Genomic DNA, 115343 nt, shown 5'->3' on the forward strand with positions numbered 1-115343 from the left:
GTTCCGGCTCGACCATACGGCCGCCGTGATAGATCTGCAAAATGGCCGTAGAGCCTTCAGATTTAATCGCGTCCGCTATGCGTTTCAGACCTGGAATTTTGTTGTCGCTGTCGATAGCAATGGCACCCGGAAATGCCGGGCCACGGTTGTCAATAAAGCAGCATTCAACGATCACGGTTCCGATGCTGCCTGCACGTGCGCGATAGTACTCGACCAGCTCACTGGTGACCGTACCGTCATAAAAACCGGTGCAGGTGGTCATTGGTGCCATCACCAGTCGGTTTTTTAACACAGCACCGTTAGGCAGGGTAAGTGGATTAAGGATGGGAGTGAGAGATTTCATTGCGATAAACTCCAAGATTTAAAAGTCTGGAAATTTTTTAGCGGACGTAAATTATCGCTTAATTAAGTGGTCCGATGTCATGCGTCTAATATACCCCTTTCCTTGCTTTCATAAGCGATAAATTTACTTTTTTAACTTTTAAACGAATCAGAGTTTTTATTTGCCGAATGCATGAAGTAAAGTTATATTAATTGTTAACCATGGGTAACTAAAAATCAACTATTCATTTACATAAAAAATAAATCGTTTATCATCATAGGCTTAATCCGATAAGTTGTGTTTGCCTGAAGAGGTGATTTGTTGACCAGCTTCACAAAAATGTCCGAATGTCGATGCCGGAAATATAAATTAAAAATAAATGTTAAAAATGGAGAATAATGAATTAATTTCTTTGATCTGGATCAAAATCTATATTTGCAAAAATCGCATCATATTTACATGGATTTAAAAATGCAGCTCAATAGCTAAGCAGCAGATTAAAAAAATCAGTGCATCGCGGTTTATTCACACTATTAAGAATAAGAAAGAAAGTCATCAGTGAAGGTCCGGGGCGCAAATCGCATTCTTCTTAACTTGCAGATAAAATACTATGAAACCACTCTCAGCTGTAACTGAACCCCCAAAAGCCGCACCTGCGGCGCCGGGTAAAAAGAAAGCTATCATGCTTGCTCTGCCGGTACTCGTTGCCGTGTTGCTGTTGCTGGTGCCCACACCAGCCGGACTCGAACCCTACGCCTGGCACTTTTTCGCCATCTTCGTCGGCGTGATTGTCGGGTTAATCTTTGAACCCCTGCCAGGGGCGGTGATCGGCCTGACCGGCGTGGTGGTCATCGCGCTGTTCAGCCAGTTTCTGCTCTTCAGCCCGGCTGAACTGGCTAACCCGAAATTCAAAGTCGCCAGTGAGTCGTTCAAATGGGCGGTCAGCGGGTTCGGCAACTCCACGGTCTGGCTGATCTTCGGTGCCTTTATGTTCGCCGCGGGTTATGACAAAACACAGTTTGGTCGCCGCCTGGCTCTGATTCTGGTGAAGTATCTGGGTCGCCGCAGTCTGACGCTGGGTTATGCCATTACCTTTGCTGACCTGCTTCTTGCGCCCTTTACGCCGTCAAACACCGCGCGCAGTGGCGGAACCATCTACCCGATTATCGCCAACCTGCCGCCGCTTTACGGCTCTAAACCTAACGACCCAAGCGCCCGAAAAATTGGTTCCTATCTGATGTGGGTAGCGATTACCGCGGCCTGTATTACCAGCTCCATGTTCCTCTCTGCGCTGGCACCAAACCTGCTGGCACTGGCACTGGTAAAAAGCATCGTCGGTTTTGATATTTCCTGGGGCATGTGGTTCCTGGCTTTCCTGCCGCTGGGCGTGCTGCTGATTCTGACCATGCCGCTGCTGGCTTACTGGTTCTACCCGCCTGAAGTCAAAATCAATGATGAAGTGCCAAAATGGGCCATCGCGGAGCTGGAAAAACTGGGCAGACTGACCCGCAATGAAATCCTGCTACTGGTGTTCGTGGTCTGCGCCCTGCTGATGTGGATTTTCGCCACCTCGTGGATCGAACCTGCCATGGCTGCGCTGCTGGTAGTAGTACTGATGTTGTGGACCGGCGTACTGACCTGGAATGACATCACCAGTAATAAACCGGCCTGGAACACCTTTGCCTGGTTCGCCACGCTGGTGGCACTGGCCGATGGTCTGGCCCGCGTCGGCTTTATTACCTGGTTAGGTAAAGAGGGTGGCATGCTGCTGCAGGGTTATGACCCGCAGGTTTCGGCCGTGGTGCTGTTAATCGCCTTCTTCCTGCTGCACTACCTGTTTGCCAGTACCACCGCACATACCACCGCGCTGTTACCGGCCATGCTGACCATTGCAGCCTCCATTCCGGGCATCAATATGCCGGTCTTCTGCCTGATGTTGTGTACCTCTCTGGGTGTGATGGGCATCATCACGCCATACGGTACCGGTCCAAGCCCGATTTACTACGGCAGCGGTTATCTGCCTACCAAAGACTACTGGCGTCTGGGAACCATCTTCGGTGCCATCTTCTTAGGCTCCATGATGCTGATTGCCTATCCGTGGATGGTGTGGTTGTTCTGACGGATACAACATGCAGATCAACGCGTTATAAGATACCATTCCTGCACTTCCCCACCGCACCCGCGGTGGGGAAGCATAATAAACGATTAATTCGCCTATGATGTTGCGCCCCGCTGCCTGTCCGCGGAGGTTCAGCTGGTCATTAAGTGAGAAAAAATGTCGAACAAGCCTTTTGTCTATCAGAACCCTTTCCCGCTGTCCCACGAAGATACTGAATACTATCTGCTGAGTCGTGAGCATGTCTCCGTCTCCGAGTTTGAAGGTCAGGAGATCCTTAAAGTCGATCCGCAGGCACTAACGTTACTGAGCCAGCAGGCGTTCCACGACGCCTCTTTTATGCTGCGTCCGGCCCACCAGCAGCAGGTTGCCTCCATCCTTGATGACCCGGAAGCCAGCGACAATGATAAATATGTCGCCCTGCAGTTTTTAAGAAACTCAGAAATTGCGGCCAAAGGCGTGCTGCCAACCTGTCAGGATACCGGCACCGCGATCATCATGGGCAAAAAGGGCCAGCGCGTCTGGACCGGCGGCGGTGATGAGGCCGCGCTGTCACAGGGTATCTACAACACCTATATCGAAGATAACCTGCGCTATTCGCAAAATGCCGCCCTGGATATGTATAAAGAGGTGAATACCGGCACTAACCTGCCAGCGCAAATCGACCTCTACAGCGTGGATGGCGATGAGTACAAGTTCCTCTGTATCGCCAAAGGTGGCGGCTCCGCCAATAAAACCTATCTCTATCAGGAAACCAAAGCGCTGCTGAGTCCGGGCAAGCTGAAAAATTACCTGGTGGATAAGATGCGTACCCTCGGCACCGCGGCCTGTCCGCCCTACCATATTGCGTTTGTCATCGGCGGCACCTCAGCAGAAAGCACCCTGAAAACCGTGAAGCTCGCCTCAACGCACTATTACGACGGGCTGCCCACTGAAGGCAACGAGCACGGTCAGGCGTTCCGCGACGTTCAGATGGAGCAGGAACTGCTGGAAGCGGCGCAGCAGCTCGGCCTCGGTGCGCAGTTTGGCGGCAAATATTTCGCTCACGACATCCGCGTCGTGCGTCTGCCACGTCACGGCGCCTCCTGCCCGATCGGCATGGGCGTCTCCTGCTCGGCTGACCGTAACATCAAAGCGAAGATTAACCGTGAAGGTATCTGGATTGAGAGACTGGAAGCCAACCCAGGCCGTCTGATCCCGGAAGCACTGCGTCAGCAGGGTGAAGGTGAAGCGTTGCAGGTTGATCTTAACCGCCCAATGGAAGAGATTCTGGCGCAACTGTCCGCTTATCCGGTTTCAACCCGCCTGTCCCTGACCGGCACCATTATCGTGGCGCGCGATATTGCGCATGCAAAACTTAAAGAGCGCATCGATAACGGCGAAGGATTACCGCAGTACATCAAAGATCACCCGGTCTATTACGCTGGCCCGGCGAAGACGCCTGAAGGCTATGCTTCTGGTTCACTCGGCCCGACCACTGCAGGTCGTATGGATTCCTACGTCGATCTGCTGCAGGCGCACGGCGGAAGTAAGATCATGCTGGCCAAGGGCAATCGCAGTCAGCAGGTGACAGATGCCTGTCATAAACATGGCGGCTTCTATCTCGGCAGCATTGGTGGTCCGGCAGCGGTGCTGGCGCAGCAGAGCATTAAAAGTCTGGAATGCGTGGAGTATCCTGAACTGGGAATGGAAGCGATCTGGAAAATCGAAGTGGAGAACTTCCCTGCCTTTATCCTGGTCGATGACAAAGGTAACGACTTCTTCCAGCACATTGAGCGCGCGCACTGCGCGAAATGCGTTAAATAGCACATGCGTTAAGAAAGAAAAAAGCCCCGAATTCGGGGCTTTTTTCTTGGAAAAATCGGGATCGTTTCGTTGCCAGACTGTGCCTGAGTCGTAAACACGTTCATAAACCAAAGCGGAGTTAATCCGGCAGCAACTCATAAGCTTAACGCACAGGGAACACGGTCAGAGGAGGAAAGCGTCCCGCGCCAGGGACGGCGCGGGCCGAGCGTGTCATGGATGACGGCTTTTGCGTCTTTCCGATCTGACCGTGTTCCCTGAGCACGGCTCAATCCTGAAGCGATACGAGCCCGACTTTCACTATAGATTAAAAACCCGAACGGGTTTTTTAGCCCCGCTGCAACCGCTGCAACGCCACATCAATCTGCACTTCACCTTTGGTGAGTTCGATGATCTGATACTTAATCGCCGGATTTTCGATCAGGCCGACCAGTGTCGCCGCCACATCTTCGCGCGGGATCTCACCATACGGGATCGCCAGATCGGCATGAACCCGACCGGTACCGGCTTCATCGGTCAGCGTACCCGGCCGCAGGATCACCCACTCCAGCTTACTCGCCACCAGCTCCGTATCCGCCAGACGTTTCACGCGCATGTAATTCTCAAATCCCTCTGAGGGAGTTTTACCGCGACCGGCATCCGGGAAAGCGGAAACCAGCATAAAGCGTGATACCCCCGCCTGCTCTGCTGCGGCAACCGCCAGCTTCAATCCTTCTCCGTCGATGGCATTGGTCAGCTCGATCCCGGCCCCACCCGCACCCGCCGTGAAGACAGCCACATCGTGACCGGTCATCAGATCTGCCAGTGCCATAACGTTAAGCTGCTGAATATCGCCAGCCACCGGTTTAGCACCGGCGGCCTGCAGCGTCTCGGCCTGTTCCGGTTTGCGGTGCAGCGCCGTTACCGTATGGCCTTTACTGCTCAGCTGACGGGCCAGCTTTAGGCCCACTTTGCCCGCTGCGCCGATAATGAAACATCTCGCCATAGGATCCAATCCTCCATTTACTGCTTGAGTGCCAGAGTATAGCTAGCAGCCAGAAACAAAACAGGCGCCGGATGCGGCGCCTGCTGGGCTATTGCGGAATCACTTTTTCCGCTTTCAGCTTATCAAACAGCTGGATAAAGGCGTCGAGCGTGCTGCGATAACCCGTGAAGCCCGCTTTGCGGCTCTTACTCATATCGGTAAAGGCTTCCATCGGACGTCCCAGGTCGGCATCGGTGTGCCACCAGGAAGCCAGTCTGGTCACATCCGATTCACGCAACTGATGCTGCTCTGCAATCGCCTGCCACGCACTGGCGGCTTCCTGCATGCGATCTTCCAGCGGCATCATCTGCGCCGGGTATTCCGCTGCTTCAATGCCGAAATAGTCAGCCAGTTTTGGCCACATCCAGTTCCAGCGGAACACATCGCCGTTTACCGCATTGAAATCCTGATTAGCAGCGTTAGGTGAGGTCGCCGCCCAGTGCAACTGCTCAGCCAGCAGTCCTGCATCGGTCATGTCAGCCACACCGTTCCACTGCTCGGGTGAGCCAGGGAAGATAAACGGCCAGCCCTTCTCTTTACACAGCGTCGCATAGACTGCCAGTGTCTGACCCATGTTCATCGCATTGCCCACGGCATAACCGATAATGGTGTGCGGGCGATGCACGCTCCAGCGGTAGTCATACTTCTCTGCGCCAGCAAACACTTCATCTTCCTGCGCGTAATAGAAGTTATCGACCGGCTGACGGCCCTGCTCTTCACGGAACGGCGTGACCGGTACAGCGCCTTTACCGTATGCTTCAAACGGACCCAGGTAGTGCTTCAGTCCGGTAACCAGCGCCACATGCGAACCCTGTAAACGGTCGCCGAGTGCTTCAATCACATTGCGCACCATGCCGCCGTTAACGCGAATATTCTCTTTTTCATTTTCCTGACGCGCCCAGACGCTAAAGAACAGCGCATCCGGTTTCACTGTTTTCAGCGCCTCACGGACGGCATCTGCATCGGTCAGATCGGCCGTCAGGCTGGTAACACCTTCAGGTACCGCGCCACGTCCGCGTGACAGACCGCTGACCTGCCAGCCTTCCTGCTGTAATTTATCTGCCAGTGCGCGACCAATAACGCCGCTGATGCCCACAATCAAAGCGTGCTTTTTCATTTGATTTCTCCTCGTTTTGCGTAATGCTAAGCCTAATAGAGAATTCAGTTCTTATCTCTGGCATTTATTCACAGCATTCTCAACCTGAGTTCATTAATCGATGCACGATCATCGCCTCAAAGATATTCTGCCGTTTGTTGCCAGCGTAGAGTGTGGCAGTTTTACCGCCGCTGCAGAGCGTCTGCACGTGACCGGGTCGGCGATCAGTAAAAGCGTTAGCCGCCTGGAGACGCGATTAGGTTCGCGTCTGCTGGAGCGCACCACGCGGAGCCTGCACCTCACCGACGCGGGCAGCGCCTATTACCAGACCTGCCTGCGCGTTCTGGAGGACCTGGCTGAAACAGAAGCCGTGCTGGCGGCGCAGCGCACCATTCCCTCCGGTCGCCTGCGCCTGGCGGTACCTACCACCTATGGCCGCCTCAATGTGATGCCGCTGCTGATGCCCTTTTGCCAGCAACACCCGGAACTGGCACTGAGCCTGAGTTTCTCTGACCGTTTTGTTGACCTGTTTGAAGAGGGTGTGGATGTGGCAGTACGGATCGGCGGTGCGCCCGACCTGCCCGCTTCGCTGGGCTGGCGTAATATGGGACGCGAGCAGATGCAGTTCTGTGCCTCACCTGCTTATCTGGCACGCGAGGGACGACCTGAAGATGAGGCAGCGCTGCTGAACCACCGCGCCATCCTTTATGAGCGGGTGGATGGCAGCACCAAACCCTGGCTGTTCACCACGGAAGATGGTCAGCCGCACTGGCGCGAGGTGCCTTTCCGGCTGGCCCTGGGCGACGTTGATGCCCAGTTGCAGGCGGTCATCGCCGGACTGGGTGTGGCACAGATGCCCTCATGGCTGATTCAGCGCGCCGTGAAACAGGGCGACCTGGACATTATCTTGCCACAGTTGCAGCCCGACGGCCTGACGCTGAGTGTGGTGTGGCCACGCCGCAAACAGTTCCTGCCTAAAGTCGATGCGCTGTTATCAGCGCTCAGCGCACTAAAAATCCGCTAACCCGCCCTGTTATCGGTTTATCGCGGTTGGGATGTTTCATCCTGACCACGTTCATTTACTCTTTCCAGACGCTGATTTCCCCCTGCTCTGCCCTGCCTGAACCGCCGGTAACTTATCAATATCCCTTATAACCCGCTTAAATTTAATGGCTTTATTTCCGCTCTGATGGAATCCCATCAAAATAAAAAGGGCGGAAGGGTTGAGCTCACATAATGAAAACTAAGTTTCAAATATAATTTAACCCGAAATAAAAATATCAGTAGGGTGATGTCTTCTTCATGTTCTGACGTTTTGTCTTTGCCGTTATTACCAGGAGTATTCATGGAAAAAGAACTTTATATTTCGTCGAACCCGGCATCCGGTCCAAATAGCACCACCCGCACCGAGCCTTTTGTGAAGATTATTGCGCTGGTCGCCACCCTGGGTGGATTGCTGTTTGGTTATGACACCGGTGTGGTCTCGGGCGCGTTACTGTTTATGCGCGGCGATCTGCATCTCACCCCATTTACCACCGGACTTGTCACCAGTTCCCTGCTGTTTGGTGCAGCCTTCGGCGCGCTGGCAGCCGGTCATCTGGCGGATGGCCTCGGCAGACGACGCATTATCATTGCGCTGGCGCTTATCTTCGCTTTTGGCGCTGTCGGCTCGGCCCTGGCGCCAGATGTCACCTGGATGATCGCTTCTCGCCTGTTTCTGGGCTTTGCCGTAGGGGGTGCTGCCGCGACCGTACCGGTCTACATCGCAGAAATCGCCCCGGCCAATAAACGTGGTCAGCTGGTCACCCTGCAGGAGCTGATGATCGTCAGCGGTCAGCTGCTGGCGTACATCTCCAACGCCACCTTTAACGATATCTGGGGCGGCGAAAATACCTGGCGCTGGATGCTGGCACTGTCAATTGTCCCCGCTGTTCTGCTCTGGATCGGCATGATTTTTATGCCTGAAACCCCGCGCTGGCACGTAATGAAAGGCCGCAGTCAGGCAGCGCGTGAGGTCCTGGAAAAAACCCGTGCCGCCGACGATGTCGAGTGGGAACTGGAAGAGATTGAGGAAACCATCGAAGAGAACCGTCAGCGTGGCAAAGGCCGCCTGCGCGATCTCGCCACACCCTGGCTGATGAAAATCTTCCTGCTGGGCGTGGGTATTGCCGCCATCCAGCAGCTGACCGGGGTGAACACCATTATGTATTACGCCCCCACCATGCTGACCGCCGCCGGACTGAGCAACGATGCCGCGCTGTTCGCCACCATCGCCAATGGTGTGATTTCAGTGGTGATGACGCTGGCAGGCATCTGGTTAATCGGCAAAGTAGGACGCCGCCCGCTGGTGTTAATCGGGCAGATGGGCTGCACCTGCTGCCTGTTCTTTATCGGGCTGGTCTGCTGGCTGATGCCGGAATATCTCAACGGCACGGTCAACCTGCTGCGGGCTTATCTGGTGCTGGCGGGCATGCTGATGTTTCTCTGCTTCCAGCAGGGCGCATTGTCACCCGTTACCTGGCTGCTGCTGTCGGAAATCTTCCCCGCCCGGATGCGTGGCATCTGTATGGGGGGCGCTGTCTTCTCACTGTGGATCGCCAACTTCGCCATCTCTATGGCCTTCCCGCTGTTATTAGCCGCATTTGGTCTGGCCGGCGCCTTCTTTATATTCGCGGCTATCGGCATCGGCGGTTCTGTTTTTGTTGTGAAGTTTATTCCCGAGACCCGGGGAAGAAGTCTTGAGCAGGTCGAGCACTATTTCTATGCGCTTTATAACGGCAGGAAATAGTGCCTGCACGCTGCAAAGAGAAAAAAAACGGCCCGCGTCATCACGCTGACGACCCGATTGCGATTAACACCGTACACCCTACATTCAAGGAAATTGTTATGAGCCTGAATATTCCCAACGCGCGCTTTTGCATCAACCGTAAAATTGCGCCCAGCCTCACCCTTCCGCAGTTTTTTAAACTGGTCAGCCAGCTCGGTATTCATAATGTCGAACTGCGTAATGATATGCCCAGCGGCCGCGTCACCGACGATCTCACCGGCGACGAGGTAAAAGCTCTGGCGCGTGAGTCAGGCATCCGGATTGTGACCATCAATGCGCTCTATCCCTTTAATCAGCTGAATGAAGAGGTGCTGCAACGCACCCGCCAGCTGTTAAGTGATGCACAGGCGGTCGGCGCTGAATCGCTGGTACTCTGCCCGCTGAATGACGGCACGCCGATTAGCGCTGCCGACACCGTAAGCGCGCTGAAAACCCTGGCCCCGCTGTTCGCAGAGGCAGGTATTCAGGGGCTGGTGGAACCGCTGGGCTTCCCGCAAAGCTCGCTGCGTTCGGCGACGCAGGCTCAGACGCTGATTCATGACGCGGGTGTGCCGTTCAGATTGTTGATCGATACCTTCCATCATCATCTGTTTGAAGATGCGGAACAGACTTTCGAACAGGAGATCGATATTCAGCAGATCGGTCTGGTTCACCTTTCCGGCGTCACCGACCCGCGCCCGGTTAACCAGCTTACCGACGAAGAACGCATCATGCTCAGCGCGGACGACCGCTTGCGCAGCAAGCAGCAGGTCGCGCGACTGGAGAAGATGGGTTACACCGGCCTTTACGCCTTTGAGCCGTTCTCCTCAGTGATGAACAGCTGGCAGGAAGCGGACATTGCCCGCGAAATTCGCGACAGCATCCAGCTGTTAAACCACTCAGCTTAAGGAATTATCATGACTATTAATATTGGCGTCATCGGCACCGGCGCAATCGGTCGCGAACATATCCGCCGTTGCAGCACCGTTTTACAGAATGCGCGCGTGGTGGCGCTTAACGATATTAACCGTGACAACTGCCAGCAAATCGTTAACGAGCTGACGCCGGAAGCGCGCATTTATGACAATGCGATTGATCTGATTAACGATCCGCAGGTTAATGCGGTGCTGGTCACCTCCTGGGGCCCGACGCATGAAGCCTTTGTGCTGGCCTGCATTGAGGCGGGTAAAGCGGTGTTCTGCGAAAAACCACTGGCGGTCACCGCGCAGGGCTGCATGAACATTGTGGAAGCAGAAATTAAGGCAGGGCGTCAGCTGGTACAGGTTGGCTTTATGCGCCCTTATGACAGCGGCTACCGTGCACTGAAAGCGGTGATCTACAGCGGCGAGATTGGCGAGCCTTTAATGCTGCACTGCGCGCACCGCAACCCGGAAGTGGGCGACAGCTACACCACCGACATGGCGATCACCGACACGCTAATCCACGAACTTGATGTGCTGCGCTGGCTGCTGGATGATGACTATGCCAGCGTGCAGGTGATCTTCCCGCGTAAAACCCGTAAGGCGTCGTCACATCTGCGCGATCCGCAAATCGTGCTGCTTGAGACCACCAAAGGGGCGCGCATTGATGTCGAAATCTTCGTGAACTGTGAATATGGTTACGACATTCAGTGTGAAGTGGTGGGTGAAAGTGGCATTGCCCGCCTGCCGGAACCGGTCTCTGTGCAGCTACGCAGCGCGGCTAAGCTCTCCACCACCATTCTGACTGACTGGAAAAAGCGTTTTATCGATGCCTATGACGTGGAGTTACAGGCATTTATCAATAACGTCATCAGCGGTGAGATGACCGGTCCCTCAGCATGGGATGGCTACGCCGCTGCGGTGGCCGCTGATGCCTGTGTCGCAGCACAAAATTCCGGTGAAATTGTGCCGGTCAGTATGCCAGCAAGACCGGCGTTTTATCGCTGACAGAAACGCTGCACGGCGGGCTCCGCCGTGCATTTCCTCAAGCCCTGTTCAACCTGATAAGCGGCTTTTCCATCCATCCGCAGCAACAACCTGAAGACCCGCTCTCTGACGCAGGCCATTATTTTTTACACCTCACCAGGAGGGCTGCCGATCAACCGGACGTCTAACCGCGGGCATCGATCGAAGAAAACCGCTTCACCGATAAAGTGCTGCTTCACTGCGGGCCTGGCCGGTCAGTATTCCTGTTTGTTTCCCCTCCCCAGCCTCCTTTACGCCACAGTAAAAACAACCGAAGCGCCCAGCATAGCGACATCATGGTTATGGTCGCGATCAGCGCCACGACGGCGATGATGAGCAATGGGCCGACGATGGGTAGCAGGCAATGGCCGTCGGTTTTGCTGAGGATGCGTCCGCTGATAATCAGCCTGGACAGCGAGTGATGACCTGCTCACTTTGTTTCCGGGAATGAAGCCTTGTTCAGGGCAAAAGGAGAGATAGCAGGAAAATAGCTTGTGCAAGCCAAAAAAGACGCCGTTTTCTGTATCCTTCTGAATCAATCAGGCAAGGAATCGCGCAGGATAAGCAACGCCGGATTTCCTGCCTGCTTAAACTTCCAGATGCCGCGGCAAATGGAATTGTAAAGCGAGCAGCACGGCAGGCATATAAAGGGGTTCAGGGGTTGATATGCGTTCAAACATGATCGAGTTTATTAGTATTTTTATTCAGGTAGTGGAACAAGGTAGTTTCACAAAAGCCGCGGATATTCTGCAGTTGCACCGCCCGGCTGTAAGTAAGGCGATACAGCAACTTGAGGACGATCTTGGCGTAAAACTCATCCACCGCACCACCCGCAAGCTGAGCATCACCCCGGAGGGAGACGAGCTTTATCAGCGTGCCCGAAATGTTCTGGCTGAAGTAGATCAGATGCTGGCCATTTTTTCACCCACCCTTCCGCCGCGTGGACGGCTCAGGCTGGATGTCCCGCTGGCGCTGGCGCATTCCATTCTGATTCCTCACCTGACGGAGTTTCAGTCGCGCTATCCCGCTATTGACGTGGTGCTGGTTTCATCGGATAAAAAAACCGATCTGATCACCGAGGGCGTGGACTGTGTGGTGCGTCTGGGTGAACTACAGGATTCCAGCTTTGTTTCCCGCCGCCTGGGAGATATCAGGATGGCTACCTGTGCTGCCCCTCTCTATCTGCAACGCCACGGCAGGCCGAAAACACTGGCAGAACTTGAGCAGCACCGGGCAGTTAATTTCTTCAGCGATAACAGCCGGAACGTGATGGAATGGAAATTTATAGAAAAGGGTGTCGTTGTTTCGCGCCGCCCGGCCAGCAGTATTCTGGTCGATAACTCCGATATCCTGTTGTCCTGCGGCCTGGCAGGTCTGGGTATTATCCAGGCCTCCAGAAACGCTCTTGCCCCCTATATCGCTTCCGGCGAGCTTGAAGAAATCCTGACTCAGTATCCGTCCGTTTCAAAACCTGTGTCGGTGATGTACCCGGATAAGCGTTATCTCCCGCCTCAGGTACGCGCCTTTATTGACTGGTTTAGCGAGGTTTTTGCCCGGCAGATGAGCTGAGGTCGCGGATTGTTACCCGATCAATAACAGTGAAGTTCCGGCGCGACTATTTTTCCACCGATGACAACCGCGTAGATTAACCGCAGATAAATCGGGTATGCCTTCCGCGCTCTTCATAAGGTATTCCGCTAACTGACGAGGTCTGAAAATGTCTAAAGTTGTAACGTTTAACCGTACCGGTGGTCCTGACGTTCTGGAAGTGGTTGAGCTGGAGGTGCCCGCACCCGCTGCAGGAGAAGTCCAGATACGCGTAAAGGCGTTGGGTCTCAACCGGGCGGAAATTATGTACCGTACTGGCCAGTATGTGATTGAACCCGAATTCCCGGCACGCCTGGGTTATGAAGCAGCTGGCGTAGTGGAGGACGTTGGTGAAAATGTCGAGGGTTTTACGCGCGGAGATGTAGTCAGCGTGATCCCTTCTTTTATGTTCAGTGAATACGGTATGTATGGTGAGCGGGTTAATGCACCTGTGCATGCGGTGGTGAAACATCCGGTTAACCTGAGCTTTGAAGAAGCTGCAGCGAGCTGGATGATGTACGTTACCGCTTACGGCGCGCTGGTTGAGTACGGTAATCTGCAGGCTGACCAGAATGTCATTATACGCGCAGCATCGAGCAGCGTAGGGCTGGCAGCTATTCAGATAACGAATATGCTGGGCGCCAGACCTGTGGCATTAACCCGCACCAGCGAAAAACGTGACATGCTGATTAAAGCCGGGGCTGCCGCCGTGATCGCCACGGCAGAACAGGATATGGTCGCTGAAATTAATCGCGTGACGAATGATGAAGGTGCCCATATTGTTTTTGATCCTGTCGGTGGCCCGGACGTGGCAAAGCTGACGCAGATAATGGCACCCCAGGGCATGTTCTTTCAGTATGGTGCGCTTGATAGCCGTGACATGCAGGTGCCGGTGTTCGACATTCTCGGTAAACATCTCACACTACGTGGCTATGAGCTGTTCGAAATCACTACCGACCCGCAAAAAATGGCGCGGGCAAAATCGTTCGTCACAGAAGGTCTGCGTTCCGGAAAACTTAAACCGATCATAGATAAAACCTTCAGGCTTGAGGATATCGCTGAAGCGCATCGTTATATGGAATCCAATGGTCAGGTAGGCAAAATCGTGGTAACGATTGAGTAATACTGCTCCTGACGGTTTATGACCGGATCGCATAACCGGTGAGTTATCCTTAATGAAAGGTGCATGGCCTGACCAGCTTCCGGCGGTCAGGCCATTGCGGATTTGTCTGTCCGGCGAGAACGTCATTAGCCCATAAAATGATTATCAATCAGGCCTTTATTCGCAGGGCAAAAATATTCTTCCCTTCCTCATAGCGGTAATAAGCACTCCCGCCATGTAACACAGCGATTGCGCGCACCAGCGACAGTCCCAGCCCGCTTCCCGCCGTATGCCGGACGCTATCGCCCCGCCAGAAACGTTCAAATAATTTTTCAGGCTCCTCCAGCGCTTCACCCGCGCTCGACACCTTAATCTCAACGTAGTCAGCGTGATGAAACGTGCTGACCTGAATCGTCCCTTTTTCAGGCGAGTAACGAATGGCGTTGATCAGCAGATTAGTCATCGCACGCTGGAACAGCATCTTATCCGCGTTGAGGCTGCCTTCGGCGCTCAGCTCAATGACCTTCTCCTGCTCTTCCGCAACCGGTTCAAGAAAGTCGATCAGCGCTTCCAGCGCATCCTGCAGCAGGAAGTCCTGTTTATTGAGTCTGATATTGTGGTGCGTGGCGCGAGCCAGAAAGAGAATGTTTTCGGTCAGACGCGACAGGCTCTCCAGCTCTTCAATGTTGCCTTCGAGCAGCGTCTGATATTCAGCGGCTGAGCGTTCATGACCCAGCGCGACCTGGTTCTGGCCCAGTAACACATTTATGGGCGTGCGGATTTCGTGCGCCAGATCGTCGGCAAACTGGGTCAGACGGATAAAGTCCGTGGATAAGCGCTGACGCATAGCGTTAAGCGCATTGCCAATCGGTAGCAGCTCCTGCGGGATAGCCTGAAGCGGCACGGGCTGATTTAACCGGTCACTGGCCGTTTCTGCCACGATCTTACTTAACCGGCCGATCGCCCTAAGCCCTCTGCGAATCAACAGCGGACTGACAGCGGCGCACAGCAATATGGCCGCCAGTGAAACCAGAATGCTTTGCTGGCGATAACGCTCCAGCATCAATGCCCGCTCCCGCGCGACTCTGGCAAGCGTAATGGTTACCGGCCCGAGCGAGGAATTTGCCTGCAGGCTTAACGCCGACGCTTCGCTCTTGTCCGCATTGATCCAGCGGTGCAGCTGTTTCTCACTGGGTGGCGTGCTGACCGGCGTAGGCGGGATGGCGGGCACTGTTATCCCGGTATGATTAATACTGACGTTTTGCTCATGCTGCGAGCGGATGCTGAGAATGTCCTGATGGATATCGACCATCCGATTGAAATAGAGCGGCAGCGAGCTGGGATGGGCACCATCTTCAAGCAGTTGTCTTAACTGCGCCGCCCGGTTAATCAGCGTTTGATCGTCCCGCCAGACCAGTTCGCTGCGTAACGCTTTATACAGAATCAGGCTGATGCCGCCACAGGCCATCGCCATGATTAGCGTAAAAATCGCCGTCAGCCGCAGCGTCAGAGAAGGGCTAGTCACCCTCGCCTTCTTTTTCTGACAGGCAATATCCCATGCCCCTTACCGTAGTGATGAGCTTTTGAGGAAAGGGATCGTCGACTTTACGGCGCAGGCGACGGATAGCCACATCGACGATGTTGGTTTCACTGTCAAAGTTAACGCCCCAGATTTCGCTGGCCAGCAGCGTCCGCGGCAGAATCTCACCGTGACGGCTGGCGAGCAGCCATAACAGCATGAACTCTTTGCGCGTCAGCGTCAGAGTGACACCGTCACGCATAACCTGAAAGCGTGCTGAGTCCAATACCAGATCGCCTACCCGCAGTACACTACTGTGCGGCTGCTGCTGCCGGAGCTGATTCCTGACCCGAGCCAGAAGTTCTGCAAAAGAAAACGGCTTAACCAGGTAATCATTGGCCCCCAGTTCCAGCCCTTTCACCCGATCATCCACCGAGTCTCTGGCGGTCAGGCAAATCACCGGAATCTGACTGGCGGTACGCAGGGTTTTCAGCACCTGCCACCCATCCATTCCCGGCAGCATAATATCCAGTATCACCAGGCTGTAGGGATGCGACAGCGCCAGCTGCAGGCCATCCCGTCCGTCTGCGGCGTAATCCACGATATAGCCCGCTTCTTCCAGCCCCTTACGTACCCAGGCGCTGGCCTTCTGGTTATCTTCAATCAGTAATAGTTTCATCGGCGCAGTGTGCCATGAAATTTCTGACCGCCCCAGCGTTTCAGCGCCAGATGACAATATGGTCATCTTTCTGACAGGCAGAACGAACAACCGAACAGGTATAACAGCGGGGTGATTAACACCGGAGTATTAAAAAATGAAAAAGAGCCTCACTGCCCTTACCCTCGCCACGCTGATTGCCGTTCCCGCGGTCACCTTCGCGGCCAGTAAAAATCCGCTGAGCGTTCACGTGCTGAACCAGCAAACCGGGCTGCCGGCCTCAGAGGTTGAGGTGATGCTTGAGCAGAAACAGGGAGAAAGCTGGAAAGTACTGAATACCGCCAATACTAACCAGCAGGGGCGGATTGATGCCCTTTGGCCAGCAAAGCCCTTTGAGCCGGGAGACTATCGGGTGATTTTTAAAACCGGTCACTATTTTGCGGCACACCAACAGCAGAGTTTCTTCCCCGAAATCCCGGTGGAGTTCCATATCACCAATACCACGACTACCTATCACATTCCGTTGCTGCTGAGCCAGTACGGTTATTCCACCTATCGCGGGAGCTGAAATAAATGAAACGTTTACTGCTGGCATTGATGCTGACAACCGGACCTGCCGTGGCGCTCGCTGCTGAGCCAGCCTCCGTCTATGACATGACGCAGGCGCTGAGTAATCAACTGGCGACGGAGGCTTTGTCCGCCTGCCACAACATGAATCGTCAGGGCGTAGTCGCCGTGGTGGATCGGGGTGGAAATCTGGTCACACTGATGCGGGATGACAACGTGGGGCCGCACAACACCCAGGCGGCATGGCGTAAAGCGTTTACTGCGCTCTCCACCAAAACGCCGACCAGACAACTGACCATAAAGGCGCAATCCTCACCGGAAAGCGTCAACCTGAATACGGTAAATGAGCTATTGCTGCTTGGCGGCGGCGTGCCGGTGCAGTATCGCGGCCAGTGGATCGGCGCTATCGGCATGGCGGGCACCGGCGGCGCGGAATCCGACGATCAATGTGGGACCGAAGCGATTAACAAAGTGCTGGGTAACAGCAAGTAACCGTAATCATGATGAACGCGCGGCGGGTATTATTCCTGCCAGACACGGGGAAGAAACTGTTCCCCGTGTTGTTTAAATAAATCGCCGCCAGAACGGCTGCTTTGTGCCAGAAGCTGACATAGCCTATACCGCGCTAAGAGGAACATGATGAGCTGAACAGCTCTGAGTGCATATATATTGTGATTCTGATCAATTAAAATACTACATGTTGCGTTTTTAGAGCCAGAATCAGTATAAATTACAACCTGACATTTCTGGAGGGCATTATATGGGTAAAAACCAGCACGTGGTTCCTCATAACGGTGAGTGGGCAGTAAAAGGGGCAGGCAATATAAAAGCGACCTCTGTACATGACACACAGCAGCAAGCTATCGATGCAGCTCGTTCGATTGCAAGAAACCAAGGTAGTGAATTGCTCATTCATGGACGGGATGGCCAAATCCGTGAAAAAGATTCTCATGGCAAAGACAAATACCCCCAAAGGATAGCCAAAATTCATAATAAAGAGGGCCGACAGGCCCTTTTTATTATTTAGTTAAATTTAGAACTATTCTCACTGAGCCTTTTACGCGCCTGCGCCCAGACCAATCCTCACATCAGATTTTATTAAATTAGTTTAATCCCGGAATATTTACGCCGAATACCTGCAATAGCAAAATAATATTCAGCGTCACGATTATCACTGTGCCAATTATCGACAGCATTACCGTTAATTTATTATTGACAAACTCACCCATAATATCCCGGCGACAGGTAAACAATACCAGCGCTATCATCGGTGCTGGCAGAGCCAGACTCAGAACAACCTGACTGTAAACCAGCGCATCTGTTGCATTCACTCCAAGTGAAACCACTATGAAGGCGGGTATCATGGTGACCAGACGGCGTACCCATACAGGAATGTAGAACCCCACAAATCCCTGCATAATCATCTGACCCGCCATAGTTCCCACCACAGAGCTGGAAATGCCCGATGCTATCAGAGATAACAGGAATATCCCCGCAGCACCAATACCCAGCAAAGGGGTCAGAGTGTGATAAGCCGTCTCAATTTCTGCAACATTACTGTGTCCGGCATGGAATGCACTCGAAGCCATGATGACCATCGCAATATTGACCATCCCTGCGATAGTCAGTGCTATTACAACCTCAATGTTTGAGAATGCCACCAATTTGCGGCGTTCAGATGAATTTTTTGCCGGACTACGGTTCTGGGTTAATCCTGAATGGAGATAAATAGCATGTGGCATAACGGTTGCCCCGATAATACCTACGGCAATAGTTAACGCCTGGGCATCCGGCAGTTTCGGATTGACCATGCCTAAACCGGCAGCAGCCCAGTTAACCGGTGCAATAAACATCTCAATCAGATAACACAGTGCAATGACAGCAACCAGTCCACCAATCATCAGTTCTAAAGGCCGGTATCCACGTTTTTCAATCATCAGCAACATGTAAGTGATCAGCGCGGTGATAGCCATGCCTGGTAATAACGGGATATGGAAAAGAATTGACAGCGCCAGCGCACCGCCAAGAAACTCTGCCAGATCGGTTGCCATTGCAGCAATTTCACTGACAGCCCACATGCCCCATACCACCGGTTGAGAAAACCGGGCACGGCACATTTCAGCTAAATTTTTATTAGTGGCGATGCCGAGTTTCGCCGACAGTGCCTGGAAAAGCATGGCGATAATGTTGGCCATCACCACCACCCACAGAAGGGTATAACCGTACTTTGCTCCTGCCTGTATATTGGTCGCAAAGTTGCCGGGATCCATATAGGCGATAGAGGCAATGACAGCAGGTCCAGCGAAAAGTAATGGTGACGTCAGACGATGACGACGCCCTGATAACACTTCTGTAATCGAACGATTTGTTCTTTCAGTTAAGGTTGTAGGCTGACTGGATCCAGACATAACGTTACTACCCCTGTTTCGCTTTTAACGTGTCTCTCGAAACAACAATATAGCACTGGCTATACTTCATAGCAGAAGCTAATTATATGGTTAAATTAGTAGCATTTTGTATCCGAATGTAAAGAAGAGATGAATGACCTGTTCCAATGATTAACCGCCGCGATACCTGCGATACACGCGGTTACGGCATGGCAAGGGTCCATTTTGCTTTTATAGTGGACCTTCTGCTCAGTGAGTTTGTCTGCTTCCTGTCTGCGGACAACAGATGTCAGCTGCAACGTCATATGACAGCGTGGTAATAGCCTCAGACCTGCTCAGGAGATTTTGCTCTCAGCTGACATCTGCTTTTCAAATCGAAATGTCTGCTGCATAGTTTGCGCCAGTAGTTCTGTCGATTTATCTTCATAAGATACGGCGCTGGGTATGAAGAGAATGTTATGGTCCGGAATAACTGGCATTAATTCGGGAACCTGCATCAGTCCTGAAACCTTTCCACGATCAATCAGACTGACGGTCTGACCTGCCTCAACGTACTTCCTCCAGACGCTGAATAGGAACACAGACTGCTGCAGGGCTCTTATGGAACTGCCCGGCAAGTGCGCTGAGTTTTCCGGTTCGGACAACTGCATGAAAAGCAGAACACTATTGTTCAGGGCATGAATAAAATAGCCTCTGGCAGGCTTTATTCCTCAGAGGCTGGCAAAAAATCATATCCACCCCATAAGCCTGAACCAAAAGTAATCCAGCGGTACAAGAAAAATGAAGGTAGCGGCCGCCAGAGCAATACACAGTCGAATACCGGATGCCAGAGGGACACGAGCCATTACCATGGCCACAACAATTGGTGACGCCTGATAGGGAAGAACGGGTGTTGAATATCCGATGACCTGGATCATGATGACAGCCGGCAGTGAAAAGCCGGAGGCATGGGATAAGGTTTCCGCAAGCGGCGTATACAGAGCAGGTACCCCATTTGATGTGACAAAAAAACTCAGCAAACTACTGAATCCTGCAAGAGTACCGAAACTGATTAATGGTGATTCCGGAGAGATTGGAGCAATTTTTACCAGTTCTTGTCCAATTATCATGCCAATACCGGATTTCGATACTACCGTAGCCAGACCCAGAATTCCGGCCACATAAATACAGGCTCGCATGTTGAGCCCGTTAGCAAATTCGTCGCCACTCAGGAAGCCGACCCGGGGCAGAAGGCAGAGGCATGCGGCAGCAAGGCCGACCCATGCGGCTGGGATCCCATGGATGCTGTCCGTGCACCAGAGAATAAGAGTTGCGGCAAGCAGGAAGGCGAGCCGCTTTGCCGCCGGTGACAGGGGGTCTTCTCGCTCAGCAGAACTCAGTATTTCAGGCGTTGCCGGGAAAAGGAAATAAAGGCAAAAAGTAAGAATCACTCCCTTCAGTATACCCAGAATAGGTGCATGCAGGGCGAGGTAAGACACGTACTGAAAATGTTGCCCATAGCTGCTGAAAGCCGCGCCCGTCATAACGAGATTAGGAACATTTGCCGGGAGAATACTGGCCGAGAGCTGGAAGGTGCCGAAGCCTACCGCCAGAGCCAGAGCGATGCGTCCACGACTGCCTTCCTCAAAACCCGCGCGGTCTGCAACAGCCATTACGATTGGCATAAGGAGAGTAATGCGCCCCATGTTTGAGGGCATAACGAACGCCAGGAGGTAGGTGAGAATTACGGTGCCGGCCAGCATTTTCAGCCAGGAACCGCTGACGAGAGGGTCAATCCTGCGCGCAATAAAATCAGCGATCCCGACCTTCCGGATCGCTGTTCCGATAATGAAACCGCTGAGGACCAGCCAAAACGCGTCTGACTGAAAACCTGCAAAAATTGTGTCGGATGGGGCTATTCTGAGGATCATCGCTGACGCAAAAAAAATCAGCGCCACCAGATATTCCGGCAGAACCCGTGTTGCCCATAACGTGATCGTCACCAGAATGACGGCCCCGGGTATGATTAAAGCGGATTGTGACAATGTATCGAACATAATATATCCCGGAAAAATGTACCTGAATTTTTTAATTGAAGCATCCAGCTATCGCAGAGCGCGTATCCGCCTTCTTACACCAGCCATCGGCATTCCAGTCGGGGCATGGACAAAAAGCAGCTTTTTTGACGAGCACACAGCGCGAGGAAGCGTCGGTACTAATGGCTGATGTAATGCGGATTATCATTTCTGTGAATTACCGTATTTTTCTCAGCACGGGGGCCGCCTTAATCAGGTTCTGCGGGCATGAGCCGCAGACCGGATTTCCGTTGTACAGTGCCATCTCTGTCCGGTAGCTGATCGGGGAGGCTAATGCTATGAGCTTTAACGGGCCGGATATGCTGGCTACTGACATGAGAACCTAATACAGGTCCTGTTTGCCTCGGTAAAACTATGATGGTTCCCAGCAAGGCTGGCTCAGAGCATTTTTCACGGGTTACCTGCGTCTTCAGCCGGGGCATTAAAGTGCACATCGCACTGTGGGCCGAAACACTTTATCTGCTGGCAGCCTGATTTCCCGCTAAGGCAGTTATGATAAACATGCATATTGTGAAGCCTGACATTGAATACAGTGTCCATGTGTATGCCGTAATCAGCATTGTCATAAACCTCAAGATTACTCATGTACACGTTGGTCATATGAGAGCCGCGAACACCGTGTCCTCGTGGACTACCGTAAAAGCCGCCGCTGTTTTTACTGGTCTGAATCAGTCGTACATCGGCCACCCGGCGAAGATAAATATTATGGAAATAGTCTTTCAGGGTGTTACCGTTGTTATGGAGCTTCAGGTCTGTGGCCGTTACATGCTCCGCGCCTTTAATGTGGATCCCATGGCTGCTGTCTTCAACTTCAACGTTCTGCAAAGTGATATCGCTGCAGCTGGTTTTTTCACCCGCTGTAGGATCACCACTGCAGTCAAAAAACAGCCCTATCTGGTCATTCCTTAAATCCTGACTTTCAGGACGCTGGTCAATCGTACCAACCAGTTTTACGTCCTTTATTGCAACATGGGTGACCGCGGTTGCGTGCAAAAGCGGCGCATTTATCCTGCTGGCGACTGACGGACTCCAGGTAATGACTGACTGTGGTCCGGTGCCTTCAAGCGCGACGTTGCTGGCAAGCTCCAGTGACTTTTCAAGAAAATAGGTCTGAGGAGTCAGATGTACGATCCCACCGCCTGCCCTGGCAGCCGATTCCACACATCCCTGGAGATCATGATTAGCTGTGCATTCAAGGCTTGCTGAGGCCCGTGCTTCATCAACACAGGTAATCAGAAACAGTGAAACGAAAAAGCCAGAAAAGCGCATAGAATTTTTCACAGAATTGTTCCTGTTCAGTCTGATAGTTACCGGATAAAAAGTCTGATACCCAGCAGGCACATTACGCCGCCGCCTATCCTGTCCAGCCAGCGCTTGTAACTGATATAAATACGACGTGGCCTGTCGGCTGAAAGCAGGCAGGCCACAAGTGCATACCAGAGCGTATCTATGCAGAAAGCCATCAGGGGCAGCACAACATACAGCACCGGCGAAATATGCGATCCCAGGGTAGCCGCGAAAATACTGCCAAAAACAATCGCGGTATTAGGATTGCTCAGCTGAGTCAGCATGCCGCTAAGAAAAGCATGAGGCGCATAAACGGCCTGAGTATTATTCTGATGGATGTTGTCTTTCCTGTCAGAGCTGAACAGCAATCGGATACCCAGCCAGAACAGATAGGCTCCCCCGGCAATTTTAAGCGCCGAATAAAGCCACGGCACCAGAACCAGCAGCGAATGAAGGCCGGCCAGAGCCAGAACCGAAAAAATCATGCACCCCGTTCCCATGCCAGCCGCTGCCGCCAGGGCACACCTGCGGGAGGAAACAACAGCCGTACGCGCAATCATAATGAAGCTTGGCCCCGGGCTCATTGCACCCAGCAGGATCGCACTGCCGGTGGTCAGCAAAGCTAAAAATGAGTCAGTCATTATTTATCACCCTGGATAAGACCTATGTGATGCACCACGCCGCGGAGCGTGGTGCGTAAACCTTCTTAAGTACGGGTGTGGGTGTGGGTGTGGGTATAGTGGTCAGCCAGCTTATCCAGAAAAGTAAACAATGCCTGGTTCATCTCCCGGTAATCGTGGGCCCGCAGTTCTGCTGGCGTGTCTACAAAGCGGTATTCTGCGGCGCGGCTGAGGTCTTTCTCAGAATTTGCGATCAACAGTTCAACCACCTCAGTCGTCAGTTCCATATGGCACTGGAAACCATAAACCAGGTCGCTGTAAGCAACAATCTGACGCGGGCATCCTTCACTGTGAGCAATAACGGTGGCCTCTGGCGTCAGGCCCGGCATGTCGTTATGCCAGTGACCTACGTCAAGTGTGTGCCCTAAGTGATTAAATAGCTCATGCTGCATACCCTCTTCAGTCAGGGTAATCGGAAACTTACCGATCTCTTTTTCAGGGCTGTGTGAGAAGCGGGCGCCAAGTGCCTCGCCGATCAGCTGCGAGCCCAGGCAGATGCCGATGACGGCTTTTCCTGCTTTGACGGCTGCGGCGATGGTGCGTTGCTCTGCCAGGGCATCAAAGTGAGGACACTCTGCCGTGGTAGTCGCCGGATCCTGCGGTCCGCCCATTACGATGAGAAAATCAATATCCTCGACACTTGCCGGAAGCGCATCGCCTTCGTAAACCCGGGAAAAGGACACATCGTGCCCCTGGCTGGCTGCCCATTGCTCATAGGCACCTGGCGCTTCAAAGCTTTCGTGAATAATGAAATGTACGCGCATATAAACTCCGTGAGATTAGTCAGTCAGCACACCTGACCGGGTGAATTCATTTACTGTGAAGCTGCAGACATTGCTCCGGTAAGCGCCAGAGCGAACTTTCCGGCTTCTGCTGCGTCAAGATCAGAAACCGTGATACGCAGGCCATGAGCAGGCCGGGATAAACCAAATACTTCCCCTCCGCGTATCAGCCATCCTTTAAGCGCCAGATGCATTACCAGTCGCGAGCTGTCGCTGATAAGGGGTACCCATACATTGAGACCATCGTGGCGGTCAGAGACCTGATAATCGTGATACCTCAACAGATCGGTCAGTCCCTGACGACGCAGACGATAGGTTTCTCTGACGCGGGACAGGTGCGAATCAAAACCCGGTGACGTCATCGCACTGGCTGCAACTTTCTGAATGATGTGACTGACCCAGTTCGTACCGGCGTTCAGCCTCTGCTGCAGGCGTATTGACGTTTCACCATCGCTTGCAACAAAGGCGAGACGCAGATCCGGGCCAAGAAACTTTGATGTGGAACGAATCAATGCCCAGTGTCGCGATGTTTCAGGAATAATGTGATGGTAGGTTTCCGTTGAGAGCAGTGAAAAATGATCATCAACAATGACCAGCACCTGCGGATAGTCAGAGAGAAGTGTCCGGATATGTTCCGCACGCCGCTGGCTGAGACCAAATCCGGTTGGATTGTGTGCGCGCGGCGTTATGATCAGCGCTTTGACACCCGCCTCAAGCTGTTCAGCCAACTGCTCTGGCTGCATGCCCTCTTCATCAACTGGCACGCACGCAGCCTGCAGCCGGTTATGCATCAGGGTGCTGATGCTGCTGAGAAAGCAGGGATCCTCAACCGCAACACGGTCTCCGGAAATCAGATAGCAATTCAGCAGACGCTCAACTGCATCAACCGCTCCGCTGGTCAGGTTCAGTTCAAAAGCTCCGGTAATGTCAGGCTCCATCCAGCTACGGCCAATAGCCTCAAGTTCAGCGCTGACGCTGCGTTCCCCATACAGTCCGGCACGTGTGCCTGCCAGTGACAATTCAGGCAGAAAACTGGTACAGGGGTTTCCGCCCGCCAGATCACGCAGTGCCATGTCCGGTGACGTTCCTTCCATCGCAACGGCAGGCATGACAAATCCCCGTATCACCGTGCCATTACGTCCTTTTGAAACGGCAAAACCCGCGTCGGTAAGGCGCTTATATGCTGTCGCTACCGTATTGCGGTTTACTTCAAGAGAAACCGCAAGGTCACGCACTGTCGGCAGCGCCTGCCCTGGTTTAAGTTCGCCTGACTGAACCAGTGCCCTGACCTGCTCAAAAATCTCACCTGATGTCTTACCTGATAGTTTCATTGATCTATGACAATATTTTATTTAACCTAGGACAATAATAATCACACTCACTGCGGGCTGTCTATAACAATGAAACAGGGTGCACACAATTCCGTCAGCAGTACGCTTTTCTCTGCTGACAATACGCAGCCGCGGCATGACATGCATAACCGCTGGCCTCGGGCAGAAAGCGTCGATGACTTTCGCAATAACCTTCAGGCGGTGCGCCAGCGCATCCAGAATGCGTGTCTGCGCAGCGGCCGCGTCGCCAGTGACGTCCGGCTTTTACCTGTCAGTAAAACGATGGATGAAGCGCATATCCGGCTGGCCTGTCAGGCCGGGTGTGACTTTCTCGGCGAGAATAAAGTGCAGGAGGCCTGGCTTAAATCGCAGGCAATGTCCGATCTTACCGACCTTAAGTGGTCCGTTATTGGCCACCTGCAGACCAATAAGGCAAAACTGGTCGCGAAATTTGCCTCCGAGTTTCAGGCGCTTGACAGCCTGCATACGGCGGAAGCGCTTGACCGGCGCCTGCAGGCAGAGGGACGTGCGCTGGATGTGTTTGTTCAGATAAACACGTCACATGAACCCAGCAAATATGGCCTTCATCCTGATGACGCAGAGGTGTTCCTGCAACAGCTGGCGCCCTTCTGCTCTCTTCGGGTTAAGGGGCTGATGACACTTGCCGAGTTCACGCAGGATGCCGCGCGCGTGCGTGCATGCTTCATCCGTCTGCGCACGCTACGTGACCGGCTTTGTGACCGTGCACCTGCGGGTATTATCCCCTCGCAGCTTTCAATGGGCATGTCCGGCGATTTTGAGATAGCGATTGAGGAAGGGGCTACTGTCGTTCGCGTCGGTCAGTCAATCTTCGGGGCCCGGAATCTGTCCGATGACCATTTCTGGCCGGCACAATGAATACAGAGCGCTATTACGCCCGTCTGCGCCTGTCAGACGTTATCTCTGTCAGATGTCAGCGGACGGGGACTGGATACCGGGCTGCGTGCTGCCATAACCGGCTGTCTGGGTATCCGGCTGTTAAGCAGTGAAAACCTGTATCAGCAGTCAGACATGCCTGACAACAGGTAAACAGGCAACCCCGGCAGGCCTTTTTGCCGCATCATCGCATCACATTAAAGGCAGCAGAGAAGAGGCAAAAGATGACTTTATGATACGGGAAAATCACTGTTGCGGACCCGCCAAAAATCGGACTGTCTTTTCATAAGCGGGCCTCGCTCCTGCCTGATGCAGCTGGCACTTTTGGTGCCCGGGAATAAAAAATATTTGCAGAAAGTGAGACCACAGTGTTTAGCGAAAACAAACCAGCCTTAGTAACCTATCGCGGCAGCGTGCGTGAAAACTCGCATATTGCTCACGTTGCAGTGGCCGATAGCTCGGGGCACCTGCTTTTTACATCCGGGGATCCTGAGCGCATCACTCTTGCCCGGTCGACGGCCAAACCTTTCCAGGCAGCCGCCATACTCAGGACCGGCGCGGTGCAGCATTTCGGGCTGGGCAGGCAGCATCTCGCGCTGATGTGCGCCTCTCACAGCAGTGAGCCGGTTCACATAAGATGCGCACGTCAGATACTTGAAAAAATCAGCATCGGTGAGCGCTGCCTGGCCTGTGGCGGGCATTCGCCCCTTTCACCGGAGGTCAGCCGTCAATGGATAAAAACGGACTTTACGCCTACCGGCATCTGTAATAACTGCTCAGGAAAGCATGCAGGAATGATAGCCGGCGCGCTGATGCTGACGGGCTCTGCAGAGGGCTACTCTCATCCGGACCATCCTATGCAGCAGCTCGTTCAGGAAACGGTTTCTGACATCACGGGCCTGCCTCAGAAATCAGTTCAATGGGCGACAGACGGCTGTAACCTGCCGGCGCCGGCCTTTCCGCTGCGTACTCTTGCCTCGTCTTATGCCAGGCTTGCTGCCGGCACAACCGCCTCATGGCCGCATGCTGCATTACTGAACGTTCTGTATGAAGCGATGGCGGATTATCCAGAGCTTATCGGGGGCCGGGGACGATTCTGCACTGTACTGGGTGATGTATTCAGCGGCGCACTGGTCGGCAAACTCGGCGCGGATGCATGCTACGCAATTGCAGTGAAAGCATCAGCTCAGACACAAAAACTCGGTGCATCAGGGGCACTCGGCATCGCGGTGAAAATTGAAGACGGCAGCGTTGAAGCACTGTATTCGGTCATATGTGAATTACTGACGACGCTTGGCCTCAGCAATGAAAAATCGACCACGGCGCTTGAACCGTTCCACTTTCCTGAAATGCGTAATACCGCCGGCGAGGTTACCGGTCACAGAACCTTTGAATTCTGAGCGTTGACTCAGGAAAAAATACCGGCCAGTGGTGCAACAAAATCACAGCTACCCGGTTATTCCGACAGCAGATCTGACGCCGGAGAGATGATGACGAGCAGCTCAGCATTCCTGCCGCCATGTGAGCGTATCCTGTGCGGCTTCAGCCCGTTAAACGAAAAGGAGTCGCCGGTATTCAGGATAATCTTCTGGTCCATCAGATCGACTTCAACTGCGCCTTTGTGGACAAACATAAACTCTTCACCGGAATGCTCCTTAAAATTACTGTCGGAAAACTCATCGTCCGGACAGAGCATAAACGCCAGCAGATTTCGTTCGGCTGCCTGCCTGGTTAGCATGACATAATTGAGCGCATTCTGTCCGTCTGCAGGCTGTCTGCGATTCTCTGCCCGCTCAAGATGATACTCACTGTCTGACGATAACCCGACGCTGAACAGTTCTTCCACGCTAACCCCCAGGGCCTTAGAAAGCTTCAGCGCAGTCGATATTGAAGGCTTGCTCAGTTCACGTTCAACTTTGGACAGGTAACTCTTGGTCATTCCGGTTTCGGCTGCCAGCACGTCGAATGTTATCCCTTTCTTTTTTCTCAGTAATTTCATCCGGATATTCATTTTCTACCAGCATTTTTTAATTTGTTAAATGTATTAACTTGCAAATGACACTTTGTGTCATATAAAGTCATTTGTGTCATCTGGCGTTTTTAGTCAGAAGAATAGCACAAAGAGAATTTTTGTCTTTAACGCGTTACACGCGGAGGTATCAGATGGCTCAGACACTGGAAACACCAAAAGAACAGCTGGTCGGGGACGCAATTCGTAAGATGCAGGAAAATCTGGCTGATAACGCCTGGTCACTGCGGCAGAAGCTTGCGCTGACGTGCCGGATTTTATTTGAACACGGTCATGATTCCGGTATTGCAGGGCAGATTACTGCCCGCGGGCCGGAGTCAGGGACTTATTACACCCAGCAGCTTGGTCTGGGATTTGATGAAATTACCGCAGGCAACCTGCTGCTGGTTAACGAGGATCTTGAGGTTCTGGAAGGCCGCGGTATGCCTAATCCTGCTAACCGCTTTCACAGCTGGGTATACCGTGCACGTCCTGATGTGAACTGTATCATTCATACGCATCCGACACATGTTTCTGCACTTTCTATGCTGGAGGTGCCCCTGCAGATATCGCACATGGACCTCTGCCCGCTGTATGACGACTGTGCTTTTCTTGAAGGCTGGCCGGGCGTGCCTGTCGGGAATGAAGAGGGAGACCTGATCGCAGGTGCGCTGGGAAGCAAGCGTGCTGTATTACTTTCGCATCACGGTCAGCTTTCAACCGGCGCGACGGTTGAAGAAGCCTGCTTCATTGCAGAGCTCATTGAGCGTGCGGCAAAACTACAACTTCTTGCGATGAGCAGCGGCGAAATCAAGCCCATTATTCCGGAGCTTGGACGGGAAGCCCACGACTGGATTTCAAGACCGAAGCGTTACTCTGCAGCATTTAACTATTTTACCCGTCAGATCCTGCGCCACCACGCTGACTGTTTAAACTGATTTTGAATACAGGGTTCATTTATGACAACACCACTCATTCACGGCATTATTGGTTACACCATTACTCCCTTTACCAGTAATGGGGAAAAACCGGATCTGGAGGCGCTCGGTGCCTCAATCGATCGCATGATTGACAGCGGCGTTCATGCCATCGCTCCGCTGGGAAGCACCGGTGAAGGCGCATATCTCAGCGACGCTGAATGGGAAGAAGTCAGTGAGTTCAGCATCGAAAAAGTTGCCGGACGCGTTCCCACTATCGTCAGCGTTTCCGATCTCACTACGGCTAAGTCTGTACAGCGCGCACGTTATGCAGAAGCGAAAGGCGCAGACGTCGTGATGGTTTTACCTGCCTCTTACTGGAAGCTGAGCGCGGATGAGATCCTCGGTCATTATCAGACTATTGGCAGCAGCATCAGTATCCCTGTCATGCTTTATAACAACCCGGCAACGAGTGGCATTGATATGTCCCCTGAGCTCATTTTGCGTATTGTGGATGCAGTTGAAAACGTCACGATGGTAAAAGAGAGTACGGGCGATATTCAGCGTATGCATAAACTTTATCAGCTCAGTGAAGGACAGATACCTTTCTATAACGGCTGTAATCCTCTGGCGCTTGAAGCACTGGCAGCTGGCGCCGCAGGATGGTGTACTGCCGCTCCCAACCTCATCCCGCAGCTGAATCTGGATTTGTATCATGCTGTGAAAAGTAACGACCTGAATAAAGCACGCGACATTTTTTATAAGCAGTTGCCGCTGCTTGATTTTATTCTTAAAGGTGGCCTGCCGGCCACAATCAAAGCAGGTCTGCGCCTCAAGGGTCTTGACGCTGGAGATCCGCGCCTGCCTGTCAGACCGCTCAGTGACGCGGGCTGCCAGCAGCTTAAAAATATGCTGGATACGCTCTGCTGAAAGGTCAGGCTCCTGTAACAGTCCTGACCTTACCTTTGGTTTGCTATCGATTCCGTAATACTGTGCGTTGAATAAAATATACCTGCCATAAATGGCAGGTATATTCATATCTGAGCTCCCTTTTTTACCAGGTTTCTTTACCGGGAATTATAGGATGTCAGTTTCCTATATCACTCCTGCCAGCCTGTCCGTAGCTGAGCATGCATTTGTATAGCGTCGTGGATGCCGGTAATACCCTAAGCCGCACCAGTCTTGTCACACCCAGCTTATTGAAAATACTCAGCACCACCGGCGCCATTATCTGTCGCTGAACAGTAGATGACACTAGAAGGGCTGCGCTTACCATGATGAGATTAACACCTGCACTCTGAGTGGCCGCAGCCTTTATCAGGGCGTTAAAGCGCAACCCCGCCTAACGATGCTGACCGGGTGCATGTTCAGGAAAAATCATGATCGGTTCTGTCAAAGTGAAGCGGAGTAACAGAAATGTGACCAGACCGGACCGCGGCATTCTCGGTGTCAGGCGGTTCAGTCTGCGCCGACCTTTCCAGCGTCAGCCAGGCATAGGGTACAGATCGGGGATCCTGACGAATCGTTACGCCAGTACCCGTTAAGTTACCGCGGCCCTGAGTTGTAGTCATAATTCCTTTGATTTCATCAGGTGCGGTGTCAGGGAGGTTGATATTTAAGCAGGTCTGAGTTTTCCAGGGCTTTGCCAGTACCTGCCTGAGTACACGTTCTGAAGCTTTTTCAGCAGTATCCCATCTGACATTCTCAGCGCTGGTAAAATGCTGACTCAGAGCAACTGAGCGAAAGCCGAGAAGAATACCTGTCATGGCTGCACCAACTGTCCCGGAAAACACCGTCTCATTGCCGAGATTAGCTCCTCTGTTTATTCCAGACAGAATAAAGTCAGGTGGAGTCGACAACATAAGGTGCCGGATGGCCAGCACAACACAGTCCGCTGGCGTACCCTCAATGCTGTACTGTCTGTCCCCCTTCTGCCAGAACCTGACCGGATGATGCAGTGACAGTGACTGAGAAGTACCGCTTCTGTCTCCTGAGGGTGCTACTACCCAGACTTCTTTGGCCAGAGTTCTGGCAACCCGTGCCAGCGTGCTGAGGCCGGGGGCATCGATACCATCATCGTTAGTCAGTAAAAGTCTTTCACAGATAAAGTCTGACATAAAAATTCTCCGGTCACAGGATAGAAGAACAGAAACAATCGTGTAATCTGTTACCTATGAAACTATAGCAATCACCTTGAGGTATTAACATGCCTAATCCGGATCAAATAAGTGAATTCCGTTTTGAGCTGACAAGGCTGACAAAGCGGTTAAGGCAAATTTCGCAGAATGATCCTCAGACCTGGTCGCGAATGCTCGTAATCAGTGCGATAGACAGAATGGGAAATGATGTCACGCCTTCCGAACTTGCCAGGGCTGAAGACATTTACAGCTCGAATCTGGCTGCCCTTCTTAAACAGCTTGAAAATGAAGGGCTGGTAGAAAGACGGTCTGATCTGTCCGACCGCAGAAAAGTCAGAGTACGGTTAACAGAAAGCGGAGAAAAAGAGCTGGCGCTGAGCAGGAAAAGAAGAGATGACTGGCTGGAACAGGCGATCGGGAAGGCGTTGACAGAAAAAGAATCAGAGGCACTGTTAAACATTACCCCTTTTCTTGGACGTATTGCTGACATTACTGAGTTTTGAGCCTTCAATAAATCACGAACTTCTGTGTATTCTAACCATGGGGGAGCAAGCCTGAGCTAACAGAAATAATGACCCCCATGGCGGTAGTACAGGTTTCTTAAACAGCCCTGGCCGGTTATCGCTCATAGCGGATGTCTCCCGAGGTTAGGTCAGCTATGTGCCAGGAGCGGACATCAATGCCATAGGCATTTATAAAAACATGCTGCAAAACTCATGTTAAGTTGAGCTTTTAGTGGGAGTGAAAAATTTACGACGGGAGAGAGCCTGAAGTGAAAGCATTTACAGTGCGTCGCATCAATGAAAGCGATCTGGAAAATTTCAGAAGAGTAAGACTGGAAGCATTGCTCCTTCATCCGGACGCTTTTGGCGCGTCTTACGAAGACTGGAGCCAGAAGCCAGCAACATTCTTTGCTGAAAAATTGCGAACCAATCATATTTTTGGCGGATTCGACCTTCACAACACCTTACAGGGCCTGATTGGTTTGAGCTTCAGTACCTCACCAAAGCTGAGTCATGTCGCTACTATCTGGGGGATGTATGTACGTGCCTGGATGAGGGGATCGGGACTATCATCAGGGCTAATGGAGGCTGTGCTTGAAGCTGCAAGCTCAGTAAGAACTATAAAGCTTTCCGTAGTCACAACGAATCATGCCGCATATGCACTTTATCAGTCGTACGGTTTCACCAACTGGGCCACTGATACTGCTGCGCTTTACTCTAACGGTCTTTTTCATGACGAATATCTTATGAGACGAGACTCGGAAAACGACTCATACCAAACCTATCATGATAAATAACTGCTTTTCGTGGCGACATTATCATTCGTCATCTAAAGGCTATATCCGCTTATCGCTCATGGCGGAAATCACCCTGACATCAGTCCGCTTGTGCCAAAAGCGGACCTTTTAAAGCAAATTTCCGTCAAAGATTAAAATAATATCAACAACTTATAATAAAGGCGCTGTTTATTACTGCATTTCCTGTTTGCCACAGTTCTGTGTCAGACGCTCCCAGTTAGCATGAGCAAAACCTGACAAATCTTCATCAGTGAGACCACAAGTATCTAAAAATTTTTGGGCTTCGTGGCCTGGCCTGTACTGATAAGGAAAATCGGTAGAAAACAGCAATCGTTCTTTACCCACAATATTGGCAGCTCGTTCTAAATAATGCGGTAAAAACATGCCGCTGGCCGTCACGTACAAATTACTTTTTAGATAATCACTGACTGGCTTATTCAGGTTCCCCACGCGTCCCATTACAGCCAGACGTTCGGCATAGAAAAGTATCAGCTCACCCCAGTGGCCAAGGATTATCTGTAACGCCGGGAGGCGGTCAAAAATGCCCGATACCATCAGCCTTACAAACTGTAATCCTGCATCATAATGCCAGCCAAGCCCAAAGGTCGCTAAAGCAACATCAAGTTCCGGACTCAGGTCGCTATAATAGGCTTCACGCACCGCCAAGGGAGGAGTACGGGGATGCAGGAGAACAGGCGCTCCCAGCATGCTGGCGCACTCAAACACAGGCATAAAGTCAGGATGATCCAGATTACGATTACCTACCCGTCCACTCAGCATAGTACCTTTGAATCCCAGCGTTTTGACACAGCGTTCCAGTTCCAGAGCTGCCGCCTGGGGATCAGACACTGGCAGAGTGGCAAAACCCTGAAAGCGGCCCGGATGGCGAACAATGGCTTCCGCTATGGCATCGTTGCAGCGCCTAGCAATATCTACACTTTCAGCCCCCAGCTCATGTAAAGCCGGAGTGGTTAGCGAGAGAACCTGTACGTCTACTCCCGCTTCATCCATTAATGCAAGTCGTCCTTGGGCGAGATCAAGCAAACGTTCACTTATTAAACCTGTGCTATGTGCCAGGCTGGGATCTGTCACAGATAAACCTTTGTCATACCAGGCCCGTAGTACTTCCTCAGTCAGGAAGTGCTCTTCTATTGCAATCAAAGGAAGAAAAGAGCTGCTGTTTACCATGGTACCACCTTCCCAAAGCGGTCTAAAAATTTCAGACCGGATTTGTCTCGGCTTGACTCTATGATACTGACGATGTCAGGAATGGTTTCTTCAAGACTAAAAGCTGCCTCACTCCCTCCCAGCTCAGTACGGATCCATCCCGGAGCAAGAAGCAATAATGAGCGTGCAGGATGTACCTGAGCTTCCCGTACGGCATAGCTGCGCATGTACTGGTTTAATGCGGCTTTGGACCCGCGGTAAACCTCTTTACCGCCTTTGGTATTGTTGCCAATGCTTCCCTGACCGGAAGACATTATGCCAATCAGACCGTCTGCCTCTACCAAGCCCTGCAAAACCTCAATAGTTCGCATTGGCGACAACGCATTAGTCACCATCAGATGGACAAATTCTTCAGTGCTGACCTCGGCGATAGTTTCATCCTGATTGCGGTTGGAGATTCCTGCATTGATGAACAAAGCATTAAAACGCTGTTCATTAAGCCGCTTATGTAAATCATTAAGCTGAGACGTATCCGTCATGTCCAGCTGCTCAGTTGTCAGCTTGCTCGGATACCTGACAGATAAATCGTGTAGCGCGGCGTGCCCTGCGCCCCGAACGGTGGCAGTAACCTGCCATTTACGTCTGAGAAATTCTTCAGCCATCGCAAGACCGATTCCTCGTGATGCACCTATCAGCAATATACGCGGTGGCGCAGACTGCAACGTTGATTCAGCCATATTTATAACTCCGTCTGGCATATATGAATTTTGAGCTTATAAGGGATTAAAAGATTGAACCAGACGCGTCGCATGCAATACTGGGTTGCATAAAATGCAAACGAGTGTGATCTCTGAATATGCACGATCTCGATCTTAATTTACTTAAGGCGCTGGATGCTTTGCTGGCCGAGCGGAGTGTCACACAAGCAGCACATCGTCTGGGGCTGAGCGTATCGGCTATGAGTCGCAACCTGACACGGCTGCGCAAGGTTACTGGCGATCGGTTGTTGGTACAGGCCGGTCGTCAGTTAGTGCCAACCCCTTATGCACAGGGGCTGACTGAACGCGTACACGACATCACCCGTAGCGCATATGACATACTGCAACCTGCCCAACAAGTTTTGAATCTTGCGACGCTTGAGCGCAGCTTTACTCTCAAGGCCAACGAGGGATTCATTGATCTGACTGCTGAATCGCTGGTTGTTGAATTGCAAAAAAATGCCCCCCTGGTGCGCCTGAGCTTTGTGGGGAAAAATGATAAAGATGCTCAGTCTTTGCGTGATGGTTCTGTTGATCTGGAGATTGGGGTACTCGGCACTGAAGCCCCTGAACTGATGACCCGTACATTGTTTAATGACCACTTCGTCGGTATCTGCCGCAGCGGTCATCCCGTGCTGCAGGCGACCGGCGTAACGGCTGAGCGTTATGCCAATTATCCCCACGTGGTGGTTTCTAGGAAAAATAAAATTTATGGCCCCGTAGATACTGCCCTGGCAAAACAGGGATTAAAGCGCCGGATAATGATAGTGGTTCCCGCTTTCGCCAATGCCATAAATATCGTAAGCCATTCAGATCTTATCGGACTGGTACCTTTATCTGCACTTGGCTGGATACCTGGCGGACCGGAGCGAGCGGGACTGGCGCACTTCGAGTTGCCAATAATGACTCCCGTCATCAAAATCTCGGCTATCTGGCATCCCCGGCTGCACACCAACCCGGAGCACCGCTGGCTTCGGGAAACCATTATTTCCGTGTGCCAGCGTAAACCAGACTGCTTCTCACCCCAGGACCGTCATGTCATCATTCCGAAGATATAGCTTTACGCATACTTCTGACCTGACATCTTTCCTCTTCGCTTTATGTCTGTTGTCCCAGAGAACCTGAACGATATTAATGGAATATCAAAAAGCATCACTTTTGCCCAGTGAGCACCGGAGATACTTAATTTTCACCAGATGAATCAGTGACTGTCCGCTTCTCGCTCACAGCAGACCTTCAGCTCAGTTGGCTTGTCCGCTTCGTGCCAGAACCGGACGTTGTACTTAATCATTTACGAGTCCGACACTGTTCAGCGCGCTACGCCACACAAAAACCAATGTCGCCGCTCCAAAAACATAATAAATCTTTATGCCACTTTAGATGGGACAGGCCTTTCAGTCTCGGATAGGCTTTGTCGACACAATACTATTCCCGCTGTAAATGAAATAACCACTGACACAAGCATGAAAAAATAAACAGGCTTTGTGGAATCGCCTGAGAAATAGATAATCATTCCGATTACAGGCAGCACCGACTGATTAAGTAATACAATTAGTGAAGATGTGCCGGCAAAGTGCGAAGGATTAATCGTTTCGATACGAATCATCCTGCATATATTCCCGGTAAAAACCTTGCCTGTAATGGACAGCGCATAACCTCCGACGAAAACTGAAAACAGTGAAGGATAAGCAAGCATTAGCAGTGAACTTGCCGTAATGGTGATAACAGCGAAAATTAGCATAGTTTTACGGGAAACCCTCGAATTTAGCGAGCCGTACAGATAGGTTCCCATCACGCCACATACGCCAGCGGCCACATCAATCAGGCCAAAATACTTTATGTGTAATCCCATGACTCTGTCAATCAGCGCCGTGCCGCTCGATTCGACCAGTCCATCAAACATATTATTTCCTCCGGCAAGACAGATACATAACAATAGCACCGGCGACAGAATAACAATTCTTATGTACTGTATAAAACCGCCCTCTCTGTTTGTACTGCTTACCAGTGAATCCGATTTTATAACCTGCGTGTCACGTAAGTCTTTTTTTCTCAGGATAAAAAATAACGCATTGGCCGCATATAAAATGCAGGGAACAATCAGCAGCATCCGGTAGCCATACTCAATTAACGCTATTCCAATAAGCGGCCCTGCCACCATCCCAAAGAAATCCATTCGGGATATTAGATTAGCATGATGCTCTTTAGTGCTGCTCAAGGTCGAAACGAGCTTTTCATACGAGATGACGGTCTGAGAGTTGCCGATCGAAATGATACTGCCTACGATGCCAAAGGCTACGGCAACGCTTAAATCGGATGAAAAACTGCCGAAAGCCAGAAAAAGACACCCTGCTGATTTTATTAAGTCTGAAGACACAGAAATCGGACGAACGCCAAGCCGGTCAATGTATTTTCCTATAAAAGGAATAATCAGTATCCTCGGCAGCCACCATAGCGCATAGGAGAGACCTGAATATTCAATACTGCCGGTGAGCTGGTAAACCAGAACCGGCGTAAGAAAAACCATCAGTCCGTCCGCAGTCATAACGCAGAACAGCATAAAAAAAAACAGGGTGCTCATAGATAATTTTTAGACCTTTTCTTTTAGAAGAACTTTAACATGTTTACCCGAACTCTCATCAAATACAACTACGGATTTAGGCGTATTATGTGTAGGAGTCTCTCTGACCAACTCCTGTTGCCTTGCCACCAGAAAAGCATAGTAATCGGTATCTGCTTCCTTCCTGTTTGTCCGGTAGCTCAGATAGTTCCGGTTTTTTATGGGCCAGTCTATAACGTCATGACCGGGTATATATTCTTTCTCATCGCTAAGGTAAATAACAGGTCTGTTAACCGTAATAACCCCTGCCATGTTTATCAAAGCGTGCGCGACGCCGCAGGGTATGATCAATTCGACATTCGGATGAGGGGTAAAGGTGATCTCTTCTTCCACAAACAGCGTGTCAGAGCCTTCCCGCATATCAACCAGCTTTAGCGTGATCCTGTGATCTTTTTTTCCCAGAAAAGTAAGATGATCTTCCTGACCAAGGTGCAAGCCGTAAGAATCAAAGTCGTAATGTTCGTTACCATGCTCGACAATATACATTGGTGATTTTCTGGTCAGCGGAACAATGCAGCTGTGCTTGCCAGTTCTGACTGAGGGAATTTCCTGAAACGCTACGCCCGTTATAGCTGATTCAGGCAGAACCAGCGCCTCTTCGTCTGCAAGCTTCTCCCTAATCCGCAGGTTGACTTTACTCCCATCTTCCAGCGTGAACTCTCTGGTTTCAGAGTGCTGAAATTTGTGCTTTTTGAGATTTTCATGCTGAAAATCTCCAATGCGGTGATAAACAATATCCGCTGCTTCCTCCGTCATGGGGATATAACCCGGTACGTCTTCGGGAGAGATATTTTCCGGAATATTAATCACGTCATTACCCGGAGACCAGTTCAGATCGGCCCGTGATAAGGTATCAATATCAGGAAGAAAGAGCGTATAAGAGTTAAGGGTGAAAATATTTTCCAGATTATGGAACGTGTGCGCCACGCCAGGGGGGATAATTAACGTCTTTGCCGATGACGGCGTGATTTCAAACTCAAGGTGTCTTCGAAACGTCGGTGAACTGGAGCGGCAGTCAATAAACTTGGCGAGAATACCCTGCTTTTCACTGCCAAGAAAGGTAAGAGTATCCTGTTGTCCCAAGTGAATACCGTACTGGCCATATTTAAATTCATGTTCACCGTGGTAGACGATATTTACCGGATGGGTCGTGACAAAGGGTACAACATAAGAATCTGACTTTCCATTATTGACTCTCCAGCGCGAAACCCAGCGCAGACCTTCAATAGTAATTTCTTTATTAAGCTGCTCGATTACATCGCTCATAAATATGGCCTCATAAAAAAGGCAGCCTTCAGGCTGCCTTATATCGTCAGAGATTTACCACTTCGATGTCATATCCTGCGCTTTTTGCGCTTTTCATAAGCTCACTAAGGCTACTGGTATTAAGCTGCGAATATTTATCATCCGCTGGCGCATTTTTAATGCCTGCCAGATAGGCAAGTTTATCAAAAGCAGCCGTAGCGGCTGATTTAGTTTGCAGCACCATATCTGTGAAAGAGTTACCCTCCACATTATTTTCATTCGCAGGCTTAGGAGATTTGTACAGACGTGAAACTTCGTTAATTTTGTTCATAAAAACTCCCTACTTTCAGTTGAAGGCATTATGAAAATTAGAACGAACTTGTTAGCGAAATGTCGTTTATTGACGTTTCAATTTACACTTATCATTAGGATAACTTAACTGTCAAGAATATTTATCAACTTAGTAACGAACAAATTTGATAAATAGTTTTTATGCTTTCACAGGCTCAGGCAGCAATCTCTCGCGATAACGCCTGGCAACAGCGCAGCTGCTGACATCTGTAGAACAGCAGGTAATCCTTCAGACGGAGCGAAAATGGTGTCAGGAAAAGGAGTAGGCGTTACGACAGAATAGATTTCCTGCGCCGTAGAGGTGGTGAGAGTCGCCCACACGCGGATTTTGCTGACAAGGAAACGTTGAATGGTCGCGTCACGGAATTAGCTCGTCTGAGTTCACATAACGCGTTGACTATATCCACTTTTCGCTCAAAGCTGTCAGTCAATTCCTTTGAATTCCTGAAAATTTTTCAGCCGCCGTTCTGCATGTCGGGTCAGAAACGCAGCGTGTCCAGGGCGGCGCGATTTAACTGTAATGGCTCTGATTTGCCTGAAAGTGGTTTGGTTACGTCAGGGCTGTATCCCGGCAGGCGTTCCTGAAAAGCGGTTCACCGGACAGAATATGCGGTCTATCCAGGAGGTAACTGTATCAATGCGCTGGGTCTCTGAGGCATAGATGGTGCGTAACTTTTTCTATGCCTGTTAAAGCAACAAAGCCAGCTCGTTCATAGAAAGTGAATGCCGATGGAGGAGCGTTTGTGTTGATAAAATCAAACCAGTGGCCAGAATCCTCAAGTATCTCACTGAGCAGGGCACTGCCAACCTGCCTTTTTCTCCATCCTGAGTCTACATAGAGATGTCGCAGACGTCCGATGCCAGTTTTTAGCGTAAACGGGTCGATGTTGAGTCCACAAACGCCAACGATTAATCCCTCTACAGAAGCCCCAATGAGTTTTTCTCCGGGTCTATCAAAACGGTTGTGTCCGCTAAGCCAGTTATCTTCCAGTCGGCGCAACATGTTAAATCCTTCAGCAATGCTCTGCGCTCTTAACTCAGCAAATCCTGGGCTGTCCGGGGTGACGTTTTTGAATTGGATGTCCATGATTCTTCCAGTGATTTCAATCTGCATAGTCTGGACAGTCTGGACAGTCTGGACAGTCTGGACAGTCTGGACAGTCTGGACTGAATTATGATTGTGCCCGGTATGACAATGGCCCACTCACACTTCCTACTGCCATCAATGTTTGCTCTGTGCCAGGAGCGGATGAGATGGCTCTGACTGAGGATTTAAAAGATAAGGCTGTGCAGAGAAAAAGCAATGAGCATCATTCCTCCGATAATGTTGACATATTTTTTCAGCATCAATGGGTTAGTTTTTTTGGCTGAGAATATGAGCGTTTGAGTGATTGCAAAAAGCCAGATGCTCATAACCACTATATGAACTGATCCCAGTATAAGGTAGTTGCAAACGCCACCCTTCCCTCCTGCGAACTGTGAAACGACTGTCAGATAAAAAAGGATGGCTTTAGGGTTCAAAACATTAGCCAGCCAGGCCTCTTTTAACGTCACGGAATGCCTTACACCAGTAAACCCGCCTGAATTTACCGTTTTCCCACTCCGTATGAGCATCGCGCCTAACCAAAGCAGATAGACAGTTCCGGTTACTTTAAGCACAGCAAACGCCGCTGGCGACGAGATGAGCACAGCCGTGATACCAAGCCCTATAGAAAATGCATGGGTATACATGCCCAGAGCTGTTCCGGCGAGAGTTCTGAATAAACCTTTGTTACCTCCTGCCAGAGCACTGCTCATAACGAGAGTAAAGCTCGCTCCGGGCGACAGAACAACAGGAAGTAATTCTGGCATAAAGCCAAAAATGTTCACATCCATAGATTCTGGATAGTAATTGGCTCTCTCTGAAATTGCCAGTCCAGGCGTTTCGCATATAGGTAATGTTCAGCTAAGCAAAACAGGGAATCGTCATGAATCAAACGTCCGCTTTTCTCTCATAGCGGGCATGATCCGATGTCAGACCGCTCTATTCCAGGAGCGGCCCCTCACAAAGCTGATTCTTTTCACGGGACGAACTCAGTCAAAAGCACGGTTAAACCCGTTGTGATCAAGAGGCCGTTCTTTGCTCAGCGGATTATGGAGAATAAGGCAGTGTGTCTTATAAAATATTCCCTCAAATGGGTATTATGAGGCGCTGCACTGCGGGGGCTTTAAAAAAGATATTCTCTTTGGTTATTGGTAAAAACGCTTTCTGGAATTCTTTAGTTTAAATTTTGAGACATATTGATGCCGGTAATATGAAAGCCATTCTTCTGATACAGTGCTTTCGCTGAGGCATTATTCGGAGCTACCCTAAGTCCGACTTCATTGATGTCCATTATTTTTAGCAATCTTTTCATTTCGCATAAGGCCAGACCACCGAAGCCACGGCCGCGCCAGTCAGGATAAAGGTAGAAATCACTTATCCAGGCTGATGGCCCGGTGATCGACAACCAGAGGATGCCAATAACGTCCTCTGGTTCATCAGGCTGTTGGATACACCATAGTTGATTAGCCGGAGTCATAACTCCCTTGGTTAACACGGTATCAATAGATTCTATGGCTTTGATTTGTGCTTTTTCGGAGAGATATCCCCGATTGTTTTGCAGATCCTGCGAATATTCATGGATGAAAAGAGAACGATAATTTTTGAATTCTTCTTCATTCATATTCCTGAGAGTAATCACACTGTCGTCCTGATGTGGTAGTTATGTGTTGAAGATATCACCTGGAAACTGTTTTTCAAGGTTCTCTGTTAAGGAATATTTTCTCTGCAAGTATGAATCACCACTGAGAATGGTGATATTCCAGGATAGAGAGTAAAACGGCACTTGCTGATTATTGCTAAGCTCCGTTTTTTGCCGTAGCGCCTGTTAACCAGCTTCAGAAGTTAACCCGCCCCTTTGCCATCAGACTCAGCCAGCAGGCCCGGAACGCTGTGTGATCCGGGGATTTTAGGCTGTTCGATTGAGGTGTCCCGACATCTTAAAATGTCACTGAAATTATATACTTTGCTTTCCTTCAGCTGATGACGAGACGCTGACCCGGAATGCAATAACCAACGCGGCAGTAAGCATGATACAGGCTGCAGTAATGAACACCCCCGTCACCCCGTTGAGGCCATAAATCAGACCCCCTATTGCTGCACCCGCGGCAATGGAGGATTGCACGGCGGCGACCACCATACCCCCTGCACTCTCGGCCTCATCGGGAAGCGTCCGGGCGACCCAACCTGACCACGCCACCGGTATGCCACCAAATGCCAGCCCCCACAGCATGACCAGCGCTGTAAGACCGGCGATTGATAACGGCAGAGTGATCATACCCAGTGCCGCTGCTCCCACCAGAGCAGGCATAATAATCAGCGTAAAACGCAGGCTGCGTTCCATCAGCCATCCTGCCGACAGTGTCCCGATAAAGTTAGCCATGCCAAACACCAGAAGTATTAATGCCAGCCCTTTTGCGTCTATGTGTGCGAGTCCTTCCAGCGCAGGCCGTATATAGGTAAACAGCGCATACTGGCCGGTGTGTGCAAGCACGCACCCCAGCATGCCCACACTTACGCCCGGCCTCTGGAGCAGAGACAATACGGATGCCGTCCTGGTCCTGACCACCGGCGGCATTCCGGGCAGCGTCAGCCACTGAACAATGAAAGAGATTGCGCCAACCGCAGCAGCAGCAATAAATGCGCTACGCCAGCCAGACATCTCGCCCAGATAACTTCCCAGCGGTACGGCAACAACAGTACCTACCGCGATTCCACTAAAAATGATCGACAGCGCCCGCGGTACCAGCCTCTCCGGCACTAGCCTCATCGCTACCGCCGCTGCCATACTCCAGAATCCACCCAACGCGATACCCAGCAGGATGCGCATTGCCAGCAGCATGACAATACCTGAAGAGAGCGCCACGAGCAGATTTGAGACGATCATAAGGGCAGTAAAGCTCAACAACACGATGCGCCGGTCCAGCGCACGCGTTAATCGCGGTATCAGTAATCCGGCAAATAACGCAATCACCGCCGTCACTGTTACGGCTTGTCCTGCAAGAGACTCTGACACCCCCAAATCCCGGGCGACAGGCGTTAATAAGCTGGCAGGCAGATACTCTGCGGTGAGCAGGCCAAAAACCCCCATGGTTAACGAAAAAACCGCAAGCCAGGCGGGCTGGATTTTCTCATCTCTTTGCACTCTTTCTTTATGAACCCTGATAGAAGTTTCATCCGTCATTTCTAAGTCTCCTGGAAAGTCGTTTCAGGAGAAGAAGTCTATTCAGGCGCAGCTGGATGATCTATGCTCTGAACCCCTCACTTTTTTACCCAAAACCCGAAGAGGCTTATGACTTCATCCTTCGCTCTGTCATCAGAACTCATCAGCGAGCTGCTTTCCGGCCTGCGGCTATACGGTGTGCGATATCAGCGTATCCAGACGGGTGATACGTTTGGCCTGAACTTCGCAAGCAGGCCCGGTCATGCTTATCTGCACTACGTCGCTGTGGGGGAGATGGTGCTTCATAGTGCAAACGGTGAAGTGCTTACGCTTTCAGCCGGAGAGGCTGTATTTCTTCCTCACGGCGACCGGCATCAGCTTTTGTCGGCAACAGCCGCCGACGTATTGGATATCGACAATATTGAAACAGCACCACTGGATGAAAACGTGAGTGGGATTGATACCTGCCCGAGTACCCAGGAAACGCCAGGTGCTGTGCTGTTTTTTGGTTGTATGAAAATTGACCTGGGAAGCATGCAGCGGCTGGCTGATGTGCTGCCTGTAATTATGCATGCCGATGCAAAGGGGATTCAGTGGCCAGGACTCATGCATATACTGGATGCGATGAAGCGTGAGATATGCTCCGGACGCGTGGGTTATGCAGGTATTCTCGCCAGGCTTGCCGATGTGGCTGGCGCGATGTTTATCAGAGGATGGGTGGAAGACGGTTGCGGCAATAGCCCTGGCCTGGCTGCAGCACTGCGCGATCCGCGTCTGGCTCAGGCCATCCTGGCAATTCACCGCGAACCGGGCCGGGACTGGACCGTGGCAGAACTTGCCGCCGAATCGCACATATCCCGCTCCGCATTCGCCGAAAGGTTTCAGAACACGATCGGCGTCCCACCACTACGGTATGCAACGGAAGTAAAGATGCATCTCGCTGTCCGCTGGCTGTCGTCAGAAAACATCACCATCGACACCGCATCACAACGGTTAGGATACTCCTCTCAGGCTGCTTTCAGCCGGGCTTTTAAGCGTGTAACGGGCAAGTCTCCAGGCGCGGTTCGTTTGCCTGGCTAATGGAGATTTATCCTTAGCGGGTTAACGCATCGAATTTTCTACGCTCATATACTGAATCCGGCAGGCTGGACCTTCCCAGCACGCTCAGGGCAAAGCAGACGCGCGTTTCTATATTTCGCACACCACTGTGACGGAAAGGTTCAGGTCATCGGCATCCCGCAATGACCATTTCTCAAGCTTACCGGTGTGTAAGTAGCGGATAGGCCGCCGCAAGGCGCTTTTATTATCCCCCTCACTGGGAAGTGGTAGACGCCAGGCCCTGATAGATTAGTGCATACTTCTTCAAAATTAAGGATCAAAAAAATGAAACGCAGAATTATGCTGCTGGATGTCCTTCCTGATGCGTTATCAATAAAAGAAATAGCAGGTTACGTTTCTCCGGAGATCGAGCTTATTGTCAACCTGCCGCAAAACGGTTGTCACGCATACCAGGCGCAGCGGCATGTTGAAAGCGTGAGTATTAACATCCACGATGAAGAACAGATTCTGGCGGTTGCACGGCAATTTGGGGGATTCGATGCGATTAAAATCAGGAAAAACGTACCTCTGAGGAAAGAGTTACTATGCGCACTAACCGCTGATGACCTTGCTACACGGTTAAAAGTGATTGGTCAGGCAGGCGTCGGCCTGAATCATATTGATACCGGCGCGGCTGAAGAACTTGGAATCGATGTTTTTAATACACCCGGCGCAAACGCAACAGCGGTTGCTGAGTTTACCTTGCTACAGATGCTCGCCCTGCTGCGTCAGACTCACTGGCATCAGGATCAGATGCGAAGAGGCCACTGGAGTAAGTCAGCACGGCCTCCTGCGCGCTCGTTAAGTGATATCTCTGTTGGGCTGGCAGGCAGTGGTGCTATATCCAGGGCGCTGATTGCACTGCTGAAACCTTTTCATTGCCCGGTTACCGTTCTGGGTAGTTCCCGCTTCACGGATAAAGATGCGGATGAGCTTGGCGTCATGAGGGCTGATGACCTGCTGGCTTTGCTCAGCGGGAATGACATGATCTCTCTTCACCTGCCTTTGAACTCTGATACGCATTATATGCTCAACGCATCTGTCCTTCCCTGTATCAGAAAAGGGGCGTATTTACTCAACATGTCACGAGGCGGACTGATTGATGAGGCGGCCCTTGCAGCTTTTATGCAGCAGCATCCAGGATGGATTTCAGGTGTTGCCCTGGATACCTTCGAAGCGGAGCGCGAACCCTTTTATTCTCCATTACAGGAATCAGAATATGCACTTCTCACTCCCCATATCGCGGGCACAACGGAAACTGCCCTACTGACTTCTGCTCTCAGCGTTCAGCAGGGCATTCTGTCCAGACTGGCAGCGTGTGCAGAAAAATAGTTAAACAGGCTTAAGAACCGGTTGGTATTACTGAAAGTCACGATTAAGAACTCTCTGCTCTGCAAAGCGTTAACCTTGTGGATTCGGTGAGAAGATTATTCGTTACACAGCCTGTACAGGGCAAAGTGCATCCAGACGGGAACATCTGTAACAGGCTTACCACCATGAAGATATTAACACCCTGAATGATGTCATGCTGTCCCTCAGCTATTTACCTGAACGCATGCGGATATCTTTCACAGGGAATACAGCCAGCGGAGATGATGAGTTGACCTGATTCATTTTCAGGGCGGTTTATTTTCTTTTATCATCGATAAAACCGTATCAGAGGCGTTATGCCACGGTTCAAGAACCTGCATCTGCGCAAGAACTTCCAGTCCCTCAAGTTTATAAAGGCCGGATAGTGCAATTTCTTTACCCAGCTCATCCAGACCCGCAGAATTCTTATAGTCTGCATATTCCACGAAGTCCCTGAACCCGTTGAGTACCAGCCGTCGGGCTATATCCTCTGTCAGCCCTTTCTGCACAAACCAGCTTTGCAAACCTTCTGCGAGGAAGTAGAACCAGCTGTTCATACCCATGCTGGCCGTAGCCAAATCAAATTCTGATTCATCGGTAAAAACGGTTAGCTGGCCTAGCCGGTTAAATAGGACCTGAATATTATTATCGGCAGCCGTCAGGAGCACACTCGATTGGTTAATTTCAGCAGCGAAGGCGAACATCAATCTCACACAGTCAGTATGTCCGAATAAATCGCGCAGCTTCTGAGTGGAAATAGCCGGTACAAGAGAAATCAGGGTTTGCGGGCAGCGTAACTGTATCTGAGGCGCTATTTTCCTTAGATAATGATCTTCCCCGCCGAGAATAATGATATCAACTTCATCGACGACATCCTGGTAACTATCCAGCGTCCAGCAGGGCAGATCTACTGAAAGTTTTCGCGCACGTTCGTTGTTTCCACAAAAAAGAAATATCTGTGAATCCGGAACGGCACGAAACAACCCCCGTACCAGTTTTTCAGTTAACGCATCCACATCCAGAATACCGATCCTTTTCATCCGTCCCCCGCCATCAGTTCCATTTCGTCATGTTTTCAATGGTGCAAGCAAGATCAGCGATGCCTTTGACCCCGTGTGTAGTGAGGCACATCGAAGTGTGCTGTTCTTAAAGCGCCTTCTTATCGGTTTCTGACGGCTGCCAGCCGCCTCTCAGCGCCCTGAATGTCGCGACAGCGGCGCGGGCAGACTCTGTCTGCGCCTGTGCCCTGGCATCAGAAATCTGTAAAAGTGTTTCATCATTGTGAAGGACGTCTATCAGGCTTGCCGTTCCCTGCCGGAAGGCGACAAAAGATGACTGGCGGGCGCTGGCAAGGGCTGCTTCACCTTTAAACAGGGTTGCGATCTGATTTTCATGGTCAGCAGGAGCACGTCAGGGCGGTGATAATCTGGCCCGACAGCGCAACCGGCCAGCAGCCCGGAGCTGACCAACAATGAGAGGTACGTAAGGTGAACATTAAGAGTCCCTGAGATAATCCAGAATGGTGACTACATTATCAAATAGTCACTAGTTGTCAATCTGGCTACCTCGTGGTGCGGTTGCAGGAATGACCAGATGCATGAGCCTCTGCTTTACGTCTTATTCAGCGGTGCTGTGATCAAACTGAGTCAGAAACGTGTCTTACCCTGAAATTGTGACTATTGACATTAATAGTCACTGGTCTGAAAATGCGGGTACTGTCATGTTTAACGAATAAGGTTACCTATGCTCAGGCTCAAACCTGCCACCCTTGCTCTCTGCCTGTTGCCGCTGGCCCTGGTGGCCTGCGGCGACCCGTCCGGTGCCGACGATCCGCGTACTCAGCCTCCCCTGGTCAGGGCTGCTACCGTGGTGAGTGCTGGCGATGCCTCCCGCGCATTCACTGGCGTTGTTGTTGCACGCACACAAAGCGACCTCGGCTTTCGGGTACAGGGCAAAATTCTTGAGCGTCTGGTCGATACCGGCCAGACCGTTAAGCGTGGTCAGCCCTTAATGCGTCTGGATCCGGTTGACCTGAGTCTCCAGGCGCAGGCGCAGGCACAGGCCGTTGCGGCTGCGCGGGCTCGCGCCAGACAGGCAACGGATGATGAGGCGCGTTATCGCAGGCTGGTCGCTGGAGGCGCTGTTTCAGCATCGGCCTACGATCAGATAAAAGCCGCCGCAGATTCGGCCAGGGCCGAACTCAGCGCTGCTCAGGCACAGGCCAATGTCGCCCGGAATGCGACAGGTTACGCCGTACTGCTGGCGGATGCGGACGGCGTGGTCATGGAAACGCTGGCTGAACCCGGGCAGGTTGTTGCGGCAGGCCAGCCCGTCGTCAGACTGGCGAGAGCAGGCCAGCGTGAAGCCATCGTGCAGCTGCCTGAAACGCTGCGACCGGCTATCGGCAGCGAGGCGCAGGCCACACTGTACGGCTCAGCAAAGCAGTCTGTTTCCGCCAGGCTGCGTCTTCTTTCCGATGCGGCTGATCCTGTAACGCGGACTTTTGAAGCAAGGTATGTGCTTGAAGGCGCGCTGGCCAGTGCGCCGCTCGGCTCTACCGTTACGCTGCATATAGCAGAAGATAAAGCGTCCGGTCAGGTACTACAGGTACCGCTGGCGGCGATTTATGACCCGGGCAAAGGTGCTGGCGTCTGGGCTATTTCAGGCAAGCCGGCCAAAGTGTCATGGCAATCCGTCCAGGTGCTTAGCCTGGGGGACGATGCAGCCAGCGTAACCGGTGGCCTCAGGCCTGGCGATCAGGTGATCGCACTGGGGGCACATCTGCTGCATGACGGTGAAGTAGTGCGAATAGCGCCACCCAACAGCGCTACTGCTGCCGGGAGTCAGCCATGAGCAGCGGGCGTTTCAACCTTTCCGCGCTTGCGGTTCGCGAGCGTTCAATCACCCTGTTCCTCATTATTCTGATTACTGTCGCCGGTACTCTGTCGTTCTTCGAACTCGGACGGGCTGAAGACCCGCCGTTTACCGTCAAGCAGATGACCATTATCTCTGCCTGGCCGGGTGCGACCGCCCGGGAAATGCAGGATCAGGTTGCCGAGCCACTGGAGAAGCGTCTGCAGGAGCTCAAGTGGTATGACCGCAGTGAGACCTACACGCGTCCCGGTCTGGCTTTTACCATGTTGTCACTGCAGGACAGCACGCCGCCGTCAGAAGTGCAGGAAGAATTCTACCAGGCGCGTAAGAAGCTGGGTGATGAAGCCCAAAGCCTGCCGGCGGGTGTGATCGGACCGATGATTAACGATGAGTTCTCTGACGTGACCTTTGCGCTCTTTGCGCTTAAGGCGAAGGGGGAGCCACAGCGCTTACTGGCCCGGGATGCGGAATCGTTGCGCCAGCAGCTTCTGCATGTGCCCGGCGTAAAAAAGGTCAACATTATTGGTGAACAGAGTGAGCGAATTTTTGTCTCGTTCTCTCATGACCGGCTGGCCACGCTGGGTATCTCTCCGCAGGATATTTTTTCCGCACTGAACAGTCAGAACGTTCTGACCCCTGCCGGTTCGATTGATACCAGCGGCCCTCAGGTCTTTATTCGTCTTGATGGTGCCTTCGACAAACTGGAGAAAATTCGCGAAACGCCTGTTGTTGCCCAGGGCAGAACGCTGCGTCTCTCGGACGTGGCGACGGTTGAACGAGGCTACGAAGATCCAGCGACCTTTATGGTGCGTAACCAGGGAGAACCGGCTCTTTTGCTGGGCATCATCATGCGTGATGGCTGGAATGGTCTGGATCTCGGTAAAGCGCTGGATGAGAAAATGGTCAGAATCAATCAGGGCATGCCACTTGGCATGACGCTGACCAGGGTGACCGATCAGTCCGTCAACATCCGTTCAGCCGTTGATGAGTTCATGGTCAAGTTCTTTGTCGCCCTGCTGGTGGTGATGGTGGTCTGCTTCGTCAGTATGGGCTGGCGGGTGGGCGTTGTGGTCGCCGCCGCCGTGCCACTGACGCTGGCTGTCGTTTTTGTCGTGATGGAGGCTTCCGGTAAAAACTTTGACCGCATCACGCTGGGTTCCCTGATCCTGGCGCTGGGTTTGCTGGTGGATGACGCCATTATCGCCATAGAAATGATGGTGGTGAAAATGGAGGAAGGCTACGACCGTATCAAAGCGTCCGCCTATGCCTGGAGCCATACGGCGGCGCCGATGCTGGCGGGTACGCTGGTGACGGCCGTGGGCTTTATGCCCAACGGGTTTGCACAGTCCACCGTCGGCGAATATACCAGCAACATGTTCTGGATTGTGGGCATCGCCCTGATCGCCTCATGGGTGGTAGCGGTGGTCTTTACGCCTTATCTGGGCGTGAAAATGCTGCCGGAAATCAAAACGGTGGAGGGTGGGCATGCAGCCATCTACAACACCCGTTATTACAACCGCTTCCGGCGCGTACTGACTCGCGTTATTGCGAACAAATGGCGGGTAGCAGGATCGGTTATTGCCATCTTTACCGTTGCTGTTCTCGGGATGGGGCTGGTCAAAAAACAGTTTTTCCCTACCTCAGACCGTCCGGAAGTGCTGGTAGAAGTTCAGATGCCTTATGGCACCTCCATTGAGGAGACCAGCGCCACAACTGCAAAAATCGAAGCGTGGCTTCAGAAGCAGAAAGAGGCAAAAATCGTCACGTCCTATATCGGCCAGGGGTCACCGCGTTTTTATCTGGCCATGGCACCCGAACTCCCTGATCCCTCGTTTGCAAAAATTGTGGTGCTGACGGACAGCCAGGAGGCGCGTGAGGCGCTGAAGTTCCGGCTGCGCGAAGCGGCGGCTCACGGACTGGCACCAGAAGCGCGCATCCGCGTGACACAGCTGGTGTTTGGTCCCTACTCGCCCTACCCGGTGGCTTATCGCGTTATGGGTCCGGATCTGAACACGCTGCGCGCTATTGCAGACAAAGTAGAGGCGGTGATGCAGGCCAGTCCGATGATGAGAACCGTCAATACGGACTGGGGCCCGCGGGTGCCGACGCTGCATTTCACGCTCAATCAGGATCGTCTGCAGGCCGTGGGCCTCACCTCAAATGCTGTTGCACAGCAGCTTCAGTTCCTGCTTTCAGGCGTTCCGATCACATCGGTGCGTGAAGACATCCGCTCAGTGCAGGTTATGGGACGCGCGGCGGGCGACATACGGCTTGATCCCGCCAAAATAGCGGGCTTTACCCTAGTCGGCTCCGCCGGTCAGCGTGTTCCGCTTTCACAGATAGGGGAAGTCGGCGTCCGCATGGAAGATCCGATTCTGCGTCGTCGCGATCGCACCCCGACAATTACGGTACGTGGCGATATCGCTGAGCACCTGCAGCCACCGGATGTCTCCACCGCCATGCTCAAAGAACTGCAGCCGGTAATCGACAACCTTCCGGCTGGATACCGTATTGAGCAGGCGGGCTCTATCGAGGAATCCGGTAAAGCGACGAAAGCGATGGCACCGCTGTTTCCGATAATGATCGCGATAACGCTGCTGATTATCATTCTGCAGGTGCGGTCGATGTCAGCGATGGTGATGGTCTTTCTTACCGCGCCACTGGGACTGATTGGTGTGGTGCCTACGTTACTGCTGTTCAACCAGCCGTTTGGCATTAATGCTCTGGTTGGCCTGATTGCGCTGTCGGGCATCCTGATGCGTAACACCCTGATCCTGATCGGTCAGATTCACCATAACGAACAGGAAGGACTTGCACCGTTTGATGCGGTAGTGGAAGCAACGGTACAACGTGCCCGTCCGGTCTTACTGACGGCAATGGCCGCCATTCTGGCATTTATTCCGCTGACGCACTCAGTCTTCTGGGGAACTCTGGCTTATAGCCTGATTGGCGGTACGTTAGGCGGCACCGTTATTACGCTGGTTTTCCTGCCCGCGATGTACGCGATCTGGTTCAGAATTCGCCCTGAGACACCGACGTCTGCTGACAAAAAAGCCCTGACCTGATGCTGACGCAGCAAAGGGTGTGAATTCCTGAATAAGGGATTCACACCCTTTAACCCAGAGAAGTGAATGAAGAGGTTTCAACGCAGGGTTCTTGAAGGTCAAAAGCGAAAAGTCATGACCGGTTGCGGCATTGTCAGTGCTTTCGGGTAGGGTCCCGGGAAGGTCGGGTACCGGTATAAGAAGGAACGCTCGGGTTTAACAGCTTTTCTTTTGAAATCAGTATAAGGAGCGGTATTACCGTAGCAGGACAGGTTACTTCTCTTACATAAGACCCCGATGCAGGGCATGAGACGGAGCGATTCCTCCCGACTGATCTTGTGGACTTAAAGTCACGCGCTAGCGCCATAACGCTAACATTATCCTTCCCGCATTTCCTGATATCGGGGAGCAGTTAGGCGTGTCATCACGCGAGCCTGGCCTGACGCTATCGAGCTTTTTTATCACGTTTGCTCTGGCGCAGCTGGTTGTTGGTCCGCTTGCAGATCGTTTCGGGCGCAAGAAACGGGTACTGGGCGGCCTTTCAGTATTTATGGTGGGAACCGTTGTTTACTTAACTGTATGCGTAATATTTCAGTCAGCCATAGAGAAAGACTAAAACTCATCATAATAATGAATATGCCCTGAATGCATCTGGTTTAGTTTCAGAGTTATTTCTGGGCGCACGGATGTCTGTACTGACGGGTTGCGGAAGATTTAAGAAAGCGGAACGGAATATGTTGATCGCCTGAAATCTTGCCACGTTAGCACTGCAGGTAATATCTCTTCCTGCAAGAAAAAGTGGTCAGCCTGCTCCCTGCTGAATAACGGCGCCCTGCCAGTCCATGATTAATTTACTGCAGCGCTGGATCTTTCGCTTAATTGCTTGCACATCATCGCATGGATCCTATGCTTTCCAGTTTCAGGTATACAGGTAACGTTTAATGCTTAATTTCGATCCTCAGATGTTGCTGCTACTTTATTTTGTTCTTCCCGTTTGGCTTATTGCCGGTTTCACCGACTGGCTTTGTCACCGGGCGACGGATATTGAAAAGACAACCGGACTCAAGGAAACCTATATCCATATCCTGATGTTTCTGGAGATGGGGCTTCCTTTGCTTTCAGCACTCTTCCTGGATGTGAATGCGCTGGTTATTGGATTTATGATTGTGCTGTTTTTCTGTCATGAAGCGACCGCGCTGTGGGATGTCAGCTATGCCGTGACTGCAAGGCGGGTTTCCCCGATTGAACAGCATGTACACAGTTTCCTGGAAATGGTTCCTCTTATGGCGCTGCTGCTGGTCATTTCACGACACTGGCCACAGTTTCTGGCACTGTTTGGTTTCGGAGACGAGCCAGCACGTTTTGAACTGAAACTAAGGACAGATCCTTTGCCAACAGGCTACATCGTGGCTGTGCTTACAGGTATTTTTGTGCTGGAAGTATTGCCTTACCTTGAAGAGTACCGGCGTTCAAAAAAAGCAGCAAAACATGCACGTTAACCGTTTAAACACTCAGTAAAATGCCGCATGCTGAGTTGCATACGTTGCCCGCAATAAGATCACCGGCACGACTCCAGTCTGACGTAATACGTGATCGGCTATTTCAGCAACAGAGAACCTCCGTGCCCGAATGACTCCGGGAAACACGGGGATGCGCCGGTCCTGAGTGTATCTGGTGCAGCTGACCCTGGTGTCTTATGCATCACCGGCACCGCAGGCATTCCATCCTGTCTATAAGCGACGTCAACCCGCCATGACTGCAGGCAGATTCCCCTTTCGCAGGAGACGCAGATAACCTATCACGGTGCGCTGGCGGTTAAGCGGACATGCCAGGACGTCTCCTTCAATGTATCGGTAAAGGCGGGCGTAACAAGATGCCCTGAATACAGCAGAACGGCAGAGTCAAAGCGGAACAGTGAATTTCATCGTGACCCGAAGAGCCGGCGCATCAGCGTAAAAAGTCACGTCACCCGATGCCGGTACCCGCGTCAGAAGACTAACTCTCACGCAAAAAGCGAAAGCTGAGGTATGCCACGATAGCCTGCCGTTTTCAGAAAATTGAAGACAATGAAAGAGGCAAATATCACCCTGGGGTAAGTTCACGCAGAACGACAGATAGAGTTTATGACGAAAAAGAGTATCAGTTGAATGAAAAGATAAGCGGGGAAAGGCGGAATACGAAGAACGGATAAGTTTTGTTCAGATGCCGGAATAATAATAAATGCCGACCAGCTATCATAAATAAAAAAATAAGTAACAGGCCGGGCAGTGTTTAATACTGCCCGGCCTGCGACGCCGGTATTAACGGATGAATAAATGCAGATCCGGAAATCAGGGGGGTAGATTCCACAGGTACAGTTATCCATCAACCGTTATACTGCGTCAATCGCTCTTACGTCCGCCGCCGTGGCTGTTTTCGCCACCTTTCTTACCGGCCTCAGACGCCTTTTGACGATCGTTGGCGAAGTTTCCGCCGCTGTTTTGTCCACCTTTTTTGCCCGCTTCAGAGGCTTTTTCAGGATTTTCTGCAAAGTTACCAGAACCACCGCGATGTTCAGTCATAAATACCTCTCTTTAATCAGTAAGTAATTTTAACTTCCGCGTAAATGGCAAATGACAATACAACATGGCCGTCAGTCACCATTCAGTAAATAAGCATAGATACTCCAACTGATAATGCAAAAAAAAATTTAGAGACGAAGCGATAAATTAAACGAAGCCAGTCTCTGTTGCCGCCACGCTTATTTAAAAAATTTCTTTGCAGACATATAAATATATCATCAGCAACTTTTAACGAGGCGGTAAAAATAAATAGGGAACCCGGCCGCAGCATTTTTCCGTGTCGGCAAAATCAGCCTACGGACATGTCGGTAATCAGGTGCCGCTGATATTCACCCGGTAAGTCTATAGCTGGCGTACTACCCGAAAGCCTGCCTGTACAGCCCCGTTTAACCCTTCTGCGGTTTGATAACACAGGCTGGGCCAGGACTGGCGTTTTTCTCAATACGCTTTTACGTCAGGTTTCACTTCAGCATGTACGGGCTGTAGCCCGCCCGCACAGATGCATCTCCTCAGACATATCCCATCATTTTCAGCAGCGACTGCACCTGATTCATCGCTTCACTGCGATGGGTGACGCCCAGCTTCTGATAGAGATTGCGGATATGGGTTTTGATGGTGGTAGAGGCGACTGCCAGCTCACCGGCGATTTGATCGTTGCTGTAGCCCGAATAGATCAATCCCAGCACCTGCCATTCACGCTGCGTCAGGGGACTGGTTCGGATCAGCTCCGGGACGTCAGGATGGTTAAGCAAACGGCTGACAAAGCCTTCATCAAAATGGGCGAATTTGTGACGGTGATATTTATTAATCTCCAGCAGGATGCGTCGCGCACGGTGGCTGTCCAGCTCATTCAGGGTATTCAGCTGAATCAATTGCCGCAGTTGCTGCGCCATCATCTCGCCTTCTATCACGAAATGGCTGATAAAGCCGGTGCTGCGGGCCAGCTTCAGCGCCTCGATCAGAACACGCTGCGCCTCCGCTTTGCGGTCGGTCTGCCAGTAGATCTGATTCAGCAGCAGCAGATTACGGTTTAAATCGCTCATCAGGCGCAGGGCTCGGGCATTCTCATTCAGCTCCTCCAGCACCACTTCCGCCTGACTGACATCACCCAGCAGGATCTGCGCGCGGGCGATGTTCCGCCACTGTCCCTGCAGAAAATGGTTATTGACAAAGGCGGGTTTAGGCGTCTGCCGCATCCAGTCGCGGGCATTCTGGCTGTCACCGGTCATCTGCCAGTAAATCACCCGGACTTTATCGGCATTGGCGATCCAGTCGCTGTGCCAGTTGCCATTGTTCAGCAGGTTTTCCAGCCGGTTAAGATAGCTACGAGCGTTATCCAGATTGCCACGCGCCAGTGAGCACTGCACCAGCAATCCCAGACACTGAATCTGCTGTTGCGGCTGAAAACCATTCAGCACTTTGATGCCTTCCCGGGCCGCCTGCTCCGCCTCTTCCAGTCGTCCCCAGGCCCACAGCAACTGAGCGCGAATGCGCAGCAGAAACTCATGAAGCGGGAACTGCGCAAGATGCTGCTCCTCAACCAGCACAAAGGCACGGCTCTGAATCTCATAGGCGGCCTGCAAAAAGCCCTGAGCAAACAGGATCTCGCTCTGCTGAATCAGGCTCCAGAGGGCGTAGTGCCAGACTTCATCACGCCGCGCCATCTGTTCGGTCTGCCGCATCAGTTTGAGGGAATCATCCAGCTCGCCTTTGCAGTGCATCACTTCGCCATGCACCGAGGTTGCCACGATGCGGCTGTAGTGACGGCTGGCTGGCAGTGTGTCGAGCGCCACTTTCGCCAGCCGCTCCGCTTCATCGGTATTGCCATCGTTAATCGCCACCTGAGCGCGCAACGCATTAAACTCACCGCGCAGTGCGGCATCGATCTCACAGCGGCTGGCCTGTTCAAAACGCGCCAGCAGACTGTCGACTTCAGAGAAGCGATGCTGACTCTGCATCAGCCACGCCTGCAGCAGCACCAGCACTGGATTTTCCAGCATCATCTCCCAAGGCAGTGCTTTCAGAGAGTTCTCCAACAGCGGCAGCTCGCTCTGATTAAACAACGTCCAGGCATGCTTCAGCAGCACGTCCCGCAACATGGTGGCGTCACCAGAGGCGAGCGCATGATGAATCGCCTCACCGGGAAAGCCCTGCGCCATCCAGCTCTCTGCCGCAGCACGATGCAGTGCGGGCAGTTCCGCCGCCAGTTCCCACTGACAGCGCTGACGCAGGAAGTTACCAAACAGCGGATGGTAGCTGAACCAGCAGCCGGAATCGTCCATGCGCTGCAGAAACAGACCCTGACGCTCAATCTCTTCCAGCCGCATCTGGCCGTTCTCTTCGCGCGTGACACAGGCGATCAGCTCATCGTTCATTGAACGCAGCAGCGCGGTTTTCAGCAGGAAATGGCGGGTAGGCAGATCGACGTTATCCAGGACTTCTTCAACCAGATAATCGGAGAGGTGGCTGGCATTAATGCCGGAGAGACGCCGTGCAGAATGCTGAGCCGAACTGGCACCCTGTCGCGCCGACAGTACAATCAGTTGCAGCGCAGTGGCCCAGCCCGCAACATCATCACAGAGTCGGCCGCTCTCTTCGCTTTCCAGCGGGGCCGCCAGTCGGCAGTCAAAAAATTGTCGCGCCTCCTGGTGGGTAAAAGCCAGCTGCTGGCTGCCCAGCTCAATCAGTTGCTCACGCACCCGCAGGTTGGCGATACCGAGCTGCGGCAGATTACGTGACATCAGAATCAGCGTCAGATTTTCAGGCTGATGCCGCAGGAAAAAGCGCATCGCGTCGTGGATCACCGGATTGGTGATCAGATGGTAGTCATCAACGATCAGCCACAGCGGCTGCTGCCACTCCACCAGCTCAATAAAGAGCTGAGAAAACAGCGCATTAAGATTGACATACTGCCGCTTCTGCGCCAGCAGTTCACTGCGCGGACAGCCACCGTGGGTGGCCTGTTGCAATGCAGTAATCAGGTAATCGGCAAAGCGCTCAGGCTGATTATCGCCCTCATCTAAAGAAACCCACCCCAGATCGCTTTTCCCTGCCGCCCACTGCGACACCAGGGTGGTTTTACCGTAGCCCGCCGGACTGGTGACCAGCACCAGCCGATAGTTACCGGCAGCGGTGAGCTTTTGCAGCAATCTCTCCCGAATCACGGTGCCTTCAAGACGCACCGGGCGGCTGAGTTTAGCGGGTATTAACATGGGCGCGCGTTTCTCCATTATGTCGAGCGCATCATTATTTTACGCTTCGTAATTATTCCTTACACAGGTTCAGCATTTCGTCTGATGAATGCAAGCAAACCCATTAATTAAACTTTACAAAAGCGTGCGCAATCACACTCCTCCAGCGATTTCGGATTAGCCTCATCCTCTCCACCCTCCCTATCCTCCTGCGCTAATTCTTTGCAGGAGGATGAGCGAGAGTTTCCGCGCGGGCAGACTGTCGCCACATTGACCCATTTTCCGTTTTTACAGGACATCAACCATGACACAGCCCGATTTCAACCCGATTCAGTTCAATGCGGCCCTGACCCGTCAGTGGCAGCGTTTTGGCCTGCGCGATGCGCAGGAGATGACCACAACACAGTGGTGGCAGGCACTCAGCGGTGCGCTGGCCGATATGCTGGCCGCGCAGCCTGCTCCCCCGGCTCAGGCAGAACTGCGCCATGTTAACTATCTGTCGATGGAGTTTTTGATCGGTCGCCTGACCGGCAACAACCTGCTGAACCTGGGCTGGTATGACGCGGTCAACGAGGCCCTGGCCGCCTGGGATATTTCACTCACTGATGTGCTGGAAACCGAAACCGATCCGGCGCTGGGTAATGGCGGCCTGGGTCGTCTTGCTGCCTGTTTCCTGGATTCCATGGCGAATGTGGGTCAGCCCGCGACGGGCTACGGTCTGAACTATCAGTACGGTCTGTTCCGGCAGCGCTTCGAACAGGGCGCGCAGATTGAAGGCCCGGATGACTGGCAACGCGATCGCTACCCGTGGTTTAACCATAACGCCGCGCTTAACGTGCGTGTCGGACTGGGCGGTAAAGTGGTGACGGTTGCGGGTCAGCCACAGTGGCAACCAGCGTTTGAACTGCTCGGTGAAGCCTGGGATCTGCCGGTGGTGGGTTATCAGAATGGTATCAGCCAGCCACTGCGTCTTTGGCAGGCGAAACATGCCCAGCCGTTCAACCTCAGTCGCTTTAACGACGGCGACTTTCTGCGCGCAGAACAACAGGGTATTGATGCTGAAAAACTGACTAAAGTGCTCTACCCCAATGACAATCATCAGAACGGTAAAAAACTGCGTCTGATGCAGCAATATTTTCAGTGCGCTTGCGCGCTGGCTGACATTCTGCGTCGCCATCATCAGGCCGGACGCAGCATCGAAACCCTGGCCGATCATGAAGTGATCCAGCTTAATGACACCCATCCGACGCTGGCCATCCCGGAGCTGATGCGTCTGCTGCTGGATGAGCATCATCTGAGCTGGGATCGCGCCTGGCAAATCACGCAGCACACTTTTGCCTATACCAACCACACTCTGATGCCGGAAGCGCTGGAGTGCTGGGATGTGCGGCTGGTGCGCAGCCTGCTGCCGCGCCATATGATGATCATCAATACCCTGAACGCGCAGCTAAAAACGGCCGTCACGGCGCGCTGGCCGGACGATGACGCGAAGTGGGCCAGACTGGCATTGGTGCATAATAACCAGCTGCGGATGGCGAACCTCTGCGTGACCAGCGGGTTCGCGGTCAACGGCGTGGCGGCGCTGCACTCGAAACTGGTGGTGCAGGATCTCTTCCCGGAATATCACCAGATGTGGCCGGAGAAATTCCACAACGTGACCAACGGCATTACACCGCGCCGCTGGATCAATCAGTGCAACCCGGCGCTGAGTGCCCTGATCACCCGGACATTGCAAAAACCCTGGCTGAACGATCTCGATGCCTTGCAGGGGCTGGAAGCCTTTGCGGATGACGCCGCCTTCTGCGCGGAATATCGCGCCATTAAGCAGCAGAACAAAGTCGCGCTGGCGCACTGGGTGAAACAGCGGACCGGCATTGAGATTGACCCCACTGCGCTGTTTGACGTACAGATCAAACGACTGCATGAGTACAAACGCCAGCATCTGAGCCTGCTGCATATCATTGCGCTGTGGCAGACGCTGGTCACCGATCCGCAGGCTAACCGGACGCCGCGCGTGGTGCTGTTTGGTGCCAAAGCCGCGCCCGGCTATGCACTGGCGAAAAACATCATCTATGCCATCAACAAAGTGGCCGGGGTGATCAATCAGGATCCCCGCATCGGTGACCGTCTGAAAGTCGTGTTTATTCCCGATTACAACGTCTCCGTCGCCGAGCGGCTGATTCCCGCCGCCGACCTTTCCGAGCAGATCTCCACTGCCGGTAAAGAAGCGTCCGGCACCGGGAATATGAAGCTGGCGCTGAACGGCGCACTGACCATCGGCACACTGGATGGAGCGAACGTTGAGATCGCTGAGCAGGTTGGCAGTGAGAACATCTTTATCTTCGGGCATACCGTGGAACAGGTGGTGGCGTTAAAAGCCAGTGGCTATGCTCCGGCGCAGTGGCGCAAGAAAGATCCGCAGCTCAATCAGGTCTTACAGGCGCTGGAAGATGGCACCTTCAGCCAGGGCGACTGCCAGGCCTTTGATGCGATGTTGCAGAGTCTCGGCCCGGAAGGCGGTGATCCTTATCTGGTACTGGCTGACTTCCAGCCCTATCTTGACGCTCAGGCGCAGGTAGAAGCGCTGTGGAGCGATCAGGAGGCCTGGACACGTGCCACCATCCTCAATACCGCACGCTGTGGCATGTTCAGCTCCGATCGCGCTATACGCGATTACCAGCAGCGCATCTGGCAAGCGAAACGCTAAGGAACGCCATGAAAACAGATCTGGTTATGGACGATTTCTCCCGGGCGGGCATCGCTGCTGAGTATATCAATGCTCACGGTAAGCCACAGGCGATCCCGACCCTGACCCGCCAGCGTTTGCTGGCGGTGATGCAGCCTTCTCATCCGCTGAGCACGCCGCTGCCACCGGTGGTGATTTTTCGCAGCGGCGATTTGCTGAGCCTGTCGCCACAGCTCGCTGACGATGCCCACTGGCATCTCACCAGTGAAGCGGGCGAAATCAGCTCAGGTCGCTGCCAGCCCGCTCAGCCGCTGCATCTGCCGCCGCTTCCTGAAGGCTATCATCAGCTGACGCTGCAACAGGGCGCGCAGCAGTGGTCGTGCCGGATAATCATTGCCCCGGCCCGCTGTTATGAACCCCCGGCCCTGCTGGCAGGTGAGTCATTATGGGGCGCCTGCGTGCAGCTCTATACCCTGCGGTCGGCGGATAACTGGGGAATCGGCGACTTTGGCGATCTGCGCCGGATGCTGCCGGAGCTCGCTGCACGCGGCGGCGCATTTATCGGTCTTAACCCTATCCATGCGCTGTTTCCCTCCAGCCCGGAGAGTGCCAGCCCTTACAGCCCCTCGTCCCGGCGCTGGCTCAATGTGCTCTACATCGACGTGGGCGCAGTCACTGATTTCCGGCAGAGCGCTGCCGCTCAGGCCTGGTGGCAACGTCCGGAAACAGAGCAGGCGCTGGAGCAGGCTCGCGCAGCAGAATGGGTGGATTATGCGGCGGTGACCCGGCTGAAAATTCAGGCGCTGAGGCTGGCGTGGCCGCAGTTTACTCAGCGTGACGCCAGCGATCCCGAGGTGCAGGCGTTTAATAGATTTATACGTGAAGGAGGCGAGAGTCTTCGGCATCAGGCGCTGTTTGATGCGCTGCACGCCGACCAGATAGCGCAGGATAGCGAGCGCTGGGGCTGGCCGGTGTGGCCGGAGGCGTTGCAGGATCCCGGCAGCCCGGCCGTACAGACCTTTTTAAAACAGCACGCCGATCAGGTGCGCTTCTGGCTCTGGCTACAGTGGCTGGCCGCACAGCAGTTTGCTGACTGCTGGGACATGTGCCAGCAGCAGCAGATGCCGATTGGCCTTTACCGCGATCTGGCGGTGGGTGTTGCGCAGGGTGGCGCAGAGACCTGGAGCGAGCGCAATCTCTACTGCATGGATGCCAGCATCGGTGCGCCGCCCGATATTCTCGGCCCGCGCGGCCAGGACTGGGGATTACCGCCGATGGATCCGCAGGTGATGCGTCAGCGCGCCTGGGAGCCATGGATCGCCCTGCTGCGCGCCAACATGCGCCACTGCGGCGCACTGCGCATTGACCATGTGATGGCGCTAATGCGGCTGTGGTGGATTCCGGCCGGTGAAAGCGCGATGCACGGTGCCTATGTGCACTATCCCATCGACGATCTGCTGGCGATTATGGCGCTGGAAAGTCAGCGTCATCGCTGCATGGTAATTGGCGAAGATCTTGGTACGGTGCCGGAAGCGATTGTCGATAAGCTGCGGGACGGCGGGGTCTACTCCTATAAGGTGCTCTATTTTGAGCAGGAGTCTGCCCAGGCTTTTCGCCCGCCCGCCGAATGGCCACGGCAGGCAATGGCGGTCGCGACCACTCACGATCTTCCGACGCTGCGTGGCTGGTGGCAGAGCGATGATTTGACCACCGGCGCGCAACTCGGCCTCTATCCCGACAAGGTGGTGCTGGCCGGGCTGTATCAGGATCGGCTGCGGGCAAAGCAGGCGCTGCTGCAGAGTCTGCATCGCGCTGGTGCCCTGCCGAAACGTGCCGGACGCGATGCACGTCGCACCGGCATGAGCAAGGCATTAAACCGGGCGATGCAGCGCTATCTGGCTGACAGTGACAGCGCCCTGCTGGGACTGCAACCGGAGGACTGGCTGGATATGGCGGCGCCGGTCAATATTCCGGGCACCAGCGATGAATATCCGAACTGGCGACGCAAGCTCAGCGCCACACTGGAAACGCTGTTCAGCGATCCTGCCACTGACACGCTGCTGCGTGATCTGACGGCACGCCGGAAGCGACTACGGCGCGATTGAAGGTTAACGCGCGACTCAGATTCGTCTCTGACGCAGCCTGTTTTACATGATTTTCAGTTATTACAGCGTGCGGGCCGGCAACGGCTCGCACGCTGCTACTGTAATCAACGTCGCTAAGCAGTAATAAGATATCCCTGAGTACGAGCGTCTGAAACACAAACCGGATTCTGTTCAGGATTTGATGAACTTAAGAATTTATCTTCGCCCAATCCTGAGATTGCTTTAACAGCAATGCCCTGCAATCAGGTTCTCTGCAACAAAAAAAGGTGCGCCGCAGCGCACCAGATGGAACAACATCAGTATTGTCGGGGTAGCTTCACCCCTTGCCTTTAACACTACTGATAAAGGTCTGCCGGGCAGAGGTGGAACCCAGCCGCTCGGCTTCATCCAGCAGTTTCAGCGCCTTATCGATATTACCGCTGTTCACCGCCTGTCTGATCTTCTGGTTAAAGTAACTCTCGGTGTCGCTCATGATCGGTTCCGCACGGGCTTTTGGCGCGGGCGCTGCTGCGGGTGCAGGCGCCGGTGCTGCGCTGTACGCGGACGCCGGTGCGGTGTTGCCGACGGTCACCGCGCTCGGGCCGGATGAACCAAACAGCGGCCCGACCAGAATGGATGAACCGGCGCTGGTCTGCATCTTCAGCTTGATTGTCCCTTCCCGGCTGTGGCGGGCGACGGGATCGGGGATATCCGGTACCGCATGACCCGTGCCCTGGGCGTAGGCCTTGGCCGGGTCAAGCAGCGTGGTGGTTTTTGTCAGATCGCTGTCGGTGGTGAACACCAGCAGGTAGATTTTTTGCTGACCCAGCGCCGGGGTTAATTTCATCACCCCTTCCAGTCGATCTGCCGCCATCACGCCCGGCTTCTGATAGGTAAAGTAGCGGCTGGGGAACCAGGCCGCAGGACGCAGGTTTTCATCCAGCACCAGCACGTTCGGTGCGAAAACCTGACCGTTCGCCACTTCACTGCTCAGCGTCAGCGTCAGTTCGCCGATATTGGCGGGCAGACTGTAGGCCGCGACCGGACCGGCAATGTGGGGCGCATTCAGCGTCTGTCCGCTGTTAGCAAGTTTTGTGGTCTGTGTCTGAGAAGCAGCCAGCGGTTGCCAGCTCAGGCGTTGCAGTGTCTCGGGTGCCACGACCGGTGCGGACGAGAGATCCTGCGGCACCAGATTGACATCCGCCAGGGCGGGAAGCGCGTGTCCTGTCAGTAACGCTGCACTCAGGCAGAGTGCAGCCAGTTTTTTCATTTTCATTTTGCATACCTTATTGCAGGTCGCGGCGTGAACCAGGCAATGGCACACCGCGACCAAAGAGATCCATCAGGCGCAGGCGCGCCTGTCAGAAAAGGTGCTGGCTTACCACCAGATTTCCATCTGCGCGCCGAAGGTCACTTCATCGTCTTTACCACGGCTGTTGGTCAGGATGCCGTTGCCGCTGGTGTCCGCAGAGGCGAAGGTGGTGAGATCACCGGAGTTATCTTTGTTGTAACCCCACTTTTCATCCCATTTGGCGTAGGTCGCGAACAGACGCAGAGCCGGACGTGACCAGATGCTGTCGCCCGCCTGCCACTGCTGCGCCAGCGTCACTTTGTACTGGCCGTTGCGCTCGTTAGCCTGCTGCGATTTGACGTTGTCGTAGCCCAGTTCCAGCAACGTGCTCATAATCGGCGTCCATTTGTACATCGGGCGTACACCTACGGTGTACCACTCGGTGCCGCGGTTGTTGTCCAGATCGATGTTCTGGTACATAGCGACGTACATCAGATCCCAGCGTTCCGCCAGCGAGATGGCTCCGTGGTCGAGGATGCGATACATGTCACCATTATTGTTGAGGCTGGTGCCCTGCGGCACGCCTTTGCCCTGTGAGGTCAGCGCATCGGTGGCATACTGCAACACGAATTTGTTGTAGCCTTTCAGCATGCTCTGGGTATGTTCAGCAGTGAACATCCAGCCATCTTTAGAGGCACCCTCTTCCAGACGATAGTCGTCACGGGCGTTGGCACGACCGTAGTCGACACCCAGCTCCAGCACGCCGTTGGTGTTGGTTTCCAGACCGGCCAGACGCACATCAAACACGTCGTTGGCAGTGCTGGTGGCGAAGTCACGGATACGATCGCTGGAGAAGGTGTAAGAGCCGCCCGCTTCAGATGAACGGGTTGCGGCGAAAGAGAGTTTACCAAAGCCGAGATCGACATCTTCCAGACCGGCACCTGGGCCCGAGATATCCCAGTAGTAGAAGTCGATCATATGGACGTCATGACGCTGATAGAAACGCTTACCGGCCCAGATGGTAGAGCCTGGCAGCGCGTCGATCAGGTTTTTACCTTTTACGTTGGCTTCACGGAAGGCGGGCGATGTGGCTTCCCAGTCATTCTGCTGTGCCACGGAGTAAGCCACGTTGGTGTCGAAATAGAAGCTTTTGTCGCCCTCTTTCCACACTTCCTGGCCTAACTTCAGTTCGGCGTAGGTTTCACATTCGTTGCCCAGACGGTATTTACTTTGAGCGCCGGTGGCCTGAAAACATTGCTGTTCACCACCGCTGCCGGTCCAGCCAATGCCGGAACGGGCGTAACCGGTAAAATCAACCGCCATCGTCGGGGCGGAGAGGGTTCCCACCGCGACGGCAACGGCGATGGGAAGTTTGCGCAGAGTTAACATTTTCTATCTCCTGAGGTCATTGCTTTTATTGTTTTTGGCAGGGCTATACACCCGGCTCCTGATACAGCCTGCGGCACGCGCTCCCGTCCTCGCGGAACAGGTGACAACGCTCGGGCGGCAGGCCAATACCGAGGATGGCGCCCTCTTTTACCAGCACGACGTCCTCCTGGCGGTAGACCAGGTTTTGACGGATAGCGGGAATCTCGATGTGAATCTGTGTTTCATGCCCCAGCTGTTCCACCACCTGCACCTCCCCTTCCAGGGTGACGTCGGCGATATCGCTGGAAAGCAGATGTTCCGGGCGAATACCCAGTGACATGTTGCTGCCGACCTGCACACCGGCGCTGTCAACCGGCAGCCAGACCAGCTGCTGATTCGGCAGCCGTACCTGAACCTGATCGATGGCGGTGGCGGTCACTTTGACCGGCAGGAAATTCATTTTTGGTGAGCCGATAAATCCGGCGACAAAGCGGTTGGCCGGATAGTGATACAGCTCAAGCGGCTTACCGACCTGCGCAATGCGTCCGGCGTCCAGCACCACGATTTTGTCGGCCAGCGTCATCGCTTCGATCTGATCGTGGGTTACGTAAATCATGGTGCGCTTGAGGCGCTTATGCAGACGGGAGATTTCGATCCGCATCTGAACGCGCAGCGCGGCGTCAAGGTTCGACAGTGGTTCATCCAGCAGGAAGACGCGCGGTTCCGCCACCAGCGTGCGGCCAATCGCCACGCGCTGACGCTGCCCGCCAGAGAGGGCTTTAGGCCGGCGATCGAGCAGATGCGCCAGTTGCAGGATCTCCGCCACCTGATTGACCCGCTGATGGATCTCCGCTTTTTTCACCCCGGCCAGTTTCAGGCCAAAAGACATGTTCTCTGCCACCGACAGATGGGGATAGAGCGCATAGGACTGAAACACCATGCCGATGCCGCGTTCGGCAGGCGGCACTTCATTCATGCGCCGGTCGCCGATTAACAGCTCGCCGCTGGTGATAGTCTCCAGTCCGGCAATCATGCGCAGCAGCGTCGATTTGCCACAGCCTGATGGGCCGACGAAAACAACAAATTCCCCTTCACGAATAGTGAGATCGATATCTTTCGACACCACCGTATCGCCCCAGGCTTTCGTGACATTGCGTAACACAACGCTCGCCATGATCCCTTCCCTCTTAGCTGCATAGTCGTGTCTGCACAGCGGCAGACGGGTTCCGGGGCTCACTATGCGAGAGGAAACAAACGGTAACATCCTCCGCCACAACGCAATCTGCTGGGGGAGGAGGCGGGAGGAGGAGAAACGCGGGCTGACGCCGCGGGCCGCACGCTGCCGCGCTTTTTTGTGATCGCTAACGCAGACCCGCAGGAATTTTTACCGCGTAAACGCCCGCTTAAGGGGCTTTTTGCCAGCGCGATCACAGCGGCAGGCCGAGGGGCGTAGAACAGAGGAGGATGAGAAGCCCTGGCGGATAAGCACAATGATGCCGGTACAGCATTCACCTCTTCCGCTAACAGGATGGATTTATGACGATGAAAACCGGAGCAAGAATTCTGGCCCTTTCTGCCCTCTCTGCCGTGCTCTTTTCAGCCAGTGCGATGGCAAAAATTGAGGAAGGTAAACTGGTCATCTGGATTAACGGTGACAAGGGTTACAACGGTCTTGCCGAAGTGGGTAAGAAATTTGAGCAGGAGACCGGTATCAAAGTTACGGTCGAGCATCCTGACAAAATGGAAGAGAAGTATCCGCAGGTCGCGGCGACCGGCGATGGCCCGGATATTATCTTCTGGGCGCATGACCGTTTTGGCGGCTACGCGCAGTCGGGCCTGCTGGCTGAGGTGACGCCGGATGCCAGCTTCCGCGAGAAGATTTTCCCGTTCACCTGGGACGCGGTGCGCTTCGACGGCAAGCTGATTGGCTATCCGATTTCCGTTGAGTCGCTGTCACTGATCTACAACAAAAAGCTGCTGCCGAACCCGCCAAAAACCTGGGAAGAGATTGCCGGTCTCGACAAGCAACTGCGCGCCAAAGGCAAAAGCGCCATCATGTTTAACCTGCAGGAGCCCTATTTCACCTGGCCGCTGCTGGCCGCAGGCGGGGCTTACGCCTTTAAGCTCACCGACGGACATTATGACGTGAAGGATGTCGGCGTCGATAACGCCGGGGCTAAAGCGGGCATGCAGTTCCTGGTCGATCAGGTTAAAGCCAAAACCCTGAATGCGGACACCGATTATTCGATTGCTGAGGCCGCCTTTAACAAGGGCGAAACCGCCATGACCATTAATGGTCCGTGGGCGTGGGGCAACCTCGACAAGAGCGGTATCGACTACGGCGTCACCGAATTGCCAACGCTGAACGGTAAACCGTCGAAAGCCTTTGTCGGCGTGCTGAGTGCCGGGATCAACGCCGCCAGTCCTAACAAAGAGCTGGCGAAAGAGTTCCTGGAGAATTATCTGCTGACTGACACCGGTCTGGATGCGGTCAACAAAGATAAGCCGCTGGGTGCCGTGGCGCTGAAATCTTTCCAGCAGACGCTGGAAAAAGATTCGCGCATCGCCGCCACCATGAACAACGCCCGTCAGGGTGACATCATGCCGAATATCCCGCAGATGGCGGCATTCTGGTATGCGATGCGCACCGCTACCCTGAACGCGCTGGGCGGTCGTCAGAGCGTCGACGCCGCACTGAAAGATGCTCAGGCCCGTCTGAAGAAGTAATTCTCCCCTTGCAGCCGGGGCAACCCGGCTTGAGTGACCGTTAAGGAAAACCGCATCATGTCAGGAAAACCGAAAACGCGCAGTGTGCTGTTGAAAAGCGTTCTCATCGGGATCTGCTGTCTGCTGGTCGGCTATCTGCTGGTGCTGATGTACGCGCAGGGCGAATATCTGTTTGCGTTGCTGACGCTGATCCTCAGTGCGACCGGACTGTGGATTTTTGCTAACCGTCGCGCGTATGCGTGGCGTTATGTCTATCCCGGCGTGGCGGGAATGGCGCTGTTTGTGCTGTTCCCTCTCGCCTGCACGATTGCCATTGCCTTTACCAACTACAGCAGCAGCAACCAGCTCACCTTTGAACGGGCGCAGCAGGTTTTGCTGGGCCGCACCTTCCAGTCGGGTGAAGCAGTCAGTTTTTCTCTGTTCCCGGCCGGCGATCGCTGGCATTTAGTGCTGAATGATGGCAAAGACTATGTTTCACCGCCGTTTCAGTTTGGCGCTGAACAGACCCTGAAAATGGCCCCTGCCGCACCGCCCGCAGGCGAACGGGCGAACCTCAGAGCGATCACGACCAACCGTCAGGCACTGAGCCAGATCCGGGCTGAACTGCCGGATGGCCGTCAGTTGCGAATGAGTTCGTTGCGCCAGTTCTCCGGCACCCAGCCGCTCTATCGGATTGGCGCGCAGGATGAACTGACCAACCAGCAGAGCGGCGTGCATTATCGCGCTAACCCGCAAACTGGTTTCTATCAGGCCATTAACGCCGACGGCAGTTGGGCGAACGAAACGTTAAGCCCCGGCTTTACCGTGAATACCGGCTGGAAAAACTTCGTGCGGGTGTTTACTGACGAAGGGATTCAGAAGCCGTTCCTGGCGATATTTGGCTGGACGCTACTCTTCTCGCTGATCACCGTGGTGCTGACCGTCGCGGTGGGAATGGTGCTGGCGTGTCTGGTGCAGTGGGAGGCGTTACGCGGCAAAGCAGTCTATCGTGTGATGCTGATTCTGCCCTATGCCGTACCGGCGTTTATCTCGATCCTGATTTTCAAAGGACTGTTCAACCAGAGCTTTGGTGAAATCAACGTGATGCTCAGCGCGCTGTTTGGCGTGAAGCCCGCCTGGTTCAGCGACCCGACGCTGGCGCGCACCATGCTGATTATCGTCAATACCTGGCTCGGCTACCCCTACATGATGATCCTCTGCATGGGCCTGCTGAAGGCGATTCCGGATGATCTCTATGAAGCCTCGGCGATGGACGGTGCGGGGCCGCTGCAGAACTTCTTCCTGATTACCCTGCCGCTGCTGCTGAAACCGCTGATGCCGCTGATGATTGCCAGCTTTGCCTTTAACTTTAATAACTTTGTGCTGGTGCAGTTACTCACCAACGGCGGGCCGGATCGCCTCGGCACCACCACGCCAGCCGGTTACACCGATTTGCTGGTGAACTACACCTGGCGCATCGCCTTTGAAGGCGGCGGCGGGCAGGACTTTGGGCTGGCCGCCGCTATTGCCACGCTGATTTTCCTGCTGGTGGGTGCGCTGGCGGTGATTAACCTGAAAGCCTCGCGGATGAAATTCGACTAAGCGCCTGGCCCGACAGGCGTCATGGTTGCAGGCAGTCCGGACGCAAAGAGCGCGGAACAACCGGAACCTGGGAGGTGAGGATTGTGAGCACTGCCCGGGTTCAGACTGACAAATAAAATAGCCTGATGGACCAGGCTCTGAGGAGTTGTTATGGCTATGGTACAACCCAAATCGCAACGGCTGCGTCTGTTCACCACGCATCTGCTGCTGCTGTTATTTATCGCGGCGATTCTCTTTCCCCTGCTGATGGTGATTGCGATTTCGCTGCGTGCCGGGAACTTCGCCACCGGCAGCCTGATCCCGGAGCAGATCTCGTGGGAGCACTGGCGGCTGGCGCTGGGTTTCAGCGTGGAACACGCGGATGGCCGGGTAACACCGCCGCCCTTCCCGGTGCTGCTCTGGTTATGGAACTCCATCAAGATTGCCGCTATCAGTGCGCTGGGCATTGTGGCGCTCTCTACCACCTGCGCCTATGCGTTTGCCCGTATGCGCTTTACCGGCCGTGCCAGTCTGCTGAAAGGGATGCTGATATTCCAGATGTTCCCGGCGGTGCTGTCGCTGGTGGCGCTCTATGCCCTGTTTGATCGTCTCGGCCAGTATCTGCCCTTTATCGGGCTGAATACCCACGGTGGGGTGATCTTCGCCTATCTGGGCGGTATCGCGCTGCATGTCTGGACCATCAAAGGCTATTTCGAAACCATTGACGGGTCACTGGAAGAGGCCGCCGCGCTGGATGGCGCGACGCCGTGGCAGGCGTTCCGGCTGGTGCTGCTGCCGCTGTCGGTGCCGATTCTGGCGGTGGTGTTTATTCTGGCGTTTATCGCCGCGGTGACTGAAGTACCGGTCGCCTCGCTGCTGCTGCGCGATGTAAACAGCTACACCCTGGCGGTCGGGATGCAGCAGTACCTCAATCCGCAGAACTATCTGTGGGGCGATTTCGCCGCCGCGGCGGTGCTCTCTGCTATTCCGATCACCCTGGTTTTCCTGCTGGCGCAGCGCTGGCTGGTGAGCGGTTTAACCGCAGGCGGGGTGAAAGGCTAAAACGATCATCATTGTACGTTGCCACTACTTACACAACGCCTGTTGTGGTTGAAGGATTCGGCGGCCTGCGGGCCGCCTTTTTTATGCTAATCCGATTCCGACGCACGGCTGCCTGCCACCAGCGCCACGACCATGGCAGAGATCGCCTGCTCTCCTTCCGGTTTGCTGACATCGCCGCGTGCCACCGCGCCTGCGATGGCATCCGCGCCCCCCAGCAAGCCCCACATGCCTGCTGCCGGAATACCGCTGCTGCCTGCCAGAGGGGCAAACCAGCGCTGACAGCGGGCGATAAAGTCGAGCTGGTAGTGGCGTTTGACAGCAGCCAGTTCCGGTGAGGTGCTGAGCGCTGACAGCAACTCAGGAATCTCACGCCCTTCCGTCATCACACAATCCACATAACAGGCCGCAAGCACTTCCGCTTTTTGCTGTATCACCATCGGCGCGGCATTCATCGCCGCTTCCATCTTTTCGGTCTGGCGACGATCAAAATCGTCATACAATGCCGCCAGCAACCCATGACGGGTGGTGAAATGGTCATAAACCACCGGTTTACTGACCCCCGCCGCGTCGCCGACTCTGGCCAGCGTCAGTGCCTCGCTGCCTTCGGTTTGCATTATCTGCCACGCGACGTCTGATAACTGCCTGCGTCGTGCCTCGCGTGACAGACGCTTACGGGGTGTTTTTTCAACGGTCATGTTTTTCCTGATGGGCGAACAGACGCTGGCCCAGTTGATGCGCCAGCTGATAGTGTGACTCAGGATAACCTTCATCGCCGCTCAGCAACAGTTCACTGGTCACCACAGGCGCGCCGCAATAGTCAAAGATGCCGTGATCGATCTGATTCCGCATGCTGGCGAAATAGCCGCGCCGCAGAAAGGTTCGGGTATCCGCCGCGCCGATCGCAACAAGATGCACGGGAAGATGGCCGAGGCGTTTTACGATATGGTCATCCTGCTCATCAAAGGCCCAGCCCGCGATGAAGACGCGGTCTATCCAGCCTTTAAGCTGTGCCGGAAATGACCACCAGTAGACCGGATAGACCAGCACCAGCGCATCGGCACGATCCAGCCGCTGCTGTTCTGCCAGCACATCGGGCGGCGTCGGCACCAGACCGTTGAAATGTCTGTGATCGCTGAGCGTGAAACGCGGATCAAACCCTTCTGCTGCCAGATCGCCCTGTTCCACCGTATGGTGGCCCGTCGCGATAATGCCCTGCGCCAGCTGGTCCGCCACGCGGTGGGTGTGGGCGTCCTGATTGGGATGGGAAGTCACTATTAATGCATGCATCGTCGTCACCTTACCTGATTAGCCATTAAGCTACTAAAGGTAAGTTACTATTGGTAGGTTAGCAAGTAGTGACGTCTGATCGATTCGCTGACCGCACTTACTGTTTAAACGAAGCCGTCGCCAGCAAGGGCTGCTCCAGCAGATGCTGATCGAACGTAAAGGGAAGATGCGTCAGGCTGGCGGAGGGGAAAGGGATCTGCTGCGCAATCTCTCTCACCCTGTCCGCTTAATCGCCGCCTGCCAGGCGCGCGGCGAGGTGAGGATGTGAATATGAGAGGCAAGCGGCCGGATAATTTCTCCCACCCCGGCCCGCAGCCCTGGCCGTTGCAGATAGCCTTGTGGCGACATCACGCGAAACAGGGTTGCTCCTTATCGACGATATGCCAGCGAGCGCACCAGCCGGTCGCCGAGTTTCTGAATCAGCATCACCAGCGCCAGCAGCACCACAATGGTTGCCGCCATGATTTGGTTATCGAAGCGCTGATAACCGTAGCGAATTGCCAGATCGCCCAGTCCGCCACCGCCAACCACACCCGCCATTGCTGAGAAACCAATCAGCATCACAATCGTCAGGGTAATGCCCGCCACCAGTGCGGGTAGCGCTTCCGGCAGCAGCACACGGCTGACGATATGCCACAGGGTACCGCCCATTGATACCACCGCTTCTATGCGGCCACGGTCGACCTCATCCAGCGCGTTCTCCACGATGCGGGCAAAAAAGGGAAATGCACCCAGCGTAATCGGCACAATGGCGGCCGTGCTACCCAGCGTGGTGCCGACCAGCAGACGGGTAAAGGGGATCAGCGCAATCAGCAGCACCACAAACGGCAAGGCGCGTCCGGTATTTACCAGCGTATTCAGCAGCAGTGAAATTACGCGATTGGGCAGAATGCCTTTTGGCCGGGTCAGAAACAGCAGCACGCCCACCGGCAGCCCTATCGCGACCGTGAAAAGGGCCGCCAGCAACACCATGTACAGTGTTTCGCCAGTGGCGTTCAGCAGCAGTTCCTGAAACCGCTCACTACTCATGCTACGCATCGGGTTAACGCCTCGCGCTGATATTTTTCGATAAATGCCCGGTCAGCTTCACCATCCTTCAGCAGCATTTTGCGCAGGCGTCCCTCTTCACGTCCCATGATCTGGCTCAGGCTGCCGCTCTCAACCAGCTGGCCATTCTCAAGCAGCGCCGCCCCGTCACAAATCCGCTTCACCACCGCCATTTCATGGGTGATTAATACCATGGTGATATTGAGCTGATGCTGAATATCGGACAGCAGATCGAGAATCGAGGTGGTGGTTTCGGGATCCAGCGCGCTGGTCGCCTCATCGCACAGCAGATAACGGGGTCGGGCGGCCAGCGCGCGGGCGATGCCGACGCGCTGTTTCTGTCCACCGGAGAGCTGCGACGGCCAGGCCGCCGCAAAGGAGGCCAGCCCCACCAGTTTCAGCAGTGCTGCGACCCGCTCGCGGCGTTCAGCTGCAGGAACACCGGCAATCTCCAGCGCCAGATCGACGTTGTCCTGCACGTTGCGCGAATGCAGCAGATTGAAGTGCTGGAAGATCATCCCCATCTGCTGCCGCTGCTGACGCAGTTGCGCCAGACTCATCGCGGCAAGATCCTGCCCGTCAATTTCAATCAGGCCGCTGGTGGGACTCTCCAGCCGATTGAGGCAGCGCAATAATGTACTTTTTCCCGCTCCGCTCCGGCCCAGGATGCCAAAGATAGTCCCCTCTTCGATGGTAAGTGAGATGTCGTCTAACGCTGGCGCAGATGCGCCAGGATACTGTTTGCTGAGATGACTGAGTTTAATCATGCTGCTGGTCCGCGACCGGAATCACTGAGCCCTGATAATTTTTACGGATAAACTCCGCTACCTGCGGCGAGCGCAAATCTTTCGCCAGCTGTAACACGCGGGGATCTTTCGCCAGTTCTGGCGTCGTTACCAGCAGGTTGGCGTAGGGATTATGTGCTGCAGACTCCAGTCCCAGCGCATCTTTCGCCGGGGTCAGACCTGCTTCCAGCGCGTAGTTGCCGTTGATAATTGCGGCATCCACATCATCCAGCGAGCGTGGCAGCTGCGGCGACTCAATCTCAACGATCTTAATTTTCTTCGGGTTTTCACTGATATCTTTCGGCGTCACCAGCGTCGAACCCGTTTCACCCTGCGCGTTGAGCTTGATCACCCCTTTGTCCTGCAGCAGCCAGAGTGCGCGGCTCAGGTTAGTGGTATTGTTCGGTACCGCAATGCTGGCCCCTTCAGGTAGCGCCGCTAAACTTTTCACCTTACGCGAATAGATACCCAGCGGCTCAATGTGCACACTGGCAACCACGGCAAAGGTTTTCCCCAGCGCTTTCTCCTGATCTTTTAAGTAGGGCAAATGCTGGAAGTAGTTGGCATCCACATCCCCGGCGGTCAGCAGCTCATTGGCATTCACGCCCCCGCTCAGCTCAACAATTTTGAGATCCAGTTTCGGGTCCAGGGTTTTGACATACTCCAGGATTTCCGCATGGGGCAGCGGATCGGCCGCTACGCGCAGCGGCGCGGCCTGTAAACTCTGGGCAATCAGCAGTGAAAGACCGGCCAGGGCCAGAAAGCGCTTTTTAATCATCATCATTTATCTCTTATCGTTATCAGTGGGTGTTGTGTTCAGGGTAGAAACGCTGGGCGACGTCCGGATGCGAACGCAGCCGGCCTTTAAGGTAGTTCCAGCCTACTTCGCGCAGCAGCGGGTTAAGCGGATCGCTGCCCGGTCCCTGTGCCAGTTCAGCCAGCTGAGGAGGCAGTTGATAGATCGGCACCACGGCGTCGAGTTGCGCGCCAAGGAAAAAGGCGATGGATAAGCGCTCGCTGCTCTGCGGTGGCGACACCACACGATGCACCGTCGCGCGCAGATAACCGTTGGTCGCCAGCTCCAGCAGCTCGCCAATGTTCACCACAAACGCGCCCGGCAATGGCGAGGCATCGATCCAGTTGTCCGGCGTCACTTCCACCTGTAAGCCCGCCTGATCGTCCTGCAGTAACATCGTCAGGAAACCTGAATCTTTGTGCGCGCCAACACCCTGGCGTGATTCGCCCTCCGTGCGGCCCGGATAACGGATCAGTTTGATATGTTCGTTGGGATAGTCGCCATAGAGGTTATCGAAGGCGTTGCGCGGCAGATTCAGTGCCCCGGCAAAAGCGCGCAGCAGCTCGAGCGCCACCGCTGTCATCTGCTGCTGCCAGCGGGTAACCACCGTTTGCAGTTCAGGTAAGGCTTCAGGCCACTGATTCGGCCCCTGCATCCGTTGCCAGGTGGGTGAATCGGCGGTAACGGGCAGCGCTTCCCGTTCCGCACCAATATCAAACTGCTCGCGATAGTCGGGCTGGCTGCGGGTTATTTCCACGCCCGCCAGGTTGTAGCCGCGAAAATGCGGCGAGTTAGCCATCGCCACCGCGGATTTATCCGCCTGCGGCAGGGCAAAAAATTTCCGCGCGACGTGCTGAACCTCATCTGATACTTCACGGTCGATGCCGTGATTGATTAAATAGAAGAAGCCGACATCACGCGCGGCCTGGCTTAATTTTTCCAGGACCTGTTGCTGCTGCTGTTGATTACCTGACAATAATGCGAAATCAATTACCGGCAATTCTGCTGTGGTTAACGCGCTCATGATTGACACTCTGTTGGCATGGAATCGCCTTACACTGCCATTTCATTTATGCGTTAACTACCAACTAATCCTGCTATGGATATGCGACGGATGGGAATATCCCACCATGCCGCGGGCTATAAACCCGCAGATTACTCTGCGCTCCAGACGACACGTTATGGCAGCAATAACACCGCAAACCGGGCAAAAAAGATCCCGCTAAACGGAGAGCAATAACCGCACGGTATTACCAAATGTTCATACTCGTAAGCAGGCGTGTATAAGTTAACCGTGCTGGTTTTGTCAGTAAATGCAGTTATTTCGGCTGAAAACTTGCAAAAACTTACAATCGTAGTCTAGAGTTTACCGGCTGCGGTTTCTGCCGCTTCACTTAAAAATTATTCGGCTTCTTATAGCTTTCATTTCCACGGTTTCTTCTGAACATTGTTTGCGGCTGCGAAAGCTATAAGACTCCTTCATTGATGCACCTGAGGAGAATATGGACACCAGAAACTCATCGTCTGAACACCCAAAGAAACATTTCTGGAACAGGAAGCCAAAAGAGCTGACTGTTGACGACATTACCGTAATCGACAACGACATGCTGAAGCGGGCAGTTGGCGCGGCTGCGTTAGGTAATGCGATGGAATGGTTCGACTTTGGCGTATACAGCTATCTCGCCGTGATCATCGGCAAAGTCTTCTTCCCGGATGCCAACAACGCGGTGCAGCTGATCGCCACCTTTGGTACGTTTGCGGCGGCCTTCCTGGTCCGTCCGATTGGCGGGCTGGTATTTGGCCCGCTGGGTGACCGCATCGGACGGCAGAAAGTGCTGGCGATGACGATGATCATGATGTCGATTGGTACGTTCTGTATCGGTCTGATCCCGGCTTACTCTTCAATAGGCATCATGGCACCGATTCTGCTGCTGGTGGCACGTCTGATTCAGGGCTTCTCAACCGGCGGTGAATATGGCGGCGCAGCGACCTTTATCGCGGAGTACTCTACCGATAAACGCCGTGGCTTTATGGGCAGCTTCCTGGAATTCGGCACCATCGGCGGTTATCTGATGGGTGCCAGCCTGGTCACGGTGATGACCACCGTCATGTCGAATGAGGCGATGATGTCGTGGGGCTGGCGCGTACCGTTCTTTATCGCGGCGCCGCTGGGCCTGTTTGGTCTCTATGTGCGACTGAAGCTGGAAGAGACTCCGGCCTTCCAGCAGCACATGGAAAAACAGGAAGCGCTGGAACAAAGCAAGCCGCGTCTGACGCTGATGCAGATGCTGAGCAAATACCGCGCACCGATGATGAAATGTATCGGTCTGGTGCTGCTGTTTAACGTCTCTAACTACATGCTGACCTCGTACATGCCGAGCTATCTGACCGGCGTACTGGGTCTGCCAGAGTTAAGTGGCCTGCTGCTGGTGATGGTGGCGATGTTCGTAATGATGCCGCTGACACTGCTGTGGGGTCGCTGGACTGACCGCATCGGTCGTCGTCCGGTGATTGCGTTTGGTGCGGTGGGTCTGATCCTGCTCGCCATCCCAAGCTTTATGCTGATCGGGTCCGGTAATATGTGGGCGGTATTTGGCGGCCTGATGATTCTGGGTGTACTGCACACCTGCTTCAGCGGCACTATGCCTTCCACACTGCCCGCGCTGTTTACTACCGATATCCGTTACAGTGCGCTGGCCATCGGCTTCAACCTGTCGGTTTCGCTGTTTGGGGGGACGACACCGCTGATTACCGCGTGGCTGGTGGATACCACTAAAAACAACATGATGCCGGCTTACTACATGATGGGCGCGGGCGTGATTGGCCTGCTCACTATCCTGACGGTACGTGAAACGGCCCGTCAACCGCTGACCGGTTCATCTCCTGCGGTGGCGACCAAAGCGGAAGCGCATCGCCTGATCGACAAGCTGCGTAAGCGGCACAAGCCATCAGCGACCGCCGCGAAATAACTGTTCTGACACCCTGCTCTGCAGGGTGTTTTTTTATCTGCCGTCCGATCTGTTTACCCAGCTGATTTAACTGCCCTGAAACGCGCGACTTTCGCCCGATTGCCACACAGCGCCATGCTGCACCAGCGGCGGCGATGCGCTTTGGTGCGATCGTAAAACCACAGTGTACAGGCGGGATGTTCGCAGCCACGGACTCTGCTGAAGTCCTCCTGCGCCAGCAACATCGCGGCCTGTTCCGCAACCTGTCCCAGCCGTTGCATCACGCTCTGGCCCGCATAAACCCGCCTGATTTTTAATCCGCCCGGCTCCCCGGTCATTTGCAGATGGCTGGTCGCTTCATCCAGCCAGGCGTTCAGCGTCTGAATATCAACGCCCTCTCCCGCTTTGTGCTGCTGCACGTTGTCACGAATGATCTGACGTAACTGACGCGCCGCCTGCAACAGCGCACCCGGTTCATACTGCGGAGCCGGGGCATCTGGTGCCAGTCCTGCCTGGTGTAGCCAGGCTTCAACATCCTGATCGGTTTGCCAGAAGTCGTGCGGCTGGCCTTCCACGATGGCCACTGTATTGATGAAATCCAGCGCCGGATGATCGGCCAGAAACCACGGCCCCTGGGCGGTGTGTGATTGCGCTTCCGCCATGATATTGCCTCCCTTGTTAACTCTGCTAATGCCACTGTAACCGACAGAAGACTATTTGAGTAGTTACACCGCACTTATTGTAACCATCAAAAATTGATTTGACAGGTTACATCCTGGCTGCATAATGACCCTGTGTAACCATATAAATACCATTTAACCAGTTACAGGAGTTCAGCATGCGTGATCAATCCATTTCGTACCGTTACCAGCAGGCCGATGGCGTCAATATTTTCTATCGCGAAGCAGGCGATCCTTCCCTGCCGGTACTGCTGCTGTTGCATGGCTTTCCCACCTCTTCACATCAGTTCCGCAATCTGATCCCGCTTCTGGCCGATAAATTTCATCTCATCGCACCCGATATGCCGGGATTTGGCTTCACTGAAGTGCCTGCTGAGCGCAACTATTCCTGGACCTTCGACGCGCTTGGCCAGACGCTGACCGCCTTTGTCGATGCGCTGGGGCTGGAACGTTATGCGATGTATGTTTTCGACTATGGCGCACCTGCCGGTCTGCGACTGGCGCTGGCTTACCCCGATCGTGTCAGCGGACTGATATCACAAAACGGTAACGCCTATCTGGAAGGATTAGGAGAGGCCTGGGCGCCGGTCCGCGCCTACTGGGACGATCCCAGCGAGGCAAATGGTCAGGTGATCCGTGACGCCATTCTGACGCCGGAAGGGGTGAAGTGGCAGTATCTGCATGGGGTGCGCGATCCGCAGCAGATCGCCCCGGAAACTTATACCCTGGATACCCTGCTGATGGAGCGCCCCGGCAATAAAGATATACAGCAGGCCCTGTTTCTGGATTACGCCAGTAACCTGAAACGTTATCCGGAATTTCAGGCGTTCTTTCGCCAGCAGCAGGTGCCAACGCTGGTGATCTGGGGCAGGCACGATCCGTTCTTTATTCCACCGGGCGCCGTGGCCTGGCAGCGCGATAATCCACAGGCGGTGGTCGAGATGCTGGATAGCGGTCACTTCGCGCTGGAGACCCACACCGATCACATTGCGTCGCGCATCCGCGAGATGTTTAGTGAAGACTGAGCCATAGCGCGCAGAGGCAGGCTATTCAGCACTGCCTCTGAAAACCTCCCGTTTATTCATTGCTGAAACGGCCGACCGTGCTGGCCGCGCCCAGCGCATGACCTTTCAGTTGGGTAACCAGTTCAGCCTGGGTTAATCCCGCTTTCAGCTGACCCACCGGCAAATCGGTGGCGATCAGCACAAAGTTATAGTGATGCAGACCACTGCCTGCAGGCGGACAAGGCCCGTAATAGTGCAGCGTCCCTGGGGTGTTTTTTCCGCCCGTATAGTCCTTGCCCTTTGTCAACGCCCCCTGCGCAAATGACGAGCGGCTGGCGGGAATGTTATAGGCCACCATGTGGGTAACGCCGAGCCCTTTGGCCCCGACCGGATCGGTCATCAGCAGAGCCAGACTGCGGGTGCCCGCCGGAATCGCAGACCAGTTCAATTCGGGAGAGACATTCTCACCGGTACAGGAAGGATTACTTTTATTGGCACCGGCAAACTTTTTATCCAGTAGCGCATTATCGCTGAAGTCCTGTGATTGCAGCGTAAACACCGACGCCGCCAGCGAGGTCATGGGCAGAACCGCCAGCACCGTTGCGCAGAGTAATTTTTTCACCAGCCACTCCTTATCAGATTAATCAAGAGATTATGTTCCGGATGGATTGCGTCACTGCCTGCTTACTATAACGGCTTTAACGCAATTGACCCGCCCGCATGGTTGTTTAGTGATCGCGGAACGGAAAATCTATGATCTCTGTCTCGCAGGCAAGGGCAGCTGACGCGTTGCCCTGTCGCCCATTACCCGATATAAGTTAACGCCTGCGGCTGAAATATCGCCTGAATCCCCGTCACTGTCATCGATAAGTGGACACTATGCAGATTGAAGATCTCCGGATTTACGTCGCCGTGATGCATGCAGGCAACTTTACAGCAGCCGCTGAGCATCTGATGTTATCGAAACAGTATGTCAGCCGCCGCATGGCTGCGCTGGAAGCATCATTAGGAGTACGACTGCTGATTCGCAATACCCGTAAGCTGTCTGTGACGGATGCAGGTTTACTGTTCGCGCAACATGCTCAGCGCATTCTGGATGAGATCCAGGAAGCGGAACGCGCAGTGTCAGAGCAGCAGCAGGCGCTGCGCGGCACCTTCCGTATCAATCTGCCGATGTCCTTTGGCATGAGCCACCTCTCTCCCCTGATTGCTGAATTTCTGAGCCACCATCCGTCATTGCAGTTTCATATTGAGCTGGCTGACCGCTATGCCGATGTGATTGGCGAAGGCGTTGATATGGCGATTCGCATCGGTACGCTGGCTGATTCCACGCTGATTGCCCGTCCGCTCGGCGAGCTGAAGCGGGTGATCTGCTGCAGCCCCCGCTATCTGGAAAGGGCAGGCACGCCGCAGCAGCCAGAAGCGTTGCTGCAACACGCCTGTCTGCGCTACGGACGTGAAGGTCAGAATGGCTGGGAACTGCAGGTCAATGGTAAACCGAAGTGGCTGGCGGTTCAGGGGCCGATGGTGAGTAACAATGGCGAGGTCCTGCGTGATGCCGCACTGGCAGGCTTAGGACTGGTATTGTTACCCGCCTTTATCGTTGAGACAGCCCTGCAACGCAGTGAGCTGGTGACCGTGCTGGACGACTTTCTGCCGCCCCCGCTTTCCCTGAATGCGGTTTACCCGCAGCACCGTCAGCGCAGCGAAGTAAACCGCCAGTTACTGGCCTTTCTCCAGGCGCGTTTAACGTCGTGACAACACTAAAGTTTTTTTAATGCCGCAAAGACTCTGGCGACAGCGACGGCACCCGGATCAGACACGCCGTTGAGGTTAGCACTGTTGAGATAGGAGGAGCGGCCCGCTTTTGCTTTCCCCATGCTGGCGGTTGCATCACTGCCCTGCTGTGCCGCATCAGCCGCCTCTGCCAGCGATTTACCCGCCACCAGCGCCTCGATCGCCGGTTGCAGCGCATCAATCAGCGTACGATCGCCCGGTTGTGCCCCGCCATACTGCTTCATCTTCTCCAGACCTTGTTGCAGAGCTTCTGGCAGCGCATCGCCTTCGGCCAGCTGCTGCGCAGCAGCGGTGAAAAAGATCGCCATCAGTACGCCGCTGGAGCCGCCCATCACCGTCGCCAGTCGCTCACCCGTCACCGCGAGCAGATCGGGCAAGACATTTAACGGCAGCTGATTATCGGCACATTCACGCTGGATCTGGCGCGCACCAGCAGCAAAGGTCGAACCGGTATCGCCATCACCGACCTGGGCATCCAGTTTGTTCAGCTCGTTTTCGCTGGCGATCAGCGTTTCACAGATGCTGTTAACAAACGCAGCGACTGTCGGGTTATCTGAGGGTTGCGCCGGATGCGCTGTTGCCTCTTTTGTCGCGTTAACCGGCTGCAGCGGCGCGATCTTAACCGCCTGAACCCAGCCGGTGACCTCAACCGGCGCGCAGATCGCCTCCTCGAACAACGGCGTCAGCGTCATGGAGGTGACGGAAAAGCCCTTCATGTCCAGCGCGGTCATTAGCGGAGCCGGGCCAATCAGATAATCACTGCCACGGCTTAGCGGCGACTCAATCAGGTCCCGCGTAACCAGACTCATCTCCAGCGCGGACATACCGCCAAGATTATTGACTAACAGCGCGCGTGGCTGGTCGTTGCCCGGCATCACTTTCTCCAGCAGATGCTGCACAATCTGCTGACTGTTTTGCGTCTGCATGACGTCAACGCCCGGTTCACCGTGAATCCCCAGCCCCATTTCAACGCTGCCGTCTGGCACCCGCTGGCCGGTCTGTTCATCCGGCAGATGGCAGCTTGAAAGCGCAACGCCCATGGTGGCGATAGCACGACTGGCTGCCTCTGCTGCCCCGGTCACCGCCGCCAGGTCATCGCCCCGTTCTGCGACGAAGCCCGCCACTTTATGCACCAGCAACGTGCCCGCTACGCCGCGTGGCTGAGGGTTATCGGGCAAGGCAACATCATCACCGACAATCACCATATTGACGCTGAATCCCGCTTTGCGCGCTTTTTCTGCCGCCAGACCGAAGTTGAGGCGATCCCCGGTGTAGTTTTTCACAATCAGCAGACATCCCGCCTCACCGGTAATATTGATGATGGCGTTGTACACCGCGTCAACGCTGGGAGAAGCAAAAACATCGCCACAGACGGCAGCCGTCAGCATCCCTTTGCCGATAAAGCCGACATGGGCCGGTTCATGGCCTGAACCGCCACCGGAAATCAGCGCAACCTGCTGTTTTTGCCAGTCATTACGCATCACGATGCGAATGCGCGGATCGACCTGCAACCGGACCAGATTGCGCCACGGGCTGGCGTAAATCATGCCATCTAACGCGCTGTCGACGAGATCATCCTTTTTATTCATTACGAATCGGGTCATGTCTTCTTTCCTCATAGGCATGCGGGTTTGCTGATGACCCAGTGTTACATACCACTGACGACAGAGAGAAATCCATCGACAGGTCTGTGGCCTGATTTCAGACATACCGCACGAAAACCAGCGGTCACAGGTACAGTGATTTTTACTAATTGATTGATTTTTATCAAATGTCTTTACCTGAAAGTGAGAGGTTCTGCGCAGAACATGAACCGGAGATCACGGATGGTAAAAATTCATTTGTTAACAGAGGATGTTTTAATGACCCAACGTATGATTCTCAATGAAACCGCCTGGTTTGGTGCTGGTGCTTTGCGCCATTTGCCGGAAGAGGTACAACGTCGCGGGATGCGAAAAGCATTGATCGTCACTGACAAAGCGCTGGTCGCGGCGGGTGCGCTGAAGCGGGTGACGGATCTGCTGGCGCAGCATCAGCTTGACTGGGCGGTGTATGATGAGGTGGTGCCGAATCCTACCATTCGGGTTGTGCAGCAGGGTGTTGCGGTATTCAGAGAGTCAGGTGCTGACTACCTGATCGCCATCGGCGGTGGCTCACCACAGGATACCAGCAAGGCGATCGGCATTATTATTAATAACCCTGAATTTGAAGATGTGCGCAGCCTGGAAGGCGTCAGCCCCACCCGCCATCCATGCGTGCCGATCATCGCCATCCCAACCACGGCAGGCACCGCCGCAGAAGTAACGATTAATTACGTCATTACCGATGAAGAGAATCGCCGTAAGTTTGTCTGTGTCGATCCCCATGACATTCCGAAAGTTGCAATCATTGATGCGGAGATGATGGCGAGCATGCCTGCTTCGCTGAAGGCTGCGACTGGTATTGATGCCTTAACCCATGCCATTGAAGGCTACATCACACGCGGTGCCTGGACCCTGACCGATATGCTGCACCTCAAAGCCATTGAGATTATCAGCCAGTCACTGCGCGAATCGGTGGCAGGAAATATTGAGGCGGTTGAGCAGATGGCGCTGGGACAATATGTGGCCGGTATGGGTTTCTCCAATGTCGGCCTTGGCCTGGTGCATGGCATGGCACACCCGCTGGGCGCCTTTTACAATGTCCCGCACGGCGTAGCGAACGCCATTCTGCTGCCGCAGGTAATGGCATGGAATGCCTCATGCACGGGCGATAAATATCGTGACATCGCCCGCGCCATGGGTGTGAAACAGGTCGATACGCTGTCACTGGACCAGGCGCGGGAAGCGGCGGTCGCGGCGGTACGTCAGCTCTGTCGCGATGTCGGTATTCCCCGCTCGCTGCGTGAAGTGGGCTTAAAAGAGGCGGATATTCCTGCACTGTCACAGGCGGCGCTGGATGATGTCTGTACCGGCGGCAACCCACGTACGCCGGACCTGGAGGACGTGATGGCGTTATACCGCCAGAGTTAAAGTGCATACACTGTAATGATGTACTGCCGATAACAGGCCCGTCCACGCTGGCGGGCTTTTTTCACGTCATGGCTACGGTTAATTCGGGAGCCTTCGCCAGAGGTTATTCAGACACGCTCGCGGTATCAGCAACGGTTTAGCCGCGTTTTTCCGGTCTGGTTTCAGCCTGAAATCGCCTGTTATTTCGTTGAGTGCCAGTGTGAGAATAAGCCGCCTTAATCCATAATTTCTTTAGATGCTAAACCCTGATCTACTTGATCTGGATCACAATAATCCGCATCATGCGCAGCGAAAACCTTAATGTCGCTGCGGAGATATCGATGACACTGTACCAGGGTATGCTCATTTTCTATGCCGTTGTTGCATTGGTCGCTACGCTGATCACGTTCTTCATCGCCAAAGATAAGCTGAGCATTAAACTACTGAGCGCCTTGTTGGTGGGTGCGACCTGGCCGATGAGTTTTCCTGTCGCGCTGATGTTTGCGCTGTTTTAATTGACATTATCCCCTCAGATACCACACTCAGGTAAGACGTCCCTGACCTGCAAACCGCTGATCACCGACGAGGCCTTGTTCATGATGGTTAATAAGGAGCGGATATGCGCGTGATCGGTGTGATGATTCTGGTTTCTCTTCTCAGTGCCTGTAGTGCCCCGTGGCACGCTGAGAAACCCGTTCCGGCGGCCGAAACCCGCCAGCAGATCTGCCAGCCAGGCTCCAATCCCAGCCAGAACGACTGCGGTCATTTCCCTGAACCTGAATTCCATTGATTGGTCACAAGGCGATCGCTGCTGCGAGATCTCAATTGCGCTATTTCATCGCATAACAAGGCTTTACACGCTGCTAACCGGTCAGTAAAGTAGCGCCCAGACATCAATTCTGATGCGTAAGCGTTAACGTCAACCAACGCCCCCGCAGCATTGCTGCATGTGATGATCCCTGCCATGATGCCTGTAAAAGACCCAGCTAAACCTCTCGCTGTGTATGCCAGCGCCACATTTTTTTTGTTCGTCCTGCTGCTGACCGCGGCGAACCTCCGAGCGCCGATTACTGTTGTCGGCCCGGTACTGCAGGATATCCGTCAGACCTTTGGCCTGAGTGTCGGTGAAGCGGGTCTGTTTAACTTTATTCCACTGATGCTCTTTGCGCTGCTCGCCCCGCTGGCCGCCTGGCTGGGAAATCGCGTCGGACTGGAGCGCAGTTTATGGGCCGCGCTGTGCCTGATCACGGCCGGTTCGCTGTTGCGCTGGCAGCCTGCTGAAGCGGCGTTGTGGAGTGGAACGCTGCTGCTTAGTGCAGGCATTGCCGCCGCCAATGTGCTGCTGCCGCCGCTGATAAAACGCGATTTCACCGCTCACACAGCTAAATATATTGGCCTTTATGCCGCCACCATGTCGATTACTGCCAGCCTGGCATCAGGTATTGCCGTTCCGCTGAGCCAGCTTTCATCGGCGGGCTGGCGGCTCTCACTGGTCGTCTGGGCGCTGCCGGGGCTGGTTGCGCTACTCGCCTGGCTGCCACTGTTACGTCAACGGCAGTCAACCATAGCGCCCGCTGACGCGCCCGTTGCCTGGCGCCATCCGTGGCGAACGGCAGGCGGCTGGCAAATCGCACTGTTTATGGCGCTGCAATCGCTGGCGTTTTATACCCTGATCGACTGGTTTACTGTGTTTGCCCAGGATAATGGCTTCAGTCAGGCCCATGCAGGCTGGCTGCTGTTCTGGTATCAGGCAATTGCGATCGTCGCTAACCTGGGCTGCATGGTGGCGCTGAAGCGGGTAAAAGATGCCCGGCTTACCGCGTTCATTGCTTCAACCGGTATTTTCCTCGGCATGCTGGGCTTATTGCTTAATCCTCAGTGGGCGGTCATCTGGCTGACACTGGCCGGGCTGGGCGCAGGCGCATCACTGGTACTCTGTCTCTCGCTGTTTAATCTGCGGGCCACTCATCACCGTCAGGCCTCACAATTGTCAGGCATGGCACAGTGTGTCGGATATGCGCTGGCGGCACTCGGCCCGCTGTTCTTCGGCGTGCTCCATGAGCAGAGCGGTCACTGGACCCTGCCCTTCAGCGTGCTGGCAATGCTGAGCCTGTTACAGATGCTGCTGGCTCCGCTGGCCGCACAGTCAAAAGCAATCAGTTGAAAATGCGGCGGAGCCGTTAACAATAAATGATTCGCCAGTCGCGGATGCATAGCATCGCGGGTCGCGGAAATCGACGGGAGAATGTGCGTGTCTGAACTGAATAATGCTCTGCTGCAGGAGATCCTGGATCAGGTGCGTCCGCTGATCCATCAGGGAAAGGTGGCTGACTATATCCCCGCACTGGCGGATGTGGCTGCCGATAATCTGGCGATTGCTGTTTGCCTGCGTGACGGCACCCTCTTTCAGGCGGGTGATGCTGAGATGCGCTTTTCCATTCAGTCGATCTCTAAGGCACTCTCTCTGACCGTAGCACTGACCCGCTATGAGGACAGCGAAATCTGGCAGCGAGTCGGCAAAGAACCTTCTGGCCAGCCATTTAATTCATTGGTTCAGCTGGAGCTGGAGCAGGGGAAGCCACGTAATCCGTTCATTAATGCCGGTGCGCTGGTGATTTGCGATCTGCTGGAAACCCGACTGACCGCGCCGCGTCAGCGAATGCTGGAAATTGTGCGCCAGTTGAGTCAGCAATCCGATATTAACTATGATCGCCACGTTGCCCGCTCTGAATTCGAACATTCGGCCCGCAATGCAGCGATCGCCTGGCTGATGAAGTCATTTGGTAATTTCGATAACGATGTCACCAGCGTGATGCAGACCTATTTCCACTACTGCTCCCTGTCGATGAACTGCGTTGAGCTGGCCCGCACATTTATCTATCTGGCGAATCAGGGCAAAACTTTGGATGGCAGCCAGATGATTACTCCACGTCAGGCGCGGCAGATTAACGCGCTGATGATCACCAGCGGCATGTACGACGGCGCTGGCGAATTCGCATGGCGAGTCGGAATGCCCGCAAAATCGGGCGTGGGTGGCGGGATTATTGCCATTATCCCAGGTGAGATGAGCATTGCCGTCTGGTCGCCTGGGCTGGACAGCGCAGGCAATTCGCTAGCGGGTACCGCAGTGCTGGAATTGCTGACCGAGAAGCTGGGGCGGTCGATATTCTGAGTCTGAGCGCGCGAGTCACAGGCTCGCCTTGATGAAATGCGATGGGATTCCCATGTTTTCAGAAAGCTGATTTTGCATTTTCCGTTTAGTGCGCTGGCGAGTTGAGTCATCAGCGATAATCAGAACTCAAAAATTTATTAGTGCGAAATCTGCGCAAGGTCCTCTTCATTCAGACCGGTCATTTGCATAACCGTATTGCGATCCATGCCACTCTTCAGCATGGTGCGGGCAATTCTGAGGCTTGCTCCACGACTACCTTCTGTCCGTCCCTGTTCAATGCCCTGCTCAATGCCCTGCTCAATGCCTTTCTCAAGCCCTATCTGCTCAAGCTGTTGTGCGATAGTCATAAGCGCTTTCTCGTGTTGAGGCACTCGCTGTGCCAGCTCCCGTACAAAGATTTTGGCGTCCGATGTTTCGCCCGCCTGTACAATGTAGTGTACCAGCGTTATCACCTGTGATGAAGAGTGATAGCCAGCCCGCAAAATGGTTACCAGCCTGTCCATCAATTCTGCCAGATCCCGCTGACGGATATGCTTCTGCAGCAGGGTCAGAGCTGCCATGCTGCGATGTCGCATGATCTCATCGTCAGGGATCACCGTGACATCGACCAGCGGAAAACTACGGCTGTAAAGCCCGTCCGCCAGCGCCGGGTCGTCGAACTCATCCAGCCACCGGGTCGACCAGGGATAGGGAGTGCGTCTGCCAGTGTAAAACAGGACGGGTATAACCAGCGGCAACCGCATATGCCCTGCGTCAAGATGGCGCTGCATGGCAGCCACTGCATAGCGCATCAGCCGAAATGCCATATGTTTGTCAGGTGATGACTGATGCTCAATGAGTACATGGATATATCCATCGCCAGCGGTAGTTTTAAGGCTATAAATCACGTCACTGAAGTACTGCCGCAAATCATCCTCAACAAACGACCCCGACTCCAGCTTCAGCTTCAGCGTGCTGAGATCACAGCGTACGCGCAGATGTGGCGGCAAATGCAGCGCCATAAAATTCCGGGCAATATCCGGCTGAGTCAGAAATTGCCGGAATGTGGCATCATGAGGCACAGGCGTGCTGTTCTTCTTTTTCACTGGCCAGAATCCTTTCTGTTCCTGAAGCGCTTACAACGGCTGATTGAGCCAGCAAAAGGCGCTAATTCCTGAAGCGCGCGAATGTTTTAAGTACTGATGGAAATAACGAAACTCATACCCTGATGACTAAACCGCGTAAAACGCTTTACCTGAATTTTACGAGGTTGCTCTGAATATCGGCCTGTGTTGGACATTTACACTATTCCACCTGACTTAGCTCACCACATTAATCGGCTCACCCTGAATAAAAGCTGCGATATTGGCCATCACACCAGCCACCAGATTCTCAACGCCGCTGCGGCTTGCCCAGGCAATGTGCGGCGTCAGCAGCAGGTTGGGCAGATCCGCCAGCAGCGGGTTATCCGGCGCGGGCGGTTCGCTGCTCAGCACATCCAGTGCCGCGCCACCAATCTGCCCCTGCTTTAACGCGGCAGCTAAATCGGCCTCGTTAATCAGTCCGCCACGAGCGGTATTTATCAGCAGCGCCTGTGGCTTCATTTTACCCAGCGACTCGCGGTCAATCATCTGGCGGGTGCTGTCACTCAGCGGGCAGTGCAGTGAAATGATATCGCTGGTCGCCAGCATCTGCTCAAAGCTGACATAACCGTCACGCAGCCGATCACTGCCTTTGCGCTCGGCGTACTGTACCTGCATTCCCAGCGCCTGGGCCAGTCTGCCAACCGCCTGACCGATGTCGCCTTTGCCCACGATACCCAGCATGGCACCGCCAATGTCCCCTATCGGCTGACGATGCAGACAAAAATGCCGGGCCTGTGGCCAGTCGATGCGCGTATTGCTGGCATAAGCCATCAGCTGACGACGCAGGGAGAAAATCGCGGCGATTACCGCTTCTGAAACACTCTGAGTTGAATAGCCTGGAACATTACTGACCACGATGCCCTGTGCGCGACAGGCTTCTGGATCGATACAGTCATATCCCGTCGCAGCGACACAGATAAAACGCAGTTCAGGCAATTGTTGCAGTGTGTCAGCCCGTAACGGCACCTTATTGGTGATAGCGACAGTCGCGCCCGCCAGCGAAGACACAATGTCATCAGCCGGGGTCTGCGCGCGAATCTCCCAGTCAGCCTGCTGTTGACCGGTCGGCAGGGGTAACGGCAGCGTGCCACCATCCAGCATTACAATTTTCATGTTTACTCCTTCATCGGGTTTGGTTAAACCGCAGGCGAATCATTAATGTTATTTGTATGTACGCTGCGGGTAACAGGTAAGTTAAATGATGCTGAAATTAAAGTGAAAATGTTCAAAGAGTGCGAATTTTTTCGGAACAGATGCCACTTTATTTAACCCTTTTATCCCCTTCGCGTTACACTGCCACCCAGAATTCTGACCCCTGACGTCCGTTAAAATAATGCCGAGATCTTCACTCAGACAACGACTCACCGCCGGTATTGCGATACTGGCCGTGCTGCTGTTGTTTGTTGCCCCGATGATCTCAAAGAATCTGGCTGAGCATCGCGCCGGCATGCACGATGCCTCTGTTATGAGTGCGGAAATGCCGATGATGGATCATCACAGCGAGATGTCCATGGCGGACCATGGGATGATGGATACGGGCTTTGCCTGTGGCTACTGCGATTTACTGGTCCATGTTCCGCTGATGCTATGGGTATTTATCCCGTTCATCTGGTGGATGTGCCTGATCAGCCGCGCCCCACCCCCCGGTGCTATCAATCCGCCCCAATGGCGACGGCTGTTGCGCCTTCATCGACCGCGCGCGCCACCCTTTATTGCGTTACACCCACTACTTACCGATCCGATTGCGTGACAACGTCACCTGATCGCCTTTGTCTTTTGAAAAGTGTGGAATGCTATGTCCTCTTCTCAGGAAATTTCCCCTGCACCGCGCGGCACGGTGTTTAATCTCTTTCGCCGCCTGCATTTTTATATCGGCCTGTTTATTGCGCCGTTTATTTTCGTCGCCGCACTCACCGGTACGCTCTACGTTCTGACGCCGCAACTGGAACAGGCTATTTACCATGATGCCCTGACCACTAAAGCGCAGGGTGTGGCACAACCGCTGTCTGCCCAGATTGCCGCCGCGCGAGCCCGTGCCGGTGAATCAGCACGCATATACGCTGTGCGTCCCGCACCGGGTCCGCAGGACACCACCCGCGTGCAGTTTGCCGAGCCGCAGCTTGGCCCATCGGAGTCACGATCGCTGTTTATTGATCCCTACACCCTGCAGGTGAAAGGCGATATGACGGTGTATGGCACCAGCGGTGTGTTGCCACTGCGCATGTGGCTGGATCAGCTGCATCGCGGCCTGTTGCTGGGTGATGTTGGCCGTAACTACAGTGAACTGGCAGCCTCCTGGCTGTGGGTCGCCGCGCTGGGTGGGATCGTCTTATGGTCCGGCACCCGGCCACCGCGCACCCGCAGTAAAACACGGGGCGGCTTCGCAGCGACCCGTCACTGGCATGTCACGTTGGGGCTGTTGCTGGCTATCGGTCTGGTGTTCTTTTCAGTAACCGGGCTGACCTGGTCACAGTGGGCAGGCAATAATATTGAAAAGATGCGCAGCGACTTTGGCTGGAAAACGCCGCAGGTTAATACCGCACTAAACGGCAACGCGCCCGCTGAAGCTGCCGATCCCCATGCTGACCATCGCGGCGCGATGGAGGGGATGACCATGTCCGGAATGACCATGCCGGCCAAAACCGCCGCGCCGGTAATTCTCAATCAGCCGAATACCAGCTGGGATCAGGCGCTGGCAGCGGCGCGTCAGGCCGGGCTGCAAGCCACGAAGCTGGAGCTGCGCCAGCCTAAGAACACTGAACAGGCGTGGACGGTTTCGGAGATTGACCGCAGCTGGCCAAGCCAGGTCGATGCGGTTTCCCTCAATCCGGTTGATTTCAGTGTGGTCGATCGCGTTGAGTTCGCCAGCTTCCCGCTGGTGGCGAAACTGACCCGCTGGGGCGTGGATGCGCATATGGGCGTGCTGTTTGGCCTGCCTAATCAGCTGATTCTGGCGCTGTTTGGTTTTGGACTCTGCACAATGATTGTGCTGGGCTACCGCATGTGGTGGATTCGTCGCCCGGCTGTTCCGCAGCTCAACCCCTCGCAGACGCTGTTATCCGCCTGGCTGGCGCTACCGCGCTTTGCGCAGGGCACCAGCCTGATAGTGATGCTGGCGCTGGGATATGCGCTTCCCGTTATGGGTATCAGCCTGCTGGTGCTGGTGCTGCTGGATATTCAGCGCTGGCGCAGCGCACAGCGCGCCGCGGTCGTCCGCGTGGATGTCGCCCCGGACAAACAGTCGCCGCTTGCCATCGTCCAGTCGCGTTTTGCCGGGAAGCGCAAAGAGATGCGCTATTTTCTGCGCAGTGTGACGGTACTGGCGCTGATTGTCATTACGGTGATGGCGAATGCGATGATTGGCGGAGTGATTGATCAGTATCAGATCCCCTTCAGTCACTGGTCGCTGACCATGTATATCACCCAGGCGATGATGATCCTGCTCTACTCCACGGTCTTTACCGGGCTGTTGTCAATTCCACTCTGGTATTTCTTCCTCGGTGAGAGCGACGAACAGGGCAAGTAGGCTGGCAAGACACTAACCCTCTATTATTCAAAATAACTGACGAAGCCGGGCAAAACTCCCGGCTTCTCATTCTCCGCCTGAGGTCTATGATCGTTGTTATGAGTCACTTTATTTGAGAGCAAATCATGAACATTGTGCGAGCTAATCCTGAACAACTGTTTGAGTACGGTCCGTTTACCGTCCGTCGCCAGCGTCCTGGCGAGGCGTTAAGCCCGCTGGTCAGTGTTGATCTGATGTCGCTAAAACTCGATGCCCGGATTCCAATGCAGCAGCATCAGGATGAAGACGTTTTCACCTACCTGTGGCGGGGTTCGATGCAGCATCAGGACAGTAATGGCGAACGTACCCAGCTCTCTGCAAAACGCGTGATGGTGGTGAATGCGGGTGATGGCGTTCAGTACGAAGAGTCGGTGCCGTTATATGAAGCGGAGCTGTTACAGGCAGTTATCCGGCCTGCACAGCGGGGCGGTGAAGCGATGACCCAGGTGCTGGAGCGCGATCAGGGCATTATGACCAATGGCTGGACCGAACTGGCCGGGCCGGAAGAGTCTGATGCGCCGCTGGAACTGCGCCAGGAAGTCTACATCTTCGACACACTGCTGGAACGCAACCAAACGCTGGACGTGCCGTCGATGCCGGGCTTTGTCGCTTATCTCACCGTGCTTGAAGGGATTATTCGCGTCGGCGATCAGCGACTGGGTCGCGGTGATGCCGTCAGCGGGCTGGATCCCAGCATTGAGATCGTGGGCGATCGGGATGCCAATCTGGTCTGCTTCCTGGTAAAGCCCGATAATTTTGCATAAAAAAAGCGCGGGAACGTTTCCGCGCTCAGGTCCTGCTTAATACAGATTAAAGCGTACTATGTTGCTGCATCGCCTGAACCCGTTTATAGGCATGATCGAACTGACGTACATCATCGCGCAGCCAGTGGCGTTGCGTCAGTGGTGCATCATCCAGCGCCTGCGGCAGCGGCACACCCGCCAGCGATCCCCGGCAGCAAAAGGCGCGTGCCAGCGTTGGGGTGGCAATGCCGATGTAACGGGCAAATTCAGGTAATGTCATCAGTGCTGTACTCATTTAACACCTCCTGTAAACATATTCTCCTCTGCATTTTCAGGCCAAATCCTGAATGCTTTTATTGATCTGAAACATAGATGTGGTACTAATCTTCTGCCTGCTAATGAAAGCGTTCACCGCGCCAGACGCAAACCGAGAAAGAAGTGAGGAACCTGTGCGCCATTACGGATTGATGATTGCTCTGCTGTTTTCCGGCTTTGCCACCGCTCACACCCTGACCCCCGGTCAGCCTGTACCGCCTGTCTACGTTGCCGATAAAGGCGAAATGGTGCTGAATCAGGGCGACATAAATTATCAGCGCTGGAGCAGTCAGACCCTGACAGGAAAAGTGCGTCTGGTGATTCATGTGGCGGGGCGTCTTTCAGCAAAAGATCAGAGTGCACGATTAATCGAAGCCATTCAGCAGGCCAGGCTGCCGCGTGACCGATTCCAGACGACCACCATTGTGAATACTGACGATGCGCTGCCCGGCAGTGCCATGTTTGTGGTGCGCAGCATCGCATCCAGTAAAAAAGCGGCACCGTGGCAACAATTTATTATCGACAGCAGTGGCGTAACCGCTCACAGCTGGCATCTTCAGCCAGAAAGCGCGTCAGTGGTGGTGATTGATCCGGCAGGCATTGTGCGTTTTGCTAAAGATGGCGCATTATCTGCGGAGGATGTTGCCAGCGTGATGAAACAGCTGCGCGCATTACTGGGTTGATTCACGCATAATGCTCGTCCGGCTATCGCCGTAAAACGCGGAATGCTACTGAATTCACCGACATTTTTATCATCGTGAACTACGCTTAGTTGTAATGGATTTACCCGCCGTTCTTTGAAAACCTGCCAACTATGCTATGGCAGTCGGGGACGATTATTGAAGATGGCATCGAATCATTCGACCTGCTGTGACTTCCTCTGTAGATAAGGACAGCCATGATGACGGTCTGTGCAGAACAACACGTCAATTTCATACACAGCGATGCAGCCAGCCTGTTGAACGACATTGAGCAACGGCTTGATCAGCTTTTACCGGTTGAAAGCGAACGTGACTTAGTGGGTGCGGCGATGCGCGACGGTGCACTGGCACCAGGAAAGCGAATCCGTCCGCTCCTGCTATTGCTGGCAGCGCGCGATCTGGGCTGCAACGCAACACCTGCCGGTCTGCTGGATCTCGCCTGTGCGGTGGAGATGGTGCATGCCGCATCACTGATTCTGGATGACATGCCCTGCATGGACGATGCGCAACTGCGTCGCGGACGTCCGACCATTCATTGCCAGTATGGTGAACATGTCGCGATTCTGGCCGCGGTGGCTCTGCTGAGTAAGGCATTCGGCGTGGTCGCTGCGGCAGAAGGCTTACCAGCCACCGCCAGAGCGGACGCTGTCGCAGAATTATCCCACGCCGTCGGAATGCAGGGGCTGGTACAGGGGCAGTTTAAAGATCTCTCCGAAGGTGACAAGCCACGCAGCGCTGACGCCATTCTGATGACCAATCACTTTAAAACCAGCACCCTGTTCTGTGCCTCCATGCAGATGGCCTCTATCGTGGCTGAAGCCTCAGGTGAAGCCCGCGAACAGCTGCACCGTTTTTCGCTTAATCTTGGTCAGGCTTTTCAACTGCTTGACGATCTCACTGACGGTATGGCCGACACCGGTAAAGATGCCCATCAGGATGACGGGAAATCGACGCTGGTGAATCTGCTGGGGCCACAGGCGGTTGAAACGCGACTGCGCGACCACCTGCGCTGCGCCAGCGAGCATCTGCTATCGGCCTGCCAGGACGGTTATGCCACACATCATTTTGTTCAGGGCTGGTTTGAGAAAAAACTCGCTGCCGTCAGTTAAGGATGCTGCATGAGCCACTTTGCGGTCATTGCACCGCCCTTCTATAGCCATGTGCAGGCGCTTGCGCATCTTAGCCAGGCCTTAATCGCACGCGGACACCAGATTACTTTCATCCAGCAGACGGACGTTAGCGCGCTACTCACTGACAGTCGGATCGGCTTTTTCCCGCTGGGTTTAGCTTCGCACCCGGCAGGCAGCCTGGCTCATACCCTGCAACTGGCGGCGCACCCTCTCGGCCCCTCGATGCTGAAACTGATCAACGAGATGGCCCGAAGCACCGATATGCTCTGTCGTGAACTGCCCGTCGTGCTGAACACCCTGGCGATTGATGGCGTGATCGTCGATCAGATGGAGCCAGCCGGTGCACTGGCGGCAGAAGCGCTTAACCTGCCTTATGTTTCGGTTGCCTGTGCGCTGCCACTTAACCGTGAAGCAGATTTCCCGCTGGCCGTGATGCCGTTTGACTATGCCAGGACCGATCAGGCACGGGAACGCTATCGCACCAGTGAAAAAATCTATGACTGGCTGATGCGACGTCACGATCGGGTAATCGCCCGCAACGCCCATGCGATGGGATTAGCGCCACGCGAAAAACTGCATCACTGTTTTTCACCGCTGGCGCAGATTAGCCAGCTGATCCCGGAGCTGGATTTTCCTCGCAAGGCGCTGCCCGATCATTTCCATCCGGTTGGCCCGCTTCGTGCTACGGAACCGAAACCCGCCGCGTCACAGCCACGCTATTTCCCGCATGGCGAGAGACCGCGCATTTTTGCTTCACTCGGCACGCTGCAGGGACATCGCTATGGCCTGTTTAAAACTATCGTCCGCGCTTGCCAGGAGATCGACGCTCAGTTATTGCTGGCGCATTGCGGTCGGCTTTCGCCTTTCCAGGCGGAGAAACTGGCGCAGGCCAGCCATGTTCAGGTGGTCGATTTTGCTGACCAGGCTGCTGCGCTGGCGCAGGCCGATCTTGCCATTACGCACGGTGGCATGAACACGGTGCTGGATGGGATTAACCATCTGACGCCGCTGCTGACGATCCCGCTGGCCTTTGATCAGCCGGGTGTGGCTGCCAGAGTGGTCTGGCACGGTATCGGACGTCGCGCCTCACGCTTTACCACCAGCCACTCGATGGCGCGTCAGCTCCAGACCTTACTGGCTGATCAAAGCTACGTTGAGCAGATGAAAACGCTGCGTGACGCACTTCGTCAGGCCGGCGGGACAACCCTGGCGGCAGATATCGTCGAGCAGGCGATGCTGACCCGTCAACCGGTGTACGCCAGGAGAGACTATGCCGCGGTATGATCTGATTCTGGTGGGCGCGGGGCTGGCTAACGGACTGATCGCCCTGCGCCTGCACCAGCAGCGCCCCGGCCTGCGCATTCTGCTGATTGACGCCGACAGTGAACCGGGCGCCAGTCACACATGGTCATTTCATGCGGAAGATCTCACCGAAACGCAGCATCGCTGGATCGCTCCGCTGGTGGTACATCACTGGCCCGGTTATGAGGTCCGCTTTCCGCAACGCAAGCGTAGCCTCAACAGTGGCTATTTTTGCGTGACCGCGGAGCGCTTCGCGCAGGTCATCCGCGACAGGTTTGCGCCGGATCTGCTGCTGAACACCCGGGTTTCGAGCATCGCTTCACGCGCGGTCACGCTGGATGATGGCCGGGTACTGGAAACTGACGCGGTGATCGATGGTCGGGGCTACCAGCCCGATGCCGCACTGCGCATGGGCTTTCAGTCCTTTGTCGGGCAGGAGTGGCAGCTCAGTGCGCCACATGGTCTGACCGCACCGATTATCATGGACGCGACGGTGGATCAGCAGGCAGGCTATCGCTTTGTCTACAGCCTGCCCTTTTCTGCAGACACCCTGCTGATTGAAGATACCCACTATATTGATAACGCCACGCTGGAAGGCGATCGCGCCCGTCAGAACATCCGTGACTATGCCGCACAGCAGGGCTGGCAGTTAAACCGGCTGTTGCGCGAAGAGCAAGGCGCATTGCCGATTACGCTGACCGGCGACGTGGCGGCCTTCTGGCAGGAACGCGATCTGCCCTGCAGCGGTTTGCGCGCCGGGTTATTCCATCCCACCACCGGCTATTCTCTGCCGCTGGCGGTCGCGCTGGCTGACCGGCTGGCGCAGATGCAGACGTTTACCTCTGAGACCCTGCAAGCCACCATTCAGCATTTCGCCAGTCAGGCTTGGCAGCAGCAGCGTTTTTTCCGCATGCTGAACCGTATGCTGTTTCTGGCGGGCCCGGCTGACCAGCGCTGGCAGGTAATGCAACGTTTTTACGGCCTTCCCGAAGGTCTGATCGCCCGTTTTTATGCGGGAAAACTCACTTTGCCTGATCGGCTGCGCATCCTAAGCGGCAAGCCCCCGGTTCCCGTTCTGGCGGCGTTACAGGCTATCATGACTCCTCACCGTCAACAGGCGATGCAATGAATAGAACTACAGTAATTGGCGCAGGCTTTGGTGGTCTGGCTCTGGCCATTCGCCTTCAGGCGTCAGGCATTCCCACCCGACTGCTGGAGCAGCGTGACAAGCCAGGCGGCCGGGCTTATGTCTATCAGGATCAGGGCTTCACCTTTGATGCCGGCCCCACGGTAATTACCGATCCCAGCGCCATTGAAGAGCTGTTCACCCTGGCGGGTAAAAAGCTCTCTGACTATGTCGAGCTGATGCCGGTGAAGCCGTTTTATCGCCTCTGCTGGGAGTCCGGCAAGGTGTTCAGTTATGACAACGATCAGCCCGCACTGGAAGCGCAGATTGCCGCGTTTAATCCGCGTGACGTTGAAGGCTATCGGCGCTTTCTGGCCTATTCCCGAGCGGTGTTTGCTGAAGGCTATCTGAAGCTTGGCACCGTGCCGTTTCTGTCATTCCGCGATATGCTGCGGGCCGCGCCACAGCTGGCAAAACTTCAGGCGTGGCGCAGCGTTTACAGCAAAGTGGCGAGCTACATTGAAGACGAGCATCTGCGCCAGGCCTTCTCATTCCACTCACTGCTGGTGGGCGGAAATCCCTTTGCCACTTCCTCAATCTATACCCTGATTCATGCGCTGGAACGTGAATGGGGCGTCTGGTTCCCGCGCGGTGGCACGGGCGCGCTGGTGCAGGGCATGGTGAAACTGTTTGAAGATCTCGGCGGCGAAGTGGAGCTTAATGCCAGCGTTGCCCGGCTGGAGACCCAGGAAAACAGGATTACCGCGGTGCACCTGAAAGATGGCCGGGTCTTCCCGACCCGCGCAGTTGCTTCCAACGCAGATGTGGTTCACACCTACCGCGAACTGCTGAGCCAGCACCCCGCTTCGCAGGCGCAGGGACGATCACTGCAGAACAAACGCATGAGCAACTCGCTGTTTGTGATCTATTTTGGCCTGAATCATCATCACGATCAGCTGGCACACCACACGGTCTGCTTTGGACCGCGCTACCGTGAGTTGATTGATGAGATCTTTAACAAAGATGGCCTGGCAGATGACTTCTCACTTTATCTGCATGCGCCCTGCGTGACCGATCCCTCGCTGGCACCGGAAGGCTGCGGCAGCTACTACGTGCTGGCACCCGTGCCGCATCTCGGCACCGCCGATATCGACTGGGCTGTTGAAGGTCCTCGCCTGCGTGATCGCATTTTCGACTATCTGGAACAGCACTACATGCCGGGTCTGCGCAGCCAGCTGGTGACGCACCGCATCTTCACGCCGTTTGATTTCCGCGATGAGCTGAATGCGTATCAGGGCTCGGCGTTCTCGGTGGAGCCAATCCTGACACAAAGCGCCTGGTTCCGGCCTCACAACCGCGATAAAAATATCAATAATCTCTATCTGGTCGGTGCAGGCACCCATCCTGGCGCGGGTATTCCAGGCGTAATTGGCTCGGCCAAAGCCACCGCAGGATTGATGCTGGAGGATCTGGCTTGAAGAGTCCGTCACTACTCGATCATGCTGTAGATACCATGGAGGTGGGATCGAAAAGCTTTGCCACTGCGTCAAAACTGTTTGATGCCAAAACGCGACGCAGTGTGCTGATGCTCTACGCCTGGTGTCGTCACTGTGATGATGTGATTGACGATCAGGTTCTGGGATTCAGTAACGATACGCCATCGCTGCAATCTGCCGAACAGCGCCTGGCGCAGCTGGAAATGAAAACGCGTCAGGCCTATGCCGGATCGCAGATGCATGAGCCCGCTTTTGCTGCCTTTCAGGAGGTGGCAATGGCACACGATATTCTGCCTGCTTACGCTTTTGATCATCTGGCGGGGTTTGCGATGGACGTGCATGAGACACGCTATCAGACGCTGGATGATACGCTGCGTTACTGTTACCACGTCGCGGGCGTGGTTGGCCTGATGATGGCGCAGATTATGGGCGTACGCGACAACGCCACGCTGGATCGTGCCTGCGATCTCGGTCTGGCGTTTCAGCTGACCAATATTGCGCGCGATATCGTTGAAGATGCTGAAGCAGGACGCTGCTATCTGCCCGCTGCATGGCTGGCTGAAGAGGGGCTGACCCCAGAGAATCTCGCCGAGCCGCAACATCGCCAGGCACTAAGCCGCGTCGCCCGTCGGCTGGTAGAAACGGCAGAGCCCTATTATCGATCGGCATCGGCTGGCCTGCCGGGTTTACCGCTGCGTTCAGCGTGGGCGATTGCTACCGCGCAGCAGGTCTATCGTAAAATCGGTATGAAGGTAGTGCAGGCGGGTTCACAGGCGTGGGATCAACGCCAGTCCACCAGCACGCCAGAGAAACTGGCACTGCTGGTGGCGGCATCGGGTCAGGCGGTTACTTCCCGGGTGGCGCGTCACGCTCCACGCCCCGCTGACCTCTGGCAGCGCCCCGTTTAACGCCATGACGTTCTCGCAGCGTCGCCTGCAGTTTTGACAGCGGCGGCGCGTAAAGAAAGCCAAACGAGACACAGCCCTCTTTGCCTCGTACCGCATGATGCAGGCGGTGCGCCATATACAGTCTGCGTAAATAACCCCGGCGCGGAACATAGCGGAATGGCCAGCGCTGATGCACCAGTCCGTCATGCACAATAAAATAGAGCAGGCCGTAGAGCGTCATACCCGCACCGATCCACTGCAACGGCCAGACACCCGTGCTGCCCAGATAGATGAGCAAAATCGACAGAGCGGCGAACACCACAGCATAGAGGTCGTTAACCTCAAACCAGCCTTTATGCGGCTCATGATGTGACAGATGCCAGCCCCAACCCCAGCTATGCATAATGTATCTGTGCGCCAGTGCAGCCGTTATCTCCATGCCGATAACAGTGACCAGAACAATCAGGGCATTCCAAATCCACAACATAGTTTCTCCCGAACATGCATCCTGCAAAGTGGCGCAGAGGTTCAATTTTAACAGAGATTGGCGAAAACAGCGGATCGGGTGTGCCGGTTTTAACGATTGCTGCAGGAGATGGCCCAGATAATGATTGTGCCAGCGCTCAGAGTAGAGACGTGTGGCGCATTCAGCATGCATCACACAGCCCGCACCTGTAATGCATGGCCTGAACAGCCTAGTTATAAACCAGGTTAAAGGTCACCGTGCTATCCGCTTTGCCCGCCATAACCTGCCCGTCAGTCTGAATATATTGCGCGTTAAAGGCCATTGATGCCACCTGACTGGCTGATGAGACCGTGGTCAGGACCGGCAACTGGTCGGTTGAAACATTCAGCGGCACACGCTGACCTTCAGGGACCTGCAGGCCCGGCCCATAGGTCAGGGCGATGCCCACACCCGAAGCAGAGTCGCTCTGTGGCGTCAGACTAAGGGCATCTTTATCACCGGCGGTAGCCATACCGAAGAAGCCCACTTTAACCGCTGCGCTGTGTTCACACATCACCTGAATCTGAAAACCTTTTTCACTTCCCGCCCGGCTACCGATACCCCTGAACTCCGCCTTACTCACTTTTCCCATCGCCACATTAATCACGGACTGGGAGGTGACAACGGCACAACTGCCATATTGCACGCTAAAGCTGGAGAGGAAGATCTGCGGCTTATCATTGATCGGCTGACTACTGGCTGCACTATCCCCCACCTTTAAACTGGCATTGCCAATATTCACCTCACCGACATTGGCCGGTTGATTGCCAGGATTAAGCGGCGATTGCTGGCCCGGGATTTTATAGAAGACCACATAGGACTGAAGTGTAATGTCATGAGCAGAATTCAGCTGTGGGCCGGTCTGTGAATTACAAATCGAGCTGATTTTGCCCTTGCCGCTGGTATCAGAGAAGGTACCGGCGCACCAGGAGGGCTCTCTGAAACCGATAGCGAATCCAATGCTGTCTGCTCCTGGTACACGATATATTGGCGTATTATGACCCCCCGCAATATTCGTCTGTAAACCTGACTCTTCGGCGTTAATCTCAAACCCCAGATCCTTGTAGTTATAGCCCTGCTCACCGCTATTTTTATTACAGGTAAAGGCATTACTACTTTGCAGAGGCATCTGCGCCGAGATGGGTGTGCCATCGGCTGCGCCAGGCACATAGTTTACGCTATGTACCTGCACCACCACCTGACTGATACCCTGACAGGACTCCTGCCCCAGCGCGGACAAACAAAAAAGCGCCGGAATCATCGGTAGGACCCCTTTCATTAAACGCAGAACCGATTTCATCGTTAATTCCTGTGTATTACTGGCAAAGCGCCGGAACCAGATTGACCGGATTAGTGCCGGTAGCCGCGGGCAGATGGAATGGCGTGCGACAGCTTTTCTGCACCCCTTCCTCCTGCCAGTTCACCTCGATAACGCCATGAGCCGGTACGCCACTCAGATAAAGTTCGCCCTTTTCAGCGACGATGCCACGGGTAAAACTGCCTTTGCCTTCTGCCGCAAGCGCGATCTGACCAGCCGCACCGAAAGGCGGAAAGGCGTTGCGATACGTAAGGGTGAACAGCACCCTGCTACCCACATGAGTGACGTAGTCAGCCATCACAATCGCTCCACGCGTCGGGATCGCTTTTTGTCCAGCCAGTTCGACGTCAACGTTGTCGGGCAGCGTATCCGTTTCCAGTTCAATAGAATTTTCCTGATAGGGCGAGAGTGAAGGCACAATCGCATAACCGCGGCGATCGGTAAGCACATTGCTGCTGCTCTGAATGCCTACATCTGCCGTATCCGGCACCCGGACAATCGCGAAAGTATCGCCCAGCGGCTGGCTCAACGTAATACCGTGTTCATGCGCGACGATGCCGCCCGACAGACCATAGTTAAACTGGCTGCTGTGCCGATCGTGACTGAGCCCGACGCTGACGCTGCCGCGACTGCCGCGATAGTCCAGCGAGCCATTGCTGTTTACGTTCTGTCCCTGACTGTCATGGCCCTGTTGCAGGTTGTAGTGCAGGTTATTGTCTTGTAACGCGCTGCCCGACAGGCTGACCTGCTGAGACACATCCCCATCATTGGTGGCATTCATGCTGTAGCTGACGGAACTTTCTGGCAGCAGTACGCTAAAAGGAATTGAGACATTGAACGAGACCGCACTATCAGCTTTACGGGCACTGGTCGAGTCTGTGTAAAACCAGGCAACGCCCCAGGAAATGGCGTTGTAATTGCTGTAGAAGCCCAGATGCAGGGTGCGATCTTCACTGTCTGATCGCCAGTAGCGCTGTACATACGCAGAGGCGCTGAGGTTGCCATAATCACCAATACCCTGAGAAATTGATATTTCTGAGCGACTACGCTTGTTTGCCACATAGCTTGCCGGACTGGTCATCGCATTGGCTTCGCTGAAGGCGTAAAAACCGCTGGAAGAGTAGCGATAGCTTGCCATGCTGAACGTGGTATTGGTGGAGGCGAAATTTTTCTGATACTGCGCACGCACCGACTGACCCCTCCGGCTTTGTCCTTCCGGCATACGGGTTGTTGCCAGCGTCACATCGGTTTCCAGCGAGCCAAAATCGCCCAGACTTTTCCCCAGGCCCGTCGCCACAGCGTGATAGTTCTGCGCGAGCTGCACGCCACCAAAGGCGGTTAAGTCATGCGGTAATCCATAGAACAGCGTGGATTGCACAAACTCAGGCGAACGCAGAGGGTTACTACCTGAATAGTGATAACGGCCGCCACTGACACTGTATTTCAGATGCCCCTGACGCAGCATATAAGGAACAGCAGAGTAAGGCTGGGTGAAGGTGCGTACAGAGCCATCGCTTTCATGGAGGGTGATCTCAAGGTCACCACTCTGCGCAGTGGGATAGAGATCTTTGATCTCGAATGCGCCGGGTGCGACCACGGTTTCATATATCACATAGCCATGCTGGCTAACCGTTACGCGCGCATTGCTGTGGGCGATGCCATGGATCACCGGCGCAAAGCCGCGCTGACTTTCCGGAAGCATGGTGTCATCAGACCTAATCTGCATACCGCGAAACTGCACGCTGTCAAAAACGTCGCCGGAGGTATAAGTATCACCCACTCTGAATTGGCTCTTCAGAGTCTTAAGATCCCGCTCCAGAAAGGTGGTCTGAGACTGCCATTGACTGACCTGATCGTAGCGCCATGTGGAAGTGTTTCGCAGCCGCCATGCACCCAGATTGGCCCCGCTGCGCAGGCTGAGTAGCGTCGAGCTCCAGTGGTCACTCTGATTACGGCTGCTGCTGCCAGACAGGGTATAGTTCACAAAGGCCGCCGGTACACCCTCATCCCAGCGAGCAGGATCGACATAATCGCGATCTTTCACCATCAGCGCGATCTGTGGAATCGAAAGGTTTAGTTGCTGGTGCGCAAAATCAAAATGGGTCGATGCATCGGGAATGACATCGCCTAATTCTTCGATGATCTCATCTTGCTTCAGGTGGGTGAGCGCGGAAAAACCCTTAACGTTTACGCCCATCCCGGCAAGTTCTGCCACTGTCAGTTGTGGAACCAGTCCGGCTCTGCCCTGCGCGAAGCTGACGTCGCGACTATCAATAACGCGGTTGTTGAGCAACAGCGTGACATGATACATGCCGGGTTGCTGTCCTCCCTCACGAGCAAAATAGTGGAGATCGGTGGCGTTATGTTGATCGGATGAAAATTCCAGCGCCGCCGGGTCAAAATAGTCATCCGCATGTGCTTCACGCAGCGGGCAGAACAAAATCAGCATTAAACCCGGTACCCCAGCCAGCCAGGGAGAGGCATATAGCGGCTTTGCGCGCCTTCTCTTTCCTCTCTGAGCGTACTGATTGACTTTCACTATTGATGGCCCCGGATTCAAAAAAATTACAAACAACAATTAGCGCGTTCGTTGCTCTGTGATGCCGCCATAGTCGTTGATTGCAGACCAACTCACCGCGCCGTAATCAGCTACGCGCCAGTGACGATCTTCACCCGGGCCAATCATGCCCGGATCCTGAATCACATGATGATTAACGCTGAGCGAATAAAATGAGACAAAGTAGGGCGTTGGATTATGCGCAATCAGCTGATTGCCTTCATGCCGGAATATCAGTTGCTGCCAGGCATCAGCCTGATTACCCGCCAGCCCTTTTGGACGATAAAAAAGCTTAAATTTCGATTTAATATTGACCTGAAGCTGGTTATTTTTCTCGCGCGGCATCGGTGAAATAGATTTCACATTCAGCCAGAATACTGATTCACGATCTTTCGGCAGGGGCATCCCCAGATAATTAATTCTTAATAGATTCTCTTTTTCAGCATCGAGCCGGAATAACGGGGGTGTAACGATAAATGGCACCCGGGAATGATTACTTTGATCAACATTCTCTATCCAGGATTCAATCAGATACGGCGTATTTTTGTCCTGGTTGGTAACTGAAAGTGTCGCCTCCTTTTTGCCTTCCAAAAAAATAATACGCGTCCCTCCCATAACAACACCCGCATGGGCAGCCAGGCTCAGTATGCATGCAGAAAAGAGCGAAATAACCCTTATTACTTTAAACATAGTCATTTGTGCCATTGATATTTCGGAGGGAAAGCAGGGTTGCCCCTGCTATTCATTAGTTATAAACCATCACAAAGTTAGAGACTGAGTTGGCAGCACCGACAGCAATCGGTGCACCATCCGTTTTATAATCGGCAAAGAAATTTAAGTCGGCAGAACCGCCCTCAGTCGCAGTCACCACGTTGACCGCTCTGGAGACAGAGCCGACAGTAATCGGCGTACTGCGGTCAGCTTCATAAAGCTTGATTCCCACACCTGTCGCGCCACCGCTGGTCACTTTCAGCAGGGAGTTGTCACCACTATCTTTATCACCATCAAACAGCACAGCCACGGTTTTAACGGATGAAGGACAATCTTTCACAGAGATAGTAAATGGCGTTTGCGTTGTTTCGCTGCGGTTTTCGAAATACGATTTCGCCCATTTACCTAAATCAACGCTCTGGTTTTTACTGGCGGTCGAAACATCACAGGAAACATCCGTTATTTCACCGGAAAATTTCACTTCGCCACCTGCACCCTGTGTGCCGGCGGCTGATCCCGGATTAGGATTAATCGGTGAAGGACCATCAGCAGGCGTTGCTAATGCTGATGCGGACACCATAAGGCCAGCCAGTGCTACTGGCAGAATATTTTTTCTGATATTCATCAAACCTGTCTCTTTGCATTACATGCAGAGTGGCTGAAATTAACCACCTGATGGGTAGATATGCATTTATAGAAATGCGCCAACATAACAACCCGAGGTTTATTATGTTGCTGCTATATTAACTTGCCACGACTATATAAAAATTAAACGAACCGTTCAGGTCTATACGCAGAATATATATATCAATCATCTTTCTTGATCTATATCAGTTTAAGCAGGGAGAAAAATTAGTTATCAAAAAATACTTTTCACTAATAAGACACTTAAAATAAACCTCAAATATATATTTATTCCAGAATGCGAATAAATCAGAAGACCACTGGGTAAATTATGCGATAGTGACCGTTCTCAGCGATGATAAACAGCGGCTCATCCCGGTTTTACATCATCGGCCACGCACAGTTTACGGCTTGAGTTATTTTCACTGATGCAGTAAGCCAGTCAGCTCAGCTCAAAGCAAATCGTGATCCATCGGAGTACGAAAGGCGTGACGTGCGGCAACCATTAACTGACTGGCGGTGACGCTGGTAGGTAACCGCATCAGAATTTTGCTCGCCTGCCAGTAACAGAGCAGCATGACCTCATCCTCCTCTTTTTCTGCCAGTTCATGCAGCCGGGCGCGTAGTGATAACACATCAATGGTTTGCTGCTCATCCAGCATGTCAGAGATCGTCTGGTTGATGACGTGATAAAGAGTTTTCCAGGTGAGATCGGTATGCAAAATTAACCTCTTCTAACGCTTATCAGCTCCGGGCAAACAAACAGTCGTGAAGGCGCTTAAATGGCTTCACGCTGTAAAAGATTGCACAATGCTGACAACTATAGCTGCTCGTCAGCGGCTACGCCGTAGCCGGCAGTTGAAAATGCCAAAGTTGGCAATTCTAACGATTATTGGCCCTGCCTGTCGCCTATTACACGCGGCTCATCAGCTGATTGCTGTTTTTTGTAACAATTACGGCCGATTCTTAACTGGCTGATGTCAGAACGCTTTGCCAGGGTAAACAGATTTACCGTCTCGTTAATGTTCAAGGAGTAGTCGATGAGTCAGCACGCTGATGTACTGGTATGGGGCCACGGCCCTGAGATCTTTGAAGTCTTCCTGGAACCCACCTGTCCTTTTTCGGTACGCGCATTCAATAAATTAGACGCGTTACTAACGCATGCCGGTGAAGAAAACATCACCCTGAAGATCCGCCTGCAATCGCAGCCGTGGCATCTCTATTCCGGGCTGATCGTCCGCTATATCCTTGCCGCCGCCTGCGAAAGTAAAGCTGCGGCGAAGAAAGTGATGCAGGCAGTGGCCGATCATCGTGAAGAGTTTGAGTTCACCGATCACTGTACCGGCCCGAACCGCGATGCCACGCCGAATCAGATCCTCGCCCGCCTGAAAGCGTACAGTGGGGTGGATGCCAGCGCCGCATTTGATCAGCCCGACCTGCAGAACGCCATTAAATGGCACTGCAAGTATGCGCGTCAGAACGGTATTCACGTTTCACCGACCTTTATGGTTAACGGTCTGCTTCAGCCCGAAATCAGCAGCGGTGACGACATAGCGCACTGGGCGAGCTTTCTGATTCGTTAATCTTAGTGCGCGGCTGTGCCTGGCCGCGCCAGACACAGCCTCTCCTTTGCGATCACGCACACGCATACGCCCAAACTCAATATCCTGATAATTAAGCCTGTTTTCCCGTGGGGAGGCCGGGTAAGCTGTACCGATATCAGCAGCAGACGGTGGGAATAAAACCGCTGCTGTTCATCTTAACGGCACCGCTGGCCTGCATGGCGATAACCTGACGTTGCGCCGGGCCCGCACGCCCAATTCATTGAGGATTTGCTGATGACGATGACGCTGCAACAACTGCAGGACAAATATCCGGGTGCCTTCACAGATGCATTTGGTGACTCCCCGGAATTAGCCAGCGAGCTCGCAACGCTGATTATTGCCGGTAAGAAAGTAGCTACCTGCGGGTCGTTGCGGAGCTGGCAGGATCAGGAAGCATTGCCTCAACCGGGCGGTTACAGCATTGTGCTCAACGGCGAACAGCAGCCCGTCTGCGTGATCCGCACCACCGGATTGTTCCTGACGCGCTTTGATCGCGTCACGCCAGAGATGGCGATGCTGGAGGGTGAAGGCGATCTGAGCCTCGACCACTGGCGTCAGGAACATCAGCGCTACTTCGAGCGTGAAGGCTATTTTCACAGCGAAATGGAGCTGATCTTCGAGACGTTTCAGCTGGTCGAGGTAGTGTAAACCGGCACGCTACAGCGTGTTTGCCGCCACCAGCGCCAGTCGCGCAATCCCCCGCGCGGCGAGGTTCTCCGCGGCCTGGGCTGCGCGCATGCCACTGGCACACACCAGTACCACTCGCTGATCGACCGGCGGTTGCCAGGCCGCTATCTGCTGCGGCAGAATCCGCACCACCCGATCGGCCACACTGACCGGTGCTTCTTCCAGGCTGCGCAACTCGACTATGCAATCGTCCTCCATGAGCATGGCCCGATCAATAAAAGGCGTGCCGGGCGCGTCAGGCTCAGGCGCGTCGTCAAAACGAAACGGCCTGATATGCCAGTCTACAAAGTCGCAGTGGATCATGCAGCCGAGCGGTGACGGCGTCAGTTTCAGCAACACACTCAGCGCCATCTGCGCCTGCATTGCGCCCAGCGTTGCTACTGCCGGTCCCATGACGCCCGCCGTATTGCAGTTACCCGAGGCCGTGGGCAACTGCGGAAAGAGCGCGCGATAGCCAGGCGCACCGCCGCAAAATCCGCCTACATAGCCTTTGCGTCCCAGCACCGAAGAGCAGATCAGCGGCAGGCCTGCCGGATAACAGGCGTCGGAGAGCTGATAAGTCACAGCGAAGTTATCCGCCGCATCCACCACCAGATCGATTCCCTCCAGCGCCTGCGGCAGTTGACTGGCGCTTAGCGAATGTGGATGCGCCTCAACGTGGCAGTCAGGATTGCGCTGCGCCAGCGCACGCTGAGCGCAGATTGCTTTGGACTGACCTACATCGTCGACGCCAAACAGCGTCTGCCGGTGGAGGTTGTGCAGTTCAACCCTATCGCCATCGTAAAGCCGGATAAATCCCACGCCTGCGCCTGCCAGTAACGGCAGCAACGTTGCACTTAGCCCGCCTGCGCCCACCACCAGCACCTTTGCCCTGCTCAGCCGCTGCTGCCCCGCTTCACCAATCTCTGGCAACATCGTCTGTCGCTGATAACGCTCCATCGCCGCTCCTTAACTGAATTGTGCCAGACCAAAAATGGGCGTAGAGGCAGACGCCATGTCACGCTGCTCCATCAATCCCGCCTGAAACGCCTCGTGTCCGCCGTGGATCGCAGCAGCAAAAGCACCCGCCATGCGCACCGGATCGCGCGCTTTTGCCACCGCCGTGTTGAGCAGCACGCCATCAAAACCCATCTCCATCGCCTGCGCCGCCTGACCCGGTGCGCCAATGCCCGCATCAATAATCAGCGGCACATCTTTAAACCACGCACGCATAGCGCGCAGTCCTTCGATATTACGCAGCCCCTGGCCAGAGCCGATCGGCGCGCCCCAGGGCATCAGCACTTCACAGCCCGCTTCCAGCAATTTTTCGCCGACAATCAGATCTTCCGTGGTGTAGGGAAACACCTGGAACCCGTCAGCGCAGAGAATCCGCGCGGCCTCAACCAGCGCAAAAGGATCGGGCTGCAGCGTGTCGGCATGGCCAATCACTTCCAGCTTGATCCACGGTGTGTCGAACAGTTCGCGCGCCATCTGCGCCGTCGTCACCGCCTCTTTCACCGTGTGACAGCCCGCCGTATTCGGCAGAATACGTTTGTTGAGCTGTTGCAGCAGCGTGCGGAAAGCGCCGCCTTCATTGCCTTCCCGCCGCAGGCTGACGGTAATAATCTCCGCGCCAGACGCGTTGATCGCCTGATGCAGAATGTCCGGTGACGGATAACCGGCCGTGCCAAGCAGAAATCGGGATTGCGGAGTAAATTCATAGAACATGGTTAACCTCCCTGCATCGGTGACAGGATTTCGAGCTGGTTGCCCGCCTCAAGGTGCTGGCTGGCATAGCGGCTGCGGGGTACAAACTCCCCGTTCAGCGCGGTGGCGACGGTCCGCGGATCGATCTGCTGCTCTGCCATTAGCTCCGCCAGCGTCGTTGCGCCAGTTTCAATCGTGCGTCCATTCAGTTCAACGCGCATGAGTCATCTCCTGAGTCAGTTGCAGCATAAGTTTTTCAGCCATAATCGGGGCCAGCAAAAATCCGTGGCGGTAGAGGCCGTTAAGTGAGAAACGGCCATTGTCGTAGCGGACTTCCGGCAGGTTCTGTCGGTAGGCAGGACGCAGACCGGTGCCGCTCTCCACGATCCGCGCTTCGGCCAGCGCCGGATGCAGGCTGTAAGCGGCGCTGAGCAATTCCATCATCGCGCGGGCGCTGATCGGGCTGCTGTCGTGGCTTTCCACCATGGTGGCACCCAGCATGAAGTGGCCCCCGGCGCGCGGCACCAGATAGCAGGGAAAGCGCGGGTGCAGCAGCCGGACAGGACGGGAGAGTTGTACATCGGATGTGTGCAGGATCACCATTTCGCCCCGCACGGCGCGCAGGGCTGGCTGCCGATCGGAGGCGTGGATGCCACGGCAGTCGATGAGTTTGCCGCCGGGTTTACCACTGTGAAAGGGGACGCCAGCCTGTTGCAGTTTGTCGCGCAGTTGCTGCAAGGCGCGGCGCGGATCGAGATGCGCCTCTGCGGCGAAAAACAGGCCGCGGGCAAAGCGGTTTTCCAGCGCGGGTTCGATGTCACCGGGAGAGACCCACTGATGCTGCTGCGTCATGCTGGCGAAGCGCGTCAGTTCGCGGCTGTCACGCGGCGGGGCAACCACCAGCGTGCCCTGCTGTTCCACGCCATCAACGCGTTTCGCCCACCAGCTGGCCGCGTGCTGGCCCCATTCGATCACCTGTGGCGGTGCGCTTTCTGCTTCACACCAGGGCGCGAGCATGCCACCCGCCCAGTGTGAGGCTGCACGACAGTCAGGCTGAGTAATAACTTCGACGGTTTCTTCCCGCTCCAGCAGCAGCGTGGCGACACAAAGCCCGGCAACGCCGCTGCCGAGCACCGACCAGCGGCTCATGGTGTCCACCGGACAGGAAAAGAAAGATTCAGGATGAGATATTTCAATCTGGCCTCGTTATCAGTTAACGAAGACCCGTGATACAGAGGGAAAAGGCAGGAACGTTGCGAATGCGCCCCTGCGGCAAGTATCTGATGAGATACCCGTCTTCCTACGCCAGTATCAACTGGGTCAGGTTCTAAGGGTCGCTAAGCCGCGCGGTGCGCTATTAGCCTCTCAGTCTCTCTGGTGAGACTCCCCTGACGGGTTTAGTTGTAAGTTAAGCAGACAGCTTCGTCAAGCAGACGGCATGGAACCGCGTAAGAAAATCGGCCTTAACCGGCAGAACCGAAATGCCAGTCAGTGGCCATTGCCAGCGTCACAAAGGGTCCCGCCAGCGTCTGGTTGTGATGCGCATTAATCTTCTCCGCAGAAAGATGGGGATTATCGACGGTGGTGTGCGCATCGGAAATCAGTACGACATTAAAACCCAGCTCCGGGGCTGCCCGACAGGTGGTGTCAACACAGAACTCTGTTTTCATCCCCGCAATCACCAGTTGCTTAATGCCCTTTTGTCTCAGCTGAAGCTGCAAACCAGTATCCCTGAAACAGCTGGGATATCTTTTGGTGAAGACGACATCACTCTGCGGGTTGACCTGCAATTCCGGGATCAGGCGCGTCAGCGGGCTTTGCTCGTTAAAAAGGGAATCATCGGGGCCGATATGGCGTGCGAAAAAGAAGGGGACGGCAGAAGCCCGGGCTTTAGTAATGAGAAGTGAGATATTCGACAAGATCGAATTTGCGGCAAAGGGAGCCTCAGGACCATTAAAAAGGCCCTGCTGCATGTCGATAATTAAAAGTGCACTTTCAGATGTCACCATGACCTGTCTCCATTCAGTTTTTAAGAACGGAGAACAGCTCCCCGTCCGGTTCGGCGGGGAGTGAGAATCTGTTGTGTCAGGTGCCAGTCACAGAGTCGCTCACGCCACCGCCAGAAGCGGTAGTGGTGGTGACGGTTGTGAAAGAGAGAACTGACATAAACATTTTCTGACCCTGAGTTAATGCGTTCGGTGAAGTCACCCTCAGAAGGATGGCGCTGACATCTACATTACCCTGTACGCCGTCGCTTTTAAAGCGCCTGCAGCGATTGGGTTACCGCGTCGGTTATTTCACGAATGCGCGGTTCGGCACGGCGATAGTACGTCCATTTCCCGACTTTGCTGGCTTCAACCAGCCCCGCATTGTGAAGTGCTTTCAGGCATAACGAGGTGGCGGGCTGTGATAAGCCCGCCTTGTCCTGTATGAGGCTGGCACAGACACCATACTGATCGAAGGGATAGAGCTGGGTATAGCCCGCAAACGCTTCGTCAGGATTTTTAAGCCACTTCAGCACTGCCACTCTGGTCGGGTTGGACAGTAACTTCAGGGCATTTTCGGGGGACATGCCGCCTCACAGAATATCAGGATGGGTAAAAAGGATAGTCAGTATAGCCTTTCTCAGTGCCGCCATACAGGGAGGCGTGATCGACCACATTCAGCGGAAATCCTGATTTAATCCGCGCGGGCAGATCGGGATTAGCGATAAATGAGCGGCCAAAACCAAACAGATCGCCCCAGCCTTTTTCCAGCACATGCTGCGCTTTTTCAGCCGTGTAGCGACCCGAATAGATGATCGGAGAGCGGAATGTTTCCCGCAGCGCGACACGAAAGCTCTCTGGCATCTCCGGGCTGTTGTCCCAGTCGGCTTCAGCAATGGAGAGATATCCAACTTCCAGCTCGTTCAGCAGTGCTGCTGCGCGGATGTAGGTCGCGTGTGGATCGCTTTCAACCAGACCGAGATAGACGCGCTCTTCGTCAGTACTGGTAAACAGAGGCGCAAATCTGACGCCAACGCGGTGGCTGCCAAATACTGAGCTGACCGCCTCAACGACTTCACGCAGGAAGCGCAGACGATTTTCAGCAGAGCCGCCATATTCATCCGTTCGGAAGTTGGTGTGCTCAGAAATAAACTGGTTAATCAGATACCCGTTGGCCGAATGCAGTTCCACACCGTCGAAACCGGCCGCTTTGGCATTCTCCGCCGCGCGTCGGTAAAGCTCTACGATCTCTTTAACTTCCGCTGTAGTCAGTGCGCGTGGCTCGCTGGGTGTGGTCAATATCCCGGCGCCTGGCCCGGTTTCAATAAATACCCGGACGTTATCGGCTGCGATGGCTGAAGGGGCAACGGGTGCCTGCTTGCCCGGCTGCAGTTCATTATGCGACACGCGGCCAACATGCCAGAGCTGGCAGAAAATCGTGGCCCCTTGCTGATGTACTGCCTCTGTAACCTTTTTCCAGCCGGCGATCTGCGCTTCGCTGTGGATCCCCGGCGTCCATGCATAGCCCTGCCCGCGAGGCTCAATCTGGGTGCCTTCGGTGATCATCAGCCCCGCACTGGAACGCTGGCGGTAATACTCCACCATCATCTCGCCGGGAATGTTGCCCGGTTGTTCACTGCGGCAGCGCGTCAGCGGCGGCAGTACAATACGGTTACGAAGCTGAAGGTCGCCCAGACTCAAGGGGGTAAAAAGTGACGGCATGACAAAAAGTCCTCTGATGTGTGAAGAGGCGACATTATATTTACACATTTAAATATGTAAATGTGTAATCTGTGCTTTTTGCCCGGAGCAGTTTCTGCGGTTTCTGGCAGAGGGTCACTTTCAGGGATGACTGTCAGGTAATATCTTTCCGGAAATGGTCTCTTTAATGCTGTTTTATGATGTATCTGCTGCGGTCAGCATGGCTAAATATCCTCTTGCCACGTCTGTTGTCACACCATTCATTAACCCCATAATGCCCTCTACAGTTTGGTTGGTTGAACATTTAATTGGCATAATGTAACCCCTCTTTACTGAAATATTATTGTTGCGGGGATTAAGGCGGCTCAGAACATGTTTGGGAATCATAGCCGTTACGGCCAGCGTACAGAATCCGCCGGTTAATCAGCCAACGGGTGCATGCAACACGGCAGCGTTGCAGACTTTACAGAAAACCATCAGAGCAGTACGCATTCATCTATTTCAGACAGGGTTATTTCAGAGGAAACGTTGTGAATAGTGCACTTCCATTAGACGCGCTTGGGCCACGCATTTGTATTATGGGTCCCTCGAACAGCGGAAAATCGACCTTAGCTGAGGCCATTGCTCGCAAAACAGATCTACCAGCAATTCATCTGGATCAACTTCACCATATTCCGGACAGTCAATGGGTGCCCAGAGCACCGGCAGAATTTCTCCGTTTGCATGCTGAGGCGGTGAGTCAGGAAAGATGGGTGATGGAGGGTAATTACACCAAATGCATTGAAGAACGATTCGCTCGCGCCACCGGCTTAATTCTGCTGGATGTAAAAGTGTCAGTGGCACTGCTGCGGTATATTCGCCGATGTTACTCATCCACGCCGCGTATTGGCGGTCTGAAGATGCACAGAGAGCCAATGACCCTTGAGATGCTGAAATATATTATCCGTACTGCTCCGCAGAATCGGAAGCGGCATAAAAAGCTTTACGACCAGGTCAGATTGCCAAAACTTCTGCTTCCTTCTCCCCGCGATCTCAAAGCCTGTTCTGACTACTGGGGTTTACAGCTAACGAATGATGATCGATGATCATGAAGCCGCCGAAATACCATTTTCGTCTGTTAATGGAGTCGATCAGCTCAGTACCCTTTTTTGAAAAGCAATGAAGCACCACGGCCATCAATCAAAAAGCATTAAACTTGTCAGAAGAGCGTCCAGCGAATCTACCGGCCCGGCATGATTCGTCTCTGAACGGGTTGTGTCCCAGGGCATGGCGTCATCAGTACAATAATCACCTGTGCACTGCATATCGGCTGGCTCACTGAGTAAACCAACCGGAAGCCAGATATAAGGCCTGCCACGCAACCGGTCAGGCACTGTGGAGCCACAGCTGGCGCAAAAATCGTTGCGATAACCGGTGGGTTTGCGCCATGACGCGATCTGGCTCTCACCGGAAATCCAGCTAAAGTCACTCTCTTTTACGATCGTTGCCAGGTTATAGCCGGTTCCGCTCTGTTTTCTGCACAGAGAACAGTGACAACGGTAATAGCGCGTGGGGGTTACTGATATTTCGAAAGCAACGGTTTCACACAGACATGCGCCTTTCATTTCATCATCCTGTTCACTCAGATTGCTGAATTGTCTGTCTACCTGCGCGACCATAATGGTGTTTAGGTAAGGGGCTGCAGAAGCGCTACCGGCACCCTGTCATTTTAATGCCGCTCCGGCTCATTGCATGATCTTTTGCAGATTTGAGCCAGAAGCGGATAACCCTTCGTACACCTTCATCAGTACTAACTGCGGCTGAATACCAGTTTCAGCCCTGCCAGCGCAAAGCAGCAGGCTAATAGCGCATCGAGTCCGCGACGAATGCGACGGTAAAATGCCCCCATCACGGCGGTCGAGAACAGCAGAGCATAACCGCCGAACACAACCACGCAAATCACCGCACAGCCGCAGATGATTATCGGCAGCGTGGCGGCGACCACATCCGGCTTCAGTGCAAACGACATAATGGCTACCCAGGTCAGAATCGCTTTGGGGTTGCCGATATGCATCAGGATACCCTGACGAAACAGTCTGCCATACACAACACGCTCATCGCTGGCTTTAAAATCGCTGGCCTCAGTGCGGCGTAAAGCAGATTTTCCGGCTTTAAACGCCAGCCATAACAGATAACACCCTCCGCCAATTTTTAACACGATCAGCAACTGTGCAAAGGTTGCCAGCACGGTCAGTACACCGCAGGCGGCCAGCAGCGCCCAGAGCATCGAACCACTCACGACACCCGCAGCCAGCGCCAGTGCGGCCCCCCTGCCCTTTTTCATTGCCGTTCCCATTATCGCCATATTACTTGGCCCGGGACTGGCTGTAGCGACAACGTAGGTGGTGAAGATCAGGATTAATTCGTGCGAAAGCGCCATGATGTCCTCTGCGATGGATTGTTATTAATCTGTTATATCGGCTGGCGGGCGAATTTGCTATCTCCTGGTTCGTTGCGGCTTCGTTTCAGGCTTTAAACGGTCTGCAGCAATCAAACGTTTTCCAGAGATAGCGGGCTGTTCGGCGAGGGTCGGCAGCAGCATCAATGGATTCCCTTTCAGGGACAACTCAGGGTCGTTTACGGTCATCCAGACGCAGCTGCAAAAATGTCAAATCCAGCCAGCGTCCAAACTTAGTTCCAACTTCCGTCATTCTGCCGGACTCAATAAATCCCAGTTTTTTATGCAGGGCAATGGATGCCGCGTTTTCCGATTCAATCGCCGCCACCATGACGTGTTTCCCGGCTTCGCGAGCAAGCTGGATAAGCCCCTGCATCAGGGCGGCACCCGCGCCTTTACCTCGTGCATCTTTATGAACATAAACCGAATGCTCAACCGTATGACGATATCCGTCCCAGGGACGCCAGTCACCATAAGAGGCATATCCCAGCACGGTGTCATCATTGTCTGTCGCCACAATCACAGGAAAACCGGCCTGCTGGCGGCTGTTTATCCACGCGATGCGGTTAGCCACATCAATACGATTTTCATTCCAGATGGCGGTGGTGTTAAGCACCGCATCGTTATAAATCTCTGCGATGATTTCAGCATCGCGTTCTACAGCCGCACGGATAATCATGGTGGACACCCCTTTGCTCATTCACTAAAGTAGATGAATTGTTCACTATGGTATTTATCCATTATGTTAGATCAAATGTCCAGCAAAGAAGACAATCTGAATATCCGCATCGGTCAGAAAGTAAAACAGGAAAGGGAAAAACGCGGCTGGTCACTTACCGAACTGGCTGATAACTCAGGCGTATCACGGGCGATGATCCATAAGATTGAGCGTGGGGAGAGCAGCCCGACGGCGGTTCTGTTAGCGCGCCTCTCAGGCTCGTTTGATATGACCATCTCACAACTGCTTGCTCAGACCGAAGTGCAAA

At 54.0% G+C, this 115343-nt stretch carries 106 protein-coding genes, 2 pseudogenes and 1 riboswitch (2 of these 109 running past the window's edge); of the genes and pseudogenes, 50 read left to right on the plus strand and 58 right to left on the minus strand.

Annotated elements, in window-relative coordinates; translation table 11 throughout:
* Positions 1-343, minus strand: partial view of a flavocytochrome c gene (locus AC0T7J_RS11650; protein WP_473794308.1) — the beginning only. The gene continues 2438 nt to the left of window position 1, outside the view; 343 of the gene's 2781 nt are visible here — the first part of the coding sequence; its start codon is at positions 341-343; the stop codon falls past the left edge of the window.
* A gap of 589 nt (positions 344-932) precedes the next feature.
* On the opposite strand from AC0T7J_RS11650, the gene AC0T7J_RS11655 reads away from it, so the two are divergent.
* A complete protein-coding gene (locus tag AC0T7J_RS11655) occupies positions 933-2441 on the plus strand; it encodes an anion permease (protein ID WP_031592420.1) in 1509 nt (502 codons plus the stop codon).
* Positions 2442-2597: 156 nt separating this feature from the next.
* Positions 2598-4244 (plus strand): class I fumarate hydratase FumA, encoded by a 1647-nt coding sequence (gene fumA, locus AC0T7J_RS11660; RefSeq protein WP_473794310.1) that lies wholly within the window; start codon positions 2598-2600, stop codon positions 4242-4244.
* A 325-nt stretch (positions 4245-4569) separates the two neighbouring features.
* Here the strand turns inward: fumA and AC0T7J_RS11665 are convergent, their stop codons facing one another.
* Both AC0T7J_RS11665 and AC0T7J_RS11670 read right to left on the minus strand, forming a co-directional pair.
* Positions 4570-5226 (minus strand): SDR family oxidoreductase, encoded by a 657-nt coding sequence (locus AC0T7J_RS11665; RefSeq protein WP_473794312.1) that lies wholly within the window; start codon positions 5224-5226, stop codon positions 4570-4572.
* Positions 5227-5314: 88 nt separating this feature from the next.
* Positions 5315-6382: an SDR family oxidoreductase gene (locus tag AC0T7J_RS11670; RefSeq protein WP_473794314.1), complete on the minus strand. Its 1068-nt coding sequence runs from the start codon at positions 6380-6382 to the stop codon at positions 5315-5317.
* A 100-nt stretch (positions 6383-6482) separates the two neighbouring features.
* Between AC0T7J_RS11670 and AC0T7J_RS11675 the strand changes: the two genes are divergently transcribed.
* The 4 genes from AC0T7J_RS11675 to iolG all read left to right on the plus strand — a co-directional run bounded on the left by AC0T7J_RS11675 (position 6483) and on the right by iolG (position 11095).
* Entirely contained in the window at positions 6483-7385 is a 903-nt protein-coding gene (locus tag AC0T7J_RS11675; RefSeq protein ID WP_473794316.1) for a LysR family transcriptional regulator, read from the plus strand.
* 321 nt (positions 7386-7706) lie between these two features.
* Positions 7707-9149, plus strand: coding sequence for a sugar porter family MFS transporter (locus tag AC0T7J_RS11680; RefSeq protein ID WP_473794318.1), 1443 nt, complete (start codon positions 7707-7709; stop codon positions 9147-9149).
* 98 nt (positions 9150-9247) lie between these two features.
* On the plus strand, positions 9248-10075 hold the full coding sequence (locus tag AC0T7J_RS11685) for a TIM barrel protein (protein WP_473794320.1): 828 nt from the start codon (positions 9248-9250) through the stop codon (positions 10073-10075).
* 9 nt (positions 10076-10084) lie between these two features.
* The gene (gene iolG / locus AC0T7J_RS11690; protein ID WP_473794322.1) at positions 10085-11095 is read left to right on the plus strand and encodes a bifunctional inositol 2-dehydrogenase/D-chiro-inositol 1-dehydrogenase; all 1011 of its coding nucleotides are present in this window, start codon (positions 10085-10087) and stop codon (positions 11093-11095) included.
* 269 nt (positions 11096-11364) lie between these two features.
* Here the strand turns inward: iolG and AC0T7J_RS11695 are convergent, their stop codons facing one another.
* On the minus strand, positions 11365-11547 hold the full coding sequence (locus tag AC0T7J_RS11695) for a hypothetical protein (RefSeq protein ID WP_473794324.1): 183 nt from the start codon (positions 11545-11547) through the stop codon (positions 11365-11367).
* 232 nt (positions 11548-11779) lie between these two features.
* On the opposite strand from AC0T7J_RS11695, the gene AC0T7J_RS11700 reads away from it, so the two are divergent.
* Together AC0T7J_RS11700 and AC0T7J_RS11705 are read left to right on the plus strand one after the other, a co-directional pair.
* Positions 11780-12682 carry a LysR family transcriptional regulator gene (locus AC0T7J_RS11700; protein WP_473794326.1) on the plus strand — a complete coding sequence of 301 codons (903 nt, stop codon included), beginning with the start codon at positions 11780-11782 and terminating at the stop codon, positions 12680-12682.
* Between the two features lie 148 nt (positions 12683-12830).
* Positions 12831-13823 (plus strand): zinc-dependent alcohol dehydrogenase family protein, encoded by a 993-nt coding sequence (locus AC0T7J_RS11705; RefSeq protein ID WP_473794328.1) that lies wholly within the window; start codon positions 12831-12833, stop codon positions 13821-13823.
* Between the two features lie 148 nt (positions 13824-13971).
* On the opposite strand, the gene AC0T7J_RS11710 is transcribed toward AC0T7J_RS11705, so the two are convergent.
* A complete protein-coding gene (locus AC0T7J_RS11710; RefSeq protein ID WP_473794330.1) occupies positions 13972-15327 on the minus strand; it encodes a heavy metal sensor histidine kinase in 1356 nt (451 codons plus the stop codon).
* A complete protein-coding gene (hprR, locus tag AC0T7J_RS11715) occupies positions 15320-16000 on the minus strand; it encodes a response regulator transcription factor HprR (protein WP_473794332.1) in 681 nt (226 codons plus the stop codon). Before hprR ends, AC0T7J_RS11710 begins: the two co-directional genes overlap by 8 nt.
* Positions 16001-16136: 136 nt before the next feature.
* Between hprR and uraH the strand changes: the two genes are divergently transcribed.
* The 3 genes from uraH to AC0T7J_RS11730 all read left to right on the plus strand — a co-directional run bounded on the left by uraH (position 16137) and on the right by AC0T7J_RS11730 (position 17573).
* On the plus strand, positions 16137-16547 hold the full coding sequence (gene uraH / locus AC0T7J_RS11720) for a hydroxyisourate hydrolase (RefSeq protein ID WP_473794334.1): 411 nt from the start codon (positions 16137-16139) through the stop codon (positions 16545-16547).
* Between the two features lie 5 nt (positions 16548-16552).
* On the plus strand, positions 16553-17038 hold the full coding sequence (locus tag AC0T7J_RS11725; RefSeq protein ID WP_473794336.1) for a GlcG/HbpS family heme-binding protein: 486 nt from the start codon (positions 16553-16555) through the stop codon (positions 17036-17038).
* Between the two features lie 268 nt (positions 17039-17306).
* The gene (locus AC0T7J_RS11730; RefSeq protein WP_473794338.1) at positions 17307-17573 is read left to right on the plus strand and encodes a DUF2188 domain-containing protein; all 267 of its coding nucleotides are present in this window, start codon (positions 17307-17309) and stop codon (positions 17571-17573) included.
* A gap of 76 nt (positions 17574-17649) precedes the next feature.
* Here the strand turns inward: AC0T7J_RS11730 and AC0T7J_RS11735 are convergent, their stop codons facing one another.
* The 6 genes from AC0T7J_RS11735 to ptsJ form a co-directional block, all read right to left on the minus strand.
* On the minus strand, positions 17650-18954 hold the full coding sequence (locus tag AC0T7J_RS11735) for an Nramp family divalent metal transporter (protein ID WP_473794340.1): 1305 nt from the start codon (positions 18952-18954) through the stop codon (positions 17650-17652).
* Positions 18955-19661: 707 nt separating this feature from the next.
* The gene (locus tag AC0T7J_RS11740; protein WP_473794342.1) at positions 19662-20969 is read right to left on the minus strand and encodes an SLC13 family permease; all 1308 of its coding nucleotides are present in this window, start codon (positions 20967-20969) and stop codon (positions 19662-19664) included.
* Between the two features lie 429 nt (positions 20970-21398).
* A complete protein-coding gene (locus AC0T7J_RS11745; protein WP_473794344.1) occupies positions 21399-22289 on the minus strand; it encodes a right-handed parallel beta-helix repeat-containing protein in 891 nt (296 codons plus the stop codon).
* A 26-nt stretch (positions 22290-22315) separates the two neighbouring features.
* Positions 22316-22936 (minus strand): LysE family translocator, encoded by a 621-nt coding sequence (locus tag AC0T7J_RS11750; protein WP_434747610.1) that lies wholly within the window; start codon positions 22934-22936, stop codon positions 22316-22318.
* 65 nt (positions 22937-23001) lie between these two features.
* Positions 23002-23739: a type 1 glutamine amidotransferase gene (locus AC0T7J_RS11755; protein ID WP_473794346.1), complete on the minus strand. Its 738-nt coding sequence runs from the start codon at positions 23737-23739 to the stop codon at positions 23002-23004.
* A 50-nt stretch (positions 23740-23789) separates the two neighbouring features.
* Positions 23790-25088, minus strand: coding sequence for a MocR-like B6 salvage transcription factor PtsJ (gene ptsJ, locus AC0T7J_RS11760; RefSeq protein ID WP_473794348.1), 1299 nt, complete (start codon positions 25086-25088; stop codon positions 23790-23792).
* A gap of 141 nt (positions 25089-25229) precedes the next feature.
* On the opposite strand from ptsJ, the gene AC0T7J_RS11765 reads away from it, so the two are divergent.
* Entirely contained in the window at positions 25230-25985 is a 756-nt protein-coding gene (locus AC0T7J_RS11765; protein WP_473794350.1) for a YggS family pyridoxal phosphate-dependent enzyme, read from the plus strand.
* A 386-nt stretch (positions 25986-26371) separates the two neighbouring features.
* Entirely contained in the window at positions 26372-27403 is a 1032-nt protein-coding gene (locus AC0T7J_RS11770; RefSeq protein ID WP_434747616.1) for an asparaginase, read from the plus strand.
* A gap of 56 nt (positions 27404-27459) precedes the next feature.
* Here AC0T7J_RS11770 and AC0T7J_RS11775 read toward each other — a convergent pair whose 3' ends face one another.
* Positions 27460-28002 (minus strand): helix-turn-helix domain-containing protein, encoded by a 543-nt coding sequence (locus tag AC0T7J_RS11775; RefSeq protein WP_473794352.1) that lies wholly within the window; start codon positions 28000-28002, stop codon positions 27460-27462.
* A gap of 83 nt (positions 28003-28085) precedes the next feature.
* Between AC0T7J_RS11775 and AC0T7J_RS11780 the strand changes: the two genes are divergently transcribed.
* On the plus strand, positions 28086-28949 hold the full coding sequence (locus AC0T7J_RS11780; RefSeq protein WP_473794354.1) for an aldolase: 864 nt from the start codon (positions 28086-28088) through the stop codon (positions 28947-28949).
* Between the two features lie 21 nt (positions 28950-28970).
* Complete coding sequence (locus AC0T7J_RS11785) at positions 28971-29858, plus strand: dihydrodipicolinate synthase family protein (protein WP_473794356.1); 888 nt, start codon at positions 28971-28973, stop codon at positions 29856-29858.
* A gap of 437 nt (positions 29859-30295) precedes the next feature.
* Here the strand turns inward: AC0T7J_RS11785 and surE are convergent, their stop codons facing one another.
* Positions 30296-31045: a 5'/3'-nucleotidase SurE gene (gene surE, locus AC0T7J_RS11790; protein WP_473794358.1), complete on the minus strand. Its 750-nt coding sequence runs from the start codon at positions 31043-31045 to the stop codon at positions 30296-30298.
* An 89-nt stretch (positions 31046-31134) separates the two neighbouring features.
* On the opposite strand from surE, the gene AC0T7J_RS11795 reads away from it, so the two are divergent.
* Entirely contained in the window at positions 31135-31569 is a 435-nt protein-coding gene (locus tag AC0T7J_RS11795) for a MarR family winged helix-turn-helix transcriptional regulator (RefSeq protein WP_473794360.1), read from the plus strand.
* 269 nt (positions 31570-31838) lie between these two features.
* The gene (locus tag AC0T7J_RS11800) at positions 31839-32366 is read left to right on the plus strand and encodes a GNAT family N-acetyltransferase (RefSeq protein WP_473794362.1); all 528 of its coding nucleotides are present in this window, start codon (positions 31839-31841) and stop codon (positions 32364-32366) included.
* 171 nt (positions 32367-32537) lie between these two features.
* Here AC0T7J_RS11800 and AC0T7J_RS11805 read toward each other — a convergent pair whose 3' ends face one another.
* Together AC0T7J_RS11805 and AC0T7J_RS11810 are read right to left on the minus strand one after the other, a co-directional pair.
* The gene (locus AC0T7J_RS11805; protein ID WP_473794364.1) at positions 32538-33554 is read right to left on the minus strand and encodes an amidohydrolase family protein; all 1017 of its coding nucleotides are present in this window, start codon (positions 33552-33554) and stop codon (positions 32538-32540) included.
* Positions 33548-34270: an SDR family NAD(P)-dependent oxidoreductase gene (locus tag AC0T7J_RS11810; RefSeq protein ID WP_473794366.1), complete on the minus strand. Its 723-nt coding sequence runs from the start codon at positions 34268-34270 to the stop codon at positions 33548-33550. Before AC0T7J_RS11810 ends, AC0T7J_RS11805 begins: the two co-directional genes overlap by 7 nt.
* A 119-nt stretch (positions 34271-34389) precedes the next feature.
* Here AC0T7J_RS11810 and AC0T7J_RS11815 point away from each other — a divergent pair, with 119 nt between their 5' ends.
* Complete coding sequence (locus tag AC0T7J_RS11815) at positions 34390-35349, plus strand: LysR family transcriptional regulator (RefSeq protein ID WP_473794368.1); 960 nt, start codon at positions 34390-34392, stop codon at positions 35347-35349.
* A gap of 308 nt (positions 35350-35657) precedes the next feature.
* Here the strand turns inward: AC0T7J_RS11815 and AC0T7J_RS11820 are convergent, their stop codons facing one another.
* The 7 genes from AC0T7J_RS11820 to AC0T7J_RS11850 all read right to left on the minus strand — a co-directional run bounded on the left by AC0T7J_RS11820 (position 35658) and on the right by AC0T7J_RS11850 (position 42772).
* Positions 35658-36872, minus strand: a complete 1215-nt coding sequence (locus AC0T7J_RS11820; RefSeq protein WP_473794370.1) for an MFS transporter — start codon at positions 36870-36872, stop codon at positions 35658-35660.
* Positions 36873-36881: 9 nt separating this feature from the next.
* Positions 36882-38177 (minus strand): dTDP-4-dehydrorhamnose 3,5-epimerase family protein, encoded by a 1296-nt coding sequence (locus AC0T7J_RS11825; RefSeq protein ID WP_473794372.1) that lies wholly within the window; start codon positions 38175-38177, stop codon positions 36882-36884.
* Between the two features lie 46 nt (positions 38178-38223).
* On the minus strand, positions 38224-38487 hold the full coding sequence (locus tag AC0T7J_RS11830; RefSeq protein ID WP_473794373.1) for an XRE family transcriptional regulator: 264 nt from the start codon (positions 38485-38487) through the stop codon (positions 38224-38226).
* A gap of 654 nt (positions 38488-39141) precedes the next feature.
* Positions 39142-39594 carry a GNAT family N-acetyltransferase gene (locus AC0T7J_RS11835; RefSeq protein ID WP_473794375.1) on the minus strand — a complete coding sequence of 151 codons (453 nt, stop codon included), beginning with the start codon at positions 39592-39594 and terminating at the stop codon, positions 39142-39144.
* A gap of 185 nt (positions 39595-39779) precedes the next feature.
* On the minus strand, positions 39780-40382 hold the full coding sequence (locus AC0T7J_RS11840) for a LysE family translocator (RefSeq protein ID WP_473794376.1): 603 nt from the start codon (positions 40380-40382) through the stop codon (positions 39780-39782).
* 383 nt (positions 40383-40765) lie between these two features.
* Positions 40766-41212, minus strand: coding sequence for a GNAT family N-acetyltransferase (locus tag AC0T7J_RS11845; protein ID WP_473794378.1), 447 nt, complete (start codon positions 41210-41212; stop codon positions 40766-40768).
* Between the two features lie 333 nt (positions 41213-41545).
* Positions 41546-42772, minus strand: a complete 1227-nt coding sequence (locus tag AC0T7J_RS11850) for an MFS transporter (protein WP_473794380.1) — start codon at positions 42770-42772, stop codon at positions 41546-41548.
* A gap of 108 nt (positions 42773-42880) precedes the next feature.
* Between AC0T7J_RS11850 and AC0T7J_RS11855 the strand changes: the two genes are divergently transcribed.
* Complete coding sequence (locus AC0T7J_RS11855; protein ID WP_473794381.1) at positions 42881-43831, plus strand: AraC family transcriptional regulator; 951 nt, start codon at positions 42881-42883, stop codon at positions 43829-43831.
* 303 nt (positions 43832-44134) lie between these two features.
* Positions 44135-45181, plus strand: coding sequence for an NAD(P)-dependent oxidoreductase (locus tag AC0T7J_RS11860; RefSeq protein ID WP_473794382.1), 1047 nt, complete (start codon positions 44135-44137; stop codon positions 45179-45181).
* 284 nt (positions 45182-45465) lie between these two features.
* On the opposite strand, the gene AC0T7J_RS11865 is transcribed toward AC0T7J_RS11860, so the two are convergent.
* Positions 45466-46239 (minus strand): pyrroline-5-carboxylate reductase, encoded by a 774-nt coding sequence (locus AC0T7J_RS11865; RefSeq protein WP_473794384.1) that lies wholly within the window; start codon positions 46237-46239, stop codon positions 45466-45468.
* A 106-nt stretch (positions 46240-46345) separates the two neighbouring features.
* Positions 46346-46591: pseudogene (locus tag AC0T7J_RS11870) on the minus strand (TolC family protein); the annotation flags it as partial.
* Positions 46592-46942: 351 nt separating this feature from the next.
* Between AC0T7J_RS11870 and AC0T7J_RS11875 the strand changes: the two are divergent.
* The 4 genes and pseudogenes from AC0T7J_RS11875 (at position 46943) to AC0T7J_RS11890 (ending at position 52616) form a co-directional block, all read left to right on the plus strand.
* Positions 46943-48052: an efflux RND transporter periplasmic adaptor subunit gene (locus tag AC0T7J_RS11875; RefSeq protein ID WP_473794386.1), complete on the plus strand. Its 1110-nt coding sequence runs from the start codon at positions 46943-46945 to the stop codon at positions 48050-48052.
* Positions 48049-51138 carry an efflux RND transporter permease subunit gene (locus AC0T7J_RS11880; protein ID WP_473794388.1) on the plus strand — a complete coding sequence of 1030 codons (3090 nt, stop codon included), beginning with the start codon at positions 48049-48051 and terminating at the stop codon, positions 51136-51138. The genes AC0T7J_RS11875 and AC0T7J_RS11880 overlap by 4 nt, the downstream gene beginning before the upstream one ends.
* A gap of 346 nt (positions 51139-51484) precedes the next feature.
* Positions 51485-51685 (plus strand): annotated as a pseudogene (locus tag AC0T7J_RS11885) (MFS transporter); the annotation flags it as partial.
* Between the two features lie 373 nt (positions 51686-52058).
* Positions 52059-52616: a diguanylate cyclase gene (locus AC0T7J_RS11890; RefSeq protein WP_473794390.1), complete on the plus strand. Its 558-nt coding sequence runs from the start codon at positions 52059-52061 to the stop codon at positions 52614-52616.
* An 882-nt stretch (positions 52617-53498) separates the two neighbouring features.
* Here the strand turns inward: AC0T7J_RS11890 and AC0T7J_RS11895 are convergent.
* A complete protein-coding gene (locus tag AC0T7J_RS11895) occupies positions 53499-53678 on the minus strand; it encodes a con-10 family general stress protein (protein ID WP_473794391.1) in 180 nt (59 codons plus the stop codon).
* A gap of 509 nt (positions 53679-54187) precedes the next feature.
* The gene (gene malT / locus AC0T7J_RS11900; protein WP_473794392.1) at positions 54188-56890 is read right to left on the minus strand and encodes an HTH-type transcriptional regulator MalT; all 2703 of its coding nucleotides are present in this window, start codon (positions 56888-56890) and stop codon (positions 54188-54190) included.
* 283 nt (positions 56891-57173) lie between these two features.
* On the opposite strand from malT, the gene malP reads away from it, so the two are divergent.
* Positions 57174-59576, plus strand: coding sequence for a maltodextrin phosphorylase (malP, locus tag AC0T7J_RS11905; protein ID WP_473794394.1), 2403 nt, complete (start codon positions 57174-57176; stop codon positions 59574-59576).
* 8 nt (positions 59577-59584) lie between these two features.
* On the plus strand, positions 59585-61660 hold the full coding sequence (malQ, locus tag AC0T7J_RS11910; RefSeq protein WP_473794396.1) for a 4-alpha-glucanotransferase: 2076 nt from the start codon (positions 59585-59587) through the stop codon (positions 61658-61660).
* Between the two features lie 316 nt (positions 61661-61976).
* On the opposite strand, the gene malM is transcribed toward malQ, so the two are convergent.
* From malM to malK, 3 genes are all read right to left on the minus strand, one after another.
* Positions 61977-62915 carry a maltose operon protein MalM gene (gene malM, locus AC0T7J_RS11915; RefSeq protein WP_473794397.1) on the minus strand — a complete coding sequence of 313 codons (939 nt, stop codon included), beginning with the start codon at positions 62913-62915 and terminating at the stop codon, positions 61977-61979.
* 102 nt (positions 62916-63017) lie between these two features.
* Positions 63018-64319: a maltoporin gene (locus AC0T7J_RS11920; RefSeq protein ID WP_033760237.1), complete on the minus strand. Its 1302-nt coding sequence runs from the start codon at positions 64317-64319 to the stop codon at positions 63018-63020.
* Between the two features lie 43 nt (positions 64320-64362).
* Positions 64363-65472 (minus strand): maltose/maltodextrin ABC transporter ATP-binding protein MalK, encoded by a 1110-nt coding sequence (malK, locus tag AC0T7J_RS11925; protein ID WP_031594250.1) that lies wholly within the window; start codon positions 65470-65472, stop codon positions 64363-64365.
* Between the two features lie 362 nt (positions 65473-65834).
* Here malK and malE point away from each other — a divergent pair, with 362 nt between their 5' ends.
* The 3 genes from malE to malG all read left to right on the plus strand — a co-directional run bounded on the left by malE (position 65835) and on the right by malG (position 69647).
* Positions 65835-67025 carry a maltose/maltodextrin ABC transporter substrate-binding protein MalE gene (malE, locus tag AC0T7J_RS11930; RefSeq protein ID WP_473794399.1) on the plus strand — a complete coding sequence of 397 codons (1191 nt, stop codon included), beginning with the start codon at positions 65835-65837 and terminating at the stop codon, positions 67023-67025.
* Between the two features lie 57 nt (positions 67026-67082).
* Positions 67083-68606: a maltose ABC transporter permease MalF gene (gene malF, locus AC0T7J_RS11935; protein ID WP_473794401.1), complete on the plus strand. Its 1524-nt coding sequence runs from the start codon at positions 67083-67085 to the stop codon at positions 68604-68606.
* Between the two features lie 150 nt (positions 68607-68756).
* Positions 68757-69647 (plus strand): maltose ABC transporter permease MalG, encoded by an 891-nt coding sequence (malG, locus tag AC0T7J_RS11940; RefSeq protein WP_010247369.1) that lies wholly within the window; start codon positions 68757-68759, stop codon positions 69645-69647.
* Positions 69648-69733: 86 nt separating this feature from the next.
* Here the strand turns inward: malG and AC0T7J_RS11945 are convergent, their stop codons facing one another.
* The 6 genes from AC0T7J_RS11945 to AC0T7J_RS11970 form a co-directional block, all read right to left on the minus strand.
* Positions 69734-70342 carry a TetR/AcrR family transcriptional regulator gene (locus AC0T7J_RS11945; RefSeq protein ID WP_473794402.1) on the minus strand — a complete coding sequence of 203 codons (609 nt, stop codon included), beginning with the start codon at positions 70340-70342 and terminating at the stop codon, positions 69734-69736.
* Positions 70332-70934, minus strand: a complete 603-nt coding sequence (locus AC0T7J_RS11950; protein WP_473794404.1) for an NAD(P)H-dependent oxidoreductase — start codon at positions 70932-70934, stop codon at positions 70332-70334. The genes AC0T7J_RS11945 and AC0T7J_RS11950 overlap by 11 nt, the downstream gene beginning before the upstream one ends.
* Before the next feature lie 369 nt (positions 70935-71303).
* Positions 71304-71972 (minus strand): methionine ABC transporter permease, encoded by a 669-nt coding sequence (locus tag AC0T7J_RS11955; RefSeq protein ID WP_473794405.1) that lies wholly within the window; start codon positions 71970-71972, stop codon positions 71304-71306.
* Positions 71960-72748, minus strand: coding sequence for a methionine ABC transporter ATP-binding protein (locus AC0T7J_RS11960; RefSeq protein WP_473794407.1), 789 nt, complete (start codon positions 72746-72748; stop codon positions 71960-71962). The genes AC0T7J_RS11955 and AC0T7J_RS11960 overlap by 13 nt, the downstream gene beginning before the upstream one ends.
* Positions 72741-73544 carry a MetQ/NlpA family ABC transporter substrate-binding protein gene (locus AC0T7J_RS11965; protein ID WP_473794596.1) on the minus strand — a complete coding sequence of 268 codons (804 nt, stop codon included), beginning with the start codon at positions 73542-73544 and terminating at the stop codon, positions 72741-72743. The genes AC0T7J_RS11960 and AC0T7J_RS11965 overlap by 8 nt, the downstream gene beginning before the upstream one ends.
* A gap of 22 nt (positions 73545-73566) precedes the next feature.
* The gene (locus AC0T7J_RS11970; RefSeq protein ID WP_473794409.1) at positions 73567-74586 is read right to left on the minus strand and encodes an isopenicillin N synthase family dioxygenase; all 1020 of its coding nucleotides are present in this window, start codon (positions 74584-74586) and stop codon (positions 73567-73569) included.
* A gap of 478 nt (positions 74587-75064) precedes the next feature.
* Here AC0T7J_RS11970 and proP point away from each other — a divergent pair, with 478 nt between their 5' ends.
* Positions 75065-76531, plus strand: a complete 1467-nt coding sequence (gene proP, locus AC0T7J_RS11975; RefSeq protein ID WP_134161483.1) for a glycine betaine/L-proline transporter ProP — start codon at positions 75065-75067, stop codon at positions 76529-76531.
* Between the two features lie 53 nt (positions 76532-76584).
* On the opposite strand, the gene AC0T7J_RS11980 is transcribed toward proP, so the two are convergent.
* Positions 76585-77172, minus strand: a complete 588-nt coding sequence (locus AC0T7J_RS11980; RefSeq protein ID WP_473794412.1) for a CGNR zinc finger domain-containing protein — start codon at positions 77170-77172, stop codon at positions 76585-76587.
* A gap of 176 nt (positions 77173-77348) precedes the next feature.
* On the opposite strand from AC0T7J_RS11980, the gene AC0T7J_RS11985 reads away from it, so the two are divergent.
* A complete protein-coding gene (locus AC0T7J_RS11985) occupies positions 77349-78215 on the plus strand; it encodes an alpha/beta fold hydrolase (protein WP_473794413.1) in 867 nt (288 codons plus the stop codon).
* A gap of 52 nt (positions 78216-78267) precedes the next feature.
* Here AC0T7J_RS11985 and AC0T7J_RS11990 read toward each other — a convergent pair whose 3' ends face one another.
* The gene (locus tag AC0T7J_RS11990) at positions 78268-78816 is read right to left on the minus strand and encodes a YbhB/YbcL family Raf kinase inhibitor-like protein (RefSeq protein WP_473794415.1); all 549 of its coding nucleotides are present in this window, start codon (positions 78814-78816) and stop codon (positions 78268-78270) included.
* A 257-nt stretch (positions 78817-79073) separates the two neighbouring features.
* Here AC0T7J_RS11990 and AC0T7J_RS11995 point away from each other — a divergent pair, with 257 nt between their 5' ends.
* The gene (locus AC0T7J_RS11995) at positions 79074-79952 is read left to right on the plus strand and encodes a LysR family transcriptional regulator (RefSeq protein ID WP_473794417.1); all 879 of its coding nucleotides are present in this window, start codon (positions 79074-79076) and stop codon (positions 79950-79952) included.
* Positions 79953-79957: 5 nt separating this feature from the next.
* Here the strand turns inward: AC0T7J_RS11995 and AC0T7J_RS12000 are convergent, their stop codons facing one another.
* Positions 79958-81595 (minus strand): dihydroxyacetone kinase subunit DhaK, encoded by a 1638-nt coding sequence (locus AC0T7J_RS12000; RefSeq protein WP_473794419.1) that lies wholly within the window; start codon positions 81593-81595, stop codon positions 79958-79960.
* A 258-nt stretch (positions 81596-81853) separates the two neighbouring features.
* Between AC0T7J_RS12000 and fucO the strand changes: the two genes are divergently transcribed.
* From fucO to glsB, 5 genes are all read left to right on the plus strand, one after another.
* Positions 81854-83002 (plus strand): lactaldehyde reductase, encoded by a 1149-nt coding sequence (gene fucO / locus AC0T7J_RS12005; protein WP_473794421.1) that lies wholly within the window; start codon positions 81854-81856, stop codon positions 83000-83002.
* A 320-nt stretch (positions 83003-83322) separates the two neighbouring features.
* Positions 83323-83496: a GhoT/OrtT family toxin gene (locus tag AC0T7J_RS12010; RefSeq protein WP_089562311.1), complete on the plus strand. Its 174-nt coding sequence runs from the start codon at positions 83323-83325 to the stop codon at positions 83494-83496.
* A gap of 104 nt (positions 83497-83600) precedes the next feature.
* On the plus strand, positions 83601-83771 hold the full coding sequence (locus AC0T7J_RS12015) for a hypothetical protein (protein WP_473794423.1): 171 nt from the start codon (positions 83601-83603) through the stop codon (positions 83769-83771).
* Positions 83772-83945: 174 nt separating this feature from the next.
* On the plus strand, positions 83946-85145 hold the full coding sequence (locus AC0T7J_RS12020; RefSeq protein ID WP_473794424.1) for a CynX/NimT family MFS transporter: 1200 nt from the start codon (positions 83946-83948) through the stop codon (positions 85143-85145).
* An 81-nt stretch (positions 85146-85226) separates the two neighbouring features.
* Positions 85227-86153 (plus strand): glutaminase B, encoded by a 927-nt coding sequence (gene glsB, locus AC0T7J_RS12025; RefSeq protein WP_473794426.1) that lies wholly within the window; start codon positions 85227-85229, stop codon positions 86151-86153.
* Positions 86154-86290: 137 nt separating this feature from the next.
* Here the strand turns inward: glsB and AC0T7J_RS12030 are convergent, their stop codons facing one another.
* Both AC0T7J_RS12030 and AC0T7J_RS12035 read right to left on the minus strand, forming a co-directional pair.
* Positions 86291-87238, minus strand: a complete 948-nt coding sequence (locus AC0T7J_RS12030; protein ID WP_473794428.1) for an Rpn family recombination-promoting nuclease/putative transposase — start codon at positions 87236-87238, stop codon at positions 86291-86293.
* Positions 87239-87451: 213 nt separating this feature from the next.
* Positions 87452-88390 (minus strand): D-2-hydroxyacid dehydrogenase, encoded by a 939-nt coding sequence (locus AC0T7J_RS12035; protein ID WP_473794429.1) that lies wholly within the window; start codon positions 88388-88390, stop codon positions 87452-87454.
* A gap of 220 nt (positions 88391-88610) precedes the next feature.
* Here AC0T7J_RS12035 and AC0T7J_RS12040 point away from each other — a divergent pair, with 220 nt between their 5' ends.
* The 3 genes from AC0T7J_RS12040 (at position 88611) to AC0T7J_RS12050 (ending at position 91606) form a co-directional block, all read left to right on the plus strand.
* Complete coding sequence (locus tag AC0T7J_RS12040) at positions 88611-89027, plus strand: DUF2946 domain-containing protein (RefSeq protein WP_473794431.1); 417 nt, start codon at positions 88611-88613, stop codon at positions 89025-89027.
* 45 nt (positions 89028-89072) lie between these two features.
* Positions 89073-90803: a DUF2534 family protein gene (locus AC0T7J_RS12045; RefSeq protein WP_473794433.1), complete on the plus strand. Its 1731-nt coding sequence runs from the start codon at positions 89073-89075 to the stop codon at positions 90801-90803.
* Between the two features lie 125 nt (positions 90804-90928).
* Positions 90929-91606 carry a pirin family protein gene (locus tag AC0T7J_RS12050; protein ID WP_473794434.1) on the plus strand — a complete coding sequence of 226 codons (678 nt, stop codon included), beginning with the start codon at positions 90929-90931 and terminating at the stop codon, positions 91604-91606.
* A gap of 46 nt (positions 91607-91652) precedes the next feature.
* On the opposite strand, the gene AC0T7J_RS12055 is transcribed toward AC0T7J_RS12050, so the two are convergent.
* Positions 91653-91880 (minus strand): hypothetical protein, encoded by a 228-nt coding sequence (locus AC0T7J_RS12055; RefSeq protein WP_187506843.1) that lies wholly within the window; start codon positions 91878-91880, stop codon positions 91653-91655.
* A gap of 172 nt (positions 91881-92052) precedes the next feature.
* Between AC0T7J_RS12055 and AC0T7J_RS12060 the strand changes: the two genes are divergently transcribed.
* The 6 genes from AC0T7J_RS12060 (at position 92053) to crtB (ending at position 98563) form a co-directional block, all read left to right on the plus strand.
* The gene (locus AC0T7J_RS12060; RefSeq protein ID WP_473794598.1) at positions 92053-92583 is read left to right on the plus strand and encodes a YtfJ family protein; all 531 of its coding nucleotides are present in this window, start codon (positions 92053-92055) and stop codon (positions 92581-92583) included.
* A gap of 218 nt (positions 92584-92801) precedes the next feature.
* The gene (locus tag AC0T7J_RS12065) at positions 92802-93710 is read left to right on the plus strand and encodes a polyprenyl synthetase family protein (protein WP_473794600.1); all 909 of its coding nucleotides are present in this window, start codon (positions 92802-92804) and stop codon (positions 93708-93710) included.
* A 9-nt stretch (positions 93711-93719) separates the two neighbouring features.
* Positions 93720-95015, plus strand: coding sequence for a glycosyltransferase (locus AC0T7J_RS12070; RefSeq protein ID WP_473794436.1), 1296 nt, complete (start codon positions 93720-93722; stop codon positions 95013-95015).
* Positions 95002-96162: a lycopene beta-cyclase CrtY gene (crtY, locus tag AC0T7J_RS12075; RefSeq protein ID WP_473794438.1), complete on the plus strand. Its 1161-nt coding sequence runs from the start codon at positions 95002-95004 to the stop codon at positions 96160-96162. Before AC0T7J_RS12070 ends, crtY begins: the two co-directional genes overlap by 14 nt.
* On the plus strand, positions 96159-97637 hold the full coding sequence (locus AC0T7J_RS12080) for a phytoene desaturase (protein WP_473794440.1): 1479 nt from the start codon (positions 96159-96161) through the stop codon (positions 97635-97637). The genes crtY and AC0T7J_RS12080 overlap by 4 nt, the downstream gene beginning before the upstream one ends.
* Complete coding sequence (gene crtB, locus AC0T7J_RS12085; protein WP_473794442.1) at positions 97634-98563, plus strand: 15-cis-phytoene synthase CrtB; 930 nt, start codon at positions 97634-97636, stop codon at positions 98561-98563. The genes AC0T7J_RS12080 and crtB overlap by 4 nt, the downstream gene beginning before the upstream one ends.
* On the opposite strand, the gene AC0T7J_RS12090 is transcribed toward crtB, so the two are convergent.
* The 6 genes from AC0T7J_RS12090 to AC0T7J_RS12115 form a co-directional block, all read right to left on the minus strand.
* A complete protein-coding gene (locus AC0T7J_RS12090; protein ID WP_473794444.1) occupies positions 98502-99029 on the minus strand; it encodes a sterol desaturase family protein in 528 nt (175 codons plus the stop codon). The two genes, crtB and AC0T7J_RS12090, sit on opposite strands and share 62 nt — an antisense overlap.
* Positions 99030-99237: 208 nt before the next feature.
* Positions 99238-100347 (minus strand): fimbrial protein, encoded by a 1110-nt coding sequence (locus tag AC0T7J_RS12095; protein WP_473794446.1) that lies wholly within the window; start codon positions 100345-100347, stop codon positions 99238-99240.
* 16 nt (positions 100348-100363) lie between these two features.
* Entirely contained in the window at positions 100364-102814 is a 2451-nt protein-coding gene (locus AC0T7J_RS12100) for a fimbria/pilus outer membrane usher protein (protein ID WP_473794448.1), read from the minus strand.
* 129 nt (positions 102815-102943) lie between these two features.
* Positions 102944-103612: a fimbrial biogenesis chaperone gene (locus tag AC0T7J_RS12105; protein WP_473794602.1), complete on the minus strand. Its 669-nt coding sequence runs from the start codon at positions 103610-103612 to the stop codon at positions 102944-102946.
* A 55-nt stretch (positions 103613-103667) separates the two neighbouring features.
* Positions 103668-104258, minus strand: a complete 591-nt coding sequence (locus AC0T7J_RS12110) for a fimbrial protein (RefSeq protein WP_473794604.1) — start codon at positions 104256-104258, stop codon at positions 103668-103670.
* Between the two features lie 451 nt (positions 104259-104709).
* Positions 104710-104979: a hypothetical protein gene (locus tag AC0T7J_RS12115; protein ID WP_337030038.1), complete on the minus strand. Its 270-nt coding sequence runs from the start codon at positions 104977-104979 to the stop codon at positions 104710-104712.
* A gap of 318 nt (positions 104980-105297) precedes the next feature.
* Between AC0T7J_RS12115 and AC0T7J_RS12120 the strand changes: the two genes are divergently transcribed.
* On the plus strand, positions 105298-105840 hold the full coding sequence (locus tag AC0T7J_RS12120) for a DsbA family protein (RefSeq protein WP_473794450.1): 543 nt from the start codon (positions 105298-105300) through the stop codon (positions 105838-105840).
* A 255-nt stretch (positions 105841-106095) separates the two neighbouring features.
* Positions 106096-106509 carry an ASCH domain-containing protein gene (locus AC0T7J_RS12125; protein WP_010247476.1) on the plus strand — a complete coding sequence of 138 codons (414 nt, stop codon included), beginning with the start codon at positions 106096-106098 and terminating at the stop codon, positions 106507-106509.
* A gap of 9 nt (positions 106510-106518) precedes the next feature.
* Here the strand turns inward: AC0T7J_RS12125 and AC0T7J_RS12130 are convergent, their stop codons facing one another.
* The 7 genes from AC0T7J_RS12130 to AC0T7J_RS12160 form a co-directional block, all read right to left on the minus strand.
* Positions 106519-107487 carry a HesA/MoeB/ThiF family protein gene (locus tag AC0T7J_RS12130; RefSeq protein WP_473794452.1) on the minus strand — a complete coding sequence of 323 codons (969 nt, stop codon included), beginning with the start codon at positions 107485-107487 and terminating at the stop codon, positions 106519-106521.
* A gap of 9 nt (positions 107488-107496) precedes the next feature.
* Positions 107497-108255, minus strand: coding sequence for a thiazole synthase (locus AC0T7J_RS12135; protein WP_473794454.1), 759 nt, complete (start codon positions 108253-108255; stop codon positions 107497-107499).
* 2 nt (positions 108256-108257) lie between these two features.
* Positions 108258-108455: a sulfur carrier protein ThiS gene (thiS, locus tag AC0T7J_RS12140; protein ID WP_473794456.1), complete on the minus strand. Its 198-nt coding sequence runs from the start codon at positions 108453-108455 to the stop codon at positions 108258-108260.
* A complete protein-coding gene (locus AC0T7J_RS12145) occupies positions 108445-109383 on the minus strand; it encodes an FAD-dependent oxidoreductase (RefSeq protein WP_473794457.1) in 939 nt (312 codons plus the stop codon). The genes thiS and AC0T7J_RS12145 overlap by 11 nt, the downstream gene beginning before the upstream one ends.
* A 131-nt stretch (positions 109384-109514) precedes the next feature.
* A riboswitch (TPP riboswitch) is annotated at positions 109515-109634 on the minus strand.
* A gap of 63 nt (positions 109635-109697) precedes the next feature.
* Entirely contained in the window at positions 109698-110243 is a 546-nt protein-coding gene (locus tag AC0T7J_RS12150) for a cysteine hydrolase family protein (protein WP_473794458.1), read from the minus strand.
* 248 nt (positions 110244-110491) lie between these two features.
* Positions 110492-110806 (minus strand): ArsR/SmtB family transcription factor, encoded by a 315-nt coding sequence (locus AC0T7J_RS12155; protein ID WP_010247494.1) that lies wholly within the window; start codon positions 110804-110806, stop codon positions 110492-110494.
* Positions 110807-110822: 16 nt separating this feature from the next.
* Positions 110823-111941: an alkene reductase gene (locus AC0T7J_RS12160; protein ID WP_473794459.1), complete on the minus strand. Its 1119-nt coding sequence runs from the start codon at positions 111939-111941 to the stop codon at positions 110823-110825.
* Between the two features lie 509 nt (positions 111942-112450).
* On the opposite strand from AC0T7J_RS12160, the gene AC0T7J_RS12165 reads away from it, so the two are divergent.
* A complete protein-coding gene (locus AC0T7J_RS12165; RefSeq protein WP_473794461.1) occupies positions 112451-113005 on the plus strand; it encodes a P-loop NTPase family protein in 555 nt (184 codons plus the stop codon).
* Positions 113006-113095: 90 nt separating this feature from the next.
* On the opposite strand, the gene AC0T7J_RS12170 is transcribed toward AC0T7J_RS12165, so the two are convergent.
* The 3 genes from AC0T7J_RS12170 to AC0T7J_RS12180 form a co-directional block, all read right to left on the minus strand.
* The gene (locus AC0T7J_RS12170; RefSeq protein ID WP_473794463.1) at positions 113096-113524 is read right to left on the minus strand and encodes a GFA family protein; all 429 of its coding nucleotides are present in this window, start codon (positions 113522-113524) and stop codon (positions 113096-113098) included.
* 185 nt (positions 113525-113709) lie between these two features.
* Complete coding sequence (locus AC0T7J_RS12175; protein ID WP_473794465.1) at positions 113710-114339, minus strand: LysE family translocator; 630 nt, start codon at positions 114337-114339, stop codon at positions 113710-113712.
* A 187-nt stretch (positions 114340-114526) separates the two neighbouring features.
* Complete coding sequence (locus tag AC0T7J_RS12180) at positions 114527-115036, minus strand: GNAT family N-acetyltransferase (RefSeq protein ID WP_473794467.1); 510 nt, start codon at positions 115034-115036, stop codon at positions 114527-114529.
* Positions 115037-115099: 63 nt separating this feature from the next.
* Here AC0T7J_RS12180 and AC0T7J_RS12185 point away from each other — a divergent pair, with 63 nt between their 5' ends.
* Positions 115100-115343 carry the start of a helix-turn-helix domain-containing protein gene (locus AC0T7J_RS12185; protein ID WP_473794469.1) on the plus strand. It continues 335 nt past the right edge of the window, so only the first 244 of its 579 coding nucleotides appear in the window; its start codon is at positions 115100-115102; its stop codon lies off the right edge, out of view.

The organism is Pantoea sp. E956-1, from assembly GCF_982223955.1.

Coding starts and splice junctions, on each gene's coding strand:
- AC0T7J_RS11655 (WP_031592420.1), top strand. CDS start 933: ATGAAACCACTCTCAGCTGTAACTGAACCCCCAAAAGCCGCACCTGCG.
- fumA (WP_473794310.1), top strand. CDS start 2,598: ATGTCGAACAAGCCTTTTGTCTATCAGAACCCTTTCCCGCTGTCCCAC.
- AC0T7J_RS11665 (WP_473794312.1), bottom strand. CDS start 5,226: ATGGCGAGATGTTTCATTATCGGCGCAGCGGGCAAAGTGGGCCTAAAG.
- AC0T7J_RS11670 (WP_473794314.1), bottom strand. CDS start 6,382: ATGAAAAAGCACGCTTTGATTGTGGGCATCAGCGGCGTTATTGGTCGC.
- AC0T7J_RS11675 (WP_473794316.1), top strand. CDS start 6,483: ATGCACGATCATCGCCTCAAAGATATTCTGCCGTTTGTTGCCAGCGTA.
- AC0T7J_RS11680 (WP_473794318.1), top strand. CDS start 7,707: ATGGAAAAAGAACTTTATATTTCGTCGAACCCGGCATCCGGTCCAAAT.
- AC0T7J_RS11685 (WP_473794320.1), top strand. CDS start 9,248: ATGAGCCTGAATATTCCCAACGCGCGCTTTTGCATCAACCGTAAAATT.
- iolG (WP_473794322.1), top strand. CDS start 10,085: ATGACTATTAATATTGGCGTCATCGGCACCGGCGCAATCGGTCGCGAA.
- AC0T7J_RS11700 (WP_473794326.1), top strand. CDS start 11,780: ATGCGTTCAAACATGATCGAGTTTATTAGTATTTTTATTCAGGTAGTG.
- AC0T7J_RS11705 (WP_473794328.1), top strand. CDS start 12,831: ATGTCTAAAGTTGTAACGTTTAACCGTACCGGTGGTCCTGACGTTCTG.
- hprR (WP_473794332.1), bottom strand. CDS start 16,000: ATGAAACTATTACTGATTGAAGATAACCAGAAGGCCAGCGCCTGGGTA.
- uraH (WP_473794334.1), top strand. CDS start 16,137: ATGAAAAAGAGCCTCACTGCCCTTACCCTCGCCACGCTGATTGCCGTT.
- AC0T7J_RS11725 (WP_473794336.1), top strand. CDS start 16,553: ATGAAACGTTTACTGCTGGCATTGATGCTGACAACCGGACCTGCCGTG.
- AC0T7J_RS11730 (WP_473794338.1), top strand. CDS start 17,307: ATGGGTAAAAACCAGCACGTGGTTCCTCATAACGGTGAGTGGGCAGTA.
- AC0T7J_RS11735 (WP_473794340.1), bottom strand. CDS start 18,954: ATGTCTGGATCCAGTCAGCCTACAACCTTAACTGAAAGAACAAATCGT.
- AC0T7J_RS11740 (WP_473794342.1), bottom strand. CDS start 20,969: ATGTTCGATACATTGTCACAATCCGCTTTAATCATACCCGGGGCCGTC.
- AC0T7J_RS11750 (WP_434747610.1), bottom strand. CDS start 22,936: ATGACTGACTCATTTTTAGCTTTGCTGACCACCGGCAGTGCGATCCTG.
- AC0T7J_RS11755 (WP_473794346.1), bottom strand. CDS start 23,739: ATGCGCGTACATTTCATTATTCACGAAAGCTTTGAAGCGCCAGGTGCC.
- ptsJ (WP_473794348.1), bottom strand. CDS start 25,088: ATGAAACTATCAGGTAAGACATCAGGTGAGATTTTTGAGCAGGTCAGG.
- AC0T7J_RS11765 (WP_473794350.1), top strand. CDS start 25,230: ATGCATAACCGCTGGCCTCGGGCAGAAAGCGTCGATGACTTTCGCAAT.
- AC0T7J_RS11775 (WP_473794352.1), bottom strand. CDS start 28,002: ATGAAATTACTGAGAAAAAAGAAAGGGATAACATTCGACGTGCTGGCA.
- AC0T7J_RS11785 (WP_473794356.1), top strand. CDS start 28,971: ATGACAACACCACTCATTCACGGCATTATTGGTTACACCATTACTCCC.
- surE (WP_473794358.1), bottom strand. CDS start 31,045: ATGTCAGACTTTATCTGTGAAAGACTTTTACTGACTAACGATGATGGT.
- AC0T7J_RS11795 (WP_473794360.1), top strand. CDS start 31,135: ATGCCTAATCCGGATCAAATAAGTGAATTCCGTTTTGAGCTGACAAGG.
- AC0T7J_RS11805 (WP_473794364.1), bottom strand. CDS start 33,554: ATGGTAAACAGCAGCTCTTTTCTTCCTTTGATTGCAATAGAAGAGCAC.
- AC0T7J_RS11810 (WP_473794366.1), bottom strand. CDS start 34,270: ATGGCTGAATCAACGTTGCAGTCTGCGCCACCGCGTATATTGCTGATA.
- AC0T7J_RS11815 (WP_473794368.1), top strand. CDS start 34,390: ATGCACGATCTCGATCTTAATTTACTTAAGGCGCTGGATGCTTTGCTG.
- AC0T7J_RS11820 (WP_473794370.1), bottom strand. CDS start 36,872: ATGAGCACCCTGTTTTTTTTTATGCTGTTCTGCGTTATGACTGCGGAC.
- AC0T7J_RS11825 (WP_473794372.1), bottom strand. CDS start 38,177: ATGAGCGATGTAATCGAGCAGCTTAATAAAGAAATTACTATTGAAGGT.
- AC0T7J_RS11830 (WP_473794373.1), bottom strand. CDS start 38,487: ATGAACAAAATTAACGAAGTTTCACGTCTGTACAAATCTCCTAAGCCT.
- AC0T7J_RS11835 (WP_473794375.1), bottom strand. CDS start 39,594: ATGGACATCCAATTCAAAAACGTCACCCCGGACAGCCCAGGATTTGCT.
- AC0T7J_RS11840 (WP_473794376.1), bottom strand. CDS start 40,382: ATGGATGTGAACATTTTTGGCTTTATGCCAGAATTACTTCCTGTTGTT.
- AC0T7J_RS11845 (WP_473794378.1), bottom strand. CDS start 41,212: ATGAATGAAGAAGAATTCAAAAATTATCGTTCTCTTTTCATCCATGAA.
- AC0T7J_RS11850 (WP_473794380.1), bottom strand. CDS start 42,772: ATGACGGATGAAACTTCTATCAGGGTTCATAAAGAAAGAGTGCAAAGA.
- AC0T7J_RS11855 (WP_473794381.1), top strand. CDS start 42,881: ATGACTTCATCCTTCGCTCTGTCATCAGAACTCATCAGCGAGCTGCTT.
- AC0T7J_RS11860 (WP_473794382.1), top strand. CDS start 44,135: ATGAAACGCAGAATTATGCTGCTGGATGTCCTTCCTGATGCGTTATCA.
- AC0T7J_RS11865 (WP_473794384.1), bottom strand. CDS start 46,239: ATGAAAAGGATCGGTATTCTGGATGTGGATGCGTTAACTGAAAAACTG.
- AC0T7J_RS11875 (WP_473794386.1), top strand. CDS start 46,943: ATGCTCAGGCTCAAACCTGCCACCCTTGCTCTCTGCCTGTTGCCGCTG.
- AC0T7J_RS11880 (WP_473794388.1), top strand. CDS start 48,049: ATGAGCAGCGGGCGTTTCAACCTTTCCGCGCTTGCGGTTCGCGAGCGT.
- AC0T7J_RS11890 (WP_473794390.1), top strand. CDS start 52,059: ATGCTTAATTTCGATCCTCAGATGTTGCTGCTACTTTATTTTGTTCTT.
- AC0T7J_RS11895 (WP_473794391.1), bottom strand. CDS start 53,678: ATGACTGAACATCGCGGTGGTTCTGGTAACTTTGCAGAAAATCCTGAA.
- malT (WP_473794392.1), bottom strand. CDS start 56,890: ATGTTAATACCCGCTAAACTCAGCCGCCCGGTGCGTCTTGAAGGCACC.
- malP (WP_473794394.1), top strand. CDS start 57,174: ATGACACAGCCCGATTTCAACCCGATTCAGTTCAATGCGGCCCTGACC.
- malQ (WP_473794396.1), top strand. CDS start 59,585: ATGAAAACAGATCTGGTTATGGACGATTTCTCCCGGGCGGGCATCGCT.
- malM (WP_473794397.1), bottom strand. CDS start 62,915: ATGAAAATGAAAAAACTGGCTGCACTCTGCCTGAGTGCAGCGTTACTG.
- AC0T7J_RS11920 (WP_033760237.1), bottom strand. CDS start 64,319: ATGTTAACTCTGCGCAAACTTCCCATCGCCGTTGCCGTCGCGGTGGGA.
- malK (WP_031594250.1), bottom strand. CDS start 65,472: ATGGCGAGCGTTGTGTTACGCAATGTCACGAAAGCCTGGGGCGATACG.
- malE (WP_473794399.1), top strand. CDS start 65,835: ATGACGATGAAAACCGGAGCAAGAATTCTGGCCCTTTCTGCCCTCTCT.
- malF (WP_473794401.1), top strand. CDS start 67,083: ATGTCAGGAAAACCGAAAACGCGCAGTGTGCTGTTGAAAAGCGTTCTC.
- malG (WP_010247369.1), top strand. CDS start 68,757: ATGGCTATGGTACAACCCAAATCGCAACGGCTGCGTCTGTTCACCACG.
- AC0T7J_RS11945 (WP_473794402.1), bottom strand. CDS start 70,342: ATGACCGTTGAAAAAACACCCCGTAAGCGTCTGTCACGCGAGGCACGA.
- AC0T7J_RS11950 (WP_473794404.1), bottom strand. CDS start 70,934: ATGCATGCATTAATAGTGACTTCCCATCCCAATCAGGACGCCCACACC.
- AC0T7J_RS11955 (WP_473794405.1), bottom strand. CDS start 71,972: ATGCGTAGCATGAGTAGTGAGCGGTTTCAGGAACTGCTGCTGAACGCC.
- AC0T7J_RS11960 (WP_473794407.1), bottom strand. CDS start 72,748: ATGATTAAACTCAGTCATCTCAGCAAACAGTATCCTGGCGCATCTGCG.
- AC0T7J_RS11965 (WP_473794596.1), bottom strand. CDS start 73,544: ATGATTAAAAAGCGCTTTCTGGCCCTGGCCGGTCTTTCACTGCTGATT.
- AC0T7J_RS11970 (WP_473794409.1), bottom strand. CDS start 74,586: ATGAGCGCGTTAACCACAGCAGAATTGCCGGTAATTGATTTCGCATTA.
- proP (WP_134161483.1), top strand. CDS start 75,065: ATGGACACCAGAAACTCATCGTCTGAACACCCAAAGAAACATTTCTGG.
- AC0T7J_RS11980 (WP_473794412.1), bottom strand. CDS start 77,172: ATGGCGGAAGCGCAATCACACACCGCCCAGGGGCCGTGGTTTCTGGCC.
- AC0T7J_RS11985 (WP_473794413.1), top strand. CDS start 77,349: ATGCGTGATCAATCCATTTCGTACCGTTACCAGCAGGCCGATGGCGTC.
- AC0T7J_RS11995 (WP_473794417.1), top strand. CDS start 79,074: ATGCAGATTGAAGATCTCCGGATTTACGTCGCCGTGATGCATGCAGGC.
- AC0T7J_RS12000 (WP_473794419.1), bottom strand. CDS start 81,595: ATGACCCGATTCGTAATGAATAAAAAGGATGATCTCGTCGACAGCGCG.
- fucO (WP_473794421.1), top strand. CDS start 81,854: ATGACCCAACGTATGATTCTCAATGAAACCGCCTGGTTTGGTGCTGGT.
- AC0T7J_RS12010 (WP_089562311.1), top strand. CDS start 83,323: ATGACACTGTACCAGGGTATGCTCATTTTCTATGCCGTTGTTGCATTG.
- AC0T7J_RS12015 (WP_473794423.1), top strand. CDS start 83,601: ATGCGCGTGATCGGTGTGATGATTCTGGTTTCTCTTCTCAGTGCCTGT.
- AC0T7J_RS12020 (WP_473794424.1), top strand. CDS start 83,946: ATGATGCCTGTAAAAGACCCAGCTAAACCTCTCGCTGTGTATGCCAGC.
- glsB (WP_473794426.1), top strand. CDS start 85,227: ATGTGCGTGTCTGAACTGAATAATGCTCTGCTGCAGGAGATCCTGGAT.
- AC0T7J_RS12035 (WP_473794429.1), bottom strand. CDS start 88,390: ATGAAAATTGTAATGCTGGATGGTGGCACGCTGCCGTTACCCCTGCCG.
- AC0T7J_RS12040 (WP_473794431.1), top strand. CDS start 88,611: ATGCCGAGATCTTCACTCAGACAACGACTCACCGCCGGTATTGCGATA.
- AC0T7J_RS12045 (WP_473794433.1), top strand. CDS start 89,073: ATGTCCTCTTCTCAGGAAATTTCCCCTGCACCGCGCGGCACGGTGTTT.
- AC0T7J_RS12050 (WP_473794434.1), top strand. CDS start 90,929: ATGAACATTGTGCGAGCTAATCCTGAACAACTGTTTGAGTACGGTCCG.
- AC0T7J_RS12055 (WP_187506843.1), bottom strand. CDS start 91,880: ATGAGTACAGCACTGATGACATTACCTGAATTTGCCCGTTACATCGGC.
- AC0T7J_RS12060 (WP_473794598.1), top strand. CDS start 92,053: ATGATTGCTCTGCTGTTTTCCGGCTTTGCCACCGCTCACACCCTGACC.
- AC0T7J_RS12065 (WP_473794600.1), top strand. CDS start 92,802: ATGACGGTCTGTGCAGAACAACACGTCAATTTCATACACAGCGATGCA.
- AC0T7J_RS12070 (WP_473794436.1), top strand. CDS start 93,720: ATGAGCCACTTTGCGGTCATTGCACCGCCCTTCTATAGCCATGTGCAG.
- crtY (WP_473794438.1), top strand. CDS start 95,002: ATGCCGCGGTATGATCTGATTCTGGTGGGCGCGGGGCTGGCTAACGGA.
- AC0T7J_RS12080 (WP_473794440.1), top strand. CDS start 96,159: ATGAATAGAACTACAGTAATTGGCGCAGGCTTTGGTGGTCTGGCTCTG.
- AC0T7J_RS12090 (WP_473794444.1), bottom strand. CDS start 99,029: ATGTTGTGGATTTGGAATGCCCTGATTGTTCTGGTCACTGTTATCGGC.
- AC0T7J_RS12095 (WP_473794446.1), bottom strand. CDS start 100,347: ATGAAATCGGTTCTGCGTTTAATGAAAGGGGTCCTACCGATGATTCCG.
- AC0T7J_RS12100 (WP_473794448.1), bottom strand. CDS start 102,814: ATGCTGATTTTGTTCTGCCCGCTGCGTGAAGCACATGCGGATGACTAT.
- AC0T7J_RS12105 (WP_473794602.1), bottom strand. CDS start 103,612: ATGTTTAAAGTAATAAGGGTTATTTCGCTCTTTTCTGCATGCATACTG.
- AC0T7J_RS12110 (WP_473794604.1), bottom strand. CDS start 104,258: ATGAATATCAGAAAAAATATTCTGCCAGTAGCACTGGCTGGCCTTATG.
- AC0T7J_RS12120 (WP_473794450.1), top strand. CDS start 105,298: ATGAGTCAGCACGCTGATGTACTGGTATGGGGCCACGGCCCTGAGATC.
- AC0T7J_RS12125 (WP_010247476.1), top strand. CDS start 106,096: ATGACGATGACGCTGCAACAACTGCAGGACAAATATCCGGGTGCCTTC.
- AC0T7J_RS12130 (WP_473794452.1), bottom strand. CDS start 107,487: ATGGAGCGTTATCAGCGACAGACGATGTTGCCAGAGATTGGTGAAGCG.
- AC0T7J_RS12135 (WP_473794454.1), bottom strand. CDS start 108,255: ATGTTCTATGAATTTACTCCGCAATCCCGATTTCTGCTTGGCACGGCC.
- thiS (WP_473794456.1), bottom strand. CDS start 108,455: ATGCGCGTTGAACTGAATGGACGCACGATTGAAACTGGCGCAACGACG.
- AC0T7J_RS12145 (WP_473794457.1), bottom strand. CDS start 109,383: ATGAGCCGCTGGTCGGTGCTCGGCAGCGGCGTTGCCGGGCTTTGTGTC.
- AC0T7J_RS12150 (WP_473794458.1), bottom strand. CDS start 110,243: ATGGTGACATCTGAAAGTGCACTTTTAATTATCGACATGCAGCAGGGC.
- AC0T7J_RS12155 (WP_010247494.1), bottom strand. CDS start 110,806: ATGTCCCCCGAAAATGCCCTGAAGTTACTGTCCAACCCGACCAGAGTG.
- AC0T7J_RS12160 (WP_473794459.1), bottom strand. CDS start 111,941: ATGCCGTCACTTTTTACCCCCTTGAGTCTGGGCGACCTTCAGCTTCGT.
- AC0T7J_RS12170 (WP_473794463.1), bottom strand. CDS start 113,524: ATGAAAGGCGCATGTCTGTGTGAAACCGTTGCTTTCGAAATATCAGTA.
- AC0T7J_RS12175 (WP_473794465.1), bottom strand. CDS start 114,339: ATGGCGCTTTCGCACGAATTAATCCTGATCTTCACCACCTACGTTGTC.
- AC0T7J_RS12180 (WP_473794467.1), bottom strand. CDS start 115,036: ATGATTATCCGTGCGGCTGTAGAACGCGATGCTGAAATCATCGCAGAG.